85 protein-coding genes, 2 tRNA genes, 3 rRNA genes and 1 pseudogene (2 of these 91 cut by a window edge) are annotated in these 115343 nt (G+C 72.0%); 55 read left to right on the top strand and 36 right to left on the bottom strand.

All coding sequences use genetic code 11. The annotated features are described in order from the left end of the window. Positions 1-505, bottom strand: the 5' end (the start) of a protein-coding gene (gene treS, locus FRADC12_RS07995; RefSeq protein ID WP_198152822.1) for a maltose alpha-D-glucosyltransferase. Its footprint begins 1187 nt before the window's first position; only the first 505 of its 1692 coding nucleotides appear in the window; it begins with the start codon at positions 503-505; its stop codon lies off the left edge, out of view. A 59-nt stretch (positions 506-564) separates the two neighbouring features. Further along, positions 565-2550 (bottom strand): alpha-1,4-glucan--maltose-1-phosphate maltosyltransferase, encoded by a 1986-nt coding sequence (locus tag FRADC12_RS07990; RefSeq protein WP_045876178.1) that lies wholly within the window; start codon positions 2548-2550, stop codon positions 565-567. Between the two features lie 822 nt (positions 2551-3372). Between FRADC12_RS07990 and FRADC12_RS07985 the strand changes: the two genes are divergently transcribed. From FRADC12_RS07985 to glgP, 12 genes are all read left to right on the top strand, one after another. Then, positions 3373-3948, top strand: a complete 576-nt coding sequence (locus FRADC12_RS07985) for a TerD family protein (RefSeq protein WP_045876177.1) — start codon at positions 3373-3375, stop codon at positions 3946-3948. 530 nt (positions 3949-4478) lie between these two features. Further along, on the top strand, positions 4479-5600 hold the full coding sequence (locus FRADC12_RS07980; protein WP_045879241.1) for a DUF475 domain-containing protein: 1122 nt from the start codon (positions 4479-4481) through the stop codon (positions 5598-5600). Positions 5601-5960: 360 nt separating this feature from the next. Next, positions 5961-6635, top strand: a complete 675-nt coding sequence (locus FRADC12_RS07975; RefSeq protein ID WP_045876176.1) for a TerD family protein — start codon at positions 5961-5963, stop codon at positions 6633-6635. Continuing rightward, positions 6632-7696 (top strand): hypothetical protein, encoded by a 1065-nt coding sequence (locus FRADC12_RS07970; RefSeq protein WP_045876175.1) that lies wholly within the window; start codon positions 6632-6634, stop codon positions 7694-7696. Before FRADC12_RS07975 ends, FRADC12_RS07970 begins: the two co-directional genes overlap by 4 nt. 256 nt (positions 7697-7952) lie before the next feature. Continuing rightward, on the top strand, positions 7953-9788 hold the full coding sequence (locus tag FRADC12_RS07965) for an Hsp70 family protein (RefSeq protein WP_232303672.1): 1836 nt from the start codon (positions 7953-7955) through the stop codon (positions 9786-9788). A 494-nt stretch (positions 9789-10282) separates the two neighbouring features. Further along, the gene (locus tag FRADC12_RS07960; RefSeq protein ID WP_045876174.1) at positions 10283-14653 is read left to right on the top strand and encodes a zinc ribbon domain-containing protein; all 4371 of its coding nucleotides are present in this window, start codon (positions 10283-10285) and stop codon (positions 14651-14653) included. A gap of 528 nt (positions 14654-15181) precedes the next feature. Next, a complete protein-coding gene (locus FRADC12_RS07955; RefSeq protein WP_045876173.1) occupies positions 15182-16375 on the top strand; it encodes an HpcH/HpaI aldolase/citrate lyase family protein in 1194 nt (397 codons plus the stop codon). 110 nt (positions 16376-16485) lie between these two features. Beyond that, positions 16486-17814 (top strand): phosphoribosyltransferase domain-containing protein, encoded by a 1329-nt coding sequence (locus tag FRADC12_RS07950; protein ID WP_045879239.1) that lies wholly within the window; start codon positions 16486-16488, stop codon positions 17812-17814. After that, positions 17811-19034: a cysteine protease StiP family protein gene (locus FRADC12_RS07945; protein ID WP_232303671.1), complete on the top strand. Its 1224-nt coding sequence runs from the start codon at positions 17811-17813 to the stop codon at positions 19032-19034. Before FRADC12_RS07950 ends, FRADC12_RS07945 begins: the two co-directional genes overlap by 4 nt. Further along, positions 19031-19879: a sucrose-6-phosphate hydrolase gene (locus FRADC12_RS07940; RefSeq protein ID WP_052710754.1), complete on the top strand. Its 849-nt coding sequence runs from the start codon at positions 19031-19033 to the stop codon at positions 19877-19879. Before FRADC12_RS07945 ends, FRADC12_RS07940 begins: the two co-directional genes overlap by 4 nt. Before the next feature lie 589 nt (positions 19880-20468). Continuing rightward, positions 20469-22475, top strand: a complete 2007-nt coding sequence (gene acs / locus FRADC12_RS07935; protein ID WP_045876172.1) for an acetate--CoA ligase — start codon at positions 20469-20471, stop codon at positions 22473-22475. Between the two features lie 223 nt (positions 22476-22698). Continuing rightward, entirely contained in the window at positions 22699-25254 is a 2556-nt protein-coding gene (glgP, locus tag FRADC12_RS07930) for an alpha-glucan family phosphorylase (protein ID WP_045876171.1), read from the top strand. Between the two features lie 67 nt (positions 25255-25321). Here the strand turns inward: glgP and FRADC12_RS07925 are convergent, their stop codons facing one another. After that, on the bottom strand, positions 25322-26275 hold the full coding sequence (locus FRADC12_RS07925; protein WP_045876170.1) for a pirin family protein: 954 nt from the start codon (positions 26273-26275) through the stop codon (positions 25322-25324). Positions 26276-26382: 107 nt separating this feature from the next. Then, complete coding sequence (locus FRADC12_RS07920) at positions 26383-27159, bottom strand: enoyl-CoA hydratase/isomerase family protein (RefSeq protein ID WP_045876169.1); 777 nt, start codon at positions 27157-27159, stop codon at positions 26383-26385. Between the two features lie 327 nt (positions 27160-27486). On the opposite strand from FRADC12_RS07920, the gene glgX reads away from it, so the two are divergent. Then, positions 27487-29814, top strand: coding sequence for a glycogen debranching protein GlgX (gene glgX, locus FRADC12_RS07915; RefSeq protein ID WP_045876168.1), 2328 nt, complete (start codon positions 27487-27489; stop codon positions 29812-29814). Between the two features lie 13 nt (positions 29815-29827). Here the strand turns inward: glgX and FRADC12_RS07910 are convergent, their stop codons facing one another. Then, a complete protein-coding gene (locus tag FRADC12_RS07910; RefSeq protein WP_045876167.1) occupies positions 29828-30904 on the bottom strand; it encodes an endonuclease/exonuclease/phosphatase family protein in 1077 nt (358 codons plus the stop codon). 117 nt (positions 30905-31021) lie between these two features. Further along, on the bottom strand, positions 31022-32392 hold the full coding sequence (locus FRADC12_RS07905) for an NsdA family TPR-like regulatory protein (RefSeq protein ID WP_502685237.1): 1371 nt from the start codon (positions 32390-32392) through the stop codon (positions 31022-31024). Between the two features lie 648 nt (positions 32393-33040). Between FRADC12_RS07905 and FRADC12_RS07900 the strand changes: the two genes are divergently transcribed. The 4 genes from FRADC12_RS07900 to FRADC12_RS07885 all read left to right on the top strand — a co-directional run bounded on the left by FRADC12_RS07900 (position 33041) and on the right by FRADC12_RS07885 (position 36647). Next, positions 33041-33826, top strand: coding sequence for an electron transfer flavoprotein subunit beta/FixA family protein (locus FRADC12_RS07900; protein WP_045876165.1), 786 nt, complete (start codon positions 33041-33043; stop codon positions 33824-33826). 15 nt (positions 33827-33841) lie between these two features. Continuing rightward, on the top strand, positions 33842-34801 hold the full coding sequence (locus FRADC12_RS07895; RefSeq protein WP_045876164.1) for an electron transfer flavoprotein subunit alpha/FixB family protein: 960 nt from the start codon (positions 33842-33844) through the stop codon (positions 34799-34801). Positions 34802-35077: 276 nt separating this feature from the next. Beyond that, complete coding sequence (locus tag FRADC12_RS07890; protein WP_045876163.1) at positions 35078-35299, top strand: hypothetical protein; 222 nt, start codon at positions 35078-35080, stop codon at positions 35297-35299. Positions 35300-35414: 115 nt separating this feature from the next. Next, entirely contained in the window at positions 35415-36647 is a 1233-nt protein-coding gene (locus tag FRADC12_RS07885; protein ID WP_052710753.1) for an ROK family protein, read from the top strand. A 37-nt stretch (positions 36648-36684) separates the two neighbouring features. Here the strand turns inward: FRADC12_RS07885 and FRADC12_RS07880 are convergent, their stop codons facing one another. From FRADC12_RS07880 to mftE, 4 genes are all read right to left on the bottom strand, one after another. Further along, positions 36685-36891 (bottom strand): RNA-binding S4 domain-containing protein, encoded by a 207-nt coding sequence (locus FRADC12_RS07880; RefSeq protein WP_255355179.1) that lies wholly within the window; start codon positions 36889-36891, stop codon positions 36685-36687. 50 nt (positions 36892-36941) lie between these two features. After that, on the bottom strand, positions 36942-37256 hold the full coding sequence (locus FRADC12_RS07875) for a hypothetical protein (RefSeq protein ID WP_052710752.1): 315 nt from the start codon (positions 37254-37256) through the stop codon (positions 36942-36944). Positions 37257-37319: 63 nt separating this feature from the next. After that, entirely contained in the window at positions 37320-38174 is an 855-nt protein-coding gene (locus FRADC12_RS07870) for a mycofactocin-coupled SDR family oxidoreductase (protein ID WP_045879234.1), read from the bottom strand. 163 nt (positions 38175-38337) lie between these two features. Next, complete coding sequence (mftE, locus tag FRADC12_RS07865) at positions 38338-39087, bottom strand: mycofactocin biosynthesis peptidyl-dipeptidase MftE (RefSeq protein ID WP_232303669.1); 750 nt, start codon at positions 39085-39087, stop codon at positions 38338-38340. An 883-nt stretch (positions 39088-39970) separates the two neighbouring features. On the opposite strand from mftE, the gene FRADC12_RS07860 reads away from it, so the two are divergent. The 5 genes from FRADC12_RS07860 (at position 39971) to FRADC12_RS07840 (ending at position 49797) form a co-directional block, all read left to right on the top strand. Continuing rightward, positions 39971-41476, top strand: a 16S ribosomal RNA gene (locus tag FRADC12_RS07860). Positions 41477-41840: 364 nt separating this feature from the next. Next, positions 41841-44950 (top strand): 23S ribosomal RNA (locus FRADC12_RS07855). A gap of 108 nt (positions 44951-45058) precedes the next feature. Continuing rightward, positions 45059-45175: ribosomal RNA gene (gene rrf / locus FRADC12_RS07850) — 5S ribosomal RNA — on the top strand. The 16S, 23S and 5S rRNA genes sit together here, the layout of an rRNA operon. A 589-nt stretch (positions 45176-45764) precedes the next feature. Continuing rightward, on the top strand, positions 45765-49025 hold the full coding sequence (gene icmF / locus FRADC12_RS07845) for a fused isobutyryl-CoA mutase/GTPase IcmF (RefSeq protein WP_045879233.1): 3261 nt from the start codon (positions 45765-45767) through the stop codon (positions 49023-49025). A 265-nt stretch (positions 49026-49290) separates the two neighbouring features. After that, positions 49291-49797, top strand: a complete 507-nt coding sequence (locus tag FRADC12_RS07840) for a MarR family winged helix-turn-helix transcriptional regulator (protein WP_045876160.1) — start codon at positions 49291-49293, stop codon at positions 49795-49797. Between the two features lie 53 nt (positions 49798-49850). On the opposite strand, the gene mftC is transcribed toward FRADC12_RS07840, so the two are convergent. From mftC to mftA, 3 genes are all read right to left on the bottom strand, one after another. Beyond that, a complete protein-coding gene (mftC, locus tag FRADC12_RS07835; RefSeq protein WP_084010510.1) occupies positions 49851-51029 on the bottom strand; it encodes a mycofactocin radical SAM maturase in 1179 nt (392 codons plus the stop codon). Positions 51030-51099: 70 nt separating this feature from the next. Continuing rightward, a complete protein-coding gene (mftB, locus tag FRADC12_RS07825) occupies positions 51100-51378 on the bottom strand; it encodes a mycofactocin biosynthesis chaperone MftB (protein WP_045876159.1) in 279 nt (92 codons plus the stop codon). A 94-nt stretch (positions 51379-51472) separates the two neighbouring features. Continuing rightward, positions 51473-51604 carry a mycofactocin precursor MftA gene (gene mftA / locus FRADC12_RS29355; protein WP_084010508.1) on the bottom strand — a complete coding sequence of 44 codons (132 nt, stop codon included), beginning with the start codon at positions 51602-51604 and terminating at the stop codon, positions 51473-51475. Positions 51605-51988: 384 nt separating this feature from the next. Here mftA and FRADC12_RS07815 point away from each other — a divergent pair, with 384 nt between their 5' ends. The 5 genes from FRADC12_RS07815 (at position 51989) to ligA (ending at position 59427) form a co-directional block, all read left to right on the top strand. Continuing rightward, on the top strand, positions 51989-53428 hold the full coding sequence (locus tag FRADC12_RS07815; protein ID WP_232303668.1) for a glycosyltransferase: 1440 nt from the start codon (positions 51989-51991) through the stop codon (positions 53426-53428). A 32-nt stretch (positions 53429-53460) separates the two neighbouring features. Next, on the top strand, positions 53461-54654 hold the full coding sequence (locus FRADC12_RS07810; protein WP_045876156.1) for a cysteine desulfurase family protein: 1194 nt from the start codon (positions 53461-53463) through the stop codon (positions 54652-54654). A gap of 99 nt (positions 54655-54753) precedes the next feature. Beyond that, the gene (gene mnmA, locus FRADC12_RS07805; protein WP_045876155.1) at positions 54754-55833 is read left to right on the top strand and encodes a tRNA 2-thiouridine(34) synthase MnmA; all 1080 of its coding nucleotides are present in this window, start codon (positions 54754-54756) and stop codon (positions 55831-55833) included. 67 nt (positions 55834-55900) lie between these two features. Continuing rightward, entirely contained in the window at positions 55901-57124 is a 1224-nt protein-coding gene (locus FRADC12_RS07800) for a methionine synthase (protein ID WP_045876154.1), read from the top strand. After that, the gene (gene ligA, locus FRADC12_RS07795) at positions 57121-59427 is read left to right on the top strand and encodes an NAD-dependent DNA ligase LigA (RefSeq protein ID WP_045876153.1); all 2307 of its coding nucleotides are present in this window, start codon (positions 57121-57123) and stop codon (positions 59425-59427) included. The genes FRADC12_RS07800 and ligA overlap by 4 nt, the downstream gene beginning before the upstream one ends. Before the next feature lie 11 nt (positions 59428-59438). On the opposite strand, the gene FRADC12_RS07790 is transcribed toward ligA, so the two are convergent. After that, positions 59439-60134 (bottom strand): ACT domain-containing protein, encoded by a 696-nt coding sequence (locus FRADC12_RS07790; RefSeq protein WP_045876152.1) that lies wholly within the window; start codon positions 60132-60134, stop codon positions 59439-59441. A 258-nt stretch (positions 60135-60392) separates the two neighbouring features. On the opposite strand from FRADC12_RS07790, the gene gatC reads away from it, so the two are divergent. The 3 genes from gatC to gatB all read left to right on the top strand — a co-directional run bounded on the left by gatC (position 60393) and on the right by gatB (position 62708). Beyond that, positions 60393-60689 carry an Asp-tRNA(Asn)/Glu-tRNA(Gln) amidotransferase subunit GatC gene (gene gatC / locus FRADC12_RS07785; RefSeq protein ID WP_045876151.1) on the top strand — a complete coding sequence of 99 codons (297 nt, stop codon included), beginning with the start codon at positions 60393-60395 and terminating at the stop codon, positions 60687-60689. Between the two features lie 163 nt (positions 60690-60852). After that, positions 60853-61194: a hypothetical protein gene (locus FRADC12_RS07780; protein ID WP_045876150.1), complete on the top strand. Its 342-nt coding sequence runs from the start codon at positions 60853-60855 to the stop codon at positions 61192-61194. Further along, on the top strand, positions 61191-62708 hold the full coding sequence (gene gatB, locus FRADC12_RS07775; RefSeq protein ID WP_045876149.1) for an Asp-tRNA(Asn)/Glu-tRNA(Gln) amidotransferase subunit GatB: 1518 nt from the start codon (positions 61191-61193) through the stop codon (positions 62706-62708). Before FRADC12_RS07780 ends, gatB begins: the two co-directional genes overlap by 4 nt. A gap of 84 nt (positions 62709-62792) precedes the next feature. Here gatB and FRADC12_RS07770 read toward each other — a convergent pair whose 3' ends face one another. From FRADC12_RS07770 to FRADC12_RS07760, 3 genes are read right to left on the bottom strand one after another with little or no spacing between them, the layout of a single operon-like run. After that, on the bottom strand, positions 62793-63479 hold the full coding sequence (locus tag FRADC12_RS07770; RefSeq protein ID WP_045876148.1) for a hypothetical protein: 687 nt from the start codon (positions 63477-63479) through the stop codon (positions 62793-62795). Beyond that, positions 63476-64372 carry an ABC transporter ATP-binding protein gene (locus FRADC12_RS07765; protein WP_045876147.1) on the bottom strand — a complete coding sequence of 299 codons (897 nt, stop codon included), beginning with the start codon at positions 64370-64372 and terminating at the stop codon, positions 63476-63478. Before FRADC12_RS07765 ends, FRADC12_RS07770 begins: the two co-directional genes overlap by 4 nt. Continuing rightward, positions 64369-64746 (bottom strand): GntR family transcriptional regulator, encoded by a 378-nt coding sequence (locus tag FRADC12_RS07760; protein ID WP_045876146.1) that lies wholly within the window; start codon positions 64744-64746, stop codon positions 64369-64371. The genes FRADC12_RS07765 and FRADC12_RS07760 overlap by 4 nt, the downstream gene beginning before the upstream one ends. Positions 64747-64930: 184 nt before the next feature. On the opposite strand from FRADC12_RS07760, the gene FRADC12_RS07755 reads away from it, so the two are divergent. From FRADC12_RS07755 to FRADC12_RS07745, 3 genes are all read left to right on the top strand, one after another. Next, entirely contained in the window at positions 64931-65782 is an 852-nt protein-coding gene (locus tag FRADC12_RS07755) for a metallophosphoesterase family protein (RefSeq protein ID WP_045876145.1), read from the top strand. 108 nt (positions 65783-65890) lie between these two features. Beyond that, positions 65891-66121, top strand: coding sequence for an AbrB/MazE/SpoVT family DNA-binding domain-containing protein (locus FRADC12_RS34250; protein WP_045876144.1), 231 nt, complete (start codon positions 65891-65893; stop codon positions 66119-66121). After that, positions 66118-66522, top strand: coding sequence for a type II toxin-antitoxin system VapC family toxin (locus FRADC12_RS07745; RefSeq protein ID WP_045876143.1), 405 nt, complete (start codon positions 66118-66120; stop codon positions 66520-66522). The genes FRADC12_RS34250 and FRADC12_RS07745 overlap by 4 nt, the downstream gene beginning before the upstream one ends. A gap of 4 nt (positions 66523-66526) precedes the next feature. On the opposite strand, the gene FRADC12_RS07740 is transcribed toward FRADC12_RS07745, so the two are convergent. From FRADC12_RS07740 to serA, 3 genes are all read right to left on the bottom strand, one after another. Beyond that, positions 66527-68404: a penicillin-binding transpeptidase domain-containing protein gene (locus FRADC12_RS07740; protein WP_045876142.1), complete on the bottom strand. Its 1878-nt coding sequence runs from the start codon at positions 68402-68404 to the stop codon at positions 66527-66529. A 195-nt stretch (positions 68405-68599) separates the two neighbouring features. Continuing rightward, entirely contained in the window at positions 68600-69388 is a 789-nt protein-coding gene (locus FRADC12_RS07735) for a septum formation family protein (protein ID WP_232303667.1), read from the bottom strand. A gap of 374 nt (positions 69389-69762) precedes the next feature. Continuing rightward, positions 69763-71352 carry a phosphoglycerate dehydrogenase gene (gene serA / locus FRADC12_RS07730; RefSeq protein WP_045876140.1) on the bottom strand — a complete coding sequence of 530 codons (1590 nt, stop codon included), beginning with the start codon at positions 71350-71352 and terminating at the stop codon, positions 69763-69765. A gap of 296 nt (positions 71353-71648) precedes the next feature. Here serA and FRADC12_RS07725 point away from each other — a divergent pair, with 296 nt between their 5' ends. Together FRADC12_RS07725 and FRADC12_RS07720 are read left to right on the top strand one after the other, a co-directional pair. Beyond that, positions 71649-72830: an AAA family ATPase gene (locus FRADC12_RS07725; protein ID WP_045876139.1), complete on the top strand. Its 1182-nt coding sequence runs from the start codon at positions 71649-71651 to the stop codon at positions 72828-72830. Continuing rightward, entirely contained in the window at positions 72827-73402 is a 576-nt protein-coding gene (locus tag FRADC12_RS07720; protein ID WP_045876138.1) for a DUF4276 family protein, read from the top strand. The genes FRADC12_RS07725 and FRADC12_RS07720 overlap by 4 nt, the downstream gene beginning before the upstream one ends. A 77-nt stretch (positions 73403-73479) precedes the next feature. Here FRADC12_RS07720 and ilvC read toward each other — a convergent pair whose 3' ends face one another. From ilvC to FRADC12_RS07705, 3 genes and pseudogenes are all read right to left on the bottom strand, one after another. Further along, entirely contained in the window at positions 73480-74472 is a 993-nt protein-coding gene (gene ilvC, locus FRADC12_RS07715) for a ketol-acid reductoisomerase (RefSeq protein WP_045876137.1), read from the bottom strand. 217 nt (positions 74473-74689) lie between these two features. After that, positions 74690-75214, bottom strand: a complete 525-nt coding sequence (gene ilvN, locus FRADC12_RS07710; RefSeq protein ID WP_045876136.1) for an acetolactate synthase small subunit — start codon at positions 75212-75214, stop codon at positions 74690-74692. Between the two features lie 178 nt (positions 75215-75392). Beyond that, positions 75393-77186, bottom strand: a pseudogene (locus tag FRADC12_RS07705) (acetolactate synthase large subunit); the annotation flags it as partial. 580 nt (positions 77187-77766) lie between these two features. On the opposite strand from FRADC12_RS07705, the gene leuA reads away from it, so the two are divergent. From leuA to FRADC12_RS07670, 7 genes are all read left to right on the top strand, one after another. Further along, the gene (leuA, locus tag FRADC12_RS07700; protein WP_045876134.1) at positions 77767-79473 is read left to right on the top strand and encodes a 2-isopropylmalate synthase; all 1707 of its coding nucleotides are present in this window, start codon (positions 77767-77769) and stop codon (positions 79471-79473) included. A 119-nt stretch (positions 79474-79592) separates the two neighbouring features. Further along, positions 79593-80624, top strand: a complete 1032-nt coding sequence (locus FRADC12_RS07695; RefSeq protein ID WP_045876133.1) for a 3-isopropylmalate dehydrogenase — start codon at positions 79593-79595, stop codon at positions 80622-80624. A 442-nt stretch (positions 80625-81066) separates the two neighbouring features. Beyond that, positions 81067-81993: a branched-chain amino acid transaminase gene (locus FRADC12_RS07690; RefSeq protein WP_045876132.1), complete on the top strand. Its 927-nt coding sequence runs from the start codon at positions 81067-81069 to the stop codon at positions 81991-81993. A gap of 437 nt (positions 81994-82430) precedes the next feature. After that, on the top strand, positions 82431-82817 hold the full coding sequence (locus FRADC12_RS07685; protein WP_045876131.1) for a CBS domain-containing protein: 387 nt from the start codon (positions 82431-82433) through the stop codon (positions 82815-82817). Between the two features lie 155 nt (positions 82818-82972). After that, complete coding sequence (locus FRADC12_RS07680) at positions 82973-83653, top strand: Crp/Fnr family transcriptional regulator (RefSeq protein ID WP_013422220.1); 681 nt, start codon at positions 82973-82975, stop codon at positions 83651-83653. 420 nt (positions 83654-84073) lie between these two features. Then, complete coding sequence (cimA, locus tag FRADC12_RS07675) at positions 84074-85678, top strand: citramalate synthase (RefSeq protein ID WP_045876130.1); 1605 nt, start codon at positions 84074-84076, stop codon at positions 85676-85678. Between the two features lie 79 nt (positions 85679-85757). Continuing rightward, a complete protein-coding gene (locus FRADC12_RS07670; protein ID WP_045876129.1) occupies positions 85758-86480 on the top strand; it encodes a hypothetical protein in 723 nt (240 codons plus the stop codon). An 80-nt stretch (positions 86481-86560) separates the two neighbouring features. On the opposite strand, the gene FRADC12_RS07665 is transcribed toward FRADC12_RS07670, so the two are convergent. Continuing rightward, complete coding sequence (locus tag FRADC12_RS07665; protein WP_045876128.1) at positions 86561-86812, bottom strand: hypothetical protein; 252 nt, start codon at positions 86810-86812, stop codon at positions 86561-86563. A 268-nt stretch (positions 86813-87080) separates the two neighbouring features. Here FRADC12_RS07665 and FRADC12_RS07660 point away from each other — a divergent pair, with 268 nt between their 5' ends. From FRADC12_RS07660 to FRADC12_RS07650, 3 genes are all read left to right on the top strand, one after another. Beyond that, entirely contained in the window at positions 87081-87860 is a 780-nt protein-coding gene (locus tag FRADC12_RS07660) for a fumarylacetoacetate hydrolase family protein (RefSeq protein WP_045876127.1), read from the top strand. 132 nt (positions 87861-87992) lie between these two features. After that, positions 87993-88064, top strand: a tRNA-Gln gene (locus FRADC12_RS07655). A 257-nt stretch (positions 88065-88321) separates the two neighbouring features. Next, a tRNA-Glu gene (locus FRADC12_RS07650) sits at positions 88322-88394 on the top strand. Positions 88395-88509: 115 nt separating this feature from the next. Here FRADC12_RS07650 and FRADC12_RS07645 read toward each other — a convergent pair. After that, positions 88510-88806 (bottom strand): hypothetical protein, encoded by a 297-nt coding sequence (locus FRADC12_RS07645; RefSeq protein WP_045876126.1) that lies wholly within the window; start codon positions 88804-88806, stop codon positions 88510-88512. A 321-nt stretch (positions 88807-89127) separates the two neighbouring features. Here FRADC12_RS07645 and FRADC12_RS07640 point away from each other — a divergent pair, with 321 nt between their 5' ends. Then, entirely contained in the window at positions 89128-90861 is a 1734-nt protein-coding gene (locus FRADC12_RS07640) for a sensor histidine kinase (RefSeq protein WP_045876125.1), read from the top strand. Between the two features lie 65 nt (positions 90862-90926). Here the strand turns inward: FRADC12_RS07640 and FRADC12_RS07635 are convergent, their stop codons facing one another. The 3 genes from FRADC12_RS07635 to FRADC12_RS07625 form a co-directional block, all read right to left on the bottom strand. Next, a complete protein-coding gene (locus tag FRADC12_RS07635) occupies positions 90927-91232 on the bottom strand; it encodes a hypothetical protein (RefSeq protein ID WP_045876124.1) in 306 nt (101 codons plus the stop codon). 352 nt (positions 91233-91584) lie between these two features. Further along, on the bottom strand, positions 91585-93768 hold the full coding sequence (locus FRADC12_RS07630) for a serine/threonine-protein kinase (protein WP_045876123.1): 2184 nt from the start codon (positions 93766-93768) through the stop codon (positions 91585-91587). A 237-nt stretch (positions 93769-94005) separates the two neighbouring features. Further along, on the bottom strand, positions 94006-94908 hold the full coding sequence (locus FRADC12_RS07625) for an IclR family transcriptional regulator (protein ID WP_045876122.1): 903 nt from the start codon (positions 94906-94908) through the stop codon (positions 94006-94008). A gap of 197 nt (positions 94909-95105) precedes the next feature. Here FRADC12_RS07625 and leuC point away from each other — a divergent pair, with 197 nt between their 5' ends. The 3 genes from leuC to FRADC12_RS07610 all read left to right on the top strand — a co-directional run bounded on the left by leuC (position 95106) and on the right by FRADC12_RS07610 (position 98004). Continuing rightward, a complete protein-coding gene (leuC, locus tag FRADC12_RS07620; RefSeq protein ID WP_045876121.1) occupies positions 95106-96530 on the top strand; it encodes a 3-isopropylmalate dehydratase large subunit in 1425 nt (474 codons plus the stop codon). Positions 96531-96578: 48 nt separating this feature from the next. After that, complete coding sequence (gene leuD / locus FRADC12_RS07615; RefSeq protein ID WP_045876120.1) at positions 96579-97175, top strand: 3-isopropylmalate dehydratase small subunit; 597 nt, start codon at positions 96579-96581, stop codon at positions 97173-97175. 547 nt (positions 97176-97722) lie between these two features. After that, positions 97723-98004 (top strand): HU family DNA-binding protein, encoded by a 282-nt coding sequence (locus tag FRADC12_RS07610; RefSeq protein ID WP_013422232.1) that lies wholly within the window; start codon positions 97723-97725, stop codon positions 98002-98004. Positions 98005-98318: 314 nt separating this feature from the next. On the opposite strand, the gene FRADC12_RS07605 is transcribed toward FRADC12_RS07610, so the two are convergent. Next, positions 98319-100526, bottom strand: coding sequence for an RNA degradosome polyphosphate kinase (locus FRADC12_RS07605; RefSeq protein ID WP_045876119.1), 2208 nt, complete (start codon positions 100524-100526; stop codon positions 98319-98321). 399 nt (positions 100527-100925) lie between these two features. Here FRADC12_RS07605 and FRADC12_RS07600 point away from each other — a divergent pair, with 399 nt between their 5' ends. Together FRADC12_RS07600 and FRADC12_RS07595 are read left to right on the top strand one after the other, a co-directional pair. Then, entirely contained in the window at positions 100926-101939 is a 1014-nt protein-coding gene (locus FRADC12_RS07600) for a transglutaminase family protein (RefSeq protein WP_349305851.1), read from the top strand. 362 nt (positions 101940-102301) lie between these two features. Then, positions 102302-103957, top strand: coding sequence for an EAL domain-containing protein (locus tag FRADC12_RS07595; RefSeq protein WP_232303666.1), 1656 nt, complete (start codon positions 102302-102304; stop codon positions 103955-103957). Here FRADC12_RS07595 and FRADC12_RS07590 read toward each other — a convergent pair. Both FRADC12_RS07590 and cofC read right to left on the bottom strand, forming a co-directional pair. Beyond that, entirely contained in the window at positions 103924-104673 is a 750-nt protein-coding gene (locus tag FRADC12_RS07590) for a cyclase family protein (protein ID WP_045876118.1), read from the bottom strand. The genes FRADC12_RS07595 and FRADC12_RS07590 overlap by 34 nt on opposite strands. 9 nt (positions 104674-104682) lie before the next feature. Beyond that, positions 104683-105342: a 2-phospho-L-lactate guanylyltransferase gene (gene cofC / locus FRADC12_RS07585; RefSeq protein WP_045879228.1), complete on the bottom strand. Its 660-nt coding sequence runs from the start codon at positions 105340-105342 to the stop codon at positions 104683-104685. A 411-nt stretch (positions 105343-105753) separates the two neighbouring features. Between cofC and FRADC12_RS07580 the strand changes: the two genes are divergently transcribed. Beyond that, positions 105754-106764: an NAD(P)H-dependent glycerol-3-phosphate dehydrogenase gene (locus FRADC12_RS07580; protein ID WP_045876117.1), complete on the top strand. Its 1011-nt coding sequence runs from the start codon at positions 105754-105756 to the stop codon at positions 106762-106764. Here FRADC12_RS07580 and murA read toward each other — a convergent pair. Continuing rightward, a complete protein-coding gene (gene murA / locus FRADC12_RS07575) occupies positions 106761-108119 on the bottom strand; it encodes a UDP-N-acetylglucosamine 1-carboxyvinyltransferase (protein ID WP_045879227.1) in 1359 nt (452 codons plus the stop codon). The two genes, FRADC12_RS07580 and murA, sit on opposite strands and share 4 nt — an antisense overlap. 640 nt (positions 108120-108759) lie before the next feature. Between murA and FRADC12_RS07570 the strand changes: the two genes are divergently transcribed. Then, on the top strand, positions 108760-109884 hold the full coding sequence (locus FRADC12_RS07570; RefSeq protein ID WP_045876116.1) for a D-alanine--D-alanine ligase family protein: 1125 nt from the start codon (positions 108760-108762) through the stop codon (positions 109882-109884). 10 nt (positions 109885-109894) lie between these two features. On the opposite strand, the gene FRADC12_RS07565 is transcribed toward FRADC12_RS07570, so the two are convergent. Both FRADC12_RS07565 and FRADC12_RS07560 read right to left on the bottom strand, forming a co-directional pair. Beyond that, positions 109895-110353: a DUF3515 family protein gene (locus FRADC12_RS07565; RefSeq protein WP_232303665.1), complete on the bottom strand. Its 459-nt coding sequence runs from the start codon at positions 110351-110353 to the stop codon at positions 109895-109897. Between the two features lie 28 nt (positions 110354-110381). Beyond that, positions 110382-110615, bottom strand: coding sequence for an Lrp/AsnC family transcriptional regulator (locus FRADC12_RS07560; protein WP_013422242.1), 234 nt, complete (start codon positions 110613-110615; stop codon positions 110382-110384). 583 nt (positions 110616-111198) lie between these two features. Between FRADC12_RS07560 and thiD the strand changes: the two genes are divergently transcribed. Beyond that, positions 111199-112092 carry a bifunctional hydroxymethylpyrimidine kinase/phosphomethylpyrimidine kinase gene (gene thiD, locus FRADC12_RS07555; RefSeq protein ID WP_198152820.1) on the top strand — a complete coding sequence of 298 codons (894 nt, stop codon included), beginning with the start codon at positions 111199-111201 and terminating at the stop codon, positions 112090-112092. 86 nt (positions 112093-112178) lie between these two features. Here the strand turns inward: thiD and FRADC12_RS07550 are convergent, their stop codons facing one another. After that, entirely contained in the window at positions 112179-112628 is a 450-nt protein-coding gene (locus FRADC12_RS07550; RefSeq protein WP_052710751.1) for an SCP2 sterol-binding domain-containing protein, read from the bottom strand. A gap of 235 nt (positions 112629-112863) precedes the next feature. After that, positions 112864-113052 carry a 50S ribosomal protein L28 gene (gene rpmB / locus FRADC12_RS07545; protein ID WP_007516655.1) on the bottom strand — a complete coding sequence of 63 codons (189 nt, stop codon included), beginning with the start codon at positions 113050-113052 and terminating at the stop codon, positions 112864-112866. Positions 113053-113306: 254 nt separating this feature from the next. On the opposite strand from rpmB, the gene FRADC12_RS07540 reads away from it, so the two are divergent. Continuing rightward, positions 113307-115343, top strand: the 5' portion of a protein-coding gene (locus FRADC12_RS07540) for an ATP-dependent DNA helicase RecG (RefSeq protein WP_045879223.1). Its footprint extends 210 nt past the window's final position; 2037 of the gene's 2247 nt are visible here — the first part of the coding sequence; the start codon lies at positions 113307-113309; the stop codon falls past the right edge of the window.

The following is a 115343-nucleotide window of genomic DNA, read 5'->3' as shown; positions in this document are numbered from 1 at the left end:
CCCACGTCCAGTTCGACTTCTCCGTGTCGACGAAGATGATCCGGGCGTCCGGGTAGCGGTCATCGGTGTCCGACCAGACATAGAAGTCGCCGTACGGCCCGTCCGGCTCGGAGCGCGACGCCTGGAACCAGGGGTGCTGGTCCGAGGTGTGGTTCATCACCAGGTCGGCGATGATCCGGATGCCGCGCTTATGTGCCTCCTCGACCAGCGAGACGAAGTCGCCGAGATCCCCGAACTCCGGCAGCACCTGGAAGTAGTCGGAGATGTCGTAGCCGCCGTCCTTGAGCGGCGACTCGTAGATCGGCAGCAGCCAGAGGCAGTCGACGCCGAGCCAGTGCAGGTAGTCCAGCTTGCCAATCAGCCCGCGGATGTCCCCGGTGCCGTCGCCGTTGGAGTCGGCGAAGCCACGGATGAGAACCTCGTAGAAGACCGCCCGCTTGTACCAGAGCGGGTCCTTGGTGAGCCGGTCACCGAGCAGCGGCTCGGCGCCGGTCTCCGTGCCCATCGGTAGGTCCTTCCCGGCCCCCGTGCTCTCGTCGACGTTCGTTGCCCCCCCGTCGTCCGTCATGACCGCCGTGCCAGCGTGAACACATGGGCGGGCTCGACGAACGGGTCGAGGCGGACGTAGTTCTCCCGGCCCCAGGTGTAGGTGGCCCCGGTGATCTCGTCCCGGACGTCGAAGGTCTCCCACCACTCGAGGCCGAGGGCAGGCATGTCAAGTCGCACGGTGGTCTCCCGAGCTGCATGCGGATCTAGGTTGACGACGACGATGACGACGTCGGCGTCCGGTCCGGTTCCGGACCGCTTGGAAAAGGCGATGATCTCATCGCCGTCCGAGTGATGGATGTGCAGGTTGCGCAGCCAGTGCAGCGCCGGGTGGGCACGGCGGATGGCGTTGAGCCTGCTCAGGTAGGGCGCCAGCGACGCGCCGTTGCGCTCGGCGGCGGCCCAGTCGCGCGGCCGGTACTGGTACTTCTCCGAGTCGAGGTACTCTTCGCTGCCCGGCCGGACCGGGACGCGCTCGTACAGCTCGTACCCCGCGTAGACGCCCCAGGCCGGCGACATCGTCGCCGCCAGCGCCGCCCGGATCCGGAAGGCCGCCGGGCCGCCGTGCTGGAGGTACTCCGAGAGGATGTCCGGGGTGTTCACGAAGAAGTTCGGCCGCATGTAGTAGGCCGCCTCGACCAGCTCGCGGGCATACTCCTCCAGCTCCCACTTCACGTTGCGCCAGGTGAAGTAGGTATACGACTGGGTGAAGCCGACCTTCGCCAGCGTGTGCATCATCGCGGGCCGGGTGAACGCCTCCGCGAGGAACAGCACGTCCGGCTCCGTCGCCTTCACCTCCCGGATGAGCCACTCCCAGAACTCGACCGGCTTGGTGTGCGGGTTGTCCACCCGGAAAATGCGTACACCGTGCGAGGTCCAGTGCCGAACGACGCGGAGGATCTCCTGGTAGATACCGTCCGGGTCCGAGTCGAAGTTCAGTGGATAGATATCCTGGTACTTTTTCGGTGGGTTCTCCGCGTACGCGATCGAGCCGTCGGAACGAACCGTGAACCATTCCGGATGGCGTTTCGCCCACGGGTGGTCGGGGGCACACTGCAGAGCGAGGTCGAGCGCGACCTCCATACCGAGCGAGCGGGCCCGCGCGACGAACAGGTCGAAATCCTCGAGGGTGCCGAGGCCCGGGTGCACCGCGTCGTGGCCGCCGTGCTCGCTGCCGATCGCCCACGGCGAGCCCGGGTCGTCCGGCCCGGGGGTCAGGGTGTTGTTCGGGCCCTTGCGGTTGACCTCGCCGATCGGGTGGATCGGCGGCAGGTACACCACGTCGAAACCCATCTCGGCGACGGCGGGCAGCCGGTCCGCGGCCGTGAGGAACGTCCCCGAACGCGGCGGGTCCAGCGAGGCGCCCTCCGACCGCGGGAAGAACTCGTACCAGCTGCCGTAGAGGGCTCGTTCGCGGTCGACCCACACCCGGTGCAGCGGGGAGCGGGTCACCAGCTCACGCAGCGGGTACCTGGCCAGCAGGTCGGTCAGCTCCGGGGCACAGGCCGGGGCGATCCGCTGGTGCGGGTCATGGAGGTGGTCGTCGCGCAGCGCCGCCGCCGCGCGGGCGACCGCCGCCCGCTCACGCTCGGGCACGCCGGGCAGCGCGCGCAGCAGCAGGCGGGCGCCGTCCTCGAAGTCGACGGCGAGCTCGTCCGAGCTCTGCCCGGCGCCGACCTTCAGCTCGATGCCGTGCACCCACGTCGCGACGGGGTCCGCCCAGGCCTCGATCCGGAAGCCCCAGAGCCCCTCGGCCGTGACCGTGAGGTCGGTTTCATAACGGTCAGTTCCGGCGCCCACGGGCCGCATCCGGGTGAACGGCGCCCCGAGCCCGTCAGGGCCGGACAGCGTCGCGTTCACCCCGATGAGGTCGTGACCTTCCCGAAACACAGTTGCGCCCACGGTGATGGTTTCCCCGATCACCGCGCGCGACGGCCAGCGGCCACACGAGACGGCCGGGGTGACGTCAGAGATGACGACCCGGCCTACTGAACGTCCGATCATCGCTGCGACCTTATCCAGACGAACCACGGGCTCAATGATCCGCCTCCGAGATGGCAAATGGCGATACCCCAACGTGAACTGCGTGAGACCACCGGACACCCCCAGGTGGTGATGTGGTGGGGGTGACTCTGGGCGTGGGACGAGCGCCCGGCCGGTTGGCCCGTGGTCGATGTTCCCAGGTTGGGTCTGGGAAACCACGTGGGCCGCAGTCCGTCGTCGACCACGTCGATCGTGGCGGGGCGGCGCGACGGCTGACACCCGCCTCAGCGGGCCGCCGCGCCGTCGCTCTCAGCAGGCCGTTCACCTGGAATTGCCATGACGCCCCCACCTTCGTGCGATCTGCCCGGAGTCTGGCCGGTCGCCGAGCGGCCGGGCCGCGGACTCGGCCGCCACGCGGTGTCGGACGAGCCCGCGTGGACGGTGCGGCGACGGTCGACGCGGTGGAGCGTCGGGGCATCGCCGCCGCCCGCTGTCGTCGGCCGCGCGACGGGGCCGCGCGCGGCGCGTTCCGGGTGCCGCGAGGCGCGCCGACGGCCGCCCTCGCGCCGGAAAGCAGTCCTTATGAGGACGTTCCCTGGACTGGCGCGTCCCCGCGGCGGGCCATGTTTCGCATTCGGCGCTGGGCGCGCCGCCCGCGTTGGGAACTCTGGGCACAGCATCATTCGTATGGCTCTTCAGAAGCCCCGGTGGATGTCGCCCGGACGGGCGAGCGCCCGGTCCGGCCCGGTATGGGCAGTAGGCTGCCGCTCGTACCGGCAGAGCCAGGGTGTGGGTGCTCGGGGCGCCGAAGCCCCGTCCGCACGGACAGCGGGAGGAAAAACAGTGGGAGTCAGCCTCAGCAAGGGCGGCAACGTCTCGTTGTCGAAGGAGGCACCTGGCCTCACGAGCATCATGGTCGGTCTCGGCTGGGACGCTCGGACGACGACCGGATCGGACTTCGACCTCGACGCGAGCGCGATCGCGTGCCGCGCTGACGGTCGGGTGCTCTCCGACCAGTACTTCGTCTTCTTCAACAACCTGAAAAGCCCGGACGGCGCTATCGAGCACCAGGGTGACAACCTCACCGGCGCCGGCGAGGGCGACGACGAGCAGGTGAAGGTGAACCTCGCCAGCCTGCCGCCGGAGATCGACAAGATCGTGTTCCCGGTCTCGATCTACGACGCCGAGTCGCGGCAGCAGAGCTTCGGCCAGGTGCGCAACGCCTTCATCCGGATCGCGAACGAGGTCGGCGGCGCTGAGATCGCCCGGTACGACCTGTCCGAGGACGCCTCGACCGAGACCGCTATGATCTTCGGCGAGGTCTACCGGCACGGCGCCGACTGGAAGTTCCGGGCGGTCGGCCAGGGCTACGCCACCGGCCTGCGCGGCATCGCCCAGGACTACGGCGTCAACGTCTGAGGTGAGCGCACGGAACGGGCGCGGAGGGCGCCGAGGCCGGAACGGGCGCGGAGCGCCCGCCGGCCGCGGCGCCGTCTCGGGCGCTGGGCGCCCTCGCCAATGTGATTCTCCTGTGGTGCAGAAGGCCTGAGGCAGGCGCGGATCCAGGGTCCGGACGTCGGCTGGGTTTGGGTCGGTTGGCGGTCGCTCTTGGGTACCTGCCAGGTCGAATGGGTGGCCTGGCAGGTCGGACCGGTGATTGTTCACATCTTGTCGGCCGCTTGTCAGCTTTGTCCCAGGTGGGGCTGGCTACGATGCGAGGGTCGCGCACCCTCTACGAGCGTGTCGTTGGCCGGCTGTCTGGTGCGGCCTCGGTCCGCCGGAGCTCCCGCGGGGCGGGGAGCGGGTGGCCGGCCGGCACGCGTTGTTGAGCGCGGCTGACGGCGGCGCCGATCACGGCGGTGCGGTGGACTCCGGCGGACCGGAGCCGCAGCGCCAAGGGCGCCGGCTGACCATCATCCCTAGACCGGTCCGCGGAGGTGCAGGTACTGGTGCACATCTTGCGGATCTTCGGCTGGTCATTCGCCGTGACCGCCGTGGTCATCGCTGGCGCCGGAGTGCTCGGCGGCGGCCAGGCCGCGGCGCTCGTGGCGATCCTGGCCGTCCTCGAGATCAGTCTGTCGTTCGACAACGCGGTGATCAACGCGACGGTCCTGGGTCGGATGAGCCCCGCCTGGCAGCGGGTGTTCCTGACGCTCGGTGTGCTGATCGCCGTCTTCGGCATGCGGCTGATCTTCCCGATCGTGGTCGTCGCGCTCACGGCTCATCTGAACCCGTATGACGTCTTCGACCTCGCGGTGAACCATTCCGATCAGTACGCGGCGAAGCTCCATGCCGCACACCCGGCGATCGCCGCGTTCGGCGGGATCTTCCTCTTCATGATCTTCCTGGACTTCATGTTCGACAACGAGCGTGACGTCCAGTGGCTGCGCTGGCTGGAAGAGCCGCTGCGCAAGATCGGCGCGCTGGACGTCATCCCGATCGTGATCGCGCTGGTCGCGCTGCTCGTCGTCGGCGAGGCGTTCTCCGACGGCCACACCGAGCAGGTCTTCGTCGCCGGAGTGGCCGGTCTGGCGGTGTACCTGGCCGTCAGCGGCCTCGGCGAGTTCTTCGAGTCGCGCGGGATCGGCGCCGAGGACGACGACGACGGCGAGGGAAAGCCGGCCACCGCGGGCGGGGCGTCCACCGCGGCCCTCGCCACCGGCAAGGCCGCCTTCTTCCTGTTCCTCTACCTCGAGGTGCTGGACGCGAGCTTCTCGTTCGACGGCGTCGTCGGAGCGTTCGCGATCTCGCAGAACATCTTCGTCATCGCCGCCGGTCTCGGCATCGGGGCGATGTACATCCGGTCGCTGACCGTCTTCCTGGTCCGCCAGGGGACGTTGTCCGAGTACGTGTTCCTCGAGCACGGCGCGCACTACGCGATCGGCGCGCTGGCGGTGATCCTCGCCGTCTCGATCGAGAACGACGTGCCCGAGATCGTCACCGGGCTGATCGGTGTCGCCTTCATCGGACTGGCGCTGCTGACCTCGATCCGCCACCGCAGGCACAAGGCGGACGAGGGCGGTAGCTCAGACGAGAGCACCACCGCGGAACCGGTCGGCGCCAGCTCCTGACGGCGCCACCCGCCGCCGGCGGAGTGGACCGGCACACGCGAGTCCCGGGTCGGGGCCCGGCCGACGCCGTGTGGGCAGCCCGGATGTTGGCCGCACGGAGCCTCTTCGGGACCAGGCACGTTGTCTGGGTAGGGCGACCGAGCCGAACCGGCGGTCTGCGCCGAGCCGGCCGCTGTGCAGAATGGTCGACGGGATCGTCGGGGGGTGTTCGGTGGTCGATGCCGGGGAGGCTGACAGGCCCCAGGTCGACCAGTGCTCGGGAAGCCGCGCCACCCCTACCGGGGGCCGGGTTGATGGTCCGAGGAGGCTCTCCCGGACGCCCGGCGGGCGGCGGCGGACGACGACCGCGAAGGAGCGGACATGGCTTTCGACAACCCGAACCCAGGGGCGGCCAGCGGGCCGGGTGGCGCGACGCCCGGGGTGTCCCTGAGCAAGGTCACCCTCACGAAGTCCGCGCCGAGCGTGTCGCTGTCCAAACAGGGCGGCGGCGGGCGGCTGCACGTGAACCTGAACTGGCAGGCCGGTGCCCCCCAGAAGGGCGGCTTCCTCAAGCGGGTGCTCGGTGGCACCGGCGGGATCGACCTCGACCTCGCCGCTCTCTATGAGCTGAGCGACGGCCAGAAGGGGGTCATCCAGGCCCTCGGTGACACCTTCGGCGCCTTCGACGCCCCGCCGTTCGTCCTGCTCGACGCCGACGACCGGACGGGGTCCGCGGTCGGCGGCGAGAACCTCTACGTCAACCTGGCGCGGGCGGGGCAGATCCGCCGGCTGCTGATCTTCGCGTTCATCTACGAGGGGGTGGCCTCCTTCGACCAGGCCAACGCGGTCGCGACGCTGACCCCCGCACAGGGCGCCCCGATCGAGGTCCACCTGGACGAGCAGGCCGGCGGCTCCCGGATGTGCGCCATCGCGCTGCTGACGAACAACGGCGCCGGCGACTTCACCGTCAGCCGGGAGGTCAAGTACGTCGGCGGCCACCGTCAGCTCGACGCCCTTTACAACTGGGGCCTCAACTGGACGCCGGGCCGCAAGTGACCGAACCCCGCCGCCGGCGGGACCGGGCGGGCCGCTGGTTCCCCGGCGCCGACCCGCACGGTCCCGCCCAGGGCGATGGCCCGGACGCCGAGACCACCGGCCTGCCGGGCCTGTCCGGCGTGGGCGGCTCGCCGACGGCGCTGCCGACTGTGCCCGCCGCCGCGCTGCCGGGCAGCATCACCGCGCCGGACGGCGTGCGTGCGGCGCCCGGGCTGGCCGACGGCGCTCGAGGTTCCGCCCGGGGCGGGGAGCCCGACCCAGGCAGTCCGCCGCGCGGGACATCGGGGCTTCCCGGGGTCACGGGGCGGGGGTCGATCGACAGTCTTCCGCCGTTCGTCGAGGCGGGGCCGTACGACTACGACACCTACGTGGAGGCGGGAACCGGTCCGGACTGGACGACCTCCCGGGCCGCCGACCTCCCAGATCGGCTTCGCCAGTCCGGCCGGGACTCCGGCGCCGATCCGGTCGGTGCCCCGCCCGCGCCGACCCGCGGGCAGGTCCCGCCGCCCGGCGGCGACCGCGCCGGCGCCGACCGGCAGGGCGCCGAACGAGCCGGCGAGCGGACGATCCCTGGGGAGAACGGGACCGGGTCGCGCGCCGCCGGCGCCGGCGGCCTCGCCGAGGAGCTCGCCACGGTGGCCCGCCGGCTCGACGAGCTGGCCAGGCTGCGCCGGCACGACGTCGAGCTGGTCGACCGCCTGCACGAGGAGAACGGCAAGCTGCGCCAGGGCGAGCTGACCGAGGCGATGGGCCCGCTGCTGCGCGGCCTGATCCGGCTGCACGACCAGATGTCGAGCCTCGGCGCGGACGACCCGCAGAGCGTCGCCGGCATCCTGTGCAAGCAGCTGCTGCAGGTACTGGATATCTCCGCCGATGTTCGGCCCTACATCGCGGTGCCGGGCAGCCCTTTCGACCCGACCCGCCATCTCGCGCTGCGCGGGGTCGGCACTGACGACCCGGCTCGCGACCGCACGATCGCCCGCGGCGTGCGGCCCGGCTTCGTCCGCGGCTCCTCGACGGTGCTGCGCCCGGCCGAGGCCGAGGTGTACCGGCACCGTTGATGCCGCCGGCCGCCGCTGCGAGCCCGATCGGCCGCCGGGACGGCGACCGGTTCGTGATCGTCGTTGATGTGGTCCCACGCGACGATCCGGGTGAGGACGTACCGTGTCGCCCTGGTGGCCTCATGCGCCCGAAAAGGGGGCGGTGACGGCCGGCCGGGTAGCGCTAGGTACAAAACAGGTGGGCAAACAGTCAGACCAGCGTGTCGCCGGTTGGCCGTGACACAACCACGGCCGGCGTTCCGGGTGGGCGGCGGTGATGACAAACGCGGCGCCCAGGCGGCGCGTCGGAAGGGACGGTGGCGGCGTGGCAGACGGCCCGCACCTGGCCTCAGGCGGTTCAGGCCCGCACCTGGCCTCAGGCGGTTCAGGCCCGCACCTGGCCTCAGGCGACCTGGCCTCGGGCAGGTCAGGCGACGGCGGACGGGGCGCCAAGGTCTTCGGGATCGACCTCGGGACGACCTACTCGTGCATCGCGCGGCTGGACGAGTACGGCCGGCCGGACGTGATCCGCAACATCGAGTCGCAGCCGACCACCCCGAGCGTGGTGCTGTTCGACGAGGGCGCCGAGCGTCAGGTGTCGTTCGTCGTCGGCACGCAGGCCAAGCGCCAGCTGCGGATCCGGCCGGACGACGTGGCCAGCCTGGTCAAGCGGCACATGGGCACGTCGGACTGGAGGTTCGTCGCGCACGGTGTCGAGTACACCGCCGCCGCCGTCTCCAGCCTGGTTCTCAAGGCCCTGGCCGCCGACGCGGAGCGCGCCACCGGCGGCCCGGTGACCGACGTCGTCATCACGGTGCCCGCCTACTTCGGCGACGAGGAGCGCAAGGCGACCAAGCTCGCCGGCGAGCTCGCCGGGCTCACGGTCGTCGACATCATCAACGAGCCAACCGCCGCGGCGTTCGCCTACGGCTTCGCCCAGGACGGCGCGGCCGAGTCGACGGTCCTCGTCTACGACCTCGGTGGCGGAACCTTCGACACGACCGTGATCCGGCTGCGAGAGGGCGGCATCACCGTCGTCGCCACCGACGGCGACCACGAGCTCGGTGGCGCCGACTGGGACCTGGAGCTGGTCCGCCACCTGGCCCGCCGGTTCGTCGAGGCGCAGCCGGACGCCGGTGACCCGCTCGACGACGTCTACGACGAGCAGGAGCTGCTCACCTCGGCCGAGGACGCGAAGCTCGCCCTGTCCGGCCGGGAGAGCGTCGACGTGCTGGTCGTGCACGGTGGCCGGCGCACCAGCGTGACGGTGACCAGGTCCTCCTTCGAGGAGCTGACGAAGCCGCTGCTGGACCGCACGGTCGAGCTCACGGCGTCGGTCCTCGGGCGGGCGAAGGAGAAGGGCGTCGACCGGATCGACACCTGCCTGCTCGTCGGGGGCATGAGCAAGTCGCCCGCGGTAGCCCGCCGGCTCGCCGAGCAGTTCGGGCTCACCTGCAAGCTGATCGACCCGGACCTCGCGGTGGCCAAGGGCGCGGCCGTCTACGGCCAGAAGAAGGCGCTGGAGCGGGCCGTCCGCGACGACCTGGTGAAGGCTGGGCGGATCGGGGCCGACGACGACCTGACGGCGGCCTCCGACGCCGACGTCGCCGCGGCGGCGGCCGAACGGGCCGGCGAGGTCGGGCTGCCGGCCTCCGCCGTGGCGGACCTGGTACGCACCACCGTCACGAACGTCACGTCCCGGGGCTTCGGCATCTTCGCCGAGGACCGGGGCCGGCCGGTGGCCGCGTTCCTCGCCCAGCAGAACGACCCGCTGCCGATCTCGGTCGCCAGGACCTTCTACACCGTCACCGACGACCAGACCGAGGTCGACATCCGGGTCTTCGAACAGGGCACCGCGGTCGCGTCCCCGGTGATCGAGGACAACAAGGTCATCGTCGCCGGCGCGCTGCGCGGCATCCCGTCCGGCCACCAGCGCGGCACGCCTGTCGAGGTGACCTTCATCATGGGCCGCGACCAGACGATCGAGGTCCGCGCGACCCACCCGGGCACCGCCGACCCGCTCGTGCTGCGGGTCACCGCCGGCGTCGGCAGCGAGGCGCTGCGCACCGCCGAGGCCGAGAAGGTCAACAAGCTCGTCGAACGCCGCGATTAAGGCGAAGGCGGCCGGCGGGCGCGGAGCGCCCGTGGGCCGCCTTCGCCGGCTCGGGCGTTGAGCGCCCTCGCCAACGTTGGATCGAGGCGGGCCGAGATGTTCGGGGTTGGCCGCCGTCCAGGGTCCGGATCTTGGCTGAGTGCGCTCGGGTGGTCTGGTCGCCTCTCGCTGCTGCTGGGTCGTCCCCGTTCAGGGGTTCGCGGACGGTGCTGACGGGGCGACCCGTGCGACCCCGGACGGGGGTGGTCCGTAACCTGGTGATGGAACGGAAGAGCCCCTCAGAGCAGGCGATCGCGTGGTGGCGGCGGTTCGTCCCACCCGCTCTCCGGGGCCCGGACGTGGGTGGTTCGCGGCGGCTGGCGCCTGCTCGCTCGGCACGGCGTTACGTGAGACGAGGGTGACGTGAGCGCAGGCGCAAGCGAGCGGAGGTCTCGTCCGAGGTACGAGGACGAGGCCGCAGCGGGTGCGGCGCCGGAGCGAACTCGGGGTACTGCGTGAGCGCGGCTTTCGACGGCAGCGGTTATCGCCAGCGGGTGCTGGCGGTGCTGCGGGCGCGTTCCCCGCTGCGCATCGACGACCCGTTCCTCGTCGCCGACCTCGACCCCGAGGGCAGCCACTCCGACGCGGACGTGGCGGCCCGGCTCGCCCGCGTGCTCGGCTTCCTGCAGCGGGAGCGCGGTTCCGCGAAGTACGCCACGCTCGCCACCGAGCTGGTCCGCCGCCGCGCCGAGTGGGAGGCTCCGCTTCTCGACCCCGCGCAGCGCGAGCGGGTCCGGGCCCTTGTCGTCGAGGCCCGGCGGGACGGCGACACGGAGCGGCTCGCGAAGGTCGACGGGTACCTGGCCACGGTCCGGGAGAGGTTCGGCGGCATCCCGACCTCCCGGGTTGACGGGCTGCGCCGGCTGGCCGCGCAGGCCGGCGTGACCGGCGAGCGGTTCGACGTCCGGCTGGCCCGGGAACGGATCATCGAGGATGCCGCCGGCGCTCGGGTGGCCCCGTTGCCGCCTGACGCGCGAGGCCAGATCCGCGACCGGCTCGACGAGCTGAGGGCGCTGCGCCGCGGTGACCACGCGTCCACCGCCTCGCTCTGGGCCTTCCTCGGCGTCGCGCCGGAGTCGCCGCCGGCGCGGCTGGCCGCCGCCTACGAAGCGGTCGCCGCCGTGAACGCCCGCCGGCCGCACGACCGGGAGAAGACGGTAACGGCCGACCTGCTCGCGCTGGTCCGGGCCCGGCTGCTGGAGGCGGACCCGGCCGCCTACTCCGCCGGCCTGCTCGCGGACGCCGCCGAGGAGCTGCGCGGCGCCGTCGAGGAGCACGTCCTCCTCGACGGCGAGATCACCGCCGTCGCGTTCGAGGGCCTGATGCGCCGGGCGCTGGGCACCGGGCGCGGGCTGAGCGCGGCCCAGATCCGGACCGTCGTCCTCGGCCTCGCCCGCGACCTCGGCGTCCCGGTGAGCACGGGCGCGACCGTCGACTTCGTCGTCTGCCCCAGCTGCGCGCGCCCGGAGCCGGTCGGCGAGGTGCGGGTCTGCCGTTACTGCGACACGGACCTCTACGTCGTCTGCCCCAGCTGCGCGCGGCTCACCGAGGCCGCGGCCGTCGTCTGCCGGCACTGCGGGCAGAGCGTGCGGCAGTCCAGGGACGCCACCGAGGCCATCGGCGCGATCCGCCGCGCCCTCGACGAGGGACAGCCCGCCCAGGCCGTCGAGCTCGTCGGCCGGGCCAGGCCCCTGCTGGCCGCGCTCGGCGGCCCGGCCGGCGCCGTCGGTGAGGAACTGGCCGCGCGCGCCGCGGCGGCGCTGGCCGCGGCGGAGGCCGGCTGGCGGGCGCTGGCCGACGACCGCGCGGCGGGGCGGGCCCAGGCCGCGCTGGACCGGGCTCGCTGGCTGGTAGCACAGGCGGCCGACGTGCGCGGGCCGGACGGCCGGGACGCCGCCGAGGTGCTCGCGGAGCTGACCGTCGCGCAGGCGATGATCCGCCGCCGGGTCGACGCGGCGCTCGGGCTGCCGCCGGCCCAGCGCGAGGCGGCGCTGGTGGCGGTGCTCGCGAGCGCCTCCGACAGTCCCGAGGCGCTCGCGGCGCTGGCCGCCCTGCCGCTCGGGGCGCCCGCCGACCTCGTCGCGGTGCCGACCGTCGCCACCGGGCCGACCGGCGCGGTGCTGCTGCGCTGGCGGTCCGCCGACACCGCCGCCCCGGTCACCTTCTGGGTGGACCGGGTGGTCGCCGGCACTCTCGGCGTCCCGCCGACCCGGGCCGGCCTGGGCACGACCACCGTCGCCGAGCTGACCGACGCCGGCGCCCCTGCCTGGGCGCCGGTCTTCTACGAGGTGACGGCGTTTTCGGCCAACCGCCGTTCGGCTGTCGCGCGGACGGCGCCACTGGTGCTGACCCGCGAGGTCGAGCAGCTGCGCGCCGCGCAGACCGCGGATGGCGTCCGGCTGACCTGGCGGCTCGACGGCCCGGTCCAGGTGGTCACGGTCGAGCGCGCCGTCGACGCCGTCGACCCGAGCGTCGAGCTGGCGGCCGATGAGGACGCCGACCCGGCGACCGGCGGTGGTGCGGCACCCGGCGCGGCCCGCGTCGTCGACCGGTCCGTGCGGCACACCAGGGCCGGCGGGGGCACGCTGACCGACCCGGACGTCCAGGCCGGCGTCACCTACCGCTACCGGCTTTCCGTGGAGTACGTCGCCGCCGACGGCATGCCGGCCCGCACGGCCGGCGTCGAGATCTCGGTACCGGTGGTGGCGCGGCCACTGCCGGTGCTCGACCTCGCGGTCTCCTACTCCGCCGGTGGGACGATGCTGCGCTGGACCGCGCAGCCCGGCGGTGACGTGCGGGTCTACGCGGCGCCCGGCGTGCTGCCCGACGTGGGTGCGCCGCCTGGCGGCCGGTTCGGCGCACCGCCAGCCGCGCCGGTGGGCCCGTTCGGGCCGTTCGGGCCGGAGAACGTCGACCTGCCGCTGGAGGCGCTGACCGGCCCGGTCCGGCTCGTGGGCGCCAGCCGGCGCGGCCGGCTGCTGGACCCGGCCGCGGTCGGCCCGGTCGTCTACACGCCGGTCAGCGTGGTCGGCGGCCGGGGGGTCACCGGCCGCTCGGTGCAGCACATCGCGCCGGGCGGCGTCACCGAGCTGCGCGCCGAGGACCGCGGCGACGAGCTGGTGCTGTTCTTCCGGCTGGCGCCGGGCCTGACCGAGGCGCGGGTGCTGTGGCGACGGGACCGCACACCGACCGGTCCGGACGACCCGACCGCGTCCGCCGCGACCGTGACCGTCGCCGGAATGCAGCCGCGCGGTGGCGGCTGGCGGCTGTCCGCGCCGCGCGACGGCTGGCCCTATTACGTCGCCTGCTTCCCGGTGTTCCGCGTGGCCGGGCAGCCGAGGGCCGCGGCCGCCGGCGCGGAGGTCGTCGTGCGTGCTCCGGCCCGGCCGCGCGTCGACGCGGGTGCCGTGCCGCCCCTTGCCACGTCCGGAGCCGCTGCCCCCGCGGCCGGGCCGTTGGCCGCGCCCGGGCCGTCCTACCTCGCGTCGGTCCCGGCTGGCCCGGCGACCTCCGCGATCCCGGTCGCCGTGTCGACCGGCGCCCTGCCGATGCCCTCGCCAGGCCTGGCGCAGCCGCCGGTTCCCGCCGCGCCGCCGTCGGCCGGGCCGCCGATGACGGGACTGCCACCGCGGGTCGGCGTCCCGATGCCGGCCGCAGGTCCCATGGTGGTTGGGGGCCCGCCGGTGCCTGGAGGGCTGCTGCCGGCGGGCGCTGCGCAGCCTCAGGCGGTCACGGGACCGGTCCCGCAGTCGCCCGCCGGGTTCGCCACGAGTACTGGGCCGACACCGCTACCGATGGCCGCGGGCGCGCCGGAGCGGCAGCCAGGTAGGCCGTTGCCACCGATGGTCAATCCGCCCACCGGCGCGGGGCTGCCCATCGTCGGCCGGCTGGGTGCCCCGGCCGGTCCCGGCCCGGCTTCGTTCGACGCGCCGCTCCCGGACGCCGTGGGGCCGATGCCGGCCGGGCCGCTGCCTACCTCGCCGGGAGCCGACGAGGAGATCCCGAGTGGCCCCGGCTGGTTCCGTCCGGCGATGCCCGTCCCGGTGGTGGCCTTCCAGCCGTTCCCGGCTGAGGCCCCGCGCGCCCCGCTGGCCGAGGCCGGGGCGGAGCCGGCGTGGACCCCGGCCGTGCCGGGCAGTGCCGATCCGGGTGCCGCCAGCCCGGCGGGCCGTTTTCCGGCCCTGGGTGCCCCAGCCGCGGACTCACCCGCCGGCTGGACGCTGCCCGCGACCCACACCGACCTGTTCGCACCGGTCGGCCAGGGTGCCGCGGCCGGGTTCGGCGCGCCGACCTGGCCGCCCGGGCTGGCGACGGTCCCCGCCGCTGCCGGCGGGAGCCCGCCGGACGGCTACGGCGCCGGCCAGCCCGCCGCGGGTCCGGATGGCCGCTCGGACCAGGACGGCCGGTCGGACGCCGCGGACAGCCTGCTTGAGGACCTGGACGACGAGTCCGACGAGCACGCCGACGACGACCAGTTCGGTGACGACCTCGACGACGACCGGCTCGGTTCGGGCGAGCCCCGCGTATCCTACTTCGCGACCAGGGCGGGTTGGCGCAGGCGCGTCCTGCGGCTGCGGGTCCGCACCGACGGCGTGGTGCCCGAGCTGGTACTGGTCGCCCGGCCGGGGACGGTGCCGCCGGCCACGCTCGGCGACGGCCAGGCGCTCGCGCGGCTGGCGCCGAGTGCCGAGCGGGCGACCAGGACGATGGATGTCCGGCTTGAGGGCGCGCTGCTGCCCTGGGGCATCCGGTTGCTGCCAGCCGCCGCGGCCGCTGGCGACCTCACGGTCGACCACCCGCCGGACGAGGCGCTCGTGATCCGCTGAGCCAGCAGCCTGGGCGGCGAGCTGGGGGGCGAGCCGCGCGTCGGTGACCGGATGTTCGCCGGATGGATGGCGAGGTGTCATCCGTGCGAACCGGATCGGGAACCCGGGCGTATTCGGCCGGCCGGGTTCCAGCAATGTCCGCGATCCTGCCCGGACACCGGATGAACTGAAGGTGGCGGCTAAACAGGCCGGCGGCGGCGCAGCGGCGCCCGGCCGGGGCGCCTGGCGAGGCCCGAGCTAGTTGTAGCCCAGCGTGCGGGGCTTACTACTACACGTATGTAGCAGTCGGTGAGCAACCGCCTCTCCGTCGGATCCGTGTTCACACAGGCGTAGATCATGCGGAACGTGGACATTACAAGAAAATGTCGTGATGGCGTCAGTGGCCCGTTTCCCGGCGACCTTCGTCATTGTGGGGGGTACGTTCCCCGCGTCGGGCGTTGCCCCAGGTCCGGCGGCGATCGGGGGTGACGCCGGGCCGGCCCCGAGAGCGCACGCGTGAAGCCCGTCGAGCCTTGAAGGAGCCGCTCTGTGCGACACTTCGCCTTCCTCGACCCGGCGGCTCGTGACGCGTTGTTCCACTGCCCGCCGAAGGAGATCAGTCGCGAGGACGACCGCCGGCTGGTGGCCACCGCCCTCGGCGCGACCCTCTACGCCCCAGGCACCCGGCCGAAGCTGTCGGACGACGTGCGCCGCCAGTCGGCGGCCGGAGTCGCGTCCATGGTCCTCTGTCTGGAAGACGCGATCTCCGACGGCGAGGTGGCGGCGGCCGAGGCGAACGTGGTGCGCGCGCTCAACGAGCTGGGCGAGGACCCGCCGAGCGTCGGGGACAGCCCGGGGATGATCTTCGTCCGGGTCCGCTCCGCGGAGCAGATCCCGGCGCTGGTCGCGGGCCTCTCACCCGCCGCGGCCGACGTGCTCGCTGGCTTCGTGCTGCCGAAGTTCGTCGAGGACTCGGGCGAGATGTCCATGGCCGCGGTCCTGCGCGCCTGCGACGACCTGGGCCGGCAGCTCTGGGCGATGCCGGTGCTGGAGAGCCCCGAAGTGATCAACCGGGAGTCCAGGCTGGAGACGCTGCTCGGCGTGCGCCGGCTGGTCGACAAGCACGCCGACCACGTCCTCGCCGTCCGGCTGGGCGCGACCGACCTCTCCGGCCTCTACGGGCTGCGCCGCGACCGCGACCTGACCATCTACGACATCGCCGTGGTCCGCGACTGCATCGCCGACATCGTCAACGTCTGCGCGCGCGGCGGCGACCACGTCGTGACCGGCCCGGTGTGGGAGTACTTCGCCCAGCCGGAGCGGCTGTTCGTCAGCTCCCTGCGGGTCACCCCGTTCGCCACCGCCGACCTCGCCGACCCGGTCGTCCAGGGCCCGGCGATGCGCCGCGACCTGGTCTCGGCCGACCTGGACCGGCTGATCAAGGAGGTCGTGCTCGACAAGGCGAACGGCCTGATCGGCAAGACCGTCATCCACCCCAGCCACGTCGCCGCGGTGCACGCGCTCTACGTCGTGACCCATGAGGAGTACGAGGACGCGCTGACGGTCGCGGACGGCGCGACCGGGGGCGTCCGGCGCAGCAGCTACGCGAACAAGATGAACGAGCTGCGCCCGCACCGGCTGTGGGCCCAGGCCGTGCTGCGCCGCGCCGAGGCCTTCGGCGTCCTCAAGGCGGGCCACACCTTCGTCGACGTGCTCGCGGCCAGCCAGGCGGTGATGGCGTGAGCCCGCTCGCAGCGGGAGCCATGAGCGAGCCGGAGTCGGGTCTTCTGGTGTCCGAGAGGCCGGCGTCGGACCGGCCGGCGTCGCCGGGACCCGTGCCGGTGGGGAGTGGTGTGGACGAGGACGACTGGCTGTGGGACGCGCTGGGGCTCGCGGCCGAGGTCACCGAGGACGTCACCGGAGCCGGGCTGCGCGGCCTGGTCGGGCTCGCGCTGCGGCGCAACCCGCGCCGGGCCCACCTGCTGGTCAGCCGGGTGCTCGGCAAGCATCTGCCGGTCTGGCCCGCCGACGCGCTCGGGGCCGGGACGGCGCTCGCCGCCATGGCCCGGGCCAGATCGGCCGCCGTCCGGGCCTCGCTGGCCAGCGGCGGCCCCGTGTTCGTCCTCGGCTACTGCGAGACGGCGACCGCCCTCGGGCACGCCGTCGCCGACGGGCTGCCAGGCGCCGGCTACCTGCACACCACCCGTCGCGCCGTCGCCGGGATGCGCTCCGAGCTGGAGCTCGCCGAGGCGCACTCGCATGCCGTCCACCACTGGCTGCTGCCGGCCGACCGCCGGCTGCTGACCGACCCGCGCCCCCTGCTGCTCGTCGACGACGAGCTGTCCACCGGCAACACCGCGATCGGCACGATCCGGGCCCTGCACGCGCTCGCGCCGCGCCCCGCCTACACGGTCGCGGCGCTGCTGGACGCCCGGCCGGCGCGGGCGCGGGCCGAGTTCGACCGGCTGGCCGATGAGCTGGGCGTGCCAGTCGACGTCGTCTCGCTGGTCTCGGCGACCGTCCAGGTGCCACCGGACGTGGCCGAGCGGGCTCGCGCCCTCCGCGAGCGGTTCGCCGCTCCCGGCCCCGGAGCCGCCGACGCGGCCGGCAGACCGGTGAGCTGGATGCGTCCGCGGTGGCCGGCCGAGCTGCCCGACGGCGGCCGGCACGGCTGGACGCCCGCGCACGGCCGGCTGCTCGACGAGGTCGTCGACGCGGCGGGCGCCGCGATCGCCGCCCGGCTTGCCACACCCGCGGGACGGACCCTGGTGCTGGGCACCGAGGAGCTCATGTACACGCCGATGCGGCTCGCGGCGGCCCTCGCCGGGGCGACCGGCGGGGACGTGCGCTACCAGTCGACGACGCGCTCGCCCGTATACCCGCTGGACGTGCCCGGCTACGCGATCCGCAGCGCGCTGGAGTTCCCGGCACCCGACGCCCCGAGCCGGGTCAGCCAGGTCTACAACGTCGGCCTCACCCGCTCCGGCGGACCAACCACCGACGCCGGCCCGGCCGCCGGCCGTTACGACGACATCGTGCTCGTCGTCGACGACGGCGCCGACGCCGCCGCCCCCGGCCACCCCGACGGCCCGGCCCTGACCGGGCTGGTCGAGGCGCTGCGCCGCCAGGCGCAGGTCACCGTGGTCACCCTGCCGTCGTTCGTCCCGGAGGGCGCCCGATGACCGCGACAACCCAGACGAACGGCCTGCGGCCCGGCCCGGTCCCGGCCGGCGCGCCGGCGGGCGCCGGCCTGCCGGGCACGATCGGCTCCGGTTCCTACGACCCGGCCGACGTCACCTTCCTGCTCAAGGACCTCTCCGCCGCCGACCTGGAGCGGCCGACCGAGGACCGCGAGGAGGACATGCAGCGCGGGCGGCACTACTCGGAGGACCTGCCGGTCGAGTACCAGCCGGACGAGAGCTACCTGGCGCTCTACCACCAGGCGCTGGAGCGCTCGGCGACCCGGGTGGCGCTGGCGGTCGGCCTGGTCTGCGAGCTGGTCCGGGTGGCCAAGCCCGCGCCGGTGCTCGTCTCGATCGCTCGTGCCGGGACCCCGATCGGCATCCTGATGCGCCGCTGGTACGCCTTCAGCCTCGGGCTGGACGTGCCGCACTATGCCATCTCGGTGATCAAGGACCGGGGGGTCGACCTGAACGCCGTCCGGTACCTCACCGAGCGGCATGACCCGGCCGCCCTCCAGTTCGTCGACGGCTGGACGGGCAAGGGCGTGATGACCCGCGTACTGGCGGAGGCCGCCCCAGCGCTCGGCCTGGACGACACGATGGCGGTCCTCGCCGACCCGGCGCGCTGCGTCTCCCTTTACGGCACCCGCGATGACTTCCTGATCCCGAGCGCCTGCCTGAACTCCACGGTCTCCGGCCTGGTCAGCCGCACGGTGCTGAACGCCGAGCACGTCGGCCCGGCCGACTTCCACGGCGCCAAGTACTACCGCGACCTGGAGCCGCATGACCTGTCCCGCCACTTCGTCGAGACGGTCGTCGCCCGGTTCCCGGACGTCGCCGCCGAGGTGGCCGCGACCTGGCCCGAGCTGTGGTCGGCCGACCGGACCCCCACGTGGGCGGGGTGGGCCGCCGTCGAGCAGATCGCCGAGCGTTACGACATCCCCGACGTGGCCATGGTGAAGCCGGGGGTCGGCGAGGCCACCCGGGTGCTGCTGCGCCGGGTGCCGTGGCGGGTCCTGGTGGCCCCGGACCGGGTTGACGAGCTGGCGCACGTGCTGGTCCTGGCCGAGGCCCGCGGTGTCCCGGTCGAGGAGCTACCCGGCCTGCCGTTCTCCTGCGTCGGCCTGGTCCGCCCGGTCCGCGCCGACGGCGAGACACCCGAGTTCCACACCCCGCAGTCGCGCTGGCGCCCGTCCGAGGTCGCCGAGGGCGGCCGGTGACGCCGGTGCCGGCCGCGCGCTGGCTGGTGGCCTGTGACCTCGACCAGACGCTGATCTTCTCCCGCCGCTCGTTCCGGCTCCCGCCGGGCGCGGCCGAGCCGGAGCTGGTCCTGGTCGAGCGGCTGAACGGCGAGCCGGCCGCGTTCATGACCGCGGCGGCCTTCGCGCGCATCGCCGAGCTGGCCCGCCAGGCGGTCCTGGTGCCGGTGACGACCCGCACGCTGGGCCAGTACCGCCGGGTCGACCTGGGCGTGACGCCGCCGTTCGCGGTGGCTGCCAACGGCGGCCACGTGCTCGTCGACGGCGAGCCCGACCCGGGCTGGGCGGCGGCCGTCGCCACCCGGCTGCGCGACGCGGCGCCCCTGGCCGAGGTGCTCGGCCTCGCCGAGCGGCTCGCCACCGGCGGCTGGTGCCGGCTGACCCGCGTCGCCGACGACCTGTTCGTCTACCTGGTCGCCCACGAGCGTGACGGCATCCCCGACCTCACGGTGGTCACCGCCGAGCTCGCCGCCGCGGGCTGGACGGTCTCGGTCCAGGGCCGCAAGGTCTACTTCGTCCCCGCGACGCTCACCAAGCAGGCGGCCCTCGCCGAGGTGGCCCGCCGCGCCGGCACCGACCGGACCGTCGCCGCCGGGGACTCGCTTCTCGACGCCCCGATGCTCGCCGCCGCCGGCATCGCGTTGCGCCCGGCCCACGGCGAGCTGCACGACCGCGCCTGGGCCGCACCCAACCTGCGTGTGACCGCCGCCGGCATCCTGGGCGGCGAGGAGATCGTCGGCCAGCTCGCCACCATCGTCACCGGCACGATGTCCCAGCCCGCGGGCCACCCTGCTGGTCGGGGATAAGCGTCCCCGGGACGGTCTCCATGAAGCGGGTTCGGGTCTTTGTGGGGGAGCCGAGCCGGGAAGCCGGGCGCTAGCCGGCGGCGCCGGGCCGCTCGCGACGGTCTGGCGCCGCGTCACCGTACGCCCGCCGCGGCGCGGACCTCTGAGCCGCGGTCGTACAGGCGGGAGCCTCACCGGAGGCACGTCGCGCTCCAGCTTACGAAGACAGCAGACAGCTTCGTGAGCTACCGGCGGCGTGCCTCTCGTTCTGTGCCGGACGCGTGCCCGCCAGACCCAGTGCTCTGAGCACACAGGAGTCTGAGCACACAGGAGTCTGAGCACGCAGGAGTCTGAGCACACAGGAGTCTGAGCACACAGGAGGACGCCTTGCCCGGCGCGACGGCGATCGACGTCTCGTTCCGGTTCGTGGTAGACCCGGACCTGTGCCTCGGGTCACGGGGTAGGCGACGGCTTTGGCGGTGCCGGGCCGCGGTTGCCTGGCGTTGCCGCACGCAGGGCCCCCGCCCGGCCTGCACCCGGGCGCACACGGAGCCGGCCCCGAGGGCCCGGAAGCTGGGCTGCCGGCCCCCACGACGCCGTAGGAGGATGCATGACCACCACCGACGAGACCAGGAGTCCCGGCGCGCTCGAGGCCGAGCTGGAGCGGATGCTCGCGGTGGAGAGCTTCGAGCCGCCGGCGGGCTTCACCCGGCGCAGCCCGATCGACGCCGACGTCGCGGCCGCCGCGGCCGACCCGGTGGCGTTCTGGGCCGGCAAGGCCCGGGAGCTGCTCACCTGGGACAAGCCGTTCACCAAGGTCCTCAACGAGGACAACCCGCCGTTCTACAAGTGGTTCGAGGACGGCGAGCTGAACCTCTCGGCGAACTGCCTGGACCGGCACGTCGACGCGGGCAACGGGGACCGGGTCGCCTTCCACTGGGCCGGCGAGGAGGGCGAGCGGCTCGCCGTCACGTACGCCGACCTGCTGGCCGAGACCCAGCGGCTCGCGAACGGGCTGCGCTCGCTCGGCGTCGGCCGCGGTGACGTCGTCGGGATCTTCCTGCCGATGATCCCGCAGGTCGCGGCCGCGATGCTGGCCTGTGCCCGGATCGGCGCGGTCCACAACGTCGTGTTCGGCGGCTTCGCGGCCACCGCGGTCAAGGAGCGGATGGAGGTCTCCGACGCCAAGGTGCTGATCACCGTCGACGGGGCCCGCCGCAAGGGCCGCACCGCGCCGGTGAAGTCGGCCGTGGACGCCGAGATGGGCGAGCTGGCGAGCCTGGAGCACATCGTCGTCGTCGAGGCGGTCGGCGCGGCCGGGCTCGGTGGCGAGCGGGCGCCGATGAAGGCCGGCCGCGACGTCTGGTACGCGGACCTGCTCGCCGCCGCCGACCCGGTCTGCCCGGCCGAGCCGATGCCGGCCGAGGCGCCGCTGTTCATCCTCTACAGCTCCGGCTCGACGGCGAAGCCGAAGGGCATCCTGCACACCACCGGCGGCTACCTGCTCGGCGCCACCTACACCTACCGCGCCGTCTTCGACCTGGACCCGGCGACGGACGTCTACTGGTGCTCGGCCGACGTGGGCTGGATCACCGGGCACTCCTACATCGTCTACGGCCCGCTCGCCAACGGCGCGACCAGCGTGATGTACGAGGGTGCGCCGGACTACCCGGACTACGACGTCTGGTGGAAGCTGATCGACGAGTACAAGGTGACCGTCTTCTACACGGCGCCGACGGCGATCCGCGCGTGCATCAAGTGGGGCGTCGAGTACCCGGACCGCCACGACCTGTCCTCGCTGCGCCTGCTCGGGACCGTCGGCGAGCCGATCAACCCGAAGGCGTGGCTCTGGTACCACAAGGTGATCGGCGGCGAGCGCTGCCCGATCGTCGACACCTGGTGGCAGACCGAGACGGGCGCGATCATGATCTCCCCGGTCCCGGGGGTGACCTCGACCAAACCGGGCTCGGCGACCAGGCCGCTGCCTGGCTACAGCCCGGCGCTGGTGACGGAGGACGGTCAGCCGCTCAGCGAGGGCGTCGGCGTTCTCGTCGTCACCAGGCCGTGGCCGTCGATGCTGCGCACCCTCTACAAGGACGACGAGCGGTTCATCGAGACGTACTTCTCCCGGTTCGGCCCGACGACCTACCTGGTCGGCGACGCTGCCCGGCTGGACTCCGACGGCTACTTCTGGATCATCGGGCGGGTCGACGACGTCATCAATGTCTCGGGGCACCGGCTGTCGACCGCGGAGGTGGAGTCGGCGATCGTCGCGCACGAGGCAGTCGCCGAGGCCGCCGTCGTCGCCCAGGCGGACGAGCAGACCGGCCAGGCGATCGTCGCGTTCGTGACACTCGCGGGCGGCCGGGTCGGCGACGAGGTTATGGTGGCGCAGCTGCGGGAGCACGTCGCCGCGAGGATCGGCAAGCTGGCCCGGCCGAAGCGGATCATCTGGGCCGACGACCTGCCGAAGACCCGGTCCGGCAAGATCATGCGCCGGCTGCTCCGAGACGTCGCGGAGGGCCGCGCGCTCGGCGACGTCACGACGCTGCGCGACCCGGCCGTCATGGCGGCACTGGCGAGCAAGGTAGCCGCGGCCGGCCCCGACGACCAGTAGGGCGCGCAGACGGCGCCCGAGCCGCCGCCGGTCGCAAGATCAACAGCTCTGGGGCACATTGGCAACGGCTCGATGGTGGAATTCACGGCGTGTGGGGACACGGGTGCGATACGGCGCAATCGTGCTCATTTCCCCGCGTGTGCACAGGGTTTTTCCTGTTGGTAACCCGATGGTGCGACCCGGGTGCTGCCAGTTCACGGGCGGTGTCTAGGCTGCCGTTCCCGTGAGAGCACTCCGACGGTTCACCGTCCGCGCGCAGCTTCCCGAGCAGCTGGCTCCGCTCGCCGACCTGGTGATGAACCTCCGCTGGTCCTGGCACCCGGAGACGCTGGACCTTTTCGAGTCGGTCGACCCCGAGCTGTGGCGGTCGACGAAGGGCGACCCGGTCCGGCTGCTCGGCGAGGTCGATCACAGCCGGCTGATGACCCTGGCCGCCGACAGGCGCTTTGTCCGCCGGCTGACCGACGCGGCTGACGAGCTCCAGGAGTACCTGAGCGCCGAGTTCTGGTACCAGAAGCAGAACCTGCCGGGCGCGCCCAGCGCGATCGGCTACTTCTCGCCGGAGTTCGGCATCACCGAGGTGCTGCCGCAGTACTCCGGCGGCCTCGGAATCCTGGCCGGCGACCACCTGAAGACCGCGAGCGACCTCGGGGTGCCGATCATCGGCGTGGGGCTGCTCTACCGGGCCGGCTACTTCGTCCAGTCGCTGTCCCGCGACGGCTGGCAGCAGGAGCGTTACCCGGGCATCGACCCGCACGGCCTGCCGATCACCCAGCTGACCGACGCCGACGGCGTTCCCCAGAAGATCACGGTTGGCCTGCCCGAGGGCCGCACCCTGCACGCGCAGATCTGGAAGGCCCAGGTCGGGCGGGTTCCGCTGCTGCTGATGGACTCGGACGTCGAGGACAACCAGCCGGCCGAGCGGGGTGTCACCGACCGGCTCTACGGCGGCGGCACCGACCACCGGCTGCTGCAGGAGATGCTGCTCGGCATCGGCGGCGTGCGGGCCCTGCGGGTGTTCTCGCGGGTCACCGGCGCGCCGGCGCCGGACGTCTACCACACCAACGAGGGCCACGCCGGCTTCCTCGGCCTGGAGCGGATCCGGGAGCTGACCGCGACCGGCCTCAGCTTCGACGAGGCGCTCGAGGCCACCCGCTCGGGCACCCTGTTCACCACCCACACCCCGGTCCCGGCCGGCATCGACCGGTTCCCGAAGGACATGGTCTCCCGCCACTTCGGCGGGGAGTGCGCCTGGGACGGCGTGCCGGTCGAGCGGGTGCTGGAACTCGGCGCCGAGCCGGACCCGAACGTGTTCAACATGGCGCACATGGGGCTGCGCCTCGCGCAGCGCTCCAACGGCGTGAGCAAGCTGCACGGCATCGTCAGCCGGGAGATGTTCAACGGCCTGTGGCCGGGCTTCGACCCGACCGACGTGCCGATCGGCTCGGTCACCAACGGCGTGCACGCCCCGACCTGGGTCGCCCGCACGCTCATCGAACTCGCCGACCGCGAGCCAGAGCCGGGCCTGCTGTCCGCCGACGGCCGCGGCTTCGCGAAGATCGACAAGATCTCCGACGAGGCACTGTGGTCGACCCGCCGGGAGCTGCGCGAGGGCCTGGTGGCCGAGGTCCGCCGCCGGGTGCGCGCCTCCTGGCTGGAGCGCGGCGCGGCCTCCGGCGAGCTCGACTGGGTCGAGGGCGTGTTCGACCCGGACGTCCTGACCATCGGCTTCGCCCGCCGGGTGCCGTCCTACAAGCGGCTGACCCTGATGCTGCACGACCGGGACCGGCTCACCCGGCTGCTGCTGCACGCGGACCGGCCGATCCAGATGGTCATCGCCGGCAAGGCGCACCCGGCCGACGACGGCGGCAAGCAGCTGGTCCAGCAGATCGTCCAGTTCGCCGACGACCCGACCGTCCGTCACCGGATCGTCTTCCTGCCGGACTACGACATCGGCATGGCCAGGTACCTGTACGCCGGCTGCGACGTCTGGCTGAACAACCCGCTGCGCCCGCTGGAGGCCTGCGGCACGTCCGGGATGAAGGCCGCGCTGAACGGCGGCCTGAACCTCTCGATCCGGGACGGCTGGTGGGACGAGCTGTTCGACGGCCAGAACGGCTGGGCGATCCCGACCGCCGACGGCGTCGAGGACCCGGACCGCCGGGACGCCATCGAGGCCGCCGCGCTCTACGACCTGCTGGAGAACGCGGTCGCGGCCCGGTTCTACGACCGGTCCGACGGCCTGCCGCACCGCTGGACGGCGATGGTCCGGCACACCCTCTCGACGTTGGGCCCGAAGGTGCTCGCCACCCGGATGGTCGAGGAGTACGTCGAGAAGTACTACGTACCGGCCGGCGTCTCGGCCCGGGCCGCGGCGGCCGGTGCCTACGGCGGCGCCCGGGAGCTCTCGGCCTGGAAGCACAAGGTCCGGTCCGCCTGGGGCGGCGTGCGGGTCGTCAACGTCGACTCGTCCGGTCTCGGGGACACCCCGCAGGTCGGCCAGGACCTGGTCGTCCGCGCCACCATCGAGCTCGGTGGGCTGGACCCGTCCGACGTGGTCGTGCGGGTGTCGTACGGCCGGGTCGACGAGACCGACCGGCTGCTGGACCCGGTGACGACGGACCTGCACCCGGCCGGCGACGCCGAGGGCGGTGGCGACCGCTTCGAGGGCACCATCCCGCTGTCACGGACCGGGCCGTTCGGCTACACCGTGAGCGTGCTGCCCGCGCACGGGCTGCTCGCGACCCCGGCCGAGGTCGGCCTGATCGCCGTCCCGTAACTCGGATCGGCGCGCGTCGTATCGCTCCCGGCCCGGCTCTCTCTCGACGAGGACCGGGCCGGGAGCTTCAGTGCCAGGGTGGCGACGGGGCCGGGACCCGGCCGAGCTCGGAGGCGACCGGGCCGAACCGTTCGTCGCGCGCCTCCCACTGCTGGAACGACGTGGTGAGCTCGGCCCGGGTGCTGGCCACGAAGTTCCACCACATGACGATCGACTCGCCGAACGGGACGCCGCCGAGCAGCAGCGCGCGGGCCGGCTCGCGTGCGTCCAGCGCGACCTCGGAGCGGCCCGCGCCGAGGTAGGCCAGCTGCCCCGGCCGGGCGGCCGCCTCGCCGGCCGGGCCGTCCGCGACCAGCACCGTGCCCTCGGTCACCACCAGGGCGTACTCGAAGTCGGGCCGCAGCGGCGGCACGGTCCGCCCCGGCCGCAGCATCAGGTCGGCCCCGACCAGCTCGCTGTCCCGCCGGGCCGGGGAGGCCACCCCCGCGAGCTCACCGACCAGCACCGTGGCCACCGCGGCACCGACCTCGGTGCGCGGCAGTTCGGCGTGGTGCTCGAAGGCGGCCGGGCCGTCGCGGGTCGCGGCGGGCTGCGCCACCCACAGCTGGACGCCGTGCGGCGCGCCGCGGTAGTCGGTGCCCTCCTCGGCATGCACGACGCCGTGGCCGGCCGTCATCAGGTTGAGCTGGCCCGGCCTGATGAGCTGCTCGGAGCCGAGGCTGTCCCGGTGGCGCACCTCGCCCGCCAGCAGCCAGGTGACGGTGTGCAGGCCGGTGTGCGGGTGCGGTCCGATGTCGATGCCGCGCGCACCCGCGTCCGGCCCGACCGCGAGCGGGCCCATGTGGTCGACGAAGCACCACGCGCCGACGGTCCGCCGGGCCCGGATGGGCAGCGTCCGGCGGACCGGGACCGCGCCGACGGTCTGCGCGCGACCGTCGGTGATCTGCACTTGTGGCGGCGGGTCCGTACTCGCCGCGGGCTGGCCCAGGAGGGTGTCCGCACCGGTGACTGGGCCGCTCATCGTCCCCGCCCGCCCTTCTCGTTCCCGCCCCTGGGCCGCACGCCCGGGAGCACTCGTTGCAGATGCAACCAATGGGCGGCTCCGGTGCTTCCAGCCTGGCGCCGTGGTCAGTGGCCGGTGAACTTCGCCTTTCCGGGGCCGTTCTGCTGGAACGACTCCATGCCGACCTTCTGGTCCAGGGTTCCGAAAAGCCCGACGAACAGCCCGTTCTCCAGCCGCAGCGCCTCCGACAGACCCATCTCCAGCCCGTCGTCGATCGCCCGCTTGGCGGCGGCCAGCGCGAGCGCCGGGCCGTCGGCGAACCGCTTCGCCCGCCGCAACGCCTCCTCATAGACGTCGGCCGCGGGGACGACCGCGTCGGCCAGGCCGATCTCGAGCGCCTCCTGTGCGCGCACCTGCCGGCCGGAGAACACCAGCTCCTTAGCCCTGGCCGGGCCGACCAGCCTGGGCAGTCGCTGGGTACCGCCGGCGCCCGGGATCACGCCGAGCAGGATCTCCGGCTGCCCGGCCTTGGCGTTGTCCGCGAAGATCCGGAAGTCGGCGCACAGGGCCAGCTCCAGCCCTCCGCCGAGGGCGTAGCCGGTGACCGCGGCGAAGACCGGCTTGGGCAGGCGCGCCACGAGCTCGAACGTCTGGGTGAGGTCGGTCGCCCAACTGGACATGGCCGCGATGTCCATGGGCGCCATCTCGTTGATGTCGGCGCCGGCCGCGAACACCCGCTCGCCGCCGTAGATCACGACCGCGCGGATGTCCTCGCGCCGGGACGCCTCCAGCGTCACCGCGCGCAGGTCCGCCGTGAGCTCGGCGTTGAGCGCGTTCACCTTCGGCCGATCCAGCCGGACCGTCCCCACACCGTCCGCAACCTCTAGCCGTACGACCGCCACCGGCCGACCTCCTCGTCCCGCCATCACCCGCGCCCGTCGCCCGGGCCCGCTCGTGCAACATCGCACCCCGCGGCGGCACCTGCCGGCCGCCCCTGGGTGACGCATATCACGATCTCGCCGGTGCCGGCCGAGGCTGGGGACGGAACATCGGCGTCCACAGCCGAGCCGTTCACCCGGAGGCGATCAGTACGTTCCACTAGCGTCGCCGATGTGTCGTACACATTCGACTCAGGTCTCACGCGCCCTGACCCAAGAGACCCAGACCCCCGGCGCCCAGATCCTTGGCGCCCGGATCCCAAGCGCCCGGATCCCACGGGTCCAGACCCGGTGCTGCCCCGCGTGCTGCCCGGTGCTCCGGTCCCACTCGGCGTCACCCCCGACGCGGACGGGGTGAACGTCGCCGTCGTCGCGCCGGGCGCCGACGCCGTCGATCTCTGCCTGCTGGACCCGGAGCACGGCGAGGTCCGCATCCGGCTGCCCGAGCGGTCCGGCGGCGTCTGGCACGGCTACGTCCGCGGGATCCGGCCAGGCCAGCGCTATGGCCTGCGGGCCCATGGGCCGTACGACCCTGCCCGCGGGCTGCGCTACAACCCGGCCAAGCTGCTGCTCGACCCGTACGCCCGCCAGGTCGAGGGCACGTTGATCCCGGACCAGGCGATCTTCGGCTACGCCGACGGCGACCCGTATGGCCACCTCGCCGACGGAACGGACTCGGCGCCCTACGTCCCGGTCGGCGTCGTCACCCCGGTGCCGAGCAGCGTCCCCGCTGCCTCCGCCGGCCGGCGCGGCGGCGGCCCGACGGTCACCGACCCGACCCGCAACCGGCCCCGCACTCCCTGGCCCGACACGGTGATCTACGAGCTGCACGTCCGCGGGTTCACCAGGCTGCACCCGGCCCTGCCGCGCCACCTGCGCGGGACCTACGCGGGCCTGGCCCACCCGGCCGTCGTCGAGCACCTGGTCGGCCTCGGCATCACGGCCGTCGAGCTGCTGCCCGTGCATGCGTTCGTCTCCGAGCCGGTCCTCACCGAACGCGGGCTGAGCAACTTCTGGGGCTACAACTCGCTGGGCTTCTTCGCCCCGCACCCGGGCTACGCGGCCACCGACGACCCGGTCGCGGAGTTCCGCGCGATGGTCGCCACGCTGCACGACGCTGGCCTGGAGGTGCTGCTGGACGTCGTCTACAACCACACCGCCGAACAGGACGAGCGCGGCCCGACGCTGTCGATGCGCGGCCTGGACAACACCGCCTACTACCGACTGGAGCCGACCGACGCCCGCCGCTACCGGGACGTCACCGGCTGCGGCAACACTCTGAACGTCACCTCGCCCCACGTGGTCCGGCTGATCTGCGACTCGCTGCGGTACTGGGTGACGGAGATGGGCGTCGACGGCTTCCGCTTCGACCTGGCCGCCGCGCTGGCCCGCAACCCGGACGCGTTCGACCCCGACGCGCCGGTCCTGACCGCGATCGGCCAGGACCCGGTGCTCGCCCTGACGAAGCTGATCGCCGAGCCCTGGGACGTCGGCTGGGGTGGCTACCAGGTGGGCGCCTTCCCACCGCCGTGGGCCGAGTGGAACGACCGGTTCCGCGCGACGGTGCGGGACACCTGGACAGGGCGGGCGGCGAGCGCCGCCGACCTGGGCTACCGGATCACAGCGTCGTCCGACCTGTTCGACCACGCCGGCCGGTCACCGAGTGCCTCGGTCAACTTCGTCACCGCGCACGACGGCTTCACCCTCGCCGACCTGGTCTCCTACGAGCACAAGCACAACGAGGCGAACCTGGAGGACAACCGCGACGGCGACGGCCACAACCGGTCGTCGAACCACGGCGCTGAGGGGCCGACCGGCGACCCCGCGATCCTCGAACGCCGCCGCCGGGTCCGCCGGGCGATGCTGAGCACCCTGCTGCTGTCGGCCGGGGTGCCGATGCTGGTCGCCGGGGACGAGCTCGGCCGCTCGCAGGGCGGCAACAACAACGCGTACTGCCAGGACAACCCGGTCTCCTGGCTTGGCTGGCCGCGGCGGCTGGCTGGCCGCGCCTGGTGGCCGCGGCGCTCGGACCGCCCGGCCTGCGACGGGCCTGGCCCCCGGGCCGCCGGTGCGGAGGACACCGACACCGGCGCTCTCGGGACGGCCACCGGCGCCCCGGCGCCCGACCCGGCCGGCGACGACCCGGGCCTGCCCGAGCTGGTCTCCTGCCTGCTGGCGCTACGCCGCGCCTCGCCAGCCCTGCGCCGGCCGCGGTTCTTCCACGGCGGACAGTCGACCGTGACGCACCGGGCCGACATGACCTGGTTCCTCGCCGACGGCACCCAGATGTCCGACGCCGACTGGAACGCGCCGGCCCCGGCCACGGTCATCGCGTTCATCGCCGGCGACAGCCTCGACTGGCTCGGCCCGGACGGGACGCCGGCCGGTGGCGACAGCCTCCTGCTCGTCCTGCACCCCGGTGGCGAGGACCTGGACGTCAGGCTGCCCGGCGACCCGTGGGCGACCCGTTACGACCTGCTCCTCGACTCGACGGCGGCCGAGCTCGACGGCGTCCGCACCGCCCTCGACGACCCGCGCCGCCCGCTGGCGACCTACCCGGCCGGCTCGACCCTGCGCGCCCCCTGGTCGTCACTCCTGGTACTGCGCGCCCAGCGCTGACCAGGTTCGTGCCCTAAGGGCGCCGGAGGGCGAGGTCGGCGATCACGGGGAGGTGGTCGCTGCCGTCGTTGCCGCCGCGGCGGTAGCCGGTGATCGCGAAGGCCGGTGAGGCGAGCACGTGGTCGATCCGGATGACCGGCGGCAGGGTCAGATCGGCGGGCCAGGTCGGCTGCCAGCCGACGCCGACGACGTCATGGGCGTCCCGGACCCCCGAGTCCAGCAGGTGGCGGAACGGGCGGTGATCCCGGGTCGCGTTGAAGTCGCCGGCCAGCACGACCGGCAGCGCCGACGTCCGGGCGTCCGTCGCGAGCTGGTCCAGCTGGGCCCGCCAGCGCTTCGTGTAGGCGACGCTCGTCGGCGAGATCGTGTGGACGGCGAACAGGACGAAGCGTTGGCCGTCGCCGACGGCGACCGTCATACGGGCGAACGGCTCCCCGCCGACCACTGGCGCGCTCACGGCGGACAGCGGGAACCGCGAGTACACGGCGTACCCGAACGCTCCCAGGTCCGTGTGGACCGCGTGGTACGGGAAGCGCGCCACCGCGCCGGAGCTCTCGACGCCGTCGAGCGTCAGCGGCGAGACCTCCTCGAGCACGACGATGTCCGGGTGCTGGGCCGCGATCTGCGGGCCGAGCCGCGCGGCCTGCGCGTTCGTGAACTCGAGGTTCGCGGTGAGCAGGCGCACCGAGACGGCGCCCGCGGGGGCATCGTCGGGGCTGCTCGGCCAGAGCTCCGGCACGGTCCAGAACAGGTGCAGCCCGATCAGCGGCACGGCGGCGAGCATCAGCAGGTTGCGCCGCAGCCCGAAGCCGACCGCCACGGCGGCGTAGGCGGGCAGGTAAACCAGCGGCGTCAGCGCGTTCACCGCCGAGTACGGGTAGGCCAGCGCGTCGTCGAGGTGCGTCAGCCGGCCCAGCGCGAGTACCGCGAGGACGGCGAGTACGAGCCACGTCAGCCAGCCGAGCAACGCGCGACCCGGGTGGAGCCCGCGGCCGCCGTCGCCCTCGCCGCCGAGCGCCGTCCCGTCCGAGGTGCGGCCGTTCGCGACGTTGGCGGCTGCCTTGCCCGTGCTCTCCCCCGAAGTCACCATGTGACCAGAGTGCCCGTTTCGCGCGGTCCACCACACTCGGCCCGCGCGCGGACCCACCCGCTGAGACCACCGTCACAGCCGGCGCCGGCCCTGGGGGAGGAGGGCCGGCGCCTCGCCTCAGGAGAACGGTCCGGACCTGCGGGTCGTCGGGAATCGGTCGACGATCGGGGCCACGTCGGCGTGCCATTCCTGGACGTCCGACGACGCGGACCGGTAGGGCGCGAACGCGCTGTCCAGCTCGCGCAGCTTGTCGGCGACCCGGACCGACGACACCGGCCCGGCGAACTTGACGGCCCGCTGACCGGCGTCCAGCGCCGCCTCCAGGTCGGGGGAGTGGCTGCGCAGGTAGGCGATCGCGAGGTCCGCCTCGGCGTAGCTGCGGGTCCTGGCCCGGCTGGAGTCCTGCAGCACCCTGGCCTCGACGAGGAGCTCGGCCGCCTGTTCCGGCCGGTCCAGGAGCAGGTAGCAGTGGCCGACGCACTCGGCGACGTCGCCCGCGTTGTAGTGCGCGGCCCAGGCCGGCTCGTCGGCGTCCGCGCCGCGCCCGATGGCCCGCTCCATGGCGTTCAGCGCCCCGACGCAGCCGGCCTCGTCCTTCGCCTGCGCGCAGGCCCAGGCGTGCTTGTCGTGCAGCATGGCCTCGACCGTCGGCGCGGCCCTGCGATGCGCCCGGTCGACGGCCGCGCGCGCCATCGACAGGCTTTGGCGCTCGTAGCCGAGCCGTGCGGCCTGGTCGCTCATCGCCGCGAGCACCCGGCCGGCGAGCTGGGCGTCGTCGGCGTGCTCGGCCAGGCTGAGCGCCTGGATGTAGTAGCGCTGGGCGAGGGCCTGCCGGTCGCTGTCCTGGGCGAGCCAGCCGCCGAACTGGGTGAGCTCGGCCAGCGCGCCGCACAGGTCGACGTCCGGGCTGTCGCTCATCGCCGCCCGGGTTCGGTCGTGCAGGAAGGTCACCACCTGGGACCGGATCTCCCCGCTGCCGAACCGCGCGTCCAGCCGCCGGAAGGTCTCCGTCATGTCCCTGATCATGGCGGCGCTACTGGTGGAGACCTCGGTGCTCGCCTGCAGGGCCCGCCGGACGACGCCGGTGATGCTCGACAGCACCGGCTCGGCGAACGCGCTGGCGACGAAGGCGGTCCGGTCCTGGATCATGTCGCGATATCGCATGTCTCGGCCGGTGAGACCGGCCAGCGTTCGGACGGTCTGGTCCGGGACGTCGGCGACGTTCAGTCCCAGGTCCTCGCGCCCGTAGTGCTCGCCGCGCCAGCCGAGGTCGGCCGGCAGCACCGGGTAGCCCACCAGCGCCGACACCTCGGCGGCGGCCAGCTCGGCCACCATCGGGTCCCGGGGCCGCATGCCCCGCCGCCAGTGCCCCACGGTCGTGCGCGCCAGGCCGAGCTCGATCCGCCGGTGGTGGCGGGCCCGGCTGTTGACCTGCTTGGCGAACCGGGTGTCCGACATCCCCGTCTCACGCAGCAGGCGGTCGAACACGGTTGATGCTGCAGGGTCGTCGTTGGCAGGCGTGGAGCTGGACATCGAACCCCCGGGATCGAATCCTGTCACTGAAAGTGGGAGAGCCGTCGCCTGACGCATATCCAGGGCCAGAAAGTAGTGGACTCGTGACTTCTCTCCGAGAGAGTGTGCATAGTCCCGGGTGAATGCACAGGCTCGGGTAGCCGCGTGTCGCGGTTCCTGCTCGGTTCTGTGACGACAACGCCCCTCTGGCGGCTCCACAAACGGACATCCGACCGCGAAAGGTGCACCGGATGGGCGTGACCCCGATTGCCCGCAGGTGCCGTCCGCGAGGCCGGTCCTGGGCCGCGGGGACTGCCACTGAGGTGTGTAAGACCGCTCACCTTGGCGGTCACCACGGCCCCGCAGGCGGTAAAGCGGGACTGGGTACTGGTGTCGGTCCGCGAGCCGGAGGCGATGGCGCGGAATCGGCCCGGCGAACCCGGGCCGAGCGTCCGCCACTCGGCCGGGCGGGTCGCCGGGAGCGCCGGAGTGCCCATCTGGTAAGGCATTGTGAGTTATGCGGCTAGCGTCACGCCGCCGATCATCGGGCATGTCGCGGCGACCGATGACACCATGTCAAGAGCACTGGACACCTGATTGTGTTGGCTACGGAGGCCCCAAGGCGTGAACATCGTCGTTACCGTCAAGCAGGTTCCTGATACCTGGGCGGAGAAGAAGCTCGACGCCGCGGACAAGACCGTCGACCGCGTCAGCGTCGACAACGTCATGAACGAGATGGACGAGTACGGGGTCGAAGAGGCCCTCAAGATCAAGGAAGCGCACGGCGGTGAGGTGACCGTCGTCACGATGGGCCCGGCTAAGGCCGTCGAGACGATCCGCAAGGCCCTCTCGATGGGCGCGGACAAGGCGGTCCACCTGACCGACGACTCGCTGCACGGCTCGGACGCGCTGCAGACGTCCGCCGCGCTGGCGAAGGTCATCGCGACGCTCAACCCGGATCTCGTCATCACGGCGACCGAGGCCTCCGACGCGCGCGGTGGCGTGATGGGTGCGCTTCTGGCCGAGCGGCTCGGGCTCCCGCAGCTCACCCAGGCCCGCAAGGTGACCGTCGACCCCTCGTCGAGCAAGGTCACCGTCGAGCGGCTGGCCGACAACGGCTACGCCCTCGTCGAGGCGAGCCTGCCGGCCGTCGTGGGCGTCGTCGAGAAGATCAACCAGCCGCGGTACCCCTCCTTCAAGGGCATCATGGCCGCGAAGAAGAAGCCGCTCACCACGCTGTCGGCCGGCGACGCCGGGCTTGATGGCGGGTCGGTCGGCCTCGCGGCCGCGGGTTCGACGGTCCTTGATGCCAAGCCGGCGCCGCCGCGGCAGAGCGGAACGATCGTCAAGGACGAGGGTGACGGCGGAACGAAGATCGCCGACTTCCTCGCGGCGCAGAAGCTCATCTGAGGGGTATCGAGAGAAATGGCAGAGGTTCTCGTTCTCGTCGAGCATGCCGACGGTGAGCCCAAGAAGGTCACCGGTGAGCTGCTGACGCTGGCCCGCTCGCTCGGTGAGCCGGCCGCGGTGTTCACCGGCGGCTCCGGCACCTACGCGAAGGCCAAGGCCTACCTGGCCGAGTACGGCGCCGCCAAGGTCTACGTCGTCGAGTCCGACGACGTGGCCGACTACGTCGCCGCCCCGGTCGCCGAGGTGCTCGCCAAGCTGGTCGCCGACGCCGCCCCGACGGCCGTGCTGGTCGCCGCGACGTCGGACTCCCGCGAGATCGCCGCGCGGACGGCCGCCAAGACGGACTCCGGCCTGATCTGGGACGCCGTCGCGGTGAGCCCCGAGCTGGTCGCGACGCAGGGCGTCTTCGGTGGCTCGACGATCGTCAACTCCAAGGTCACCAAGGGCACCCCGGTGATCGTGGTTCGCCCGAACTCGACCGCCCCTGTCGCGGCCCCCGGCTCGCCCGCCGAGGTCACCGTCGACATCGCGATCTCCGACGTCGCCAAGGGCGCGAAGATCGTCGACCGGGTGGCCGAGGCCAAGTCCGGCCGACCGGACCTCACCGAGGCCCAGGTCGTCGTCTCCGGTGGCCGCGGCCTCGGTGCCGCCGAGCACTTCGCCCTGGTGGAGAAGCTCGCCGACACCCTCGGCGCCGCGGTCGGCGCCTCCCGCGCCGCGACCGACGCCGGCTGGTACCCGCACCAGAACCAGGTAGGCCAGACCGGCAAGACCGTGTCGCCGCAGCTCTACATCGCGGTCGGCATCTCCGGCGCGATCCAGCACCGGGCCGGCATGCAGACCTCGAAGACCATCGTCGCCATCAACAAGGACCCCGAGGCGCCGATCTTCGAGTTCGCCGACTACGGCCTGGTGGGCGACCTGTTCAACGTCGTCCCGCAGCTGACCGACGAGGTCGAGAAGCGCAAGGGCTGACCACGCCAGCCACGCCAGGCGCCTCGCCCCTCACGGGCGGCGCGGCTCAGTGTGCCGACGGCCGGGTGACCACTCCGAAAGGGGCGGGGCCCGGCCGTCCTGCTGCCCGGCGTTCTCCGGTCGCTCGGACCCGCGAGATTGCGCAAACGCGGGTCGGCGGGCGGTGCCGGCGGCGATGATGAGGGCACAGAACGCCACCGCGGCGCGCGGCAGTTGGCCGGGCCCGCGGGCGACGCCGGTGTCGCGGCTGGGCGTTCCCCATCCCGGAGGTGGGCCGTGGCGACCTTCGACCTCGACGCGTTCGACGCGTTCGACGCGTTCGACGCGTTCGACCCGCGCGAACGACCCGGTGAGCAGCTCCTTCCCTGGGAGATGTGGGAACGGGAACGGCCGTGGCGTGACGACCAGGTTCCTGAGGGTCCCGCCTCCCGTGCCCGCCTGGCGCCGCCACCCGATGCCGTCGGCGAGTCATGGTCCGGCCCTATGGCGCCTGCGTAGCGCCATCGCGGCCAAAGATTGCCTTTGGCTACCTCGGTGGATCCGCCAAGATGCGCGATGATGACGCCTCGGCGCTATCCGGATCCAGGACCGAGGAAGAGGACGACTGAGCACGATGGCGGCGGACGGTAGGACGGGCACGTATTCGGTGACGAGCTCCACGGAGCGGGTGACGGTGACCTCCGGCCCGGTGACCACGACGACGACCACCAGGGTCGCGATGACGGCCGAGGGACTCGGCGCGGGACGTCACCGGGCTGCCCTGGCGCTCGACATCGGCGGTACCAAGCTCGCCGCGGGCGTCGTCGACGCCACGGGCTCCGTACTCGGCCGGGCTCGACGGCCGATGCCGAAGACCCTCGATCCCGAGGTGACGTTCGCCGCCGCCGTCGACTGTCTCCACGCTGCCCTCGGCGACGCCGGCCTCGGCGGCCGGTACGACTACGCCGGCCTCGCCGGCCTCGGCGTCGGCTGCGGCGGGCCGATGCAATGGCCGGCCGGCGAGGTCTCGCCGTTGAACATCCCGTCGTGGCGCGGGTTCCCACTGCGGGCCCGGCTGCGGGACGCGTTCGGCGAGATCGGGGTGCTGGTGCACAACGACGCGGTCGCGCTGGCCGCGGGTGAGCATTGGACTGGCACCGGACGCGACATGCGCAACCTGCTGGCGCTTACCGTCTCCACCGGGGTCGGCGGCGGCCTGATCCTCGACGGCCGGCTGTACCACGGCAGGTCCGGCAACGCCGGGCACGTCGGCCATCTCGTCGTCGACCCGGCCGGGCCCGACTGCGTCTGCGGCGGGGTCGGCTGCCTCGAGGCGATCGCCTCCGGCCCGCGCACGGTCGCCTGGGCCCTGGACGAGGGCTGGCGGCCGGAGCCGGCAGCGCCGTCCACGTCGGGTTCGGCCGGGTCCGGTCGGCCGGCTGGGTCCGGTCGGCCGGCTGGGTTGGCCTCGGCGCTGGCCGGGGCGCCGGCGGCCGAGGGCAGCGCGGCCGGCACCGACGCGGACCAGGCCGGCGAGCCGGTCGCCGACGGGTACGCCCTCGCGGCCTCGGCAGCGGCTGGCGACAAGATCGCGCTGGCGGCGCTCGCTCGGGCGGGCAACGCGGTCGGCGTGGGGTTGGCGTCGTGCGCGGCCACCTTCGACCTCGACCTGGTCACCGTGGCCGGGGGATTCTCCCAGTCCGGCCCGGTCTTCTGGGACGCGCTGCGGGCCGCCTTCGATCGGCACGCGGGCATGGAGTTCGCCCGCGCCGTCCGGGTCGAGCCCAGCTCGGCCCCGGCCGATGTCGCCCTGCGCGGCGCTGCCGCCTTCATCCTCGCGCCGGACCGCTATGCCTGGGTCGGCTGACGGGCGGGCCCGAGCCTGGTCCGAGCGGGCGTGCGCCTCAGCCCACGCGCACGGACCTGTCGGCGAGGGTGACGACGTCGCCGCGGCTCAGCTGACGGCCGCGGCGGGTCTCGACCTCGTCGTTCACCTTCACCAGGCCCTCGGCCAGCAGCGGCTTGAGGTCGCCGCCCGACTCGACCAGGTCCGCCAGCTTCAGGAACTGGCCCAGCCTGATCATCTCGTCCCTAATCTTGATCTCCCGCACCGCACCAGCATGCCGTACCGGGTCCGCCGTCGATGGCCTCGCGGCCGGCATCAGTCCTCGGCGGGCCGATACGTCAACAGGTGGCGGAAGGGCCACGCGTGCGGCTCGCGACGCAGGAGGGCCGCCGGTGGGTCTGGAAGCCGGCCCGCCGCCCCGGCGAACCACGCGATCACGACCACGCGCTCATCGGGCGCGTCGAAGACCTCGACCCGCTGGCAGCCGGGCCGCGTGAGCAACTCCGGCACGGCCCGCTCCCGGACCCAGGCGAGCAGTTCGGGCAGCCGCGCCGGCGCGGCGCGGACCTCCCACATCAACGTGTCGTGGGGGCTTCCCCCGGCCTGGCCGGTTCCGCCGGCGTCCGTCATCGTGTGAGGTCACCCTCCTGGCCGAGCCCGCCGGTCAATGTTGGCTCTCGCTTCCGTACCTGGTCAGCCGGTGAAGCCTCCGTCGACGGGGATGACCGCGCCGGTCAGGCCGGCCGCGGCGGGCGAGCAGAGGAACGCCACGGCGGCGGCGACCTCGACCGGGTCGAGGAGCCGGCGCACGTAGGCGTGCTGGGCGAACTCGTGTGCGTCGCCCAGGTCGTACACGGCCGCGGTCTCGGCCAGCATGGTCGTGTCCATGGAGCCGGGGCAGACCACGTTCGCCGTCACCGCCGTGCCGGCCAGATCGGCCGCGATGCTGCGGACCAGCCCGATGACCCCGTGTTTCGACGCCGAGTAGGCGGCCAGGCGGGCGAGTGGACGGGTGCCGGCCGCCGAGCTCACCGCCACGAACCGTCCCGCGCGCGCGCGCAGCAGCGCCGGGATCGTCGCGCGGGCGGTGGTGAGCACGCCGGTCAGGTTGACGTCGATCAGCAGCCGCCAGGCATCGTCGTGGGTCTCCCAGCCGGGCGGGCCGCCCGCGATCACGCCGGCGGCCGCCACCACCGCGTCCAACCGGCCGAAGCGGTGCAGCGCCAGCTCGGCGGCCGCGTCGAGTCCGGTCTGGAACCGGACGTCCGCGCGGACCGCCAACGCCGCTCGGCAACGGGCGGCCGTCTCGTCCAGCTGTGCCCGGGTGGCGAACGGATAGGGGTGTGTTGCCCGCTGGGCGGTCGAGCCCTCTGGGACTGCGGCGACGTCGGAGGTGCCAGCGACGTCGTCCACCGCGATGTCGACCAGGACCAGGCGGTACCCGGCGGCGTCGAGTGCGCTGGCCACGGCTGCGCCGAGGCCCCGGGCCGCTCCGGTGATCAGGGCGACCGGTGCGTCGTCCGCTGGCTCTTCGCCCGCCGCCGTCATCTGTTCCTCCGTGTCTTGCTCCGTGTCTTGCTCCGTGTCTTGGACCGTGTCTTGGACCGTGTCTTGGACCGTCTGGATGTCGGGCACAGCGTCTTGCGGCGGCCGCGGCGTCCCGGCGACCTGGACCCGCGGGGCTGGGCGTCGGGCGCGGTCTGTCGACATGTCAGCCGGTGAGGGGAGGTCGGGCGCCTGCTCCCGGGCCTCGATAGCCAGGCCACGACTCGATGGTGCTGACCGCGTCCGAGACGAGTGCGTCCAGCAACGCTGCTCCCTCTGCGGCGCTGGCCCCGGCCGGGTCGCCGAGCACGCCGGACGGGCTGAGGGGCAACACGCCACGCCGGACGAGGTCGGGGATCGACGGGCTCGGGCCCCGGGCCGCGGCGCCTGGGCGGACCAGCAGCGGTGCCAGGTGCAGCAGCAGGGAGGTCTCCGCGCGCCCGGCGTGGAGGTCTCCCGAAGCGTTCGGGATTCCGACGCCTGAGACGACGGCCGCTCGTGGTGCCCAGGCGAGGACCTGGCGGCCCTCGGCGGTCAGCAGCCGAACTGCCCCCCGCAGGGCGGTTGCGTTCCCGCCGTGACCGTTGACCAGCACGACCCCGGCGGCGGTGTCGTCCGCGGACCGCACCAGCTCCACCAGCGCGAGCTTGAGGGCGGCCGTTCCCAGGGACAGGGTGCCCGGGAAGCCGGCGTGTTCGCCGCTCGCGCCGTAGCCAAGGGCTGGAGCGACAAACGCCCCAGGCAACCGCGTCGCCACGGCCGTCGCGATGGCGACCGCGATCCGGGTGTCAGTGTCCACTGGAAGGTGCGGTCCGTGCTGCTCGGTACTGCCCAGGGGGAACAGGACGATCGGGAGGGGCCCCTCGATCTCGGGCCACCGCAGCTCGCCGAGCCGGCGGGAGGACGAGATGGTCACCTGGCTCAGCATGACGGCTGCCACCGCCCGGTGCTCTGGGCTCTGGGTCGGCTGGCGTCGGTGGCGTCGTGGCAGGGAGTGACGGGCGTCACGATCCGATCCTCGACATGGGCCGCGAGTCTGTGTACAGTTAGCGACCGCTGCTCCCAACCGGCGCACCGCGCTGGCAGGGCTCGGATCGGCACGGCAGCCGGGTGGTGACACCCCCGGTGGCGAGCGGATCGAAGTTCGGGAGTATGGTTCTGACGAAGCCCCGGTAGTGGGACCCGCCAAGCGGGCCATCGCCTTCCGTTGGGCATACTCAGCACTTGGAGATGTCTCCAGCCACTTGGGCTGGGTTTGGCTTCTTCGCTGTTGAAAAGGCAGAAAGTGGCGGTCGCCGAGGCAAGTCGGGCGATTTGACACCTAGCAAGACGGCTCGCTAGCCTCAAAAGCGAAAGTTCGGACGGCCCTCCAGAAGGGCCTCGCGGACTTCCGCCGGAGGACTCGACCGGAACGGCGAGAGCGCAAATTGCCTCACACCGGGGAAATTTGACAGACTCCCGCAGGAAACAGTAGGGTAACAGGAGACAGCAAGCCGCCAGAGCGATCTGGCAGGCTACGGTTCAGAGCGAAGCCCGGCGAGTCCGGGTCACTCCGTGAAAGCCGCGAGAGCGGCGGAAGCGGGCGTGTCCGCTCCTTGAGAACTCAACAGCGTGCCATAGAAGTCAGTGCCATATAACCCCGTCTGTGGGTGGTGCTGGTCTGGGTCCTTCTTTTGAGGGGTTTGGGCTGGTGTTGTCTGCAGGTGGTTTTGTAATTCCTTTGGCATATGACGGGACGATCTACTTGATCTTCTGTCTTTATATGCCGGGGCATCTCCCCGTCGAGGGGTTTTAAAGCATCGATGGAGAGTTTGATCCTGGCTCAGGACGAACGCTGGCGGCGTGCTTAACACATGCAAGTCGAGCGGACCTTCGGGTTAGCGGCGAACGGGTGAGTAACACGTGGGCAACCTGCCCCAGGCTCTGGAATAACTCCGGGAAACCGGGGCTAATGCCGGATATTCACATGCTCGGGCATCTGGGTGTGTGGAAAGATTTATTGGTCTGGGATGGGCCCGCGGCCTATCAGCTTGTTGGTGGGGTGACGGCCTACCAAGGCGACGACGGGTAGCCGGCCTGAGAGGGCGACCGGCCACACTGGGACTGAGACACGGCCCAGACTCCTACGGGAGGCAGCAGTGGGGAATATTGCGCAATGGGCGAAAGCCTGACGCAGCGACGCCGCGTGAGGGATGACGGCCTTCGGGTTGTAAACCTCTTTCAGCAGGGACGAAGCGAGAGTGACGGTACCTGCAGAAGAAGCACCGGCCAACTACGTGCCAGCAGCCGCGGTAATACGTAGGGTGCAAGCGTTGTCCGGAATTATTGGGCGTAAAGAGCTCGTAGGCGGCTTGTCGCGTCGGCTGTGAAAACCCGGGGCTCAACCCCGGGCCTGCAGTCGATACGGGCAGGCTAGAGTCCGGTAGGGGAGACTGGAATTCCTGGTGTAGCGGTGAAATGCGCAGATATCAGGAGGAACACCGGTGGCGAAGGCGGGTCTCTGGGCCGGAACTGACGCTAAGGAGCGAAAGCGTGGGGAGCGAACAGGATTAGATACCCTGGTAGTCCACGCCGTAAACGTTGGGCGCTAGGTGTGGGGGACCTTCCACGGCCTCCGTGCCGCAGCTAACGCATTAAGCGCCCCGCCTGGGGAGTACGGCCGCAAGGCTAAAACTCAAAGGAATTGACGGGGGCCCGCACAAGCGGCGGAGCATGTGGCTTAATTCGATGCAACGCGAAGAACCTTACCAGGGCTTGACATGCGGGGAAATCCTCCAGAGATGGGGGGTCCTTAGGGGTCCCGCACAGGTGGTGCATGGCTGTCGTCAGCTCGTGTCGTGAGATGTTGGGTTAAGTCCCGCAACGAGCGCAACCCTTGTCCTATGTTGCCAGCGGTTCGGCCGGGGACTCATAGGAGACTGCCGGGGTCAACTCGGAGGAAGGTGGGGATGACGTCAAGTCATCATGCCCCTTACGTCCTGGGCTGCACACATGCTACAATGGCCGGTACAATGGGCTGCGATGCCGTGAGGTGGAGCGAATCCCAAAAAGCCGGTCTCAGTTCGGATCGGGGTCTGCAACTCGACCCCGTGAAGTCGGAGTCGCTAGTAATCGCAGATCAGCATTGCTGCGGTGAATACGTTCCCGGGCCTTGTACACACCGCCCGTCACGTCATGAAAGTCGGTAACACCCGAAGCCGGTGGCCCAACCCTTGTGGAGGGAGCCGTCGAAGGTGGGACCGGCGATTAGGACGAAGTCGTAACAAGGTAGCCGTACCGGAAGGTGCGGCTGGATCACCTCCTTTCTAAGGAGCGCATGCCGTTTCCGGATGTTCATGCCGGACGGTTGCTCACTGGCGTGGAACACTGACTTCCAGAGGCTGTCGACGGCCTGGTTTGTGTCTAGTACTCCCTATCTTTTTGCGGGGTGGGGGTGGAACGGGCGGCCGGGCTGGTGGATGGTTCTTGTATGGTGCGCTGTTGGGTCCTGAGGGAGCGGAAGCTTCTTCGGTGGCCATGGAGCCCCCGGGTCCTCGTTGGTTGAGGGTTCGGGGGCTGGCTGCGGTACGGACCATGTCCTCCGTGAAACTGCCCTTGTGGGTGTGTCCGGGTGTGGGTGTGGGGTCGTCCGTTCTTTGAGAACTGCACAGTGGACGCGAGCATCTTTGTGGCCAAGTTAGTAAGGGCGCACGGTGGATGCCTTGGCACCAGGAGCCGATGAAGGACGTGGGAGGCTGCGATATGCCTCGGGGAGCTGTCAACCGAGCTGTGATCCGAGGATTTCCGAATGGGGAAACCCGGCAGGATGCCAAGTCCTGTCACCGCCATCTGAACTCATAGGGTGGCTGGAGGGAACGCGGGGAAGTGAAACATCTCATTACCCGCAGGAAGAGAAAACAACCGTGATTCCGCGAGTAGTGGTGAGCGAAAGCGGATCTAGGCTAAACCTGTGTCGTGTGATAGCCGGCAGGCGTTGCGGCATGGGGGTCGTGGGATTTTCCGGGTTGGGCTGCCGCCCTTCCAGAGAGTCAGAAAACAGTGTGTTAGTCGAGCGGTCTGCGAATGGCCGGCCATAGTGGGTAACAGCCCCGTAGGCGAAAACATGCTGTCTCTCGGAGATATTCCCAAGTAGCACCGAGCCCGTGAAATTCGGTGTGAATCTGGCGGGACCACCCGCTAAGCCTGAATACTCCCTGGTGACCGATAGCGGACTAGTACCGTGAGGGAAAGGTGAAAAGTACCCCGGGAGGGGAGTGAAATAGTACCTGAAACCGTGTGCCTACAATCCGTCGGAGCTGGGTTTCGGCCTGGTGACGGCGTGCCTTTTGAAGAATGAGCCTGCGAGTTTGCGGTGTGTGGCGAGGTTAACCCGTTGTGGGGTAGCCGTAGCGAAAGCGAGTCCGAACAGGGCGTTTGAGTCGCATGTCTAAGACCCGAAGCCGGGTGATCTACCCATGGCCAGGTTGAAGCGCGGGTAAGACCGTGTGGAGGACCGAACCCACCAGTGTTGAAAAACTGGGGGATGAGCTGTGGGTAGGGGTGAAAGGCCAATCAAACCCGGTGATAGCTGGTTCTCCCCGAAATGCATTTAGGTGCAGCGTCGTGTGTTTCGTGCCGGAGGTAGAGCACTGGATGGGCTAGGGGGCTTACCAGCTTACTGAACTCAGCCAAACTCCGAATGCCGGTACGTGAAGCGCGGCAGTGAGACTGCGGGCGATAAGGTTCGTAGTCGAGAGGGATACAGCCCAGATCGCCAGCTAAGGCCCCTAAGCGTACGCTAAGTGGAAAAGGATGTGGAGTCGCACAGACAACCAGGAGGTTGGCTTAGAAGCAGCCACCCTTTAAAGAGTGCGTAATAGCTCACTGGTCAAGTGGTTCTGCGCCGATAATGTAGCGGGGCTCAAGCGTACCGCCGAAGCTGCGGCATTCGCACGTGTAGCCTAGCTGCCTCATGCGTGGGGTGGTTCAGGTGTGTGGATGGGTAGGGGAGCGTCGTGTGGCGTGTGAAGCGGCCGAGTGATCGAGCCGTGGATGCCATGCGAGTGAGAATGCAGGCATGAGTAGCGAATGACGGGTGAGAATCCCGTCCGCCGGATGACCAAGGGTTCCTGGGGCAGGTTCGTCCGCCCAGGGTGAGTCGGGGCCTAAGGCGAGGCCGACAGGCGTAGTCGATGGATAACGGGTTGATATTCCCGTACCGGCGCTGGTGCGCCAATACTGAATCTTCCTGTACTAACCTCCTGTCGAGGTCCTTTCGGGGGCTGAGATGGTTGGGATCTTGGGGGGTAGTAGGTAAGCGATGGGGTGACGCAGGAGGGTAGTCCATCCCGGGCGGTGGTTGTCCCGGGGTAAGCGTGTAGGACGATGTGTAGGTAAATCCGCATGTCATGTGTCTGAGACGTGATGCCGAGCCGATTGTGGCGAAGTGGATGATCCCATGCTGTCGAGAAAAGCCTCTAGCGAGTGCCAGGGCCGCCCGTACCCGAAACCGACACAGGTGGTCAGGTAGAGAATACCGAGGCGATCGAGTGAACTGTGGTTAAGGAACTCGGCAAAATGCCCCCGTAACTTCGGGAGAAGGGGGGCCACCACTGGTGACGGCACTTGCTGTCTGAGCTGGTGGGGGCCGCAGAGACCAGGGGAAAGCGACTGTTTACTAAAAACACAGCTCCGTGCGAAGCCGTAAGGCGATGTATACGGAGTGACGCCTGCCCGGTGCTGGAACGTTAAGGGGACGGGTTAGCTCTTCGGGGCGAAGCTCAGAACTTAAGCGCCAGTAAACGGCGGTGGTAACTATAACCATCCTAAGGTAGCGAAATTCCTTGTCGGGTAAGTTCCGACCTGCACGAATGGCGTAACGACTTTCCTGCTGTCTCAACCACAGACTCGGCGAAATTGCACTACGAGTAAAGATGCTCGTTACGCGCGGCAGGACGGAAAGACCCCGGGACCTTTACTGCAGCTTGATATTGGTGTTCGGTCCGGCTTGTGTAGGATAGGTGGGAGACTGTGAAGCGGCCACGCCAGTGGTTGTGGAGTCATTGTTGAAATACCACTCTGGTCGTGCTGGATGTCTAACCTAGGCCCGTGATCCGGGTCAGGGACAGTGTCAGGTGGGTAGTTTAACTGGGGCGGTTGCCTCCTAAAGAGTAACGGAGGCGCCCAAAGGTTCCCTCAGCCTGGTTGGCAATCAGGTGTCGAGTGCAAGTGCACAAGGGAGCTTGACTGTGAGACCGACGGGTCGAGCAGGTGCGAAAGCAGGGACTAGTGATCCGGCGGTGGCTTGTGGAAGCGCCGTCGCTCAACGGATAAAAGGTACCCCGGGGATAACAGGCTGATCTTGCCCAAGAGTCCATATCGACGGCAAGGTTTGGCACCTCGATGTCGGCTCGTCGCATCCTGGGGCTGGAGTAGGTCCCAAGGGTTGGGCTGTTCGCCCATTAAAGCGGTACGCGAGCTGGGTTTAGAACGTCGTGAGACAGTTCGGTCCCTATCCGCCGCGCGCGTAGGAGTCTTGAGAAGGGCTGTCCCTAGTACGAGAGGACCGGGACGGACGAACCTCTGGTGTGCCAGTTGTCCCGCCAGGGGCATGGCTGGTTGGCTACGTTCGGAAGGGATAACCGCTGAAAGCATCTAAGCGGGAAGCTCGCTTCGAGATGAGGTCTCCCACAGGGTCAACCTGGTAAGGCCCCCGAGAGATGATCGGGTTGATAGGCCAGAAGTGGAAGCACTGCGAGGTGTGGAGCTGACTGGTACTAATAGGCCGAGGGCTTGTCCTACAAAGATGCTACGCGTCCACTGTGCGGTTCCCGAGGAACGGCAGACCACCCCAACCCCCCTCTGCTAGGGGTGTGGGTTGGGGTGAGGTGCCGATATCTCGATAGTGTTTCGGTGGTTTCAGCGGGGAGGGTACGCCCGGTCCCATTCCGAACCCGGAAGCTAAGTTCCCCAGCGCCGATGGTACTGCCCGGGAGACCGGGTGGGAGAGTAGGACACCGCCGAACAATCATTCCGGAACGCCCCCACACCTGACGGTGTGGGGGCGTTCCGCATTCCCGGGAACACTCCCCGGCGAGACCACCAGACGACCCGATGGCCGCCGGGAACACCCGGTCAGGCAGACCCCAGCCGGCCGCGAAGCCCGCGAGGTGGCCCCGGCACCCACAGGACCGTGCGCGCCGCGGAACGCGAAGATCACGCAGGTAGGCCTCGAACCTCCCCACCAGTCCCGGCCAGGTCCAGGGGCCTGCAGACGGCGCTCGCGTCCCGCGGAACGCCAAGGTCACCAGGTTGCGCAGGCCGGCACGCGACCTTCCGCACCGCCCGGCGAAGGGCAGCCGAGCGCATGGAGTGGATCTCCGCGTTCTGCGGAGCGGACCAGACTGCTTGCTCCAGGCGGTTCGGTGTGGGCCGAACGGTGCGGATCGTCACGGGCCACGAAACGGATGCGGGCCGACGGTGCTGTCGGCCCGCAGGGGTGCCGTCGGACACACGTCGGTGGTCCGGTGGCATCCGATAGATGGACGTCCTATTATCGGGTAGCCAAGCAGGTCGCCTTGCCGTGGGGTTGGCGGTGTCTCGGAGGTGCAGCTGATGGGTGCGACGACCGCTCTCCATACGCCGGTCTACCCGTTCCGCGCGGTGACCGCCGGCTCGCTGTTCGATGGCCACGATGCCGCGATCAACATCATGCGGCGGCTGCTTCAGGCGCAGGGGGCCGAGGTGATTCACCTTGGCCACGATCGGGGCGTTGAGCAGGTCGTCTCGGCCGCCGTTCAGGAAGACGTGCAGGCTGTCTTCGTGTCCTCCTACCAGGGCGGACACGTCGAGTACTTCACCTACCTGGTCGAGCGGCTTCGGGAGCGCGGAGCGGGCCACATCAAGGTCTACGGGGGCGGTGGCGGCGTCATCGTTTCCGAGGAGATCGAGCTGCTGCACGCGCGCGGGGTGGCTCGGATCTTCTCGCCGGCGGACGGGCAGCGCCTCGGCCTGCCCGCCATGATCAACCTGACGATTCAGGAGAGCGACCGTGATCTCGCGGCGGCCACGCCGTCGAGGGACGCGGTGCTTGCGGGGGACGAGGCCTCGCTCGCGCGGGCGATCTCGGTGCTGGAGGCTGGTCGCGACCCGGAGTTCGCGGAGTGGCTGCGCGGTGCGGTCGCGGACCGGACGACGCCGGTGCTCGGCATCACCGGCACTGGCGGCTCCGGCAAGTCGTCGCTTACGGACGAGCTGATCCGGCGCTTCCGGCTGGACCAGGAGGACAAGCTTCGGATCGCGGTCATCGCGGTCGACCCGACTCGGCGCCGCGGTGGCGGTGCGCTCCTCGGCGACCGGATTCGGATGAACGCTCTCGGCGACACGACCGCCGGTGGCCCGGTCTACTTCCGGTCGTTGGCGACCAGGACGGCCGGCCAGGAGGTTCCCGAGCATCTTGCCGATGTGATCGCGGCGACCAAAGTGGCCGGGTATGACCTGGTCATCGTGGAGACGCCCGGCATCGGTCAGGGTGACGCCGCGATCGTGCCGTTCTGCGACCTGTCCCTGTATGTGATGACCCCGGAGTACGGCGCCGCGTCTCAGCTCGAAAAGATCGACATGCTGGACTTCGCGGACGTGGTCGCCGTGAACAAGTTCGAGCGGCGCGGCGCCGAGGATGCGCGCCGGGACGTCGCCCGCCAGCTGGCCCGCAACCGTGAGGCGTTCGGCACCCCCTGGGAGGAGATGCCGGTCTTCGGCACCTCCGCGGCGCGTTTCAACGACGACGGCGTCACCGCGCTCTACCAGGAGCTCAAACGGCTCCTGAGCGAGCACGGCCTGGCGCTCGCCACCGGTGCCCTGCCGGTGGTCACCGTGCGCGCCTCCAGCGGGCTGACGACGGTCGTTCCGCCCAAGCGGGTGCGTTACCTGGCCGAGATCGCCGACGCCGTGCGCGACTACCACACGCAGACTGAACGGCTGGCCGAGGCGGCTCGGCGCCGGGAGCACCTGACAACGGCCCTCTCCGCCCTCGAAGGCGGGCCCGACGGCGATTCGGCGACGACCGCGCTGGCTGCCCTGCGGGACCACGCGGAGGCCGCGCTTACCCCGGACATTCGCGAGCAACTCGCGAACTGGCCGGCACTGGTCGCCGAGCGATCCGGCGACGAGATGGTCTACCGGGTACGAGACAGCGAGATCCGCACCCTCCTGACGAAGACGACCCTCTCCGGAACCAAGGTGCCTCGGGTCGCCGTCCCGAAGATCGACGATGACGGTCGCCTGGTCCGCTTCCTGCGCCGGGAGAACCTGCCGGGCCGCTTCCCGTTCACGGCCGGAGTGTTCCCGTTCAAGCGGGCGGGTGAGGCGCCAGCTCGGATGTTCGCCGGGGAGGGCGACCCGTTCCGGACGAACCGCCGCTTCCACTTCCTTTCCGAAGGCGCGACCGCGACCCGGCTGTCCACCGCGTTCGACTCCGTCACGCTGTACGGCCGGGATCCCGACACCCGGCCGGACATCTATGGCAAGGTTGGCACTTCGGGCGTCTCGATCGCCTCGCTTGACGACATGAAGGCGCTCTACGACGGCTTCGACCTGTGTTCGCCGACCACCAGCGTGTCGATGACGATCAATGGGCCGGCGCCCGCGATTCTGGCGATGTTCCTGAACACCGCGATTGACCAGCAACTCGCGGTGTTCGTCGAGAAGGAAGGCCGTGAGCCGTCCGCCGCCGAGGCGGCCGCGGCCCGGGCCCGGGCGCTGGCGACGGTCCGCGGCACGGTTCAGGCCGACATCCTCAAGGAGGACCAGGGCCAGAACACCTGCATCTTCTCGACCGAGTTCTCCCTGCGCTGCATGGCCGACCTCCAGGAATGGTTCATCCAGAACGCGGTCCGCAACTTCTACTCGGTCTCGATCTCCGGCTACCACATCGCCGAGGCGGGGGCGAACCCGATCAGCCAGCTCGCCTTCACGCTGGCCAACGGCTTCACCTACGTCGAGGCCTACCTGGCCCGTGGCATGAAGATCGATGACTTCGCGCCGAACCTGTCGTTCTTCTTCTCGAACGGCATGGACGCCGAGTACAACGTCATCGGCCGAGTGGCCCGCCGGATCTGGGCCGTCGCCATGAAGGAGCGCTACGGCGCCGCCGAGCGCTCCCAGAAGCTGAAGTACCACGTGCAGACGTCCGGCCGGTCCCTGCACGCGCAGGAGATGAACTTCAACGACATCCGGACCACCCTGCAGGCACTGTGCGCGATCTACGACAACTGCAACAGCCTGCACACGAACGCCTATGACGAGGCGGTGACGACGCCGACCGAGCAGTCGGTCCGCCGAGCCCTCGCCATCCAGATGATCATTGACCAGGAGTGGGGCCTCGCGGGCAACGAGAACCCCCTCCAGGGGTCCTACGTCATCGACGAGCTGACCGATCTGGTCGAGGAGGCCGTCCTCGCGGAGTTCGACCGGATCTCAGAGCGCGGCGGCGTGCTCGGCGCCATGGAGACCGGCTACCAGCGCGGCCGCATCCAGGACGAGTCGATGCTCTACGAACACCGCAAGCACGACGGCTCGCTGCCGATCATCGGGGTCAACACGTTTGTGGCCCCGGCCGGCACGGACGACATGGCGACCACACTCGAACTCGCCCGCGCGACCGAGGAGGAGAAGAAGTCCCAGCTCAACCGGGTCACCGACTTCCAGAGCCGCCACCAGGTCGACGCGCAGGCGGCGCTGCGTCACCTGCGCGACACCGCCTCCAGCGGTGGCAACACCTTCGCGGCCCTGATGGACGCAGTCCGGGTCTGCTCGCTCGGCCAGATCACCGACGCCTTCTTCGAGGTCGGCGGCCAGTACCGCCGCAACGTCTGACCCGGGCTGACGCCGGGCGGCGGCATCCGCGCGCCGCCACCCGGCGCCGGCCCGCGTGATCCGCGGGCGCGACGGCGCTCACATCTGCTGGCCGCGGCGGGCCGATGCGACGGCGCGAGTGGGAATCAATCGTTCGATCGCGACGCCCGGACGCCGCGCCGTTTTGCCTTGACGTCCACACCTGAGATGCAATGGGCGCTAGTTACTACGACGTAGCATCGGCGGGTGCCTCGCCGATGCCCGCACCCGCCGGAGCGCCCCTACCGTGCCGCCTCATAAGCCCCTGCCCTTCGACCCGATCGCCGAGGCGCGGCGGCAGTGGACCGCGCACGGATGGGGGGAGACGGCGGACGGGATGGCCGCGATCACCTCGCTGATGCGGGCGCAGCAGATCGTGCTCGGCCGGGTCGACGAGGTGCTGCGGCCGTTCGAGCTGACCTTCGCCCGCTACGAGGTCCTGATGCTGCTGCTGTTCAGCCGCGAGGGCAGGCTGCCGCTGAACCGGATCGGCGTCCGGCTTCAGGTGCACCCGACCAGCGTCACCAGCGCCGTCGACCGGCTGGAGACGCGCGGCCATGTCCGCCGCATCCCGCACCCCACCGACCGCCGCGCGATCCTCGCCGAGATCACCGACGAGGGCCGCGCGACGGCGCTGGCGGCCACCGAGAAGCTCAACGGCACCGTCTTCGCGGACCTGGGCCTGCCCGAGGGCGGCATCGACACGCTGGTCGGGCTGCTCAACGAGATGCGCCGGACCGCCGGCGACTTCTGACCCGCCGCCGGCCCGCCTCCGCCGAGCCGGCCGGCCCGGCGGCGAGCCTGGCCTCAGAGCACCGAGAGCGGCAGCCGGCGGCGCTTGCTGTGGTCGTTGTCGATGATGGGCAGGCTGTGCGGGTCCACCGCGGTCAGCGCGGTCTCCCCGTGGCCGAGGACGCACTCCGGGTCCGGGCCGTCCAGCGGCAGGCCGGTGAAGAACTTCGCCGCCATGCAGCCGCCCTGGCAGGCGTCGTAGTGACCGCAGGACGTGCAGGCCCCGGGGTTGTCGGGCTCGCGAAGCTCGGTGAACAGCGCCGAGGACCGCCACACGTGCGCGAAGCCGCCGTCGTCGAGGACGCTGCCGGCCCGGAAGTGGTCGTGCAGGGCGAACGGGCAGGCGTACACGTCGCCGACCGGGTCGATCAGGCAGACCACCCGGCCGGCGCCGCACAGGTTCAGCCCCGGCAGCGCCTGGCCGTAGGCGGCGAGGTGGAAGAACGAGTCGCCGGTGAGCACCTCGGGCCGGGCCAGCAGCCAGCCGTGCAGGTCCCGCTGCTGGTCGGCGGTCGGGTGCAGGCGTGCCCACGAGTCCTGGCCACGGCCCGACGGGCGCAGCCGGGTGACCCGTAGCTCGGCGCCGTAGTCGGCGGCGAGTGCGGCGAAGCCGTCGAGCTGGCCGACGTTGTGGCGGGTGACGACGACGGACAGCTTGAACGCGCCGAACCCGGCGGTCGCGAGGTGCTCCATCGACCGGCGGGCCCGGTCATAGGAGCCGACGCCGCGGACCGGGTCGTTGGTCATCGCGTCCGCGCCGTCGAGCGAGATCTGGATGTCGACGTAGTCCAGGCCCGCCAGCCGCCGGGCGTTGGCGGCGTCGATCATCCCGCCGTTGGTGGAGAACTTCACGCCGACGCCGTGGTCGACGCAGTACTCCAGCACCTCGAAGAAGTCCGGGCGCGTCATCGGCTCGCCGCCGCCGACGTTGACGTAGAAGACCTGCAGGTCGGCGAGCTGGTCGACGACCGCGCGCATCTGCCCGGTGTCGAGCTCGCGCGGGTCGCGCCGGCCGGAGGACGACAGGCAGTGGACGCACTGCAGGTTGCAGGCGTAGGTCCACTCCCAGGTCAGGCAGATCGGCGCCTCGAGGCCGCGCAGCAGCTGCTGCTGCAGCGACGCGCTCGTCGGCGCCGGCGTCGGCGTCGGCGTCGGCGCGAGGCTCGGGGCTACGGCCAGGTCGGTGACGCTCACTATGGCCTCCGTCGGGCGAAAGCTGGCAGGGGTTGTCCGCGGGTGCTCGCGCGCGGGGCGAGCGTGGCGGTCAGCGGGGCTGGACGAAGCCGGTCTCGACGAGGCGTGCCAGCGCGCGCTCGACGGCGGGACGCTTGGCCGCCGGCACGATGGCCAGCGCGTCGCCGGCCGAGGGCGCGTCGCGCAGCGCCCGGACGACGGCGACCAGGTCGACGTCCTTGAACAGCGAGAGGCGGCGGGTCTCGTACGAGTACGCCAACGCGCCGAACCGCTCGGGCCGCAGCGCCACCTTCGGGTGCAGCCGGTAGCCCAGCGCCGGGTCGAACGTGACCCCGGACGCCTTGGCCACGGCATGCGCGGGTGTCGGGTGAGGGGACGCCGTGGGCGCGCCTCCGGGCGCGCCCACGGGTGTCGTGCCTGTTGTCATCTGGGCGGACGGCGATCTAGTAGACGCCGCACATGCCGTCGATCGAGACGTCCTCGACGAGCAGGTCCTCCACGATCGGCTCGGCCGGCGCGCCGGCCTCATGGGTGCTGGCGGCCGCGATGTCCGTCGTCGGGGCGGGCGAGTCCATACCGTTCCTCCTGTGGGTTATGAGGCCAGAAGCGGGCCGTCGTGTCCTGTGGCCAAGAGCGGGCCGTGGTTCTCGGTGGTCAGAAGGGTGTCGCCGGCCGGCACCGCGGGGCTCCGGCTGGCCGCGTTGCGTGACGCGGTGTGGCGGGCCTTGGCGCCCAGGGCTGTCGGGGGCGTGGGTGGCACGTCGTCATCGACGGCCGGGGCGGAGACCGCTGGGCCGGTGACGGATCCGGCTCGCGCCGTACCCACGCCACCTGGGCCGGGCGTCGTGCCAGGCCTGACCGGGGCGCCGCCGCTGCCAGCGGACTTCCATGTGCAGTGTGACCCGGAAACCACCGTTCTGTCGCGCGGAAAGGTGTTGTTGGGTGGTTCGCCATGGCGGATGCTGACGTTGTCCGCCGCGGGAGGCGCCGTATGGGAGGCGCTCCTGACCGGTCGGCCGGTCGGCTCGGCCGGGCCGGGCGCCGGGACGCTCGCCCGCAGGCTGGTCGAGGCGGGTCTGGCCGTGCCGATGCCCCCGGCGCCCCCCGGCGGCCGGGCGACGACGGTGACGGCAGTGCTGCCGGTGCGCGACGGCGCTGTTGGTCTCGGCGCGCTGGTCGCGGCGCTGGCCCGCCGGTGCGCCGAGGTGATCGTCGTAGACGACGGCTCGGCCGACGCGACGGGCGCGGTCGCGTCGGCCGCCGGAGCCCGGGTGCTGCGGCACGACATTCCGCGCGGCCCGGCGGCGGCCAGGCTCGCGGGTGCGGCGGCCGCGAGCACCCCGCTCGTCCTGTTCTGCGACGCCGACATCCAGCTCCTCGAGGACCGGCTCCCCGCCGACCCGGGCACCCCAACTGGCGCCGCCGGGACGGGACACCCCGGCTGGCTGGCTCTGTTGGTCGGGCATCTCGCCGACCCGGCCGTCGCGGCCGTCGCGCCGCGAGTGGCCTCGCCGGTGCCGGCAGGGGAGCGGGCCGGGCTGCTGGCCAGGTACGAGAGCGCCCGGTCGCCGCTGGACCTCGGCGCGCGGCCCGCGGCGGTCCGGCCGGGGTCGCGGGTGAGCTACGTGCCGACGGCGGTGCTGCTCGTCCGCCGGGAACTGGTCGGCTTCGACCCCGCGCTGCGGTACGGCGAGGACGTCGACCTGGTGTGGCGGCTGGTCGAGGCCGGCTGGTCAGTGCGCTACGAGCCGGCTGCGCTCGTCCATCACCGGCCGCGCCAGGACTGGCCCGGCTGGGCCCGCCAGCGGTTCGGCTACGGCTCGTCGGCCGGCCCGCTGGCCCGCCGCCACCCCGGCCCGCTGCGCCCGGCCGGCTCCGCGGCGCTCGCTGGGGTCGTCGGCTTCGTGGTCGCGGCCGTGCCCGCTGGCCCGGTGCGCCACGCCGTCGTCGGGGCCGCCGGCGCGGCGACGGCCGGGCGGGGCGTGCTCACCGCGTCCAGGCTGGCCCGCCGGCTGGCCGCCGCGCCGCGACCGGGACGGCTCGCCTGGGTGATGGTGCTCGCCGGGCGCCGGTACGCCGTCGAGGCGGCGGCCGACAATATCCGCCGGGGCTGGTGGCCACTGCTGGTGGGCAGCCGGCCTGGGCGGCGGGTGTTCGCCGCGGCTGTCGTCGCCCCGGCCGTCCGGGACTGGTGGGCCACCCGTCCGCCGGTGGGGCTCGGGCCCTACGTGCTGGTGCGGATGCTGGACGACGCCGCCTACAGTGCCGGCGTCTGGTGGGGCTGTGCTCGCGCCCGGACGGCACGCCCGCTGCTGCCGGCGAGGCCGGTGTGGGCCGCGCGGGCTGTTCGCCCGCGGGCCGGGGCCGGCCCGGCCACGGCCCGCGCTCAACGGCGGTGAGCCGGGGGAGCCCACGGCTAACCTGTTGAGCTGTGAACTATCTCGACCACGCGGCGACGACGCCGATGCGGCCGGAGGCGCTCGCCGCGTTCACGGCGGCGCACGCGGTCGCGGGCAACCCGTCGTCGCTGCACGCCAGCGGCCGCCAGGCCCGCCGGGTCGTCGAGGAGTCCCGCGAGGGGCTTGCCGGCGTGCTCGGCTGCCGGCCCTCCGAGCTGATCTTCACCGGCGGCGGGACGGAGAGCGACAACCTGGCGCTGAAGGGCCTGTACTGGGCCCGCCGGGCCGCCGACCCGCGCCGGCGGCGCGTGCTCGTCAGCGCCGTCGAGCACCACGCCGTGCTCGACCCGGCGCACTGGCTGGAGCAGTCGCAGGACGCCGTGCTCGAGCTGCTGCCGGTCGACGCGACGGGGCTGGTCTCGCCGCGGACCCTCGCCGCCGCCCTCTGCGCCGGTGACGGGCCGGACGACGTCGCGGTCGTCTCGGTGATGTGGGCGAACAACGAGGTCGGCACCGTCCAGCCGGTCGCCGAGCTGGCCGAGCTCAGCCACGCCCATGGGGTGCCGTTCCACACCGACGCCGTGCAGGCGTTCGGGCAGGTGCCGCTGGCGTTCACCGACAGTGGCGTCGACGCGATGACGGTCACCGCCCACAAGATCGGCGGCCCGGTCGGCGTCGGCGCGTTGCTGTTGCGCCGCGGCCTGACCGTCACCCCGCTCACCCACGGCGGCGGCCAGGAGCGCGACGTCCGGTCCGGCACGCTCGACGCCGCCGGCACAGCCGCGTTCGCCGCCGCAGCGCTGGCCGCTGCGCGCGGCCTGCCGGCGGAGGCCGCCCGGCTCGCCTCGCTGCGCGACGAGCTGGTCCGCCGGGTGCTGGGCGCGGTGCCGACGGCGGTCGTCAACGGCGCCCCGCCCGGCCCCGGCCGGCTGCCCGGCAACGCCCACCTGAGCTTCCCCGGCTGCGAGGGCGACTCACTGCTCATGCTGCTGGACGCCCGCGGCATCGCGTGCTCGACCGGCTCGGCCTGCACCTCCGGGGTGGCCCGCCCGTCGCACGTGCTGCTGGCGATGGGCGCCGGCGAGCAGAGCGCCCGCGGCTCGCTGCGGTTCTCGCTGGGGCACACCTCGACGGCGGCGGACGTCGAAGCCGTAGCCGCGGCGATCGCCCCGGCCGTCGAGCGGGCCAGCCGCGCGGGAGAGCTCGCCGAGCTGGGCGGGCCGTAGCCCCGGGCGGGGACCTGGGCGTGCGGCGGCCGGCGCGAAACCGGTTTGCGCGGGTCAGGCATCCTGGAGGAGACGAGAGAAGGCGCAGGGGGTGGCGTGATGCGGGTGCTCGCCGCGATGTCAGGCGGGGTGGACTCGGCGGTCGCCGCCGCGCGGGCCGTCGACGCCGGGCACGACGTCACCGGGGTGCATCTGGCCCTGTCCCGCTCACCGGACGCGGAGCGCAACGGCGCCCGGGGCTGCTGCACGGTCGAGGACGCCCGCGACGCCCGCCGGGCCGCCGACGTGCTCGGCATCCCCTTCTACGTCTGGGACCTGGCCGACCGGTTCGAGACCGACGTGATCGCCGACTTCGTAGCCGCGTACGCCGCGGGCGAGACGCCGAACCCGTGCGTGCGCTGCAACGAGCGGATCAAGTTCTCCGCGGTGCTCGGCCGGGCGCTCGCGCTCGGCTTCGACGCCGTCGTGACCGGGCACCACGCCCGGCTGTCCGCCGACGGCGTGCTGAGCCGCTCGGTCGACGCAGCCAAGGACCAGTCCTACGTGCTCGGCACGCTGCGCCCCGAGCAGCTGCGCCGGGCGATGTTCCCACTGGGCGACTCGACGAAGGCGCAGGTGCGGGCCGAGGCCGCCGCCCGCGGCCTGGGCGTCGCGGACAAGCCGGACAGCCACGACATCTGCTTCATCCCGTCCGGGGACACCGGCGCCTGGCTGCGCGACCGGCTGGGCGCGAGGCCAGGCCCGGTCGTCGACGCGGCGACGGGGGAGACCCTCGGCGCGCACGATGGCGCGTTCGCGTTCACCGTCGGCCAGCGGCGCGGCCTGCGGCTCGGCCGCCCGGCCTCGGACGGGCGGCCGCGCTATGTCCTGGACATCTCGCCGGTGACCTCGACGGTGACGGTCGGCCCGGCCGAGGCGCTGGACGTGTGGGGGCTGGTCGCGGACGCCGGCGTCTGGGCGGCGCCCGACGGTGTCGACGTCGAGTGCCTCGCCCAGGTCCGCGCCCACGGCGGCGCGGTGCCGGCCCTCGCGCGGGCCCACGGCGGCGAGCTGGCTATCGAGCTGCGCGCGGCCGTGCGCGGCACGGCCGCCGGCCAGGCCGTCGTTCTCTATGACGGCGACCGTGTTCTCGGCGGCGGTCACATCCTGCGCACGCTGGCCGGGCGCGCCGCGGCCTAGGCACGCGGCCCGCGCCCGGGGGCGTGCTGACCCCCGGACGACATCCCGCTGGAATAGCTTTGATCGCGTGACAACAAGTGGTGAGTCGGGATGGACGTCCCTGTGGCCGGCGGGGACCGCTACGGGGGTCGGGTCGCTGCCGGGGACCGACCCGTTGGCCGCCGCGAAGCTGGTGTTCGACGAGTTTCCCGACCTGCCGCATCTGGTGGAGCTGCCGGGGCGCGGGCCGGGCGGGGACATGCTGGGCCGGGCCGCGGTGATCGCGGCCGAGCTGCCGGTGGACCTGCAGCCGTCCGGTTGGCGGCTGGTGCCACGGCCAGGGCTGGACTACCGGCGGGCACGAAGCATGGTCGAGCAGGACCTCGACGCGCTTGAAGAGGCCGCCGACGGCTACGCCGGACCGCTGAAGATCGCGGTCGCGGGGCCGTGGACGCTCGCGGCCAGCGTCGAGCTGACCCGCGGCCACAAGGCCCTGTCCGACTACGGCGCGGCCAGGGATCTCGCCGAGTCGCTCGCGGTCGGGCTCGACGAGCTCCTGACCTCGATCGCGCGGCGGGTGCCCGGTGCCCGGCTGCTGGTCCAGCTCGACGAGCCGTCCCTGCCGGCCGCGCTCGCGGGCCGGATCCGCACCCCGAGCGGGTTCTCGGTGCTCCGGGTGGTCAGCGAGGAGCTGGCCGGCGAGCGCCTCGGGCTGGTGCTGGCGAAGGCCGCCGCCGTGAAACACGTGGTCGGGGTGGGGGTGCACTGCTGCGCGCCCGACGTGCCGTTGGCCTTGCTGCGCCGGGCCGGCGCGCAGTTCGTCGGCCTGGACGCGACCCTGCTCACCCAGGACGCCGACGACGCCATCGGCGAAGCGGTGGAGGCTGGGCTGCGGTTGATGACGGGCGTCGTGCCGTCGACCGACCGGGTCGACACGACGCCGCCCCCGTCGCCGTCGGCGGCCCTGGCGGCGGACGCGAAGGCCGGGACGGCACCGCGCCGCCCGGCGGTCGCCGCGCGCGGCCGGTCGAGCGAGCGGATCGCCTGGGCCACTGGTCGCGAGGAGGCGCCGGCCGCCCAGGATGGTGGTCCGGCCGTCGGCGGCGGCTGGTCGGATCTGTCGGACCCGGGTCGTACGGTCGACCCAGTCCGGTCGCTGTGGCGCCGGCTGGGATTTCGGCCCGAACAGCTCGGGGAGGTGGTCGCCGTGACCCCCACCTGTGGACTCGCCGGCGCGAGCGAGCGGTATGCGCGCCTGGCGATGCGGCACTGCCGGGCCGCGGCCCGGGTGCTCGTGGAGTCACCGGAATGAGCGGCCCCGCGCCGGACGAGGCGGCGACCGCCGACGAGGCCGAGCTCGCGGCCGCGGGCGTCCAGACCGGGGCCGAGCAGGTGCCAGCGGACGCGCGCGCGCAGGCCGCCGAGCTGGCCCGGGTGCTCGACGAGCACGCCTACCGCTACTACGTGCTGGCCGCGCCGACCGTCTCGGACGCCGAGTACGACGTGCTCTACCGCCAGCTGGTGGCGTTGGAGGAGCGTTACCCGGCCCTGCGCACCCCTGACTCGCCGACCCAGAAGGTCACCGAGACCCCGTCCGAGCTGTTCGAGCCGGTCACCCACCTGGAGCGGCTGCTCTCGCTGGACAACGCCTTCGACGAGGACGAGTTCCAGGCCTGGGCCGGCCGGGCCACGAAGGAGGCGCCGGTCGCGGCCTGGCTGTGCGAGCTGAAGATCGACGGGCTGGCGGTCGACCTGGTGTACGAGGACGGCGTGCTGGTCCGCGCCGCGACCCGGGGCGACGGCCGGGTGGGGGAGGACATCACCGCCAACATCCGCACCCTGCGCAGCGTCCCGGCCCGGCTGCGCGGGGCGAAGGCGCCGGCACTGCTGGAGGTGCGCGGGGAGGTCTTCTTCCCGGTCGCCGCCTTCGCGGCGCTCAACGAGTCGCTCGTCGCCGACGGGAGGAAGCCGTTCGCGAACCCGCGCAACACCGCCGCCGGCTCGCTGCGCCAGAAGGACCCACAGGTGACGGCGTCCCGGGGGCTGGCGATGTACGTGCACGGCCTGGGTGCCCGCCGGGGCTTCGACCCGCCCTCGCAGTCTGCTGCCTACGAGGCGCTCGGCGAGCTGGGCCTGCCGATCTCGCCTCGCTACCGGGTGGTCGGCGACGTCACGTCCGTGCTGGCGTACATCCGTGAGTGGGGCGAGCACCGCCACGACGTCGAGCACGAGATCGACGGCGTGGTCGTCAAGGTCGACGACCTGGCCGCCCAGGGCCGCCTCGGCGCCACCTCCAGGTCACCCCGGTGGGCGATCGCCTACAAGTACCCGCCGGAGGAGGTGACGACCCGGCTGCGCTCGATCGAGGTCAACGTCGGCCGGACCGGCCGGGTGACGCCGTTCGGCGTGCTGGAGCCGGTCCAGGTCGCCGGCTCCACCGTGGGCCTCGCGACGCTGCACAACGCCGACCAGGTGAAGGCCAAGGGCGTCCTGATCGGCGACATGATCATTCTACGCAAGGCGGGCGACGTGATCCCCGAGATCGTCGGGCCGGTCGTCGACCTGCGCGACGGGACCGAGCACGAGTTCGCCTTCCCGACTCTCTGCCCGGAGTGCGGCACGGAGCTGGTCCGCCCGGAGGGCGAGGCCGACACCCGCTGCCCGAACACGGTGGGCTGCCCGGCCCAGCGCCGGGAGGCGATCATCCATCTGGCGTCCCGCGGCGCCTTGGACATCGACGGCCTCGGCGGCGAGAGCGCGATCGACCTGATCGAGGCGGGCCGGGTCAAGGACATCGCGGACGTCTTCCACCTCGACGAGCGGTCCTTCACCGGGATGCCGCTGTTCGAGCGGATCGAGACGGTGCGCGACGAGAACGGCAAGCTCGTCAAGGGCCCGGACGGGAAGGCGCTGCGCCGGGCGGTGCTCGGCAAGAAGGCCGAGCAGGTGCTCAAGGGCATCGAGGCGGCCCGTCACCGCCCGCTGTGGCGGCTGCTCGTCGGCCTGTCGATCCGCCACGTCGGCCCGTCCGCCGCGCAGGCGCTGGCCCGGGAGCTGCGCTCGACCGACGCGATCGCGGTGGCGAGCGTGGAGGAGCTGGCGGTCGTCGACGGCGTTGGACCGACGATCGCGGTCGCCGTCGTCGAGTGGTTCGCCGACCCGAGCCACCTCGACCTGATCGAGCGGCTGCGCGCCGGTGGGGTGGCCCTGGCGGACGAGGGCGCGGACGAAGGGCCACGCCCGCTGGCCGGTGTCACCGTCGTCATCACGGGCTCGCTGGAGGGCTACACCCGGGACTCGGCGACCGAGGCGGTCCAGAACCTCGGCGGCAAGGTCAGCGGCTCGGTCAGCAGGAAGACCAGCTTCGTCGTCGCGGGCGAGAACGCCGGCACGAAGTACGACAAGGCCGTCTCCCTGAAGGTCCCCGTCCTCGACGAGGCCGGGTTCCGGGCACTGCTGACCGGCGGCCCCGAGGCCGCGGGTGCCCTGGCCCAGATCGGTGACCCCACGTCGCCCGCCGAGGCCGTCGAACCGGCCGCCGTCGAACCGGCCGCCGTCGAACCGGCCGCCGTCGAACCGGCCGCCGCCGAACCGGCCGCCGCCGTCGAGGAGTAGCCGGGGGGCCTCTACAGGGCGGTGCGGGAGAGCGACGCGGTGATGCCGGCCAGGTGGGCCAGCCGGGCTACCTCGGAGGAGCGGAACCTCGGGCCGCCGGGGCGACCGATCAGGATCACCAGCTCGGGGCAGCCGACAGGGGCGGCGGCCAGCTCCATGCCGCGCTCCGACCACCGCTCCGGCAGGCCGCCCTCGGCCGGGTCGATCACCCTGGCCTCGGGGAGCGGCAGCCACGGCACCGGAGCGATCGCCCGCGGCGGGCTGGCGTAGTCGTCCAGGCCCAGGTCGGGCGCGCCGACGGACGCCTCCCGGATGCGCACGTCGCCCGGCCCGGCCAGGTCGAGCAGAAGGGCCCAGTCCGCGTGGAAGACCCCGGGCACCAGGTCGGCGAGCATGGCGGCGGCCTCGCCCGGCCGGTCGGTCAGCGCATCCACCAGGTCCAGGTCGTCGCTCACCCCGGCCCCGTCGGCGAGGTAGGGCCGCAGCGACTCCACCCGCACGCCCGCGACCGAGTGGGCGGCCGTCAGCGCGCTGTCCGCGAGTCCTCCCGTGGGCAGCTGCACCACCAGGTCGTCCACCGCTCCGTCGGCGGTCCGCTCGACGACGGCGAGGCTGATGATGTCGATGCCGACCCGCCCCAGCGCCGTCGCGACCGCCCCGAGCGCGCCGGGTCGGTCGGGCAGCAGCAGACGCAGCAGGTACGACATGACGTCGAGGATCGCGGATCGGCGTGACGCCCTCGTGACATCCGGGTGCGTTCCTGAATGTCGTGCGGCGCGCGGCGGAAGATCGCGCGCCGCCCGCCGGCAGGCGCGTCGGCGCCCGCCGTACGATGAGGCTACGCAGACACGCCGAGGTGTCGCCCGTCGTCGCCATCCGGCACAAGTTCGTGATCCGGTCAGCCCGCTGGCCGGGCACTGGCGGCCACCGGCCGGCAGACGGCCGTAGAACAGGGGTCCACCGCCATGGCCATCACCAGGGACGAGGTCGCGCGTCTCGCCCGCCTGTCGCGGATGTCGCTGTCGGACGCCGAGCTCGACGCGCTCGCGCCGCAGCTGGACGAGATCGTGTCCGCCGTGGCCAGGGTCGCCGAGGTCGCCGCGGCGGACACCGCTCCCTCCAGCCACGCGGTGCCGCTGACCAACGTCTTCCGGGTCGACGTGGTCCAGCCGTCGCTGCCGGCCGAGGAGGCGCTGGCCGCGGCTCCGGCCGCGCAGGACGGGCGGTTCCGCGTTCCCCGCATCCTCGACGCGGACGAGTAGGGGGCTCGCCGGCGGCGGCCCGTGGACGGTGTCCCGGCCGCCGAGGCGGGGAGCCCGGCCAGGTGGCATCCGCCGGGACCGGGAGACAGCGAGGACGCGACGTCGGCGCACCCGAGCCTGAGGACGGGCCCGGCCAGTCGAACGAGACGGAAGGACAACCACCATGGTTGGGCTGCGCAGCAGGCGGCAGGACAGGACGCTGCTGATCGTGCTGTGGCTGTTCACCGTCATCGTGCTGGTGATCGGCGGGCTCGCGGTCAGCGGGATTCTGCTGGTCTGGGGGGCGGTCGGACTGATCGCCGCGATCTTCCTCACCCGCATCCACGTGCGCGACACCCGCCAGCCGGACGCGCCGGGGACGGCCGCGGGCCCCGAGAACCTCACGGGCCAGGACGCGGCCCCGCACGAGGACGGCGCCAGTCCCGAAGGCACCGCTGGCGACGACGACGACACAGCTACAGCTACAGCCACAGCCAGCAGCAAGGACGCAGAGGAGTCCCGGTGAGCACGGAGGCCGCCGTTATCGCCAGCCCGTCGTTCGAGGACGCGATAGCCCGGTACGAGCCGGTGATCGGCCTGGAGACACACGTCGAGCTCGGCACTGCCTCGAAGATGTTCTGTGGCTGCTCGACCTCGTTCGGTGCCCCGCCGAACAGCCAGGTCTGTCCGGTCTGTCTGGGACTGCCCGGCGCACTGCCGGTGGTCAACGAGGCCGCGATCCGGTTCGCCGTCATGATCGGCCTGGCGCTGAACTGCGAGATCTCGTCCTGGTGCCGGTTCGCCCGGAAGAACTACTTCTACCCCGACATGCCGAAGAACTTCCAGATCAGCCAGTACGACGAGCCGCTCTGCACGGGGGGCTGGCTCGCCGTCGAGGTCGACGGGGAGGTGCACCGGGTCGGCATCACCCGGGTGCACCTGGAGGAGGACACCGGCAAGTCGTTGCACGTCGGCGGCGCCACCGGCCGCATCCACGGCGCGACCCATTCGCTCGTCGACTACAACCGGTCCGGAATCCCGCTGGTGGAGATCGTCACCGAGCCGGACGTCCGCTCGCCGCAGGTCGCCCGCGCCTACGTCGAGGAACTGCGCGAGTTGCTGCGCGAGCTCGCCGTGTCCGACGTGCGGATGGAGCAGGGCTCGCTGCGCTGCGACGCGAACGTCTCGCTGCGCCACCGTCCGGTTCCCGGTGAGCCGGACGCGCCGTTCGGCACCCGGACGGAGACCAAGAACCTCAACTCGCTGCGGTCGGTCGAGCGGGCCGTCCGCTACGAGATCACCCGCCAGGCGGGCCTGCTGGACGGCGGGGAGCGGATCCACCAGGAGACCCGTCACTTCGACGAGGCGTCGGGCCGCACGGCGCCCGGCCGGTCGAAGGAGGAGGCGACCGACTACCGGTACTTCCCGGAGCCGGACCTCACCCCGCTGGCGCTGACCCGGGAGTACATCGACGCGGTCGGGGCCTCGCTGCCGGAGCTGCCGTCGCAGCGCCGGGCCCGGCTGATCGCCGAACACGGCTTCAGCCCCCGGGACCTGATCGACATGGGCAACGCGGGCGTCCTCGAACTGGTCGAGCAGACGATCGCGGCGGGCGCCGCAGCCCCGGCGGCCCGCAAGTGGTGGCTCAACGAGCTGGCCCGGCGCGCCGCCGACCAGAGCGTGACGCCGGCGGACCTGGCGATCCGGCCGGTCGACGTGGCCCGGATCATCGAGCTGATCGCCGACGGCAGCCTCACCGACGCGCTGGCCCGCAAGGTCTTCGACGGCGTGCTCGCGGGCGAGGGCGACCCGGACGAAGTCGTGTCGGCACGTGGGCTCGCGGTCGTCACCGACGACACCGCGCTGTCCGCCGCCGTCGACACCGCGATCGCCGCGTCGCCGGATCTCGCGGAGAAGGTCCGTGGCGGAAAGCTCAACGCCGTCGGCCCGCTCGTCGGGGCCGTCATGAAGGCCATGAAGGGCCAGGCCGACGCCGCCACCGTCCGTGGGCTCCTGCTGGAGCGTCTCGGCGCCGCGTAACGCAGCCGGCCGCCCGGCCTCGCGAGAGCGGGGCAGGGCGGCCGGGGGCCGTGCTGTGGAGGTGTCCATTGCCGGGCCGCCCGCTCAGACCGTGGCCCGGCGGATCGTGGTGAACCCGCCGGCCAGCAGGGCGACGGCGACGACGGCCAGGATCGCGGTCAGTCCCAGCGCGTCGGCGCTGGTGAGGAAGTCCCCGACGCCGGCCCAGGCGTGCGTCCAGGTCACGGCGAGGACCGCGGCGACCGCCACCGTGATCTTCGTGGCCCCGAAGGCGAGCGAGCCGAGGGTGCCCCATCGGCGGAACACGATGCCGAACCACATGCCGTAGGCGAACAACATCGCGATGCTCACGAACGACGTCAGCCAGGTGATGTACCAGGGCCCGTCGAGGATGTAGCCGACCCGGAAGAAGTACAGCCGCCCGCCCCAGCCACCGGTGGCCCGCTCGATCGCCTGCAGCCCGGTGATCGCGATACCGTCGGCGGCGGCGATGACGGCCCAGAGGCTGGCCGTGCCCAGGTAGTAGGTCCGTCGGCTGAGGCCCAGGGCGAGCGCGAACGGCAGCGAGGTCGTGGTGCTGTAAAGGCCGCAGATCAGCACGTAGACGAAGATCGCGCCCAGCCCGCCGGTGCGCACGCCCTCGACCTGGGTGGACACGACCAGGTTGACGAGGAAGCTGAACCCCACGATGGCCCAGGGCATGCCCAGATAGATGAACCGGTGGACCAGGTGGTACTCGGCGACGTTGACGATGGTGCGCGCGGTGGTCATGCGTTCGTCCTCTCCAGCGCGTCCTCGGCTGCCCGGCCGGACACGGCGACCAGCATCTGTTGCAGGGACAGTGGCTCCATCCGCAGGTGCAGCTCCTGCGCGCGCAGCCGGTCGGCCTCGTTGAGCGGCTCGGCGAGGACGACGGCCTCCTGCGACGCGACCTTGCGACGCTCCCAGGTGGGGCGCCCGGCGACCAGCTCGGCCACCGCGGCGGCCGGGCCGCTCACCGACGTGTAGCGGCCACGCAGTTCGTCGGCCGCGGCGTTCAGGACGACCCGGCCGCGGTTGATGATCAGAACCTGGTCGAGCAGCCCGGCGACCTCGTCGACCAGGTGGGTCGACAGCAGGAACGTCCGCGGGTGCTCGGCGTAGTCGAGCAGCAGCCGGTCGTAGAACACCTGGCGCGCGACCGCGTCGAGCCCGGCGTAGGGCTCGTCGAACAGCACGACCTCCGTCCGCGCGGCCAGGCCGATCACGATGCTGAGCGCGGACCGCATGCCGCGGGAGAGCCGCTTGACGGGCCGGCGGGCCGGCAGGTCGAACTCGGCGACCAGGTCCTCGGCCAGTTCGGCGTTCCAGTTCGGGTAGAACCCCTGGGCCATTCGCAGCGCGTCGCGGACCCGGATGTCGGGGAAGACCTGGTCCTCGCGGACGAAGACCATGCGGCGCAGGATGGCGTCGTTCTCGACGGGGCTCGCGCCGAGGACCAGCACCTGGCCGGCCGTCGGGAACTGCTGGGCGGCGATGATCCGCATCAGCGTGGTCTTGCCGGCCCCGTTGCGCCCCAGCAGCCCGGTGATGGTCGGGCCCTGGACATCGAGCGTGACGTCGTCCAGGGCGAGGTGGCCCCGGTAGCGCCGGGTCACGCTGGCGAGCGAGATCGTCGTCGTCATGGGGTGACGCCCTCCCGTGCGTGGCTGGCCTCGTGGATCAGGGCGGTCAGGGTCTCGGCGTCGATCCCGAGCCGGTTGGCCTCGGTCACCAGCGGCCCGACGAAGCGCTCCGTGAACCGCTTGCGGCGCTCCTCGATCAGCCGCTCGCGGGCGCCCGCCGCGACGAACATGCCGATCCCGCGGCGCTTCTCCAGCAGCCCGTCGTCGGTCAGCACGTTGATCCCCTTCGCCGCCGTCGCTGGGTTGATCCGGTAGAAGGCCGCCAACTCGTTGGTCGATGGCACTCGGCCGCCCTCGGCCAGGGCGCCGTCGGCGATCTCCTCGGCCAGTCGCTCGGCGATCTGGGCGAACAGCGGTGTTCCCTCATCGAGCAAGACCCCTCCCTTCATTGCTCAGTTGGTTACCTACTTAAGTAGGTAACTAGCGAGGCGATTTGTCAAGGGAGGGCGCTGGGGGACGCGGAAGTGCCGCGCTGAGCGGGACTGGTGGCGAACGTGACAAGATCACCAACCTGGAGGGGGCGGCCCGCTTGGGGCGAACTGTGCGAGCATCGGAGGAATGGCCGCCGCGTCCCAGACCCTTCTCGCGTGCAGCGACCTGCATGTCCGTCACCAGGAGAACCGGGCCGTCGTCGAGGCGATGCGGCCGGGCGGGGACGACGACTGGCTGCTCGTCGTCGGCGACGTCGCCGAGTACGTCGCCGAGTTCCGGTGGGCGCTCACGCTGCTGGCCGGCAGGTTCGCGAAGGTCATCTGGGTGCCGGGCAACCACGAGTTGTGGACGCCGAAGCGCGACCCGGTCCAGCTACGCGGCGTCGCCCGCTACTGGCACCTGGTCGACAGCTGCCGGGAGCTCGGCGTGCTCACGCCGGAGGACCCCTACCCGGTCTGGGACGGCCCCGGCGGGCCGGTGGTCGTCGCGCCGATGTTCCTGCTCTACGACTACACGTTCCGCCCGGCGGGCACCTCGACGAAGGACGAGGCGCTCGCCTACGCCCACCGGACCGGCGTGGTCTGCTCCGACGAGTACCTGCTGCACCCGGACCCGTTCCCGGCCATCGACGACTGGTGCCGATCCCGGGTCGCGCTCACCGAGCAGCGGCTGGAGGCGCTCGACCCCGCCGGGCCGCGCCCGCTGCTGGTCAACCACTTCCCGCTGGTCCGGGAGCCGACCCGGGTGCTGCGCTACCCCGAGTTCGCCCAGTGGTGCGGCACCGAGCTGACCGCCGACTGGCACCTGCGCTTCCGCGCCGCCGCCGCCGTCTACGGCCACCTGCACATCCCGCGGACCACGGTCCACGACGGTGTCCGCTTCGAGGAGGTCTCGCTCGGCTACCCCCGCGAGTGGGCCCGCCGCCCGGCCCACTACCAGCGCCCCCCACTCCGCCAGATCCTCCCGATCGAAGCCTGAGCCTCGGGATCGGTCGTTGGTCTTGTCCGCGACCCTTTGGCTTCGGCGATCTACGACGGAGTCTCCGGGGGAGGTATTACTCTTACTAGTAAGACTCTGGAGGTGGTCATGAGGGTTACGGCCAAAGGCCAGGTAACGATCCCAGTCGAGCTCCGTGAGCGGTTTGGATTCCTTCCCGACACCGAGGTCGACTTCGTGGTCGAGGGCGGCGCGGTTCGACTCGTTCGGGCCGAGCGGGCCGGGAGAAGCCGGGGCGAGCGTGCGGTCGCCCTGTTGCGAGGCCGTGCCCGCGCGGGTATGACCACCGATGAGATCTTGGCTCTCACCCGCGAACCATGACCACGACTCTCGTCGACAGCAATGTCCTGCTCGACATCGCGACCGACGATCCGACCTGGAGCGTCTGGTCTGCAAAGGCCCTCGCGGGCGCCGCAGCCGATGGACAGCTCATGATCAATCCTCTGATCTATGCCGAGTTGTCTGTCGGCTTTCCCATGATCGAAGATCTTGATGACGCGCTGCCCCCCGATCTCTACCTTCGCGCGCCCTTGCCTTACGAAGCGGCGTTTCTTGCTGGCAAGGCCTTCGTGACCTACCGAAGGAGAGGCGGGGAGAACTCCTCCCCGCTCCCGGACTTCTACATCGGCGCACATGCGGCGATCAGCGGGTGCCGCCTGCTGACCCGGGACGCGAAGCGCTACCGGACCTACTTCCCGAGCGTCGAGATCGTGGCCCCCTGAGCGCTCAGCCGGGGGCGGCGACCGTCGTTGCGGGGGCGGTGGCCGGGTTGGCCGGGGGCGGGAGGTTGCCGTCGAGGGCGTTGAGGAAGGCGGCGGCGATCGGGGCGGCGGACTCGGCGCCGAAGCCACCGTCCTCGACCAGGACGGCGAAGGCGATCGGGCCCCGGTAGCCGACGAACCAGGCGTGGGTCGGCGGCGGGTTGCCCGCGGTGTACTCTGCCGTGCCGGTCTTGCCGAACACCTCGCCCGGGAACGGGACCTGCGCCGCCGTCCCGTCCGTGACGACCGCCCGCATGAACGAACGCAGGTCCGGCAGGATCTTCGCCGGCAGCGGGTGGGACCGGGCCGGGCCGCCGACGACGAACGGCGAGCGCCATGTGCCGCTGGCCACCGCCGCCGCGACGCTCGCCATCTGCGCCGGCGACACGGCGATCCGCCCCTGCCCGATCGCGGACGAGGCCAGCTCGGCGCCGTCCCGGGGGGCCGGGAAGATACCGCCGACGCTCGCGATCGGCAGCGGCGGCGCCCCGTCGAAGCCGTACAGGGCGGCGGCCTTCGCCAGCGCGCCGGGCGGCAGCGACTCGGCGAGGCCGATGAATGCCGTGTTGCAGCTGCGGGCGAACGCCTCACGCAGCGTCAACGGCCCGAACTTCTCGTTCTCCGCGTTCGAGAACGATCGCCCGCCGGCCATGATGGTCCGCGCGCAGTCCAGCTGGGTGTTGGCATTGCGCCCGTTCATCAGCGCCGCCGTCGCCGTCACGATCTTGAAGGTCGAGCCCGGCGGGTACGTACCGCGCAGCGCCCGGCCGAAGCCGTTGAGCGGGTGGTTCGCCGACGCGAGGATGCCCCCGGTGCGGGTGTCGATCGCGACCAGCGCACCGGCCGGCCACCGCGAGGTGGCCAGCGCGGCTTCGGCGGCCTGCTGCACCGACAGGTTGATCGAGGTCCGGATCGTCTCGCCCTTGGCCATCGGCCAGGTCTGTGGTGTCTTCACCGTCTTTCCGGCGGCGTCGCGCAGCACGATCTGGCCGCCGCGGGCCTCGAGACGGTCGTTGTAGGCCCGCTGCAGCCCGCTCGGCGGCGAGACCTGGCCGACGAGGTTGCCGGTGACCTCCTGGTCCTCGGTCAGCGGCCGGCCCGCGGTGTCGAGCAGCAGCCCGCGGCTGGCCGTCGAGCCGGTCCGGTCGAACCGCAGCCCGGGCGCGAGGTCCGGCTGTACGGAGGAGAGCCGCGCCGCGACCCGCCACCCGTTCCCCAGCTTCGTCAGGGACAGCTGGCCAGGGTAGGCCCACGGCGTCGGCTCGTCCGCCAGGCGCAGCGTCGCGGTGTAGGGGACCGTCGCGGTGGTGCCCGAGCGGTGAACCTTGCCGGCGGCGAAGGCCGCGTCGATGATGCGTAGCCGGTCGCGCATGTCGGTCATCGCGGCGACCAGGGTCGAGACGTCGGTGTCGCCCGGCACCGTCACGGCGGCGATCCCGGCCGCGCCCGCGCCGCCCGGCCCGGTCACGGCGGCGACCCCGGCGGCGCCAGCTCCCGCGCCCGCGCCCCCGCCGCCGTGCGCCGAACCCGCCGCGACGAACAAGGCTGGCGCCGTGGACGCGTGCGGCGCGACGGGGGCGCTCGGCGTGGCCGACGGGGCGGCCACGCCCCCGGCCGCGCCGGCCCGGGACGGCGCCGCGGCCGGCGCGTCCCGGTCGATCGCCCGCCAGGACCCGAGGTAGGCCAGCGCGACGTCGCGGACGGCCCGGTCGGCGGCACTGCGGTCACGCTCGGTCTTCCAGAGGAACCCGCCGCCGGCCCCGGCGCCGAGCAGCACGAGCACGGCCACGGCCAACGCGACACCGCGCCGTGATCCCCGGCGCCGCCGGCCCCTGCCGCCCATCGCTGTGAAACCGCCTGGAGTCAAAGGCACGGCGCCACCCCCCCGATCGCCGTCACGGCTCGCGCCCGGGCAGTCCGCCAAACGGTTCTGGCCCGGGGATGCCGACGGCAGTAACTTACGTTGGGTAGCGGCTCGCCGCATGTCGCGTCACGGTCGGGTCGGAGTGCTCGCCCTCACCGCAGGGCTGGCCTGGCGTCAGGCGGGTGTGGCGAGACTGCCGAGCGATCCGCCGATCATGGCGCGGTTGGGGAGCTGGGCTGTACAGGCCAGCTGTTGTTCGCCGGAGGTCCAGCCGTCGGGGCTGGGCTCCAGCGCGCTGGAGACAACGGCCAGGTCGGGCCGGGCATGACTGGTGTAGGTCATGAAGGCGTCGGCGCACTGCGTCGCCGCGAGGCTGTCCAAGGCCGCGGATCCCGGCCAACTGTCGCCGGGCACCTGACCGCCGAGGCGGATTATCTTGATTACCTCGGCACGGTGTGGTGTGTCGCACGAGACGACCATCGCGCCGGTGGAGCCCGGGCGCAGCGCCCAGGTGACGCAGTCACCGGCCTTCAGCGTCGGCAGCAGCGTCGAGGACACCTGGTAGCCGCTGGCCGTGCGCAGCGCGAGGGGCGCGGACGTCGTGGTGGCCCGGCCCGAGCCGGTCGCGGTCGGGGTGGTCGCAGGCGTGCGGTTGGTCGTGTGTCGCAGCGTCACGACGATGCTGATGACTCCGGCGAGCACCGCGACGAAGGCGACGACTCGCGCGACCCGGCGCCGCCGCGGCCCAGGCCCTGGCGCCCAGACCATCCTGTGCATGCTGGCGGGCAGGCGCCGGTTCGCGGGCACCACCTGGCAACGGCCCGGGCCGCGCCGGTCGCCCGTCCGGCCGCGGTCGGCGGCGGACGGCTCGATGAACCGCGCGGCCCGGACGAACCCCTCGTCCAGGCGCAGGTTCTCGAAGGGGTCCCGGTGCTCCGCGGGCTCCCGTTCCGGCGACGCCATGGCAGCAACGGTAAACCCGCGCCGGCCCATCCCGGTGGTCTTTCCATCAACGACCGGATAGACGACAACGAATACCCCACGGTCCGGGGTCGACTGGACCGCTTCGGGGTTCCAATCCCGCAAAACTGGGACGCCCGGTGACTTCTCGCTGACGCGTGGTATGAGGCGGCGGGCGGTCGGGGTGACACTCGGTTCGCGCTATGCCGGGTTGTCCGTATCGGACGGCACCAGGGCAACAAGGGGCCACCGGCGGCCCGGCAGGAGCCGGCACACGGTGTGCTCGCCGGCCCCGCCAGGCTGCGGCCGCGACGCCCTTCCGTGCGGCCGGCCCTGTCGCGACGCGCCAGCTCCGGTGGCGATAGCGGTCGGACCTGCTAACCGACGCTGACGCTGACGGCCCGGGCGTACGGCGCACCGATGATCTTGGCGATCTCCTGCAGGATGTCGGCCGGGACGGCGTCGTCGAGCGAGAGCGACATCAGCGCCGGGCCGCCCACAGCGAGCCGGCTGACCTGGGCGCTGGCGATGTTGATGTTCGCGTCGCCGAGCAGCTCGCCGACCGCGCCGACGATGCCAGGCCGGTCCTCGTACCGGAAGAACGCCAGGTGCGCCTCCGGCTTCAGGTCCACTTCGAAGCCGTCGATCGCGGTGATCTTCTCGACCTGCCTGGTCCCGACCAGCGTGCCGGCGATCGAGACCACGGTCCCGTCGGCGAGCGCTCCACGCAGGGTGACGAGGTTGCGGTAGTCCGGGCTTTCCCGGTGCGTTTCCAACGCCACCTCGACGTGTCGCTCCTTGGCCAGCAGCGGCGCGTTCACATAGGTGACCTGCTCCTCGACGACGTCGTGGAACACGCCCTTGAGCGCCGCGAGCTGCAGCACGGAAACGTCGAACTCGGTGATCTCGCCGCGGACCTCGACGGTCAGGTTCTCGGGCAGCCCGCCGGCGATACCGGTGAACACCTGGCCGAGCTTCTCCGCCAGCGGAAGACCGGGCCGGACGTCCTCGGCGACCACGCCGCCGGCCTGCACGTTGACCGCGTCCGGGACGAACTCGCCCTGCAGCGCGAGCCGCACCGAGCGGGCGACCGCGAGACCGGCCTTCTCCTGTGCCTCGTGCGTGGAGGCGCCCAGGTGCGGGGTGACGACGACGTTCTCCAGCCCGAACAGCGGCGATGCGGTGGCCGGCTCCTTGACGAAGACGTCGATGCCCGCGCCGCCGACCTGGCCGGAGCGGATCGCGTCCGCCAGCGCGTCCTCGACGACCAGCCCGCCGCGGGCGGCGTTGACGATGATGACGCCCTTCCTCGTCTTCGCCAGCTCGTCCGCGCCGATCAGGCCCAGGGTCTCCTTGGTCTTCGGCAGGTGGATCGTGATGGCGTCGCTGACCCGGAGCAGCTCGTCCAGGTCGACCAGACGCACGCCCATCTGCGCGGCCCGGGCCGGCGCGAGGTAGGGGTCGTAGGCGACGATCGTCATGCCGAAGGCCGCGAGCCGCGCCGCGACCAGCTGGCCGATCCGGCCGAGGCCGACGACGCCCGCGACCTTCTCCGTGAGCTCGACGCCGGTGTACTTCGCCCGGTTCCACTCGCCGTTCTGCAGCGACTGGTCCGCGGCCGGAACCCGGCGGGCGACGGCGAGCAGCAGCGCGATCGCGTGCTCGGCGGCGCTCACGATGTTCGATTGGGGCGCGTTGACGACCATGACGCCGCGGGTGGTGGCGGCCGGGATGTCGACGTTGTCGAGACCGATGCCGGCGCGGGCGACGACCTTGAGCCGCGGCGCGGCGGCCAGCGCGTCGGCGTCGATCTTCGTCGCGGACCGGACGATCACCGCGTCCACGTCGGCGAGCGCGGGCAGCAGGGCGGCGCGGTCGGCCCCGTTCACGTGGCGGAGCTCGAAGTCGCCGGACAACACCGCCAGGCCAGCCGGTGAGAGCTCCTCGGCTACGAGTACGACGGGCACTGGGATCTCCTCATTGAGACGCACAGATCCGCGGCGCCGCCGCGGTCCACGCGCGCTGTCGCCGCTCCGGCCACACCAGGCAGACGCTTCCGGCGGCCAGGAGCCTATCGGTGCATCCAGTGATTCGGGCCACAAAGATGCGTGTTGACGATCACTGCCGCACAGAGAGTCACTCGCCGGTGGACGCTCGCCGTGGCACGACCCTGTGCCCGCCGAACGCTCAAGCCTGAACGGAGCCAGGCGGCCATCCTCGCCGGACGGATCTATCGTCCGCCCCTGGGTCTACGCTGGTGAGCATGGCCGACGAGGATGCGCCGCGAGTCAGGACGCGGGCCCGGATCCTGAAGCTGCGACTGAACAACTTCCTCAGTTACCGGGACGCGACGCTGGACCTGGGAGATCTCGTCGCGCTCGTCGGTCCCAATGCCAGCGGGAAGTCCAACGCCGTCGCGGGGATCAAGCTCCTGCGGGACGTGGCGATCGTTGGCCTGCCTGCCTCGATCTCGCGTCGCGGTGGCTTTGACCAGCTCCGTCATCGCAGCCACGGCCATCCCTATGACCCCTCGATCCGCATTGACTTCTCATTTGGCGATGACCTTGAGGGCTCCTTCTACGAGCTTCGGCTACGAGCTCTCAGCGGCAAGCGGTACGAGGTCAAGGAAGAACGAGCCAGAATCAACCTCTTCTCGGGGCGAAGTGTTGCGTGGTCTTTCGATCGACTCGGCGACCGCACTCGGATCGTCGAGCAATCCGACGGCGTAGAGACGCGGGATTTTGAGGTCGACCTGCCAGTCGACAGAGGACAGAGCATTCTTCCGCTCGGGCTTTCGCGCGCCGCAACGATGGCGCAGACCGTGCTCGCGGGGCTCCAAATCGTCGAGATCAATCCGGCGCGCGTCGCAGAATTTCAGGAGGCCTCATCGACCAACACGTTCGAACCCGACGGATCCAACGCGGTTGGTGTCTATGACACGCTTGAAACACGGCGGCGCCGCGAACTCGTCGATGAACTGGCCGCTATCGTTCCTGGAATCCAGAAGGTCGAGGTCGAACGTTTTGCGGACAGGCTGACGCTCGCCTTTCTCCAGGGGTCCGGCGAAGGTCGAAATCGTCGCTTCCTGGCGCGGTACATGTCCGACGGGACGCTACGGGCATTCGGCATACTGCTCGCGCTGCAGGCTCAGCAGCCCAGCCTCCTCGTGGTGGAGGAGCCCGAGGTTGCCATCCACCTGGGGGCGCTTCAGACACTGGTCGACGTACTGCGTCAACACTCTGACACCACCCAGGTTCTGCTGACGACGCACAGTGCGGACATCGTGGACAGCCTCGGGATCGAGGCTCTTCGCGTCGTCTGGAGCGATGGCAATGCCTCGCACATTGCCCCTGTGGCCGAGCACACCCGGGAGACGGTTCGCAGCGGCCTCATAACTCCTGGGGAGCTTCTCCGTGTCGACTCCCTCGACCCGGCCGTCGCATGAGTTCGCTGCTGAATGCTCCCCACGTCGGGCTGGTCGTCGAAGGGCCGGGTGACGCGGTAGCGCTCCCTGTCCTGTTGCGCCGGCACTTGGAGCCGGCCGGAGAGTACCGTCCGACCCTGGGCAAGCCCGTGGCGTGCAACGGCCGGGACAAGGCTCTGATGGCGAACGGCGTCGAGGGAAAAGTTGCGGTAGCCGCCTCCCGTCCCGGGTGTCGCGCCGTAATGGTCGTCCTCGACGCGGACCGGGATCCGTCCTGCCAACTCGGGCCGACGATTTTAGCGCGGGCGAGCAAGTTCTGCGCGGGACCGGTTTTCGTGGCTCTCGCCGAGCCGACCTTGGAGGAATGGCCGGTCGCTTCCGCGGAGACGCTCGCCGTGCCGGGACTCGTCTTTCCGAACAGTCAGGAGCCGGTGAATGCGATCAAGAAGGCGCTGGCCCCGGCGAAGTATGTGAAGCCAACCTGGCAGCCGCGCCTCGCAGGCAGAATGGACATCGCGCTCGCTCGCGGTCGTAGCCCCAGTCTTGACCGGATACTGACCCGGTTCGACGAGGTGCGCGCAGAGCTTCGATAAAGGCGGGTTTTGGCGACGATCATGGCGCTGCCGGGCGGCCGGCGGCGGCTCGCGCCGCCGCCGGCTTCGCCTAGTGTCTACTTGGCGATCCAGGACATCATGGAGCGCAGCTTCGAGCCGACCTTCTCGATGGGGTGGGACTTGCCCTCCTCGACGAGCTTGGTGAAGTTCGGCCGGCCGTTGTCGTCCTCAGCGACCCACTCGCGCGCGAACGTGCCGTCCTGGATCTCGTCCAGGATCTTGCGCATCTCGGCCTTCACGGCCGGGGTGACGACCCGCGGTCCCCGGGTGACGTCGCCGTACTCGGCGGTGTCGGAGATCGAGTAGCGCATCTGGGAGATGCCGCCCTCGTACATCAGGTCGACGATGAGCTTCAGCTCGTGCAGGCACTCGAAGTAGGCGATCTCCGGCTGGTAGCCGGCCTCGACGAGCGTCTCGAACCCGGCCTGGACCAGGGCGGACGCGCCGCCGCACAGGACGGCCTGCTCGCCGAACAGGTCGGTCTCGGTCTCCTCGGTGAAGGTCGTGCGCAGCGTGCCGGCGCGGGTGCCGCCGATGCCCTTGGCGTAGGCGAGCGCGGTCGCGAGGGCCCTGCCGGTCGCGTCGGTCTCGACCGCGACGAGGCAGGGCACGCCCTTGCCCTCCTGGAACACCCGGCGGACGAGGTGGCCCGGGCCCTTGGGGGCGATCATGAAGACGTCGACGCCCTCGGGCGGGCTGATCAGGTTGTAGCGGATGTTGAAGCCGTGGCCGAAGGCCAGCGCGTCGCCCGCCTTGAGGTTCGGCAGGATCGACTCGGCGTAGATCTTCCGGTGCGCGGTGTCCGGGGCGAGGATCATGATGATGTCGGCCTCGGCGGCGGCCTCGAACGGAGTGACGACCCGCAGGCCCTCCTCCTGTGCCTTCGCCCGGCTCTTGCTGGTCTCCGGCAGGCCGACGCGGACGTCGACGCCCGAGTCCCGCAGGTTCAGCGCGTGCGCGTGGCCCTGGCTGCCGTACCCGATGATCGCGACCTTCCGGTCGGTCAGGTCGTCGAGGTTGGCGTCGTCGTCGTAGTAGATCTCGACCATCGTGGGCGAATCTCCTTGTAGGGCGTTCGGCGGAAATCGGCGCTCCGCGCCTCCTCCGCCGCCCTGCCGTCGGGCGCTGAGCGCCCTCCTGGGGTTGGATTGAGGTTGCGTCTAGAGCGTCTGGGGTGGACTTGGTCTGACTGGTCTCGCGAGCTGGGCTTTCTGGCCTGAAGGCCCCCGGCGTCAGCGCGCGATCTTACCGTTAGCCAGGGCTTGGCTACGCCGTGCGCTCGAGGGCCCGCAGGCTTCGGTCGGTGATGGAGCGCGAGCCCCGGCCGAGCGCGACCATGCCGGACTGGACGAGCTCCTTGATCCCGAACGGCTCCAGGACCCGGACCAGCGCGTCCAGCTTGTCATGCGTTCCGGTGGCCTCGACGGTGACGGCGTCGCTCGCCACGTCGACGACCTTCGCGCGGAACAGCCCGACGAGCTCCAGGACCTGCGAGCGGACCGTCGCGTCGGCGCGAACCTTGATCAGCACCAGCTCGCGCTGCACCGAGACGTCCACGTCCATCTCGACGATCTTGAGCACGTTCACCAGTTTGTTCAGCTGCTTGGTGACCTGCTCCAGCGGCAGCTCGTCGACCGCGACCACGATGGTCATCCGCGAGATGTCGCTGTGCTCCGTCGGCCCGACGGCGAGCGACTCGATGTTGAAGCCGCGCCGGGAGAACAGGCTGGCGACCCGGGCCAGCACCCCCGGCTTGTTCTCCACCAGAACGGACAGTGTGTGCCTGGTCACGGCGTCATCGCCTTTCCAAAGACTTCGCGATGCTCAATTGGACTGGCGAGTCTGCTCACGGCGAATCGTGCAGCCCGGCCAGGCGGCGCGGAGGCGCGCCTCCGCGGAGGCCCGTCCACGAGCGCAGCGAAGTGGCCGGGCCGCAGCGCGCCCGGACGGAGCGAACCAGAAAACACCTTCACAGGTTCACCTCTGCGTCGCCGGTGTAGTCAAAATCGGGCGCCATGTCGCGGGCGACCTTGATGTCGTCGTTGCTGGAACCGGCGGCGACCATCGGCCAGACCATCGCGTCCGGGTGCACGACGAAGTCGATGACGACCGGCGCGTCGTCGATGGCCATCGCCTTCTCGATCGTGCTGTCGACGTCCCCCGCCGTCTCGCAGCGCAGGCCGACGCAGCCGAGCGCCTCGGCGAGCCGGACGAAGTCGGGGACCCGCTTGACGCCGGTGCGGGAGCTGGCCGGGTGGGTGCCCAGGTCGGTGTTGGAGTAGCGCTCGTCGTAGAACAGCGTCTGCCACTGGCGGACCATGCCGAGCGCGCCGTTGTTGATGACCGCGACCTTGATCGGGATGCCCTCCAGCGCGCAGGTGGCGAGCTCCTGGTTGGTCATCTGGAAGCAGCCGTCGCCGTCGATCGCCCACACGGCCGCCTCCGGGCGCCCGACCTTCGCGCCCATCGCGGCCGGCACCGCGTAGCCCATCGTCCCGGCGCCGCCGGAGTTCAGGAACGTGTACGGCTGCTCATAGGAGATGAACTGCGCGGCCCACATCTGGTGCTGGCCGACGCCCGCCGTGTAGATCGCGTCCGGGCCGGCGATCCTCCCGATCCGCTCGATCACGTGCTGCGGGGCGAGCGAGCCGTCGGCCGGCTCGGTGAAGCCGAGCGGGTAGGTGGTGCGCCACCGGTTCAGCTGGTCCCACCAGCCCTCGACATCCGGCTTCGGCTCGGCCTGCAGTGCGCCGATCAGGTCGGCGATGACCTCCCGGCAGTCGCCCACGATCGGCACGTCGGCGGCCCGGTTCTTGCCGATCTCGGCCGGGTCGATGTCCGCGTGGATGATCTGCGCGGTCGGCGCGAACGACGACAGCTTCCCGGTGACCCGGTCGTCGAACCGGGTGCCCAGCGCGATCAGCAGGTCGGACTTCTGTAGGGCCGTCACGGCGGCCATCGAGCCGTGCATGCCGGGCATGCCCAGGTGCAGCGGGTGGGAGTCGGGGAACGCGCCCCGGGCCATCAGCGTGGTGACGACCGGGATGCCGGTCAGCTCGGCGAGGATGCGCAGCTCGGCGCTGGCCCGCGACTTCAGCACGCCGCCGCCGACGTAGAGCACCGGCCGGCGGGAGGCACTGATCATCTTGGCCGCCTCGCGGACCTGCTTGGCGTGCGGCCGCGTCACCGGGCGGTAGCCGGGCAGGTCGAGCGCCGGCGGCCACACCTCGTGCGGCAGCACCGACGTCAGCGACTGCAGCACGTCCTTGGGCAGGTCGACGAGCACCGGCCCGGGCCGGCCGGTGGCGGCCAGGTGGAACGCCTCGGCGATCGTGCGCGGGATGTCCTCCGCCGACTGGACCAGGAAGTTGTGCTTGGTGATCGGCATCGTGATGCCGCAGATGTCCGCCTCCTGGAAGGCGTCCGTCCCGATCGCCGGCCGGGCCACCTGGCCGGTGATCGCGACGATCGGCACCGAGTCCATGTAGGCGTCGGCGATCGGTGTGACCAGGTTGGTCGCCCCGGGGCCGGAGGTCGCCATGCAGACACCGACTTTGCCGGTCGCCTGCGCGTAGCCCTCGGCGGCGTGCCCGGCGCCCTGCTCGTGGCGGACCAGGATGTGCCGGACCCGCGTCGAGTCGTACAGCGGGTCGTAGGCGGGCAGGATCGCGCCACCCGGGATGCCGAACACGACGTCGGCACCGACCGCTTCCAGGGAATGGACGAGCGACTGGGCTCCGGTGATCTCTCTAGTCATCTGGTCGTCTTCCTTGACGGGCCGTGAAGGGGGGCGGGCGTGCCCAGGGCACTAAAAAACCCCTCGTGCCAAGGGCACTGAGGGGCTGCGTACGAGTCGGCTCCGGGACTTGCCCCGGTGACTACGCACGCTCTCCGCGTACAAGAATGTTCAGACGCACGCACCTACCTTGGCTGACGACCGCCCTCCGCGTCAAGCGCCCAGCCCGGACCCGGCGTCAGGACGGCCGGCGGACGACAAGGGGGCAACTGTTGGGTACGCGACGGAGCGGTCATGGCCGCGGCTGGGTTACTGTGTAGACGCCATGAGTGCCTCGCTTCCGGTCCGCGCGCCCGCCAGCAAGCCTGAGCTTGCTCGCCTCGGGCTGACGCAGCTACGGCTTGGCGGCCTGCTCCTTATCCGCCGCGGCGGGGCCTGACTCATCCGGCTGGCTTCCCCGTCGCGGAGTTCTTGGCGCGTCAGCACGTCTGGCCCGTACCTCGCCCGTCGCGGCCGTACGGGATCCGGATGTCACAGGCACCTCAGGGCTGAGGGCCTCGATAAGGAAGCAGATGCAGTGATCAACAACCCGCAGGTTCCCTCTGGCATGCCCATCGACAAGTACCGGCCGTTCACGCCGGTCGCGCTGCCGGACCGCACCTGGCCGAACGCCCAGATCACGAAGGCCCCGCTGTGGTGCAGCGTCGACCTGCGTGACGGCAACCAGGCCCTGGTCGACCCGATGACCCCCGAGCGCAAGCTGAAGATGTTCGAGCTGCTGGTCGGGATGGGCTACAAGGAGATCGAGGTCGGGTTCCCGGCCGCGAGCCAGACCGACTTCGACTTCATCCGCCAGCTGATCGAGGAGGAGCGGATCCCGGACGACGTCACCGTCCAGGTGCTGACCCAGGCCCGCGAGGAGCTGATCGAGCGGACCGTGCAGTCCCTGGTCGGCTCCCGCAAGGCGCTGCTGCACCTGTACAACTCCACCTCCACGCTGCAGCGGCGGGTCGTGTTCAACTCCGACCGGGCCGGCATCACCGAGATCGCCGTCCAGGGCGCCCGCTGGACCGTGCAGTACGCCGAGAAGCTGCTGGACGCCCGCACCGACCTGCGCTGGCAGTACAGCCCCGAGTCGTTCACCGGCACCGAGCTGGAGTACGCCGTCGAGGTCTGCGAGGCGGTGATGGACGTCTGGGAGCCGACGGCGGACCGCCCGGTCGTGCTGAACCTGCCGGCGACCGTCGAGATGGCCACCCCGAACATCTACGCCGACCAGATCGAGTGGGTCGGGCGCAACCTGACCCGCCGCGACGCGGTCATCCTCTCGCTGCACCCGCACAACGACCGCGGCTGCGCGGTCGCCGCGGCCGAGCTGGGTGTCATGGCCGGCGCGGACCGGATCGAGGGCTGCCTGTTCGGCAACGGCGAGCGGACCGGCAACGTCTGCCTGGTCACCCTGGGGATGAACCTGTTCTCCCAGGGCATCGACCCGCAGATCGACTTCTCCGACATCGACGAGATCCGCCGGACGACCGAGTACTGCAACCAGCTGCCCGTGCACCCGCGCCACCCCTACGGCGGCGACCTGGTCTACACGGCCTTCTCCGGCTCCCACCAGGACGCCATCAAGAAGGGCTTCGAGGCGATGGAGCGGACCGGCCAGCGGGTCTGGGAGGTCCCGTACCTGCCGATCGACCCGATGGACGTCGGCCGCACCTACGAGGCCGTCATCCGGGTGAACAGCCAGTCCGGCAAGGGCGGCGTGGCCTACCTGCTGAAGTCCGAGCACGGCCTGGACCTGCCGCGCCGGCTGCAGATCGAGTTCTCCGCCGTCGTCCAGCGGCACACCGACGGCGAGGGCGGCGAGGTCACGGCCTCCGCGCTCTGGGACATGTTCCGCCGTGAGTACTTCCTGGACGAGACCGCCGGCCCCGCGCCGCTCGAGGTGGTGCAGTTCGCGGCGACGGCGGGCAGCGGCGCCCAGGACGAGGTGGCCGTCTCGGTCCGCCGTGACGGCGCCGCCGAGGTGCTCACCGGCAAGGGCAACGGGCCGATCGACGCGTTCGTCGACGCCCTGTCCACCCGTGGCGTGAGCGTCAAGGTCCACGACTACAACGAGCACGCGATCGGCGCCGGCGCGGACGCCCGGGCCGCCGCCTACCTCGAGGTCGCGGTCGAGGACGCCGAGGGCACCAGGGTCTTCTGGGGCGTCGGCATCGACCCGAACATCGTCACCGCCTCCCTGCGGGCCGTCGTGAGCGCCGTCAACCGCGCGGCCCGAGCCCGCACCAAGCCGGTCACCGCCGGCTGACCGCGCAGCCCAGCGGCTGTGGCCGCTGCGACCGGATTCGGCCGGTCACAGCGGCCACACCGCGGGGCCGCCGCGCCGTCCGGCCGGGTGTCCGGACGGCGCCGGTAAAGTCGGCTGCTATGAAGCTTGCGGTTATCGGTGGCGACGGGATCGGCCCGGAAGTGGTCGCGGAGGGCCTGCGGGTCCTGCGTGCCGTGCACGACAAGGTGGAGACCACCGAGTACGACCTGGGCGCGCGGCGCTGGCACGAGACCGGTGAGACGCTGCCCGACTCCGTCCTCGACGAGCTGCGCGGGCACGACGCGATCCTGCTCGGCGCCGTCGGCGACCCGAACGTCCCCAGCGGCGTGCTGGAGCGGGGCCTGCTGCTGCGGCTGCGGTTCGAGCTCGACCACCACGTCAACCTGCGCCCGGTGAAGCTCTACCCGGGCGTGACCTCGCCGCTGGCCGGCGACCCGACCATCGACATGATCGTGGTCCGGGAGGGCACCGAGGGCCCGTACGCCGGTGCCGGCGGCGTGCTGCGCAAGGGCACCCCGCACGAGATCGCGACCGAGGAGAGCATCAACACCCGGTTCGGCGTCGAGCGGGTCGTCCGGGACGCGTTCGCCCGGGCGCAGCGCCGCCCGCGGCGCAAGCTCACCCTCGTGCACAAGAACAACGTGCTGACGAAGGCCGGCGACCTGTGGTCGCGGACCGTGACCGAGGTCGCGGCCGAGTTCCCGGAGATCACCGTCGAGTACCAGCACGCCGACGCGGCCAGCATGTTCTTCATCACCGACCCGGGCCGGTTCGACGTGGTCGTCACCGACAACCTGTTCGGCGACATCATCACCGACATCGGCGCCGCGGTCACCGGTGGCATCGGCCTGGCCGCCTCCGGCAACCTCGACCCGTCCGGCGCGCACCCGAGCATGTTCGAGCCTGTGCACGGAAGCGCTCCCGACATCGCCGGCAAGGGCGTGGCCGACCCGACCGCGACCGTCGCGTCGGTGGCGATGCTGCTCGACCACCTCGGCCTGTCCGCCGAGGCGGCCAAGGTCGAGAAGGCGGTCGCCGGTTCGCTGGCCGCTCGCGCCGCGTCGGCCGGTCAGCCGCTGTCGACCCGCGAGGTCGGCGAGGACCTGGCCCAGCGCGCCGTCGCCAACTGATCTCGGTCCCGAGGCCGAGGCCGGCTGAGACCGACCTGGGCTGAGACCGACCTGACAGTCCCGTCCCGTCGGCCCAGCGCTTTCCGCCCTGGGCCGGCGGGACGGCAGCCCGAGCCGTCCCAATCGACGGATGTCCGATATTCGTGGCGTCACCTCGTCTCGCCGCCAACCGGCTATCCTCGATAGAGCCGTAGATCCGGTATGACGGCAGCCGACAGGGCCCGACCACGGCGAAGTTCGGCAGTTACGTCACTTCTGGCGGGGTCCGCCGCGTACGCAGCCCTCCGGGCAGCTCGTGGCGAAGCCGTCGGATGTCTGCCCGAGGGGCCGTCTCCCCGGGGGTCGCCAACGCGGCTCCTGGGGGCAAGGCACCCCGGCAGCCCCCGTGTCGAGCTGGCGCTCGACTTTGCCTGTTCAGTGGTCGCCCTACGGAGGAGTACCAGTGGCCATCACCCCGACCTCGAAGATCTGGATGAACGGCGAGTTCGTCAACTGGGACGACGCCAAGATCCACGTCCTCACCCCGACCCTGCACTATGGCTGGGGGGTGTTCGAGGGCATCCGCGCGTACGAGACGCCGCGCGGCAGCGCCGTCTTCCGGCTCTCCGACCACATCGCCCGGCTGTACCGCAGCGCCAAGATCTACATGATGGAGCCGGACTTCACCGAGGCGCAGTTCGTCCAGGCGGCCAAGGACACGGTCGTGGCGAACGGCATCCAGTCCTGCTACCTGCGTCCGCTGATCTACCTCGGCTACGGCGAGATGGGCCTCAACCCGCTGCCATCCAAGGTCGAGTCGATGATCGCGGTGTGGCCGTGGGGCGCCTACCTGGGCGAGGAGGCGCTGGAGAAGGGCTGCCGCGTCATCATCTCCAGCTGGCGGCGCAACGACGTCAACATCACCCCGCCAGCCGCGAAGGCCACGGGCCAGTACCTGAACTCGTCGCTGGCCAAGGTCGCCGCGATCAAGGGTGGCTACGACGAGGCGATCCTGACCAGCCCGACCGGCCACATCGCCGACGGGTCCGGTGAGAACGTCTTCATCGTCGCCGGCCGCACGCTCATCACCCCGCCGCTGACCGACGGCGCGCTCGGCGGCATCACTCGGGCCTCGGTCATGCAGATCGCCGCCGACCAGGGCTACGACGTCGTCGAGAAGCACATCGTGCGCACCGACATCTACCTGGCCGACGAGGCGTTCTTCACCGGCACCGCGGCCGAGATCGTGCCGATCGCCGAGGTCGACGACCGCGCCGTCGGCACCGGCCGGCCCGGCCCGGTCACCAAGGAGATCGCCGAGATCTTCCACCAGGCCACCACCGGCCACCTCGACCGCTACAAGACCTGGAACGAGTACGTCGACGAGTAAGAATCGGCGCTTCGCGCCTCCCTTCCTCGTCGACTGTCGGGCGCTGGAGCGCCCTCCTGCGTCTGTCGCCGGTGGGCGTGGAGGTCGTGGGTCTGGCTGGTTCGAGGTCGGTTTCTGGGGTGGGTTGGCGGCGTAGGTCGCCGCGCCGGGACCAGTCGCCGCTTGCGGGGCACCATACGGTCGCGGTTCTTGTGAACGCGCCCTCGGCCTTCGGGTTGGGGGCGCTTTCGCGTTCGGGGGTCTCGGCGCGCCGGGGGAGCATGAGGGTCTCGCCAGATCGCGGATCGAGGTTTACCTTGCCTCAGGTAGGGGTTTTCACAAGCGCACAAGCGCCAGAGGCCCTCATCGGTCCGCGCTGACGGATCGCAGAGGGAGGACCAGCCGACTGCTGACCCTGGTCACCCGGCCGGCCCTCCACATCCCGACGGGAGGCTGTCATGCGGGTTTCGGACGGAATGAGCGCGCTGGTCCTGATCATCGGCCCGGGTCACACCCTTCGCCAGGCGGCCCGGCTGATGGCCGGGCGTGGCTGCGGCGCCGCGGTGGTGCTGGACACCGACGGCGCGGGCTACGGCATCCTGACCGAGCGAGACCTCCTGCTGGCCTTGGCCGCGGGCAAGGACCCCGATGTCGAGATCGCCGCCGACCACCTCACCCGGGACCTCGTCTTCGCCGACCCGGAGTGGTCGTTGGACACCGCTGCCGATGCCATGCTGCGCGGCGGATTCCGGCACCTTGTCGTCACGGAGGGTGGCACTGTGGCCGGTGTGCTGTCGATGCGCGACGTGGTTCGTTGCTGGAACCAGCAGCGCGTGAGTGCTTGACGACGTCAGGTGCGGTTTGCTCCTGCCGGCCCGGGTGGATGGCTGGCAGGGGACACGCTGGCGGATTCGGCGTCAGAGGTGCCAGACACCCGATTCCTCGTGTTCTGCGTGATGTAAGCGGCAACGACCCGGCGAAAGCCGCTAACGTCTCGACCATGCTCGACGACGACGAGGCGGTGGCGCTGCTCCGGGCGACCACGCTGCTCAAGGAACTAGACGAGGAGGACCTGCGGCGGCTCGCCGCCCGCGCCGTAACGCGTCGTTACCGGCGCGGCCAGGTCGTCTTCACCGAGGGGGAGCCCGCGGACACCCTGCTTGTGGTGGCCCAGGGCCGGCTGAAGGTGCTCACCAAGGCCGATGACGGCCGCGACCATGTGCTGAACATTCACGGACCACGAGAAACGATCGGCGAGCTGAACATCGTCGAGCCGGGGACGAGGTCGGCGAGCGTCGAGGCGCTCGAACCGAGCACGGCGCTCGTGCTCGACCGGACCGCCGTCTGGGAGCTGGTGAAGGAACGGCCGGCTGTCGCCGAGCAGCTGATCCGCGCGCTTGTCGCGCACGTGCGCCGGCTCACGGGCGCGAACGCCGATCTGGTCTTCCTCGACCTACCCCGCCGTGTGGCCAAGCTGCTGCTCATGCGGGCCCGCGAGGCCAGCCGGCCGGTGATAGAGCTAGGCCTCACCCAGACCGAGATCGCGTCGTTGCTCGGCGGTTCCCGGCAGTCGGTGAATCAGGCCCTGCGGGAGTTCGAACGCCGTAGCTGGATCCTTTCCGAGGGCCAGACGATCACCATCCTGCAGCTCGACCGGCTCCGCCGCTTCGCCGGCGACTAGGCCGGCGCCGCGGGTCGCCACGCTCGTCCGGCTGCTCGGAAGCCGGGGCGACCTCGGACACAGGGCCCGGCGTGTCAACCGTGTTACGAAGTAAAGTCGAGGGCCGGCGGTGAACCCGTCCTCGTCGCGCGTTCCGGCCACGCAACCCCGTTCGGCCGGACGCGTGACGACCCCCGGAATCAGGCTCCGGCCGCGCGTCGGCCCAGCGCCGTACGGTGGTAGTCGCGGGTCAGCATGAATGGCCGCCGGCTGTTCGCCGCGGCGCGAGTGTGTGCCGCCAGACCCGTGCCCCAGGGGAGTGACCGCGGGCCGCGGCGCAGGTCCTGTCCCGCCGTCGGCGGTCCGCTGCTTCGGTGACGCCCTGCTCCCGGTGCGGCCCGACGTGCCGAGCGGTACGCGCGACGTTGAGAGGCTTGAGCTGTGCGGCCATACGATCCCGAGTCCCTGCACATCTACGACACGACTTTGCGGGATGGCACGCAGCAGGAGGGCCTGTCGCTTTCCGTAGCCGACAAGCTCGCGGTCGCCCGCCATCTCGACGACCTCGGCGTCGGTTTCATCGAGGGTGGCTGGCCCGGCTCCAATCCGAAGGACGCCGAGTTCTTCCGGCGCGCCCAGACCGAGCTGAACCTGCGCGGTGCCAAGCTCGCCGCGTTCGGCTCGACCCGCCGGGCCAGCAGGGCCGCCGCCGACGACCCGCAGGTCGCCGCGCTGCGCGACGCGGGCACGCCCGTCGTCTGCCTGGTCGCGAAGTCCGACCGCCGGCACGTCGAACGGGCGCTGCGCACCACGCTCGCCGAGAACCTGGCGATGATCCGGGACACCGTGGAGCACCTGCGTGCCGAGGGCAAGCGGGTCTTCGTCGACGCCGAGCACTTCTTCGACGGCTACCGCGTCGACGAGGCGTACGGCCTGGAGGTCGTGCGGACCGCGGCCGAGGCCGGGGCTGAGGTGGTCGTCCTGTGCGACACCAACGGCGGGATGCTGCCCACCCAGATCGGTGACACCGTGCTGGCCGTGCTCGACGCATCTGGTGCACGCCTGGGCATCCACTGCCACGACGACTCCGGCTGCGCGGTGGCCAACAGCCTGGTCGCGGTCCAGGCCGGCGTCACGCACGTCCAGGGCGCGGCCAACGGCTACGGCGAGCGCTGCGGCAACGCGAACCTGTTCACCGTCGTCGCCGGCCTGGAGACGAAGCTCGCCACCCCGGTGCTGCCGCCCGGGCGGCTGCGCGAGCTGGTCCGGGTCTCGCACGCCATCGACGAGCTGACCAACTCGACGCCGGACACGCACCGGCCGTACGTCGGTGCCAGCGCCTTCGCCCACAAGGGCGGCCTGCACGCCAGCGCCGTCAAGATCGACCCTGACATGTACCAGCACATCGACCCGGCCCAGGTCGGCAACGACATGCGGATGCTGGTCTCGGAGCTCGCCGGCCGGGCCACCATCGAGCTCAAGGGCCGCGAGCTGGGCCTCGACCTGTCCGACGAGAAGGAGGCCCTCGGCCGCATCGTCGAGCTGGTGAAGGAGCGGGAGGCCACCGGCTTCGCCTACGAGGCGGCCGAGGCGAGCTTCGAGCTGCTGCTGCGCGACGAGGTCTACGGGCCGGAGCGCTACTTCACGCTGGACAGCTGGCGGGTGATCGTCGAGCAGCGCGCCGACGGCGAGGTCGTCAGCGAGGCCACCGTGAAGCTCGAGACCCGTGGTGAGCGGCACGTCTCCACCGCCGAGGGCAACGGACCGGTCAACGCGCTCGACAAGGCGCTGCGCGAGGCGCTGGCGAAGGCATACCCGGGTCTGAAGGCGGTCGACCTGACCGACTTCAAGGTGCGCATCCTGGACGGCCGGGAGGGCTCCGGCGCCGTCACCCGGGTACTCGTCGAGACCAGCGACGGCCAGACCCGCTGGGACACCATCGGCGTCGACGAGAACATCATCGCCGCCTCCTGGCAGGCACTGCAGGACGCCGTGACCTACGGCCTGCGCCGCCAGAACGAGGTGCCCGACCCGGACGCGACCTGATCCCGGCGGCGTAGATCGGTTCGAACGCCGGAGCCAGGGGGGTTACGGTCCGTCCGTCCGTGATAGCGGGGAGGCCGTGATGTTCGTGCAGGTGATCCAGGGCAGGGTGCCAGACCGGACCGCGATGCGGGCCCAGCACGAGAAGTGGGCCGAGCAGATCGGGGTGGACGTGCCCGGCTGGCTCGGCTCGACCGCCGGCATCACGGAGGACGACCGGTTCATCTGCCTGAGCCAGTTCAGCTCCGTCGAGGCCCTGGCCCGGCTGGCCGCGCGCAGTGACCAGCGGGAGTGGTGGGGGCACACCGAACGGCTCTTCCTCGGCCCGGTGGTCAGGTCGGAGTTCCTCGACGTCGCCGTGATGCTCGACGGCGGCACCGCCGACGCCGGCTTCGTGCAGATCATCCAGGGCCGGGCCGCCGACGCCGGGCGGCTGCACGCGCTGGAGAAGGAGCTGCTGCGTTACCTGCCGGACGGCCGCCCGGACATCGTCGGCGGTCTCGCCGCGACCGGGCCGGACGGCCGGTTCGTGCGGGCATTCTACTTCAGCTCCGAGGAGCTGGCCCGCGCCGGCGAGCACGGCGAGCAGCTGCCGGAGATCGAGGAGATCCTCTTCGACCTGCGCGCGCTCACCGGCGAGCCGACCTACCACGACCTGCGCCACCCGTGGTTCGCCTCGCCCCAGCGGCCTGGCCGGGATCGCGACGCGGGTTCCCGGCCGGCCGGCGCGACCCGGCCGGAGCCCGAGAAGGCGGGCTGGCAGCCGTGGAGCTCGGCCGGACAGCGGACGAGGAGCCCCCGCTGACGCGGCGGTGCTCTCAAGGGGGCTGGGGCCGCCGGAGGCGGCGGCCCCAGCCAGGCGCCCGAGAGCCCCGGCGGACTGGCTCAGTCCGCCGGGATCTCCTCCCACCACTGGCACCACCAGTCGCCGCCGACCAGAACCCGCAGCTTCGGGTGCCAGCAGTAGTTGATGTCCTTGTCGGTGTCGAGGTAGTACAGGCAGTTGTCGCACCGTTCGTCACCGTTCGGCTTGCCGCGCAGGATCGCGTCCTCCGCCAGGTGACCGAGCTTGACGCTCAGCTCCTCGTCGATCGGCTTGGGCTCCGGTGCGCCCACGTCGTAGACGGCCTCGGTCATGCCGCTCCTTCTGCTCCTAGATCCTGCGATCGGCCCCCGTCCGCCGGTCGCGTCCCTCTGGGCCGTCTGCCTCGACCTTGACCCTGTCGTCACGCGCCGTCGGAACTGTTCCAGATTCTCTGCTACCCGACCGCGGGTGCGGCAGCGGCCCGGCGCACGACCTGCTCACACTGAGCGCGCACGTTGGGAGGGCGCTCCAGGCGCCCGACAGGCAAGGGGCCGGCGGGCGCTCCGCGCCCGTTCCGGCCCCTTGCCATACGGTCGCTGCGTGCGTATCGCGAGGTTTACAGACGGTTCGGAGCCGGCCTTCGGGGTCGTCGAGGGCTCGGTCGAACGCGGCGAGGCAACGGTCGCCGCCCTGACTCCGCACCCGTTCGGCCCCTTCCAGTTCACCGGGGCCCGCCGGCCGCTCGGCGAGGTGCGGCTGCTGGCGCCGGTGCTGCCCAGCAAGGTGCTGGCCGTGGGGAAGAACTACGCCGGCCACGTCCGGGAGATGGGCGGCGACGCCCCGCCGGAGCGGCCGATCCTCTTCCTCAAGCCGTCCACCTCGGTCGTCGGCCCTGGCGACCCGATCGTCCACCCTGACCCGACCAGCCGGATGGACTACGAGGGCGAGCTGGCCATCGTCATCGGCCGCCTGTGCCGGGATGTCCCCGAAGAGCGCGCCATGTCGGTCGTCCTGGGCTTCACCTGCGCGAACGACGTCACGATGCGCGAGCAGCAGGCCAGCGACGGCCAGTGGACCCGGGCCAAGGGCCACGACAGCCACTGCCCGCTCGGGCCGTGGATCGAGACCGACCTTGACGCGGGTGGCGTCGCTCTGCGCACCACGCTCGACGGTGAGGTCCGCCAGAGCTCGACCACGGCGCATCTCATCCACGGCATCCCGAAGCTCATCGCCTACATGTCGTCGGCGATGACCCTGCTGCCCGGCGACGTGCTGCTCACCGGCACCCCGGCCGGCGTCGGCCCGATGCGCCCGGGCCAGACCGTCGCCGTGACCGTCGACGGCGTCGGCACGCTGACGAACCCGGTCACGGCCCGCTGATTCCGGACGCAGGCTCGGGCCGGTGGCCGCGTTCTCGCCGCGCTGACGGCGTAACCCTGTGATGACAGCATCCCGGGCGGGTACCTGCCCCTCGGGATGCTGTACAGTGGGCAACGCCCGAGAGGGCGTCGATGGGGTATGGGGTAATTGGCAGCCCAACGGATTCTGGTTCCGTTAGTCTAGGTTCGAGTCCTGGTACCCCAGCGAGCTGCCTGTTCGCTGGCCTTCGGCCGGCTTCCCGGGGGTTTTGATTTCTGCCCGGGGGGGCGACCCCCGGACCCCGGTGTCGCGCTTCGCGCGACCTGGATGGCTGTACGGGATTGCGGTTGTGGCGGCCAGGTCTTCCTGCTGGCTGGCCGCCGATCGTGGATGTCGTGTATGGTACGAAGCGCGTCGGGTTGGGTGACTGGCCGGAGGTCGCTGGGATAGCGGTAGGACAATTCAAGATTTTGGAAGTTCCTGGCCCCGTCGTCTAGCGGCCTAGGACGCCGCCCTCTCAAGGCGGTAGCGCCGGTTCGAATCCGGTCGGGGCTACGCACAATCATTAGCACCCTCTTCGGAGGGTGCTTTTTTGTGTCATCCGACGCTGATTTCGCGCCCCGGCGCGGCTGTGGGGACGCCGCGGCTGGCGTCCCCACAGGAGAGGCGACTAGCGAACGACGGAGAGGCGGGGGAGCGACGCGGGGTGACGGGCCATGGCGCAGGCGCGGCAGTGGCACGAGGCCGGGCCGCCGTGGCCGTGGATCTCGTCAACCTCGATGGCGGCCGTGGCGAAGGTCACCAGGCGCAGGTGCCCACGGGCCACCACCACCGGGGACTCGGCCAGGGCCGGCAGCGCGACCGGCACGGGCGCGGCCTCGACGGCCGGGCACGGGGCGATCGCGGGAGCGGGGTGGGACGACAGCCGTGCCGGGACCGACGCGAGGGTCAGAGCGACTTGGGGCACAGTGTCCTCCTCGTGGGGCAACGACCTTGGCGGTGCGGAGCTCGTGGTGCGGCTGGACCTATCCCACCGGCTCGGGCCGGGCTGGTGGCCCGGACGTCGCCCGGCTGACTCAGATGCGCCTGCCGGACCGGTGCGAGCGAGGCTTCCCTTGGGTGCCGCCGCGGACCACACTGTCTCGGTGGTCGCGTTTCGGCGCCATCCTCCGTCCAGCCCGTTCCGTACTGGTCCTCTGTGGCTAGTCAAAGGTGGGCACTGGCGTCATCCGACACCACCCTTGACAACCATGGCGGGTTCGGGTGGTCCCGGTAGAAACTTGCGCGGATGTCCGCCGCCGGTCCCCCCTTCGGAGAGCGGGCGCGTCGCCGTCATGAACGCGCGCGCGCCGCGCGGACCCGGCACGTCACCGGGCACCCCCGGCGGTCCGCCACCGACCGGCGTCCGCCGGACCCGACGAGCCAGGTCGTCGGCGGGAGCCGGGCCGGCCGGGCGAGTGGCTGGATCTCCGGCCTCGTCCCGCACGGGCACCGGCTCACCCTCGAGGACTGGAACGCACGCCACCGGCTGCTGAAGTGGATCCTGGCGCTGCACCTGCCGGTCATCGTCGGCTACGCCCAGCTGCACCACTTCGACACCATGCACGGCGTCGTGGCCGCGAGCCCGTCGATCCTGCTGTTCGGCACCGCGGCGCTGCCCGGCCTGCGACGGGTGCGGGCGCTGGCGGCGAGCCTCGGGCTGCTGTGCTGCTCGGTCGTGTTCGTCCACCTGTCGGACGGCCTCGGCCCGATGTACTTCCACTTCTTCGTCGTCGTCGCGCTGATCGCCCTGTACGAGGACTGGTCGGTCTACGCGCTGGCGATCGGGTTCGTGTTCGTCGCGAACCTGGCGATGCGCTACCTGGTCAGCCCGGGGGCGCTGACCGACTACGCCCGGCACAGCGCGCTGATGCTGGCCGCGATGCACGCCGCCTTCATCGTGGCCCTTGCCGGCGCCCAGGTGGTCTTCTGGCGGTACAACCAGCAGGAGCGCAGCAGAACCGAGCGCTACCGCCACCAGCTCTATGAGGGCCAGCAGAGCCTCATGGCGCGGCTGGAGGAGACCGACCGGATCCGCACCGACCTGGTCGCCACCGTCTCGCACGAGTTCCGCACCCCGCTCGCCGGCATCCGGGGCAACCTGCTGACGCTGCGCCGCCGCCGCCACCGGATGTCCGATGCCCAGGTGGACGACATGCTCGACCTGGCGCTCGGCTCGTCGGAGCGGCTGTCCCGGCTGCTGGAGAACATGCTCACGGCGGCGACGGCCACCGGCATCGACGACACGACGGTCTCCGACCTGCCCGAGGTGGTCTACGAGGCCCTCGGGAGCCTGCGCAACGCCGCCCTCGTCAACGCCGTGTCCGTCGACCTGCCGGACCATCTGCCGGTCCGGATGTCGCGGGAGGCGCTGCACCAGGTCGTCGCGAACCTGGTCGACAACGCGCTGGTGCACTCCTGGCCGGGCGCGCCGGTGCGGCTGATCGCCGGCCGGGTCGGCGACGAGGTGGTGCTGCGGGTGCGCAACCCGGGGCCGGACCTCGACAAGGAGACGATCGCCCGGCTGTTCGAGCCGTTCACCCAGCGGGACGGCTCGGCGACCAGGCCCACCGACGGGGCCGGGATGGGCCTCTATGTGGTGCGCCGGCTGGTCGAGGTGCACGGTGGCCGGCTGCGGATGACGTCGGATGGCGGCGAGATCAACGTCGAGGTCGACATGTGGGCGGCCGAGCTGCCGCTGCCGACCGCCGACCCGACCATGCTGCCGCGGCTGCCCGACCTGCCGCGGCTGCGGGCCGAGGGCCTGGTCGAGCGGGAGCCCTTCATCCCCGCCCCGAGCAGCCCGCCGCTGGCCGTCCGCCGGCCTCGCTGGGACCAGCCCGGCCGCGGCTACCCCAACGCCGACCAGGCCGACCTGACCGGCCTCGGGGGCTCTGGCCTCGGGGGAGCCGGCCTGGGCGGCCCGCATGGCCGCGCCTCCGCCTGGCCGGCCGACGGCCTCCCGCTCGACCGCTCCGGCTGACACCGGCCCTGACCGTCGGCGCTGGGCGCCTCGCCAAGCCGCGGCCGCGCTGTCCCTCGGCCCTGTTATCCCTCGGTACCGGCGCCAGGCAGGCTGGGCTCGTCCTCCTTGCGGGCCACGACGCGGTAGACGTTCGCCCGCCGGCCGGTGCGGAGGTAGGGGAGCACCATCGCGTCCGCGAGGACGGCGAGCGGGAACAGCGGCCCCGTCGCGGCCAGCGCACCGACCCGCCGGGCCCGCCGCCAGGCGGTGGCCTCGTACGGCAGCCAGGGCAGAGCAGGCTTCGGCTGCAGCTTCTGGGTCAGGTAGTAGATCGCGCTGGTCGTGTCGCCGAAGAGGTGCGTCGGCCGAACTCCACCTTCACGGTGCACAGACCGCGCTCGGCCAGCGCCTTGACGAGCTCGTCCGGCGAGATGAGGTGAAGGTGCTGGGGCGGGCACAGGCCGACCAGGGCGTCGCCCGACAGCCGGACGCCTGTGGCGACGAGGAAGGCATGCGACGTGGCCACGGCCTCGGTGTTCGGAGCGGTCCGGTCCGGTCCATGGAGGCGCCTGCGCAGCCGGGCGCCGTTCGCTCAGACCAGAGCTCCCGTCGTGATCGCGAACCAGCCGCGCACGAGATCCTCCTCCTGAGGCTTCCTGTCACGGTTGGTGCCTGAACGCCGAACGCCCGTCCCGGGAGCCCGGGACGGGCGTTCGGTCGTGCCCCGGCCTTCCGGGGCGGTTAGCTGCTGGGCGCCGTCGGGGACTCCGGGGGCGGACTGGCGCAGGTGTAGTCGATGGTGACGAAGCTGCCCTTGAGCTGCCGGCCGCCGGTCGGGCTCTGCGAGGTGACGGCGTTGTAGCCGGTGGCGCTGCAGTCCCACGGGCCGCCGAGGTAGACCTGGAAGCCCTTGCCCTCCAAGGCCGACTTTGCGGCGGGCGGGTTCATGCCGACCACGTTCGGCACCGTCGGGCACTCGCCCGCGGTCGTGCCGGAGATCGCGCTCGCCTTGTCCGCCTTGGTGCCGGCCGCCGGGCTCTGGCTCAGCACCTGGCCGACCGAGACGCTCGGGTCCGCGCACTTCGCGGTCCATGACGGCGTGCTGGTGAACCCCGCGTCGGCGAAGGCCTCGTTCGCGGCGTTCTGGTCCTCACCGACGACGTTGGGAACGGTCGCGGTGGACGGCGTGGCCGGCGTCGTCGTGGCGGGCGGCGCGTTGCCCGTGCTGCTCCCGTCGGAAGGGCTCTGGCCCGTGGTCTGGGTCGGCCCGGGCTTGACGGTGACCATCTTGCCGCCGATGAGCGTCGTGTACGCGGCGGTCGCCGTCGGGTCGACGAGGTTGCCGGAGCCGTCGATGTACGGCGTGGGGTTCGTGGTGACACCCCGGGAGCCGTTGGTCAGGGCGGTGTTGATGCCCGAGGACGACGGCGAGTTGCTGCCGGAGGAGGCCAGAGCCCAGCCACCGGCCGCGGCGATGAGGGCCACGACGAGGCCGGCGCCGGCGGCGATCCGCAGCCGCTGCCGGTTGTCGCGGGCGGGCGGCCGGCCGCCGGCGGCCGGCGCCGGCTGCTTGTTGGCCGGGATCGCCGAGATGATCGTGTTGCGGTTCGACCGGACCGCGCCGGCCCGGCTCGGGACCCGGACGGGCCCGCCGTCGGTCGGGGGGTCGTCGTAGTCGTCCTCGTCCTCCCAGCCGCGGGGGCCACCGGCCGTCGGGCCGAGCCGGGTCGCGTCGTCGTCCCAGCCGCCGCGAGGCCCACTCGGGCCGCCGGCCGCCGGGCCGAGCCGGGTGGCGGCGCCGTCGTCCCAGTGACCACCCTGCGGACCGCTCTGGTCGGCGATGGGAACCATGCCGGTCGCGGCGTCGTCGTCCCAGTCGTCATAGCCGCCCGGCCCGTAGCCGCCGCCGGGGCCGTAGCCACCACCGCCGGGGCCGGCGTTGGCCGCCTTCGTCGTGCTGATGGCACCGACGCCGGCCAGGGGCTGGGCACCGGCGCGGGTTCCCACGGCGGTGTCGTCGGTCGGGGCGCCGTCCTTCGCCCGCGGCTTGGCGCTGGCGCGCTCCCAGGTGTCCTCGTCGCGCGGTTCGCGCTGGCGCAGGTCACCGGACCGGGCCAGCGCGCTCTCCAGGGCGCGCGCCGCCTCGGCCGCGCTCGGCGGGCGGCGGGCGGGCGTCTTCTCCAGCATCGAGGACAGCACGTCCCACACGGGCCGGGGCACGCCCTTGATGGGCATCGGCACCTGCTCGAGGTGAGCGCGCAGCATGTCGGTGGGGCTCGCCTCGTCGAACGGCGGCGCGCCGGCGAGCATCTCGTACAGGACGATGCCGGCCGAGTAGATGTCCACCGACGGGGTCGGCTGGCCACCGGTGCCGAGCTCGGGCGCCATGTAGAGCGGCGTGCCGATCGGCCCGGTGGGCTGGGCCCGGCCACGCGAGAGGGTGTCCACCATCCGGGCGATGCCGAAGTCGGTCAGCCGGACGGCGGGCCCGTTGCCGCTGCGCTCGTCAAGCAGGACGTTCTCCGGCTTGACGTCACGGTGTACGACGCCCGCGCCGTGCACGGTGTCGAGCGCCCACAGGACATGGGTGATGATCTGTACGGCCTGCTCGACGGGCAGCGGCGCGGACTGCCGCAGGTACTCGCGCAGGTCGGTGCCGTCGACGAGCTCCATCACGATCGCGAGCACGTCGCGCTCGTTGACCAGGTCGAGGACGCGGACCAGCTCCGGGCTGTTGATGTCGTAGAGGATCTGCCACTCACGCAAGAACCTGTCGACGACGACACGGTCGTCGGCGAACTCCGGGCGCAGCATCTTGACCGCTACGTCAGAGTTGTCGTCGCGGCGGGTGGCCCGCCACACTTCGCCAGTGGTGCCCTGCCCGAGCAACTCGTGCAGGACATACCGCGAGCCGAGTGTGCGCACTGAACCGACTCCCCCTCTTCACGCCACCCCGGGGGAGGCGGGTAATGGCCACGACGGCGACACCGCGGCGGGGTGCGCGGCCAGCCCTGTCACGATCATTCCCGGGCCACCAGCCCGACCCCCCGAACAGTGGCCCGTGCGGTCCACCGCGGCCTACGGGTGCCCCCTACCGCCCGGCGACCGCCTCTGCGACCCGTATCGGGACTACCGGGTATCGCCAAGACCGACACATAAAGGCTACGCTTTCGCGTCCGCCGATAGTCCGTCGGGGGTAGTCCCAGGTGTTGCAGATGTGCCGCCGGTGACCCTTTCCGTAGCGCGAGGGTTGTTCGTCGCGGCGTATCCGGCAATGGCCGACAGCCGGTCGGCGGCCGTGGCGACGGTGACGCCGAAAAGCTCGCCGGGGGAGCGGGTGAGCCGTCCGTCGGGGCCAGACATCGACAGCGCGGCGACCACGCAGCCGGCCGCGTCGCGTACCGGCGCCGACACCGAGGCGAGGCCCGCCTCCCGCTCGCCGGCGCTCTGCGCCCATCCTCTGGCCCTCACCTGCGCCAGAACATCCTCGTCAAAGGCCCGCTCGGCGGGAGGGCGCACGCCGGACTGCCCGGGCATCCCGGCGCCGGCTCGACCGCCGGGCGCGGTCTCGTCGGGAGCCGCGAACGCGAGCAGGACCTGGGCGCCCGAGCCGGCCGTCATCGGCAGGATCGCGCCGACCGGCACCGTGTCCCGTAGGCCGCTGTCGTGCTCGGAGGCCGCGACGCAGACGCGCTGGGCGCCCCGGCGGACGTAGAGCTGCGTGCTCTCCCCGGTGCTGTCCCGTAGCTCGGCGAGCACCTCGGGCGCGGCCTGCAGCAGCCGCCAGGGCAGCGGCCACAGCGCGGCGACCGCCGAGCCGGCGGCGAGCCGGGGCCCGGCGACGAACCGCCCGGCGCTGTCGCGGGCGACCAGCCGGTGCGTCTCCAGGGCCACGGCCAGCCGGTGCGCCGTCGCCCGGGAGAGCCGGGTGCGGGCGACCAGCTCGCCCAGGGAAACCGGGCCCTCCTCGACGGCCGCGAGCACGAGTGCCGCCTTGTCCAGCACGCCGACACCGCTGCTCGCCCCGGCGGCGTCCAGGCCGGGCGAGGGGTTACGCTGTTCCATACGTTGATACTGCCATCTCAGCTCCTGAGATGTGTCCTGCGATGCGGCTTGAGATGCGTCTCTGTTGAGACGCACGACGTCCACGACCGGGTGCATGGCCGCGAGCCGCCCTTCCAGGGTGCGGCCCACGGCGCGCTCGGCGGGCTGAGGGTGGCGGGTCACACGACCGGAGAACTACCACAGGGAGGAGTGGCGCGATGACCCTGAAAGGCCAGGGGCGCACACTCGCGGAGAAGGTGTGGGACGCGCATGTAGTGCGCCGTGCCGACGGCGAGCCGGATCTGCTCTACATCGACCTGCACCTGGTGCACGAGGTCACCTCGCCGCAGGCGTTCGAGGCGCTGCGGCTGGCCGGCCGGTCGGTACGCCGGCCGGACCTGACGATCGCGACCGAGGACCACAACGTCCCGACCACCGACACCCTGCTGCCGATCGCGGACCCGGTCTCGCGCGCTCAGGTCGAGGCGCTGCGCAAGAACTGCGCCGACTTCGGCGTCCGCCTGCACCCGATGAACGACCCGGGCCAGGGCATCGTGCACGTGGTCGGTCCGCAGCTGGGCCTGACCCAGCCGGGCATGACCGTCGTCTGCGGCGACAGCCACACGGCCACCCACGGTGCCTTCGGCGCACTGGCCTTCGGCATCGGCACCAGCCAGGTCGAGCACGTTCTGGCCACCCAGACCCTGCCGCAGGCCCGGCCGAAGACGATGGCGATCACCGTCGACGGCGCGCTGCCTGACGGCGTCACCGCCAAGGACCTGATCCTCGCGGTGATCGCCCAGATCGGCACCGGCGGCGGCCAGGGCTACATCCTGGAGTACCGGGGCGAGGCTGTCCGGGCGCTGTCGATGGAAGGCCGCATGACGGTCTGCAACATGTCCATCGAGGCGGGCGCCCGGGCCGGCATGATCGCGCCCGACGAGACCACGTTCGAGTTCCTGAAGGGCCGTCCGCACGCGCCGGCGGGGCACGGCCGAGACACAGACTGGGACGCGGCGGTCGCCTACTGGAGGACGCTGGCGACCGACGAGGACGCCGTCTTCGACCGCGAGGTGGTCATCGACGCGGCGAGCCTGAGCCCGTTCGTCACCTGGGGCACCAACCCGGGCCAGGGCTCCCCGCTGTCGGCCGCCGTGCCGGACCCGGCGTCGTTCGCCGACGCGGGCGAGCGCGCGGCCGCCGAACGGGCGCTGGCCTACATGGGCCTGACGGCCGGTACCCCGCTGCGCGACGTCACCGTCGACACGGTGTTCATCGGCTCCTGCACCAACGGCCGGCTGTCCGACCTGCGGGCCGCGGCCGACATCCTGCGCGGCCGGTCCGTGGCCGACGGGGTGCGGGTGCTCGTCGTGCCCGGGTCCATGCAGGTCAAGGCGGACGCCGAGGCCGAGGGCCTCGACGAGGTGTTCCGGGCCGCCGGGGCCGAGTGGCGCAGCGCCGGCTGCTCGATGTGCCTCGGGATGAACCCGGACACGCTCAAGCCGGGGGAGCGCAGCGCGTCCACGTCGAACCGCAACTTCGAGGGGCGCCAGGGCCAGGGCGGCCGTACCCACCTGGTCTCCCCGCAGGTCGCCGCCGCGACCGCGCTCATCGGCCGTCTCGCCGCGCCCGCGGACCTCTGAGACCGCGCCCCGACCGCTACCCAGCTTCAACCGAAGGGAGAGCGCCCGATGGAGGCGTTCACCACGCACACCGGTCGGGCGGTGCCGCTGCGGCGCAGCGACGTCGACACCGACCAGATCATCCCCAGCGACTGGCTCAAGCGGATCGAGCGGACCGGCTTCGGCGCCGGGCTGTTCAGCGAGTGGCGCCGGGACCCGTCGTTCGTGCTGAACGCCCCGGCCCACGCCGGTGCCACGATCCTGCTGGCCGGCCCGAACTTCGGCTCGGGCTCGTCCCGGGAGCACGCCGTCTGGGCGCTGCAGGACTATGGCTTCCGGGCCGTCATCGCGCCGAAGTTCGCCGACATCTTCCGGGGCAACTCCCTCGGCAACGGCCTGCTGACGGTCGTCCTGCCGGTCGAGGACGTCGAGACGCTGCTGGCCGCCGTCGAGGCGGACCCGGCGGTCGAGATCACCGTCGACCTGGGTGCCCGTGAGGTGCGCGGCGCCGGCCTGGTCGCGCCGTTCGAGCTCGACGACTTCACCCGCTGGCGCCTGATGGAGGGCCTCGACGACGTCGGCCTCACCCTGCGGCACGCCGACCTGATCACCACCTTCGAGGCCAGCCGCCCGTCGCTCCTGCCGACGACGGCCCAGCCGGCCTGACGAGGTTCGGCCCGCCAGCAGGCACGCCTGCTTCGGCCGGAAACCGCGGCCCGTTACGGGCCGCGGTCCCCGGCCGATCGCGTCTCGGGACTCCCCGGGAAGCGGCGTTCGTCCGGACCGCCGAGTCGCCCGATGGTTGGGGGCGGTGGACCGGCTGGCTCGAGTGGGCCGGCGGGTGCCCGGATGTTCTTCGCGACAGACGGCGGGGGCTGTGGTCCGATTGCCCCCGCCGTCATTGCCTAGCGCTGCGCGCTCGGTGGCGAACCTGGCCGTATCGGTGACATCGCTTGGCGACCAAACGGTGACAGAACGTCCGAAACGAGCCTGAAATTGGCGAGATGATTGCGCCGATCGTGGTGGGCTGAGTGCTCTCACCGGAGGACTGCGATCCGGTTGCCGATTGTCCCGAACCCGCTGACGTGCGGGTTTGTGTGACGCGACACGCTTCCGGGAATTGCCCTCGGCAGTAGAGATGCCTACGGTGCAGCGCAGTGCGATGCCCGATCTGCTCCACCCCCGCAGTCGCGGGGGTGTCCCGGAGGTTGTTGTGAACAAGTCCCAATTGGTTGACCGCATTGCCCAGCAGATCGAGGGTGGACGGTCCAACGCGACCAAGGCCGTGGACGCGGTCTTCCACGCGATCCAGGAAGCCGTCTCCGCCGGCGAGAAGGTGACGATCACCGGTTTCGGCGTCTTCGAGCGCGTCGAGCGCGCCGAGCGGACCGGGCGCAACCCGGCGACGGGCGAGCCGGTGCACGTCCCCGCCTCCGTCGTCCCGAAGTTCCGCCCCGGCTCGGAGTTCAAGTCGAGCGTCTCCTCGAACGGCTAGGGCGAATCGGCCGGAACCGGCGCTGGCGCGCCTGCGGCCGATTCGCCTTCGGGCGCTGAGCCCCCTCCCAACCTGGTTCGGTGCTCGTCTGGAGGCTGGTCGCCAGGCGAGCACAGTGGTGGGGATCGTGGCTGGTCGCGTTGACCGGTCGCGTGTCCTTGGCTGGGTTGCGCAGCTTGGTTGCCGAAGCCGTCGAGGTCGGCGCTGGCGTGCCCGCGCTGACCTCCCAGAGTGACCCCGCTGGCAGGTAGGGACCCTGGCTTCGCCTCGGTGCCCTGCCTGATCGGCGGAGTCGATCTGAGAGGTCAGCGCGGCTAGGCGCGGTTCTGGGCCCAGGCGGACAGGTCGCCCTGGTAGTCCGACAGGCGGGTGTCGTCGGGGCCGGTGATGCGCCGCTCCCAGCGGCCGCTGGGCTGCAGGTCCCAGGCCGACACGTCGGCCGAGAAGGCGTGGTCCAGCAGCCGGCGCAGAGCGGCCCGGTTGTCGTCCTGGGTGACCCGGACGAGTGCCTCCACTCGGCGGTCCAGGTTGCGGTGCATCATGTCGGCGCTGCCAATCCACACCTCGTCCAGCGCCGAGAACTCGAACACCCGGCTGTGCTCCAGGTAGCGGCCGAGTACCGAGCGGACCAGCACCGACTCGGACAGGTTCGGGACACCGGGGCGCAGCGCGCAGATGCCCCGCACCAGGCAGCGGATCGCCACCCCGTCCCTGGACGCGTGGTAGAGCGCGTCGATGATCTGCTCGTCGACCAGGCTGTTCACCTTGATCCGGATACCGGCCAGCTCGCCGGACCGCGCGGCCGCCGCCTCCTTCTCGATCCGCTCGATGAGGCCGTCGCGCATGTGCTGCGGGGCGACCAGGAGTGACCGGTAGACGGTCTGGCGGCTGTAGCCGGTGAGCACGTTGAACAGGTCGGTGAGGTCCGCGCCGACGCTGGGCTCGGCGGTCAGCAGGCCGACGTCCTCGTAGAGCCGGGCGGTCTTCGGGTTGTAGTTCCCGGTGCCGACGTGGCAGTAGCGGCGCAGCCCGTCGTCGTCCTGGCGCACCACCAGCGCGGTCTTGGTGTGCGTCTTCAGCCCGATCAGGCCGTAGACGACATGGCAGCCGGCCCGCTCCAGCTCGCGCGCCCAGCGGATGTTGGCGCTCTCGTCGAATCTGGCCTTGATCTCGACGAGCACGACGACCTGCTTGCCGGCCTCGGCCGCCGCGATCAGCGCGTCGACGATCGGCGAGTCGCCGGACGTGCGGTAGAGCGTCTGCTTGATCGCGAGCACGTGCGGATCGGCCGCGGCCTGCTCGATGAAGCGCTGCACGGACGTGGTGAACGAGTCGTAGGGGTGGTGCACGAGGACGTCCCGCTCGCGCAGCACCGCGAAGAAGTCCGCGGGCTCGCCGGAGTCGGTGACCAGGCTCGGGTGGGTCACCGGGACGCGCGGCGGGTACTTGAACTCCGGCCGGTCCAGGTCGAACAGCGCCCACAGCACGGAGAGGTCGAGCAGCCCGCGCAGCCGGTGCACGTCGCGCGGGGAGACCTCCAGCTCGCGGCTGAGCATCCGCAGCAGGCCCTCGTCGATGTCCGCGTCCACCTCCAGTCGCACGGCCGGGCCGAACCGGCGACGGGCGAGCTCCCGCTCCAGCGCCTGCAGCAGGTCCTCGGCCTCGTCCTCCTCGACCTCCAGGTCGGCGTTGCGGGTCACCCGGAACAGGTGCGAGTCGACCACCTCCATGCCGGGGAACAGCTGGGAGAGATGGGCGGCGATCACCTCCTCCAGCGGCACGAAGCACGCGTGCCGGTCCGCCTCGGCGCCCTCCCCGGCCGGCTCCTGGCCGATCGGATGCTCGCCGGGCAGGTCGACCCGGATCAGCCGCGGCACGTTCTGCGGGACCTTGACCCGGGCGAACCGCTCGATGTCGTCTCCCGGGTCGCGCACGGTCACCGCGAGGTTGAGCGACAGGCCGCTGATGTACGGGAACGGGTGCGCCGGGTCGACCGCGAGCGGCGTCAGGACCGGGAAGATCTGCTCGTGGAAGTACTGGTGCAGCCGGTGCTGCTGGCCGGTGGTGAGCTGGTGCCAGTAGCGGATGCTGATGCCGGCGTGCTCCAGCGACGGCACCACCTCGTCGGTGAAGCACCGGGCCGCCCGGTCGGTGAGCTCGGCGGTCTTCTGGCTGATCAGTTCGAGCTGCGCCCGCGGGGTCAGGCCGTCGACGGACCGCACCGCAAGCCCCGTCGCCTCCCGGCGCATCAGGCCCGCGACGCGGACCATGTAGAACTCGTCGAGGTTGCTGGCGAAGATCGCGAGGAACTTGGCCCGCTCCAGCAGCGGCGTGCTGACATCCTCGGCGAGGGCCAGCACCCGGGCGTTGAAGTCCAGCCAGGACGTCTCGCGGTTGATGAACCGGTCAGGCGGCAGATCGGACGGAAGCGGTGGCCGCGGCGCCTCCAACGGCTCGAGGAGCGCGCTTCGCGGCTTGCGTTGGGGCTGCTGCTCGGATCTCGTCACCACCAGCTCGGCCATGCAGCGATGGTGCCAGCCTGAGGTGAACGCGGCAGCCTATCCCGATGACCGGTAGCGGTCGTCACGCTTTTCAGGTCTTTCCGCCCATGTCGCCCGCGCGGCCAGGGCTGTGACCGGGCCGCGAGCCAGCGGCGCGAGAGCCAGCCCGGGCACGGGCCGTCGAGCCCACGGGCGAGCCGAGCCGGCCGCCGGTACGGGCGGGGGCCAGTTGCTGGACGGTGGCGATAAGGTCCGTTAACGCATGGGAAACACCGCTGGCGGACCATCGATTCTGGCGGGCTGCCCGCGCGGCCGGATCTCTCCTCCTCTCGGAAGGCCGGCGTCGCCTGACCCTGTCAGTGGCGGGCCGCCGGCCGCGCCAGCGGGTCCGACGTCGACCGAAGGGACTGGTGCGTAGCCGTGCAGGATCTGCTGCCCCGGCCGCGCCCAGCCCTTGCGACCGCCGCCCCGCCGACCGCCGGCGCGGCCTCCGCCCCAGCGGCCGCGATCTGGGGCGCCGAGCCGCTGGCCGTCGACGAGGCGCGGCTCGCGGCCGCGAGCCTGGTGACCTACCGCATTCGCCAGCGGCTGCGCTACACCTACGACGGACCGGCCCGCGACCTCGTGCACCGGCTGGTCGTGCTGCCACCGAACCGGCATGGTGACCAGATCTCCCGGCACGGGGAGCTCACGGTCTCGGCGCCGGCGGCCCGGGTCAGCTGGGAGCGCGGGCCCGACGGGCTGCGGGCCGCGACCGTCACGCTCGACGAGGTGCCCGGCCTGCTCGACTTCGAGGCCGCGGCGATCGTCGAGCGCGGTCCGGCGGTCACCTGGCCCGCGCTGCCGGCGAGTGCCCTGACCGGTCGGCGGCTGCTGGCGGCGACGGCGCTCACCGCGCCGGACGAGACGTTGCTCGCCGTCGCCAGCCGGCTCACCGGCCCGGACCCGCTGACGACCGCGCGCCGGTGCTGCGCCTGGGTGTTCGAGAACATCGCCTACCGGCCTGGCTCGACCACCGTCGGGACGACGGCCGCGCAGGCGGTGGCCGGTCGCGCCGGCGTCTGCCAGGACCAGGCCCACGTGATGATCGCGCTGTGTCGGGCAGCCGGCCTGCCGGCCCGGTACGTGCTGGGGCACCTGGTCGGCGACGGGGAGTCGCATGCCTGGGTCGAGGTGGTGCTTCCCGACGGCTGGGCGCCGCCCGCGCCCGGCCGGTCCCGTGGCCTCGGCGGCCCTGGCGCGCTCGGTGGCGCAGGCGCCGCGGCGGTCGCGCTGGACCCGTGCCACAACCGACTCGCCGACCGGCGGTACGTGACGATCGCCACCGGCCGGGACTACCACGACGTCATGCCGACCTCGGGCGTGTACCGGGGCCGCGGCCGCGGCCTGCTCGTCGCCGGCCAGCGCGTCGAGATCGTCAGCCTCGACGGCTAGCCCGCCGCGACACGCCGGGGGCGGCCCGCGACATGCCGGCCCGACGATCTGGGTCATGCCGGCCTGGCAAGGCGGGGCGGGATTGGCTGGCTGATCGTCACTTCGGCGACTGGTTGCGATTCATTCGTTACCCGATACGGTGCGCAGTGACGATACAGATACGGTGCGTGTCGACAGTTGATGGCCCGGATGCACGATCGGCATCGCCGTCGCCGCGCACCGCTGCCCTGGTAGGCGGGCAGGCACCCGACCGGTGACCGCTGGCACCGCCGTGTGTGGCGGCGCGGCAGGCGGGCCGGTCACCGCCGGCCGGCGGTGACCGGCCGGTCGACGGGTGCGGGATGAGAGGGGCGGCTCAGGCCGTGACACACATCGATGCCGTGGACCCTGCCGCGGTGGCGGCGGTCTCGCTGGGCTCGGTCATGCCATCGGGGCCGGCGGCCGCAGTGTCGTTGGGGGCGAGGATGACCGGGGCACTCGGTGCCGACCTGCCCCTGGCCGCCCCGGCGGCGCCGCTGTTCCGCGCCGGTGGCCTGCGTCCGGCCGCGCCCTCCGCGCTGCCCGCGGCGGTCGGGCTGCCCTCGGCGGTGCCGCTGCCGGTGCCCTCGACGCCGGCCCGGTCGGCCGCCCTGGTGCCGCTCGTCGCCGCGCTCGTCGCCGGGATGGCCCAGCTCCTGACCGACGACAGTGGGGTGACGGTCGTCGAGGCCGGCGCCACCGGCGCCGGTGGCGCGGCGACCGCGGTCGCCGGCTGGTCGCTGTGGCGGGCCTCCGGGAGCGAGCGGGTCCGGCTCGGCCGCCTGATGCTGGTGCTGGCTGGCTGGACCCTCACCCAGCTGGCCCGCGTCGGGCTGGGCCCGGCGCCGACGGTGGCGTCGGCACGCCTGGCCGTGGCGGCCGGCGCGCTGGCCGCGCCGCTGCTGGCCGCGCTGGCGCTGGCCACCGTTGCGCGTTCCACCCCGCTCACCGTGGATCTGGGCGCCCTCAGTGGCCTCAGCGGGACCGGGCTGGGCGGCGAGGCGGGCGTAGTCCTCGCCCGGCGCCGCCACGGCGTCAACGGCCCGCGCGAACGAGGCAGGACCTCGGTCGTCACCCGGGCCGCCACCGCGGCGGTGGCCGGGGCGCCGCTCGCGGTGGGCGACGGCCGCAGCCTCGAGGCCCGGCTCGCGGCGTCCCTCGCGACGGCCAGCCGCCAGGGCTGGGACGTCGCCGGCTTCGATGTGCACTACCAGCCGATCGTGCGCCTCAGTGACGGCGCGGTCGTGGCGCTGGAGGCGCTCGCCCGCTGGACCGAACCGGGCCGCGGGCCGGTGCCGCCGCTGACCTTCGTCGCGGCGGCCGAGGACGGCGGGCTGGTGACGGCGCTCGACGAGTTCGTGCTCGGCCGGGCCTGCGCCGAGGTGGCCGCCGGCATGCCCGGTGTGGCGGGCGAGGGGGCCCCGCGGCTGCACGTCAACGTCTCCGCCAGCCGGCTGTCCGATCCGGCGCTCCTGGACGCGTTCCGCCGGGCGCTCGGCGTCAGCGGGCTGGACCCGAGCCGGCTGGTCATCGAGATCACCGAGACGGCCCGGATCCGCGACCTCGCCGCGGCCGCCCGGGTGCTGGAGGCGGTCCGCGCGCTCGGGCCGTCGGTCGCGATGGACGACGTCGGCGCCGGTCACACCACCCTGGCGGCGTTGCACCAGCTACCGGTCAACATCGTCAAACTGGACCGCGGCCTGATCGAGAACCCGCTCGGGCCGGGCCGCGCGGCCCGGCTCGGCCGGTCGGTGATCACCGTGGCGCGGTCACTGGGAGCCGTGGTGGTCGCCGAGGGGATCGAGCGGCGGGCCCAGCGAGCCGACCTGGCCCTTCTGGGCTGCGAGCTGGGGCAGGGCTACCTGTTCGCCCGTCCGGCCCCGCTGGCCGCCCTGAGCCCGCTGCTGCGCCCAACCGTGCTGGCGCACCCGACCGAACCGCCGCACCCGGGCCCGGTCGTCGTCGCTCACGAGGCGCCAGAGGCCGGCAGGAGGCCGTAGACGGTCGCGGGGGAGCCGGAGCCGGCGCGGTTGCGGGTGCCGCCCGCGAGCACCCAGGCGCCCGTCGGCGGAAGCGCCCCGAGGTTCGTCAGGTTCTCCAGCGAGATCCGGCGCTCCCGGTAGAGCAGGCGCGAGACGGCGTAGCCGGTGTCCAGCCCCGGGTCCGGGCCGAAGGTGTCGGTGCCCAGCGCGCCCCGCCGGCCCAGCCGGCCGGTCTCGACCAGCCACTCCACGGCGGCCAGGGCGAATCCCGGCTGGTGGACGCGGCCCCGCCCGTCGAGGTTCGGGTAGGCCGGCGTACCCCAACGGTCCGACCAGCCCGTCCACGCCAGCACTGCGGCCTCGGCCGGAATCGGCCCTTGGGCCGCCTCGAACGCGGCCAGGTCGGCGACGCCTACCTGGTAGTCCGGGTCGCGCGCCACGGCCGCCCGGACGTCGAGCCGAACGGCCGGCCGGAACAGGTCGTCGGCGTCCAGCTCGTCGGCCCGCAGGCCGGCCGGGTCGAAATGCGCCGGCGCGCCCCAGTGCGTCCCGGTGTGCTCGCCGGAGCTCACCCACAACAGGTAGTAGCCGTCCGCGTCGATCGTGGCCGCGCGCGTCAGGGTGAACGGCGGGTCGCCGGGAAAGACCGGCGTGGTCGCGGGGTCGTGCACGTGTGACAGCAGGACCGGGCGGACCGGCGGCACCGGCCACGGCCCTCGGGCGGCCTCGGTCATGGCGCCCGGTCAGCCCGCGTTCGCCGCGGCGCTGTCCAGGACGGCCCGGGTGGCGGGGCCGACGCCGAGCAGCCGGGCCGCGGCCAGGTCGGCGACCGTGTCGACGTCCCGGCGCAGGCCCGGCACCGCCGCCGCGAGTGGCTCGGTCAGGTCGAGCGCGCCCGAGCGGACGTGCCGCGCATGGCTGTCGACGCCGAAATACGGCAGCAGCGGGCCGCCTGGCGCCGCGCACAGCAGGACCGTCCCCGTGCCGGCGGCGTCGGCGAGCACCGCGCGGCCCGCCGACGGCGCGGCCAGCAGCGCGGCCCGAAGCTCACCGGGGCGCAGCGCGGCCAGGTCGGCGGACAGCGCGGCGACGCCATGGCCGGGCCAGCGGCGGGCGGCGACTCGGGCGCCATGCCGCAGCGCCGGGTTCAGCCCGCGGTCGGGCAGGTCGGGGACGGCGACGACCGCCGCCGGACCGTCGTCCGACTCGGCCAGGCCACCGCTCGCGATGGCGGCGCTCGCCGCGGGGTCGTTGGTGACGAGCAGGACGCCGGCGACCAGGTCGGGCCCGGCCGCGGCGGCGGCCGCCGCCGTGTCGGTCGCCATCGCGAGGGCGAGCGCTGCCCGGTCCGGATGTTCGAGGCGGCTCTTGGCCGCGCCGAGCCGCTTCAACGGCAGCACCACGATCCACCCCTCGGGTCGCCAGACCGCCACGTTCCGACGATAGGGCAACCGTAGGGGCAGATGGGCGCCTCGGGCTTCCAGCACCGGCCGTGCCACAGTGACGCCGCTGGCGGCACCGACGCCTGGGCTGCCTCGTTCGAGCGGCCCACGCCGGCCGCGTAGGTGGACGTGCCACAGTGACGCCGGCGGTGGCACCGACGCCTGGGCTGCCTCGTTGACATAGCGTCGGCGCCACGGCCACCAGCAGGGATGGTCGACGACCGGGTGACGAGTGGGTGAGACTGCGGCGGCATGACGACGAACGGCAGTGACAGCGCGCCTTTCCCGTCGTCGCCGCACCCCGACGCCGGAAGCTCTGAACCCCACGTGAGTCAGCGCAGGCCCACGGCCGGGCACCCGCGGGCGGCCGCCGTGCTCACGGCCGGGTCGTGGGGCACCGTGTTCGCGAAGATCCTGGCGGACGCGGGCCGGCGGGTCACGCTGGTGACCAGGGACGAGGCGCTCGCGGCGGCCATCAACACCGACCATCGCAACCCGCGGTACCTGCCCGACGTCCGGTTACCGGATCTCGTCCGGGCGACCCATCACCCCGCCGAGGCGCTGGCCGGCGCCGGCCTGGTGGTCCTCGCCGTGCCGTCCCAGGGGCTGCGCGCGGCCCTCGCCGCGTGGGCGCCGCTGGTCGAGCCGTCGGCCGTCTACGTCAGCCTCATGAAGGGCGTCGAGGACGGCAGCTGCCGGCGGATGAGCGAGGTGATCGGCGAGGTGGCCGGCATCGGCCCGGACCGGATCGCCGTCGTCAGCGGGCCGAACCTGGCCGGCGAGATCGCCGCCGAGGAGCCGGCGGCGACCGTGGTGGCGAGCGTGTCGCCCGCGACCGCGGCCCAGGTGCAGGCCGCGTGCTGGACGCCCTACCTGCGGCCGTACACGAACGCCGACGTCGTCGGCTGTGAGCTGGGCGGCGCCGTGAAGAACGTCATCGCGCTCGCCGCCGGGATGCTGGAGGGCCTCGGGTTCGGGCTGAACAGCCTCGCGTCGCTGATCACTCGTGGGCTGGCCGAGACGACCCGGTTCGCCGTGGCGATGGGCGCGGACCCGCGCACCCTCGCCGGCCTGGCCGGGCTGGGCGATCTGGTGGCCACCTGCGCGTCGCCGCGCTCGCGCAACCGGACCTTCGGCCAGAAGCTAGGCCGGGGGATGACGCTCGACGCGGCGCTGGCCGAGCAGCGGCAGGTCGCCGAGGGCGTCCGGTCCTGCCGGCCGCTGCTCGCGCTCGCGGACGGGCTCGGAGTACACATGCCGATCAGCCGGCAGGTGGAACGGGTCCTCTACGAGGGCCTGCCGCCGCTGGAAGCGGTCAAGGAGCTGATGAGCCGCGAGCCAGGGCCGGAGTTTCGCGCGGCCGCGCCCGTCGTGTCGTCCTAGCCGCCGGTGGCGGGCTGGGCCGGCAGCGCGACGGGGATCGTCTCGATCATGGCGCCGATCGAGCGCAGCTTGCCGATCGGATCCTCATAGCCGCGCTCCAGGAAGCGGGTGCCGGAGATGGTGCTGGTGCCGTTCGCGACGAGGGCGGCCAGCACGTAGGCGAAGCCGGCCCGCAGGTCGGGGATCTCCAGGTCGCCGCCGGTCAGCGGAGTCGGCCCGGAGACGACCGCCGAGTGTTCGAAGTCCCGGGAGGCGAACCGGCACACCTTGCCGCCCAGGCAGCTCGTCGACAGCGCGATGCTCGCGCCCATGGCGTTGAGCTGGCGGGTGTAGCCGAACCGGTCCTCGTAGATGGTCTCGTGGACCACCGACGCGCCCTGCGCCTGCGTCAGCAGCACCACCAGGGGCTGCTGCCAGTCGGTCATGTAGCCGGGGTGCACGTCGGTCTGGACGTGGGTCGCGGTCAGCTCGCGGTCCTTGTAGAAGCTGATCCCGTCGTCGGTGACCCTGAACTCCCCGCCGATCCGGCGCAGGTGGTTCAGGAACGTCGCGACGTGCTCCTGCCGCGCGCCCTTGACGTCGACCCGGCCGTTGGTCGCGACCGCGGCGGCGGCGAACGAGGCGACCTCGATGCGGTCCGGGATCGCGGTGTGGTCCGCGCCGTGTAGCCGCTCCACGCCCTGGACGACGATCGTGCGGTCGACCTCGACGTCGACCAGCGCCCCCATCTGCTGCAGGAACAGGATGAGGTCGATGACTTCCGGCTCGACGGCGGCGTTGGAGATCACCGTGGTGCCCTTGGCCCGGACGGCCGCGAGCAGCAGGTTCTCGGTGGCGCCGACGCTCGGGAACGGCAGCTCGACGTGGGCGCCGTGCAGCCCGAGCGTCTTGACCTGGACGGAGCGCAGCTGCTCGACGATCTCGGCACCCATCGCCCGCAGGCCGGCCAGGTGGAAGTCGACCGGGCGCTTGCCGATCCGGCAGCCGCCGGGCAGCGGCACGACCGCCTCGCCGACCCGGTGCAGCAGCGGGCCCATCATCAGGATCGGGATCCGGTTCACCCCGGAGTACATCTCGGACAGCGACGGGTCGGTGATCCGTGCGGTCTGGATGCGGACCCGGTGGTCGTCCAGCCACTCCACCTCGGCGCCGAGCTCGGCCAGCATGCCGAGCACGACGTCGACCTCGACGATCCGCGGCACCCGGGCCAGCATGCAGGGCTCGTCCGTCAGCAGGGTGGCGACCAGCAGCTTCGTCACCGAGTTCTTGGCTCCGGACACCTCGACCGAGCCGAACAGCGGCTGGCCGCCGACGATGCGGTACCGGTGCCGGTCACCGCCCGTCGCGAAGCTCAGGGAGCTGCCGGCCGCGGGCCGCTGGCCGGGCTGGCGATCAGCCCGGCCTGCGGAGAGGTCGTCGATCGGGGAGGTGTGGGGCACGGGTCGGCCTCCTACGGATCGGTTCTCGAGCTCCGGCTGTCCACCGTGCGGACGTGGCTGGGTCCCGCGAGACCGCTCGACGGCGGCGAGCGCGACGGCCCGCCTCGGCGTGGTCGATCAGGGTCGGTTCCCGGGCCGGGCGCGAGCACTCCGGCTGCGCCCGGGTGGCCCGAGGGGACGATCGGCCTCTGGAATTCAATCAGACGGCTCCGGCCAGGAGGCCCGGCGCCGCGCGGCGCGGGAGGGACGCCACGTCGCGCCCACGTCTGCGCCACACGGCCGCTATGGAGCGTCAATCGCGCGCAACAGGCTGGTCGCCGGCCGGTCACGTGACGACCCCGGCCGCGACTGTGGGTGCCGATTCGCTCGCGCCGCGGGTAGGCGGGTAGATGGCCTCATCGTGCCGGGTCCGCCCCACCCGCGTCGTCCGGGCGCGCGGTCGATCGTGGGAGCTCTTCGGTGGTGGTGCCTCGGGCGGACCTGCGACGTTCGGGCAATGCGGACCTAGCGCCCGTGTTCACTCGTACGCAATCGGCGGTCGGCTACTGTCCCCGGCATGGCTGGCTTCGCGGACAGGCACCGGTTGGCGATCGTGTTCGGCGGGCGTAGCACCGAACACGCGATCTCCTGTGTGTCCGCGCGCGGAGTACTGGCCGCGGTCGACCGTACGAAGTACGAGGTCGTACCAGTCGGCATTGCGCCCGACGGCCGGTGGCTCGTGCTTCCTGACGATCCGGCGGTGCTGGCGGGCGTCGGCCAGGAGCTGCCCCAGGTCCGGCCGGACTCCGGGCGCGGGGTTGTCCTGCCGCCTGACCCGAACGGGGCCTCGCTGGTCGCAGTGGGGCCCGCGGCCGGCGGACCGCCGGTGGTGACCGGAGGGCTCGGCGACCTGGACGTCGACGTCGTCTTCCCGCTGCTGCACGGCCCGTACGGCGAGGACGGGACGATCCAGGGCCTGCTGGAGATGGCCGGGCTGCCATACGTCGGCTCCGGGGTGTTCGCGAGCGCCGCGGCGATGGACAAGCAGCACATGAAGACGCTGCTGGCCGCGGCCGGCCTCCCGGTCGGCCCGTACGCGGTGCTGCGCGCGGGAGAGGCGCTTTCGGAGGCCGAGAAGACGCGCCTCGGCCTGCCGGTCTTCGTCAAGCCGGCCCGGGGCGGGTCGAGCATCGGGATCAGCCAGGTGGACGCCTGGGCGGACCTGGACACCGCGATCAAAACGGCGCGTGAGTCGGACCCGAAGGTGCTCGTCGAGGCGGCGATCGTCGGCCGGGAGATCGAGTGCGGGGTGCTGGACACCCTCGACGGCGGGCCTCCCGAGACCAGCCTGCCGGCCGAGATCGTCATCGACTCGGCCGCCGGGTTCTACGACTTCGAGGCCAAGTACTCGTCGGACGCGACCCGGCTGGACGTCCCGGCCGACCTGCCGGCCGGGACCGCCGACCGGGTGCGGGCGGCGGCCGCGGCCGCGTTCCTGGCGCTGGACTGCGCCGGGCTCGCCCGGGTGGACGTGTTCCTCACCCCGGCCGGCGGCGTCGTCCTCAACGAGGTGAACACGATGCCCGGCTTCACCCCGTCGTCGCTGTTCCCCCGGATGTGGGCGGCCAGCGGCCTGGACTACCCCGATCTGGTCGACCGCCTCATCCAGGTGGCGCTGCGCCGTGGCAGCGGCCTGCGTTGAGGGGATCTGCCTATGGGGCTGGCGTCTCCGGGACCGTGGAGGTGGTGTGGGCACGGACCGCCGAGGCGACCGCCACCAGCAGGTCCCAGGGCTGGGCGTCACCGGGCAGCAGCATCGTCACCTGGGGCCGCCGGGTCGGCGTCGACAGGCGGGTCCGGCCGGATGCGTCCTCGGAGAACCAGCTCACGTCGTTGACCTGGGCGACGTCCGACGTCTTCTGGTAGGTGGCGGGCACACCGTCGGCCCCGCAGGTCAGGACGACGGGCGCCTTTCCGTAGGCGGCGGCGAACACCCCGGGCGGGCTGACCTCCCGTCGGTCGAGGCCCTTGCCGAGCGAGTCTGGGAGCGCCGCCAGCAGGGCCCGGCAGGACGCGGCGGCCGCTCCCGTCGGTGTCGGCGCTCCCGTCACCTGGACCGGGCCGGATCCGCCGCCGCAGCCGCAGAGAGCGATCACCAGCAATGCGGGCACGACCACCCGCCGGGTGGCTCGCACCGGGTCAGAAGTGCACGACGGGGCAGGTCAGCGTCCGGGTGATTCCCTCGACCGCCTGCACGCGGGACATGATCTGCTTGCCCAGGTCGTCGACGGAGCTCGCCTCGGCCCGCACGATCACGTCATATGGCCCGGTGACGTCCTCCGCCTGCGTGACGCCGGGGATCTGCTCGATCTCCTTGGCCACCGACGCGGACTTGCCGACCTCGGTCTGGATGAGGATGTACGCGTGGACCACAGACGCTCCCAGTTCCCTCCGGCCGAGTGCCGGCCAGTTTCCGCCGGCCAGCTCCAGGCCAGTGCCATTCGGCCAAGTTGAGGCAGTGAAGTTCGGCCAGGTGTAGGCCTGTGACGTTCGGCCAGGTGCGGGCCTATGTCTTCGGTCAAGTGCGCGCCTGTCGAACGCCCACAGCCCGCCGAGCAGAAGTACGCGGGCCGACAGACGGTAACAGGCAATCGGCCTCCGTGAGAGGCTCCCAGCCGAAGGAACTGCTGTGAACGCGCGAGTCTCCGTGACGCCGTACAGCCCGAAGGGCTCCGGTCGAGGCGTCTGCGCCACCACCGGGGCGCAATCTAGGCCTCCGGTCTGTGATTGATACCACCCGACGTTTGCCAGGCCAAGCGCGCATGTGGGTTCTTGTGGGCAAACTGACAGGGCGACCGGCGGTCCGGCGGCGCGCGAGCGCGGTGGTGCGGCCGATCGCGGGAAGCCGCTCCGGGGTGGAGGAAAATGTGACCAGGATGACATTCCGGACGATATCCGGGCCGAGCGGCCCGACGGCCGGCAAACGGTCTTCCGTGCTGGCCGCGAAGGCGGCGAAGTGGTGCTGACCTCGGATTTCGTGGCCATTCCCAAGCCGGGCGCCGCGCCGCCCCGGGTGCTGGCGATCGCCGGTTCCGACTCGGGGGGCGGCGCCGGAATTCAGGCCGACCTGAAGACGGCGGCGGCCTTCGGTGTCCACGGGATGACCGCGGTGACGGCGGTGACCGCCCAGAACTCGGTCGGCGTCCAGGGCGTCTGGGAACTGCCGGTCGAGGCGGTCCGGGCGCAGATCGCCTCGGTCGTCCAGGACATCGGCGTGGACGCCGTGAAGACCGGGATGCTGGCCAGCCCTGAGCTGGTCCGGGCCGTGGCCGCTGAGCTGCGCGGGCTGGTGGCCCCGCTGGTCGTCGACCCGGTCGGGGTCTCGAAGCACGGCCACCGGCTGCTGGCGCCCGAGGCGGTGGCGGTGCTGCGCGACGAGCTGCTGCCGATGGCGACGGTGACGACGCCGAACCTCGACGAGGTGGCGCTGCTGACCGGCGTCGAGGTCCGCGACGAGGCGGGCCTGTGGCGCGCGGCCCGGGCGATGCTCGACCTCGGGCCGCGGTGGGTGGTCATCAAGGGCGGCCACCTGCCGGGGGAGGCTGTCGACCTGCTCACCGACGGCACGACCGAGGTCGTCCTGCGGGCCGCTCGGGCGGACAACCGGCATACCCACGGCACCGGCTGCACGCTCGCGTCCGCGATCGCCGCGGGTCTCGCCATGGGACTGGACGTGCCGGGCGCCATGCGGGCCGGCAAGGACTACGTCACCGGCGCGCTGCGCACCGGGTTCGCGCTCGGCGCGGGGATCGGGCCGGTCGACCACGGCTGGCGCTGGCGGGCCGCCGCCGCGGCGACGGCCGCCGCTTCGGCGTCGACGACGCAGCCGTCGGCGCCCACGGCTGGCTGACGGCGGGCGCCATCCCGAGGGGCCGGGCCAGCCCGTGTCAGGCTGGCCCGGCGGCGGCCGACCTCGCTAGCCGAGGCCGGCGGGCGTCACGGGGTGGGGATGTCGAACCAGCTCATCACCTTGCCGCCGAAGATCATGTCACCGCTGATCTTCAGCTTGCGGGTGAGGAACCACTTGGTCGGGTCGGCCTTGCCACTGATCAGCTTGATGAAGCGGACGCCGTCCAAAGTCACGGTCACCTTGGCGGACTCGACCACGTGCTTGCTGATCGCGCAGGCGCCGTCCCGGACCACCATCTCGTAGTGGTCGACCCCGCCGTCGGGCCGCTCGGTGATGTGGAAGTGCACCACCGCGTCCTGGCCCTTGATCTTCTCGGGGATGGCCTGGCGGGCGATCCGGCCGAAGTACTCGTCGAGCAGCGTGGACCGGTCCGGTCCGCCCATCAGCTCGGCCAACGCGTCATCCGAGAGTTCGCCGGTGTAGGCGACCAGCTCCTCGAGGCTGAACGCGGCGAGATCCGGCAAGGTCTGGGGCATGGCGGCACTCCCGTGCTACGTGTGAAAACCGATCCCTCACATATCAGCACGCCCAGGGCGGCCTCCCGCACTGGGCACCCCGTACCGCATCGCCGGTCGGGCCGCCCGGCGACGACCGCGACGGGCGCCGGACGGGTCCGGACACGCCGACAAGGCGCCGCCACGTCTGTGACGGCGCCTTGTCGGGAAAACCTGGAGCGTCCCGGTGCGCGTGCCGCACCGGGGGCGGCGGGACCTAAGCCCGCGTCACCTTGCCCGCCTTGATGCACGAGGTGCACACGTTGAGGCGCTTCGGGGTGCGCCCGACGAGGGCGTGCACCGTCTGGATGTTGGGGTTCCAGCGCCGCCGCGTGCGCCGGTGGGAGTGGGAGACCGACATACCGAAGCCCGGTCCCTTGCCGCAGACGTCGCACACCGAAGACACGAGGAACTCTCCGCCAAGAAGTAGCTGATTGATCGACGGCCGGGGCTCCGGCCGCACTGACCCGCCGCTGGCGCGGCTCGCACCCCGTGCCCAGGGCGCATGGGCAGGAGTCAGACTCATCCTGCGACGCCGGACGCGGTGGTGCTCACAGAAGGCTACCCCAACGATGACGTAGTTGGGTCGTGGCCCTGGCCCGGCCCCGTCGGCCGCTGCTCGACGCGGGACTGTCGCTGGTCGGGTGCAGTATCGGGTTCGTGATCGAGCTCGACACTCCGTTGACCCGCGTGGTCGAGACACGGATGGCCAAGCGGCTGGCCGAGCGCCCGCTCGGCCTGGTCACCGTCGCCGACCTGCTTGACCACCTGCCGCGCCGCTACCACCAGCGCGGCGAGCTGACGAACCTACGTGATCTCGTCGAGGGCGAGGTCTCCACCGTGCACGCGAAGGTCGTCAAGCACGACAGCCGGCAGGCCCGCACCGGCCGGCGGTTCGACGTCCTGACTGTGACCGACGGCACCGCCCAGATGACCGTCACCTACTTCAACCCAAGCCGGTCGCCGGCCCGCCGGCTGCCCGCCGGCTCGGTGGCCGCGTTCTCCGGGAAGGTCGACCGGTTCCGCAACCAGCTGCAGATGGTCAACCCGGAGACCAACCCGCTCGACGACGAGGACACGGGCGACGACCCGGACCGGTGGGCCCGGGCGCTGGTGCCGATCTACCCGGCGGCCGAGCGCGTCGCGTCACCGCTGATCGGCCGCTGCGTCCGGGTCCTGCTGGACACGATCGCCGAGCTGCCCGACCCGCTGCCGGACGACCTGCGCGCCCGCTACCGACTCGTCGACCTGCGCACCGCGTACGAGCTGGCGCACCGCCCCGAGTCGCGCGGCGACGTCGAGCGGGCCCACCGCCGGCTGAAGTGGGACGAGGCCCTCACGCTGCAGGTGATCCTGGCCCAGCGCCGCCGCGCGATCTCGGCCATGGCGACTGTGGCCCGGCCCGCGCGCCCGGGCGGCATCCTCGATGCCTTCGACGGCCAGCTGCCGTTCGCGCTCACCGAAGGCCAGCGGGACGTGGGCACGACGATCCAGGAGGAGCTCGCCCAGCCGGCTCCGATGCATCGGCTGCTCCAGGGCGAGGTCGGGTCCGGCAAGACGGTGGTCGCGGTCCGGGCGATGCTGGCCGTCGTCGACGCCGGCGGCCAGGCGGCGCTGCTGGCGCCGACCGAGACGCTGGCGACCCAGCACTACCGCGGCATCCGCAACCTGCTCGGCGGCTTCGGCCGGGCCGGCGAGCTCGACGAGACCCCGCCGGCGACCAGGGCCGCCCTGGTGACCGGTTCGGTCGGGGCCCGCGCCAAGCGCGAGGCGCTCGCCGCCGCGGCCGACGGCAGCGCCGGCCTGGTGATCGGGACACACGCGCTGCTGCACGAGGGAGTGGCCTTCCACGACCTCGGCCTCGTCGTGGTCGACGAGCAGCACCGGTTCGGGGTGGAACAGCGGGACGCGCTGCGGGCCAGGGCCGCCCAGCCGCCGCACGTGCTGGTCATGACGGCGACGCCGATCCCGCGGACGGTCGCGATGACCGTCTTCGGCGACCTGGAGGTCTCGACGCTCACCCAGCTGCCGGCCGGCCGTCAGCCGATCTCGACGTTCGTGGTCGACGCCGCGGTGCACCCGGCCTGGCGGGACCGGATCTGGGGCCGGATCCGGGACGAGGTCGCCGCCGGCCACCAGGCCTACGTCGTGTGCCCGCGGATCAGCTCGGTCGCCGTCGGCCGCGACGACGAGGAGCTGGCCGGGGCCGGCGACGACGAGGCCTCCGACGCGCCGCGCCGGGCCGGCAAGGCCGCCGAGCGGCCGGTGACGATCCCGGCCGAGGACGGCTCGCTGGCTGGCGCCGGGGTCGAGGAGCTGTTGCCCTGGCTGGCCGAGGGGCCGCTCGCGGGCCTGCGGCTGGCCGCGCTGCACGGCCGGCTGCCGGCCGACGTCAAGGACTCCGTGATGACCAGGTTCGCCGTCGGCGAGCTGGACGTCCTGGTCGCGACCACGGTGATCGAGGTCGGGGTGGACGTCCCGAACGCCACCGTGATGGCGATCATGGATGCCGACCGGTTCGGCGTCTCCCAGCTGCACCAGCTGCGTGGCCGGGTCGGGCGCGGGCAGGCCGCCGGGGTCTGCCTGCTCCACACGGAGGTCGACGGGGACACCCCGGCGACGGAGCGCCTCGCGAACGTCGCAGCGACCACCGACGGCGCCGAGCTCGCCCGGCTCGACCTCGGCCAGCGCAAGGAG

It is taken from the genome of Pseudofrankia sp. DC12 (assembly GCF_000966285.1).
GTDB lineage: Bacteria > Actinomycetota > Actinomycetes > Frankiales > Frankiaceae > Pseudofrankia.
This window is presented reverse-complemented; position numbering and strand designations above follow the sequence as displayed.

Coding starts and splice junctions, on each gene's coding strand:
- ilvC (WP_045876137.1), bottom strand. CDS start 74,472: ATGGTCGAGATCTACTACGACGACGACGCCAACCTCGACGACCTGACC.
- FRADC12_RS07895 (WP_045876164.1), top strand. CDS start 33,842: ATGGCAGAGGTTCTCGTTCTCGTCGAGCATGCCGACGGTGAGCCCAAG.
- FRADC12_RS07925 (WP_045876170.1), bottom strand. CDS start 26,275: ATGAGCGGCCCAGTCACCGGTGCGGACACCCTCCTGGGCCAGCCCGCG.
- leuA (WP_045876134.1), top strand. CDS start 77,767: ATGCCCATCGACAAGTACCGGCCGTTCACGCCGGTCGCGCTGCCGGAC.
- FRADC12_RS07685 (WP_045876131.1), top strand. CDS start 82,431: ATGCGGGTTTCGGACGGAATGAGCGCGCTGGTCCTGATCATCGGCCCG.
- FRADC12_RS07570 (WP_045876116.1), top strand. CDS start 108,760: ATGGCTGGCTTCGCGGACAGGCACCGGTTGGCGATCGTGTTCGGCGGG.
- FRADC12_RS07720 (WP_045876138.1), top strand. CDS start 72,827: ATGAGTTCGCTGCTGAATGCTCCCCACGTCGGGCTGGTCGTCGAAGGG.
- FRADC12_RS07550 (WP_052710751.1), bottom strand. CDS start 112,628: ATGCCCCAGACCTTGCCGGATCTCGCCGCGTTCAGCCTCGAGGAGCTG.
- FRADC12_RS07755 (WP_045876145.1), top strand. CDS start 64,931: ATGGCCGCCGCGTCCCAGACCCTTCTCGCGTGCAGCGACCTGCATGTC.
- FRADC12_RS07695 (WP_045876133.1), top strand. CDS start 79,593: ATGAAGCTTGCGGTTATCGGTGGCGACGGGATCGGCCCGGAAGTGGTC.
- mnmA (WP_045876155.1), top strand. CDS start 54,754: ATGCGGGTGCTCGCCGCGATGTCAGGCGGGGTGGACTCGGCGGTCGCC.
- FRADC12_RS07745 (WP_045876143.1), top strand. CDS start 66,118: ATGACCACGACTCTCGTCGACAGCAATGTCCTGCTCGACATCGCGACC.
- mftA (WP_084010508.1), bottom strand. CDS start 51,604: ATGGACTCGCCCGCCCCGACGACGGACATCGCGGCCGCCAGCACCCAT.
- FRADC12_RS07790 (WP_045876152.1), bottom strand. CDS start 60,134: ATGTCGTACCTGCTGCGTCTGCTGCTGCCCGACCGACCCGGCGCGCTC.
- FRADC12_RS07605 (WP_045876119.1), bottom strand. CDS start 100,526: ATGGCCGAGCTGGTGGTGACGAGATCCGAGCAGCAGCCCCAACGCAAG.
- FRADC12_RS07945 (WP_232303671.1), top strand. CDS start 17,811: ATGACCGCGACAACCCAGACGAACGGCCTGCGGCCCGGCCCGGTCCCG.
- FRADC12_RS07670 (WP_045876129.1), top strand. CDS start 85,758: ATGTTCGTGCAGGTGATCCAGGGCAGGGTGCCAGACCGGACCGCGATG.
- FRADC12_RS07875 (WP_052710752.1), bottom strand. CDS start 37,256: ATGACGGACGCCGGCGGAACCGGCCAGGCCGGGGGAAGCCCCCACGAC.
- FRADC12_RS07815 (WP_232303668.1), top strand. CDS start 51,989: ATGCTGACGTTGTCCGCCGCGGGAGGCGCCGTATGGGAGGCGCTCCTG.
- FRADC12_RS07885 (WP_052710753.1), top strand. CDS start 35,415: ATGGCGGCGGACGGTAGGACGGGCACGTATTCGGTGACGAGCTCCACG.
- FRADC12_RS07735 (WP_232303667.1), bottom strand. CDS start 69,388: ATGGCGTCGCCGGAACGGGAGCCCGCGGAGCACCGGGACCCCTTCGAG.
- FRADC12_RS07870 (WP_045879234.1), bottom strand. CDS start 38,174: ATGACGGCGGCGGGCGAAGAGCCAGCGGACGACGCACCGGTCGCCCTG.
- FRADC12_RS07625 (WP_045876122.1), bottom strand. CDS start 94,908: ATGGAACAGCGTAACCCCTCGCCCGGCCTGGACGCCGCCGGGGCGAGC.
- leuC (WP_045876121.1), top strand. CDS start 95,106: ATGACCCTGAAAGGCCAGGGGCGCACACTCGCGGAGAAGGTGTGGGAC.
- leuD (WP_045876120.1), top strand. CDS start 96,579: ATGGAGGCGTTCACCACGCACACCGGTCGGGCGGTGCCGCTGCGGCGC.
- FRADC12_RS07765 (WP_045876147.1), bottom strand. CDS start 64,372: ATGACGACGACGATCTCGCTCGCCAGCGTGACCCGGCGCTACCGGGGC.
- FRADC12_RS07725 (WP_045876139.1), top strand. CDS start 71,649: ATGGCCGACGAGGATGCGCCGCGAGTCAGGACGCGGGCCCGGATCCTG.
- FRADC12_RS07910 (WP_045876167.1), bottom strand. CDS start 30,904: ATGGTGACTTCGGGGGAGAGCACGGGCAAGGCAGCCGCCAACGTCGCG.
- FRADC12_RS07740 (WP_045876142.1), bottom strand. CDS start 68,404: ATGGGCGGCAGGGGCCGGCGGCGCCGGGGATCACGGCGCGGTGTCGCG.
- FRADC12_RS07990 (WP_045876178.1), bottom strand. CDS start 2,550: ATGATCGGACGTTCAGTAGGCCGGGTCGTCATCTCTGACGTCACCCCG.
- gatC (WP_045876151.1), top strand. CDS start 60,393: ATGGCCATCACCAGGGACGAGGTCGCGCGTCTCGCCCGCCTGTCGCGG.
- ligA (WP_045876153.1), top strand. CDS start 57,121: ATGAGCGGCCCCGCGCCGGACGAGGCGGCGACCGCCGACGAGGCCGAG.
- FRADC12_RS07975 (WP_045876176.1), top strand. CDS start 5,961: ATGGCTTTCGACAACCCGAACCCAGGGGCGGCCAGCGGGCCGGGTGGC.
- icmF (WP_045879233.1), top strand. CDS start 45,765: ATGGGTGCGACGACCGCTCTCCATACGCCGGTCTACCCGTTCCGCGCG.
- FRADC12_RS07770 (WP_045876148.1), bottom strand. CDS start 63,479: ATGACCACCGCGCGCACCATCGTCAACGTCGCCGAGTACCACCTGGTC.
- FRADC12_RS07680 (WP_013422220.1), top strand. CDS start 82,973: ATGCTCGACGACGACGAGGCGGTGGCGCTGCTCCGGGCGACCACGCTG.
- FRADC12_RS07590 (WP_045876118.1), bottom strand. CDS start 104,673: ATGACCGAGGCCGCCCGAGGGCCGTGGCCGGTGCCGCCGGTCCGCCCG.
- FRADC12_RS07640 (WP_045876125.1), top strand. CDS start 89,128: ATGTCCGCCGCCGGTCCCCCCTTCGGAGAGCGGGCGCGTCGCCGTCAT.
- acs (WP_045876172.1), top strand. CDS start 20,469: ATGACCACCACCGACGAGACCAGGAGTCCCGGCGCGCTCGAGGCCGAG.
- FRADC12_RS34250 (WP_045876144.1), top strand. CDS start 65,891: ATGAGGGTTACGGCCAAAGGCCAGGTAACGATCCCAGTCGAGCTCCGT.
- FRADC12_RS07665 (WP_045876128.1), bottom strand. CDS start 86,812: ATGACCGAGGCCGTCTACGACGTGGGCGCACCGGAGCCCAAGCCGATC.
- FRADC12_RS07965 (WP_232303672.1), top strand. CDS start 7,953: ATGACAAACGCGGCGCCCAGGCGGCGCGTCGGAAGGGACGGTGGCGGC.
- FRADC12_RS07780 (WP_045876150.1), top strand. CDS start 60,853: ATGGTTGGGCTGCGCAGCAGGCGGCAGGACAGGACGCTGCTGATCGTG.